This is a genomic window from Pseudomonas sp. AK106, from assembly GCF_053903055.1.
In genome coordinates this window covers 4,652,501-4,767,843 of the sequence record NZ_CP096426.1, presented here as the reverse complement: position 1 = coordinate 4,767,843, position 115,343 = coordinate 4,652,501, and the positions used below count along the sequence as shown (strand labels likewise).

At 59.2% G+C, this 115,343-nt stretch carries 93 protein-coding genes, 2 tRNA genes and 3 pseudogenes (2 of these 98 running past the window's edge); 53 read left to right on the top strand and 45 right to left on the bottom strand.

Annotated features, from left to right (window positions below):
* Both carB and greA read left to right on the top strand, forming a co-directional pair.
* Nucleotides 1-1,599, top strand: partial view of a carbamoyl-phosphate synthase large subunit gene (gene carB, locus M1E04_RS20980; RefSeq protein WP_192132963.1) — the final stretch only. 1,623 nt of this gene lie to the left of the window's left edge; only the last 1,599 of its 3,222 coding nucleotides appear in the window; its start codon lies beyond the left edge, outside the window; the stop codon is at nucleotides 1,597-1,599.
* On the top strand, nucleotides 1,596-2,072 hold the full coding sequence (greA, locus tag M1E04_RS20975; protein ID WP_037015137.1) for a transcription elongation factor GreA: 477 nt from the start codon (nucleotides 1,596-1,598) through the stop codon (nucleotides 2,070-2,072). The genes carB and greA overlap by 4 nt, the downstream gene beginning before the upstream one ends.
* A gap of 171 nt (nucleotides 2,073-2,243) precedes the next feature.
* Here the strand turns inward: greA and M1E04_RS20970 are convergent, their stop codons facing one another.
* Nucleotides 2,244-2,552: a YhbY family RNA-binding protein gene (locus M1E04_RS20970; protein WP_065987608.1), complete on the bottom strand. Its 309-nt coding sequence runs from the start codon at nucleotides 2,550-2,552 to the stop codon at nucleotides 2,244-2,246.
* Nucleotides 2,553-2,659: 107 nt separating this feature from the next.
* On the opposite strand from M1E04_RS20970, the gene rlmE reads away from it, so the two are divergent.
* The 18 genes from rlmE to M1E04_RS20880 all read left to right on the top strand — a co-directional run bounded on the left by rlmE (nucleotide 2,660) and on the right by M1E04_RS20880 (nucleotide 21,071).
* Complete coding sequence (gene rlmE, locus M1E04_RS20965; RefSeq protein ID WP_192132956.1) at nucleotides 2,660-3,310, top strand: 23S rRNA (uridine(2552)-2'-O)-methyltransferase RlmE; 651 nt, start codon at nucleotides 2,660-2,662, stop codon at nucleotides 3,308-3,310.
* Between the two features lie 189 nt (nucleotides 3,311-3,499).
* Nucleotides 3,500-5,410, top strand: coding sequence for an ATP-dependent zinc metalloprotease FtsH (gene ftsH, locus M1E04_RS20960; RefSeq protein ID WP_065987606.1), 1,911 nt, complete (start codon nucleotides 3,500-3,502; stop codon nucleotides 5,408-5,410).
* A gap of 8 nt (nucleotides 5,411-5,418) precedes the next feature.
* Nucleotides 5,419-6,270 (top strand): dihydropteroate synthase, encoded by an 852-nt coding sequence (gene folP / locus M1E04_RS20955; RefSeq protein WP_192132955.1) that lies wholly within the window; start codon nucleotides 5,419-5,421, stop codon nucleotides 6,268-6,270.
* Nucleotides 6,271-6,286: 16 nt separating this feature from the next.
* The gene (gene glmM / locus M1E04_RS20950; RefSeq protein ID WP_192132954.1) at nucleotides 6,287-7,630 is read left to right on the top strand and encodes a phosphoglucosamine mutase; all 1,344 of its coding nucleotides are present in this window, start codon (nucleotides 6,287-6,289) and stop codon (nucleotides 7,628-7,630) included.
* Nucleotides 7,631-7,696: 66 nt separating this feature from the next.
* Nucleotides 7,697-8,452: a triose-phosphate isomerase gene (tpiA, locus tag M1E04_RS20945; RefSeq protein ID WP_192132953.1), complete on the top strand. Its 756-nt coding sequence runs from the start codon at nucleotides 7,697-7,699 to the stop codon at nucleotides 8,450-8,452.
* Nucleotides 8,453-8,456: 4 nt separating this feature from the next.
* Nucleotides 8,457-8,840 carry a preprotein translocase subunit SecG gene (gene secG / locus M1E04_RS20940; RefSeq protein WP_122535425.1) on the top strand — a complete coding sequence of 128 codons (384 nt, stop codon included), beginning with the start codon at nucleotides 8,457-8,459 and terminating at the stop codon, nucleotides 8,838-8,840.
* 44 nt (nucleotides 8,841-8,884) lie between these two features.
* Nucleotides 8,885-8,970: transfer RNA gene (locus M1E04_RS20935), tRNA-Leu, on the top strand.
* Nucleotides 8,971-9,067: 97 nt separating this feature from the next.
* A tRNA-Met gene (locus M1E04_RS20930) sits at nucleotides 9,068-9,144 on the top strand.
* A 127-nt stretch (nucleotides 9,145-9,271) separates the two neighbouring features.
* Entirely contained in the window at nucleotides 9,272-9,730 is a 459-nt protein-coding gene (gene rimP / locus M1E04_RS20925) for a ribosome maturation factor RimP (protein WP_065987699.1), read from the top strand.
* Nucleotides 9,731-9,789: 59 nt separating this feature from the next.
* A complete protein-coding gene (nusA, locus tag M1E04_RS20920; RefSeq protein WP_065987602.1) occupies nucleotides 9,790-11,271 on the top strand; it encodes a transcription termination factor NusA in 1,482 nt (493 codons plus the stop codon).
* A 27-nt stretch (nucleotides 11,272-11,298) separates the two neighbouring features.
* Nucleotides 11,299-13,824 carry a translation initiation factor IF-2 gene (gene infB, locus M1E04_RS20915; protein ID WP_192132951.1) on the top strand — a complete coding sequence of 842 codons (2,526 nt, stop codon included), beginning with the start codon at nucleotides 11,299-11,301 and terminating at the stop codon, nucleotides 13,822-13,824.
* Nucleotides 13,825-13,985: 161 nt separating this feature from the next.
* Nucleotides 13,986-14,387, top strand: coding sequence for a 30S ribosome-binding factor RbfA (gene rbfA, locus M1E04_RS20910; protein WP_065987600.1), 402 nt, complete (start codon nucleotides 13,986-13,988; stop codon nucleotides 14,385-14,387).
* A 3-nt stretch (nucleotides 14,388-14,390) separates the two neighbouring features.
* A complete protein-coding gene (gene truB / locus M1E04_RS20905; protein ID WP_065987599.1) occupies nucleotides 14,391-15,308 on the top strand; it encodes a tRNA pseudouridine(55) synthase TruB in 918 nt (305 codons plus the stop codon).
* Between the two features lie 151 nt (nucleotides 15,309-15,459).
* On the top strand, nucleotides 15,460-15,729 hold the full coding sequence (gene rpsO / locus M1E04_RS20900) for a 30S ribosomal protein S15 (RefSeq protein ID WP_037015114.1): 270 nt from the start codon (nucleotides 15,460-15,462) through the stop codon (nucleotides 15,727-15,729).
* Between the two features lie 172 nt (nucleotides 15,730-15,901).
* Nucleotides 15,902-18,007 (top strand): polyribonucleotide nucleotidyltransferase, encoded by a 2,106-nt coding sequence (gene pnp / locus M1E04_RS20895; RefSeq protein WP_065987598.1) that lies wholly within the window; start codon nucleotides 15,902-15,904, stop codon nucleotides 18,005-18,007.
* Between the two features lie 294 nt (nucleotides 18,008-18,301).
* A complete protein-coding gene (locus tag M1E04_RS20890) occupies nucleotides 18,302-18,652 on the top strand; it encodes a BON domain-containing protein (protein ID WP_065987597.1) in 351 nt (116 codons plus the stop codon).
* Between the two features lie 454 nt (nucleotides 18,653-19,106).
* On the top strand, nucleotides 19,107-20,108 hold the full coding sequence (locus M1E04_RS20885; RefSeq protein ID WP_192132949.1) for a response regulator: 1,002 nt from the start codon (nucleotides 19,107-19,109) through the stop codon (nucleotides 20,106-20,108).
* A gap of 3 nt (nucleotides 20,109-20,111) precedes the next feature.
* The gene (locus M1E04_RS20880; RefSeq protein WP_192132947.1) at nucleotides 20,112-21,071 is read left to right on the top strand and encodes a sensor domain-containing diguanylate cyclase; all 960 of its coding nucleotides are present in this window, start codon (nucleotides 20,112-20,114) and stop codon (nucleotides 21,069-21,071) included.
* A gap of 40 nt (nucleotides 21,072-21,111) precedes the next feature.
* Here the strand turns inward: M1E04_RS20880 and M1E04_RS20875 are convergent, their stop codons facing one another.
* The 12 genes from M1E04_RS20875 to M1E04_RS20820 form a co-directional block, all read right to left on the bottom strand.
* Nucleotides 21,112-21,915 carry an ABC transporter ATP-binding protein gene (locus M1E04_RS20875; protein WP_192132945.1) on the bottom strand — a complete coding sequence of 268 codons (804 nt, stop codon included), beginning with the start codon at nucleotides 21,913-21,915 and terminating at the stop codon, nucleotides 21,112-21,114.
* Between the two features lie 65 nt (nucleotides 21,916-21,980).
* Nucleotides 21,981-22,769 (bottom strand): ABC transporter permease, encoded by a 789-nt coding sequence (locus M1E04_RS20870; protein ID WP_192132943.1) that lies wholly within the window; start codon nucleotides 22,767-22,769, stop codon nucleotides 21,981-21,983.
* On the bottom strand, nucleotides 22,766-23,674 hold the full coding sequence (locus M1E04_RS20865; RefSeq protein ID WP_296307484.1) for an ABC transporter permease: 909 nt from the start codon (nucleotides 23,672-23,674) through the stop codon (nucleotides 22,766-22,768). Before M1E04_RS20865 ends, M1E04_RS20870 begins: the two co-directional genes overlap by 4 nt.
* A 4-nt stretch (nucleotides 23,675-23,678) precedes the next feature.
* Entirely contained in the window at nucleotides 23,679-24,794 is a 1,116-nt protein-coding gene (locus M1E04_RS20860) for an ABC transporter substrate-binding protein (RefSeq protein WP_410936005.1), read from the bottom strand.
* A 34-nt stretch (nucleotides 24,795-24,828) separates the two neighbouring features.
* A complete protein-coding gene (locus M1E04_RS20855) occupies nucleotides 24,829-25,740 on the bottom strand; it encodes a TauD/TfdA dioxygenase family protein (RefSeq protein ID WP_410936006.1) in 912 nt (303 codons plus the stop codon).
* 165 nt (nucleotides 25,741-25,905) lie between these two features.
* Nucleotides 25,906-26,667 (bottom strand): hypothetical protein, encoded by a 762-nt coding sequence (locus M1E04_RS20850; protein ID WP_456291971.1) that lies wholly within the window; start codon nucleotides 26,665-26,667, stop codon nucleotides 25,906-25,908.
* 362 nt (nucleotides 26,668-27,029) lie between these two features.
* Nucleotides 27,030-28,310 carry a TRAP transporter large permease gene (locus tag M1E04_RS20845; protein WP_065987589.1) on the bottom strand — a complete coding sequence of 427 codons (1,281 nt, stop codon included), beginning with the start codon at nucleotides 28,308-28,310 and terminating at the stop codon, nucleotides 27,030-27,032.
* Nucleotides 28,310-28,837, bottom strand: a complete 528-nt coding sequence (locus tag M1E04_RS20840; RefSeq protein WP_065987588.1) for a TRAP transporter small permease — start codon at nucleotides 28,835-28,837, stop codon at nucleotides 28,310-28,312. Before M1E04_RS20840 ends, M1E04_RS20845 begins: the two co-directional genes overlap by 1 nt.
* Before the next feature lie 63 nt (nucleotides 28,838-28,900).
* The gene (locus M1E04_RS20835; RefSeq protein WP_296307478.1) at nucleotides 28,901-29,884 is read right to left on the bottom strand and encodes a TRAP transporter substrate-binding protein; all 984 of its coding nucleotides are present in this window, start codon (nucleotides 29,882-29,884) and stop codon (nucleotides 28,901-28,903) included.
* An 82-nt stretch (nucleotides 29,885-29,966) separates the two neighbouring features.
* Nucleotides 29,967-30,854, bottom strand: coding sequence for an SMP-30/gluconolactonase/LRE family protein (locus tag M1E04_RS20830; RefSeq protein ID WP_192132933.1), 888 nt, complete (start codon nucleotides 30,852-30,854; stop codon nucleotides 29,967-29,969).
* 66 nt (nucleotides 30,855-30,920) lie between these two features.
* Nucleotides 30,921-31,745, bottom strand: a complete 825-nt coding sequence (locus M1E04_RS20825) for an NAD-dependent epimerase/dehydratase family protein (protein ID WP_369318949.1) — start codon at nucleotides 31,743-31,745, stop codon at nucleotides 30,921-30,923.
* A 253-nt stretch (nucleotides 31,746-31,998) separates the two neighbouring features.
* On the bottom strand, nucleotides 31,999-33,255 hold the full coding sequence (locus M1E04_RS20820) for an OprD family porin (protein ID WP_065987584.1): 1,257 nt from the start codon (nucleotides 33,253-33,255) through the stop codon (nucleotides 31,999-32,001).
* 513 nt (nucleotides 33,256-33,768) lie between these two features.
* Between M1E04_RS20820 and M1E04_RS20815 the strand changes: the two genes are divergently transcribed.
* The 6 genes from M1E04_RS20815 (at nucleotide 33,769) to M1E04_RS20790 (ending at nucleotide 40,925) form a co-directional block, all read left to right on the top strand.
* Nucleotides 33,769-34,716: a substrate-binding domain-containing protein gene (locus M1E04_RS20815; protein ID WP_065987583.1), complete on the top strand. Its 948-nt coding sequence runs from the start codon at nucleotides 33,769-33,771 to the stop codon at nucleotides 34,714-34,716.
* A 120-nt stretch (nucleotides 34,717-34,836) separates the two neighbouring features.
* Entirely contained in the window at nucleotides 34,837-36,348 is a 1,512-nt protein-coding gene (locus M1E04_RS20810; protein WP_192173293.1) for a sugar ABC transporter ATP-binding protein, read from the top strand.
* Nucleotides 36,349-36,352: 4 nt separating this feature from the next.
* Entirely contained in the window at nucleotides 36,353-37,312 is a 960-nt protein-coding gene (locus tag M1E04_RS20805; protein WP_192133276.1) for an ABC transporter permease subunit, read from the top strand.
* A gap of 68 nt (nucleotides 37,313-37,380) precedes the next feature.
* On the top strand, nucleotides 37,381-38,466 hold the full coding sequence (locus M1E04_RS20800) for an alcohol dehydrogenase catalytic domain-containing protein (protein ID WP_410936012.1): 1,086 nt from the start codon (nucleotides 37,381-37,383) through the stop codon (nucleotides 38,464-38,466).
* Nucleotides 38,467-38,652: 186 nt separating this feature from the next.
* Nucleotides 38,653-40,185 carry an FGGY-family carbohydrate kinase gene (locus M1E04_RS20795; RefSeq protein ID WP_192132926.1) on the top strand — a complete coding sequence of 511 codons (1,533 nt, stop codon included), beginning with the start codon at nucleotides 38,653-38,655 and terminating at the stop codon, nucleotides 40,183-40,185.
* 2 nt (nucleotides 40,186-40,187) lie between these two features.
* Nucleotides 40,188-40,925 (top strand): SDR family oxidoreductase, encoded by a 738-nt coding sequence (locus tag M1E04_RS20790; protein ID WP_296309422.1) that lies wholly within the window; start codon nucleotides 40,188-40,190, stop codon nucleotides 40,923-40,925.
* 495 nt (nucleotides 40,926-41,420) lie between these two features.
* Here M1E04_RS20790 and M1E04_RS20785 read toward each other — a convergent pair whose 3' ends face one another.
* Together M1E04_RS20785 and M1E04_RS20780 are read right to left on the bottom strand one after the other, a co-directional pair.
* Nucleotides 41,421-42,437 (bottom strand): LacI family DNA-binding transcriptional regulator, encoded by a 1,017-nt coding sequence (locus M1E04_RS20785; protein WP_065987577.1) that lies wholly within the window; start codon nucleotides 42,435-42,437, stop codon nucleotides 41,421-41,423.
* A 189-nt stretch (nucleotides 42,438-42,626) separates the two neighbouring features.
* Nucleotides 42,627-43,295: a hypothetical protein gene (locus M1E04_RS20780; protein WP_065987576.1), complete on the bottom strand. Its 669-nt coding sequence runs from the start codon at nucleotides 43,293-43,295 to the stop codon at nucleotides 42,627-42,629.
* A 410-nt stretch (nucleotides 43,296-43,705) separates the two neighbouring features.
* Here M1E04_RS20780 and M1E04_RS20775 point away from each other — a divergent pair, with 410 nt between their 5' ends.
* Complete coding sequence (locus tag M1E04_RS20775; RefSeq protein WP_456291970.1) at nucleotides 43,706-44,911, top strand: MFS transporter; 1,206 nt, start codon at nucleotides 43,706-43,708, stop codon at nucleotides 44,909-44,911.
* Between the two features lie 3 nt (nucleotides 44,912-44,914).
* On the top strand, nucleotides 44,915-45,382 hold the full coding sequence (locus M1E04_RS20770; RefSeq protein WP_296309416.1) for a metallophosphoesterase family protein: 468 nt from the start codon (nucleotides 44,915-44,917) through the stop codon (nucleotides 45,380-45,382).
* A gap of 16 nt (nucleotides 45,383-45,398) precedes the next feature.
* Here the strand turns inward: M1E04_RS20770 and M1E04_RS20765 are convergent, their stop codons facing one another.
* On the bottom strand, nucleotides 45,399-46,190 hold the full coding sequence (locus M1E04_RS20765; RefSeq protein ID WP_065987573.1) for a substrate-binding domain-containing protein: 792 nt from the start codon (nucleotides 46,188-46,190) through the stop codon (nucleotides 45,399-45,401).
* Between M1E04_RS20765 and M1E04_RS20760 the strand changes: the two genes are divergently transcribed.
* Entirely contained in the window at nucleotides 46,125-46,379 is a 255-nt protein-coding gene (locus M1E04_RS20760) for a hypothetical protein (RefSeq protein ID WP_456293239.1), read from the top strand. The two genes, M1E04_RS20765 and M1E04_RS20760, sit on opposite strands and share 66 nt — an antisense overlap.
* On the opposite strand, the gene M1E04_RS20755 is transcribed toward M1E04_RS20760, so the two are convergent.
* Both M1E04_RS20755 and M1E04_RS20750 read right to left on the bottom strand, forming a co-directional pair.
* Nucleotides 46,364-47,068 (bottom strand): methyl-accepting chemotaxis protein, encoded by a 705-nt coding sequence (locus M1E04_RS20755; protein WP_456293221.1) that lies wholly within the window; start codon nucleotides 47,066-47,068, stop codon nucleotides 46,364-46,366. The two genes, M1E04_RS20760 and M1E04_RS20755, sit on opposite strands and share 16 nt — an antisense overlap.
* 198 nt (nucleotides 47,069-47,266) lie before the next feature.
* Nucleotides 47,267-48,172 (bottom strand): annotated as a pseudogene (locus tag M1E04_RS20750) (methyl-accepting chemotaxis protein); the annotation flags it as partial.
* Nucleotides 48,173-48,661: 489 nt separating this feature from the next.
* Between M1E04_RS20750 and M1E04_RS20745 the strand changes: the two are divergent.
* Nucleotides 48,662-49,837, top strand: coding sequence for an acyltransferase family protein (locus tag M1E04_RS20745; protein WP_192132914.1), 1,176 nt, complete (start codon nucleotides 48,662-48,664; stop codon nucleotides 49,835-49,837).
* A gap of 23 nt (nucleotides 49,838-49,860) precedes the next feature.
* Here M1E04_RS20745 and M1E04_RS20740 read toward each other — a convergent pair whose 3' ends face one another.
* Together M1E04_RS20740 and M1E04_RS20735 are read right to left on the bottom strand one after the other, a co-directional pair.
* Nucleotides 49,861-51,099: a TIGR03862 family flavoprotein gene (locus tag M1E04_RS20740; RefSeq protein WP_369318956.1), complete on the bottom strand. Its 1,239-nt coding sequence runs from the start codon at nucleotides 51,097-51,099 to the stop codon at nucleotides 49,861-49,863.
* 224 nt (nucleotides 51,100-51,323) lie between these two features.
* Complete coding sequence (locus tag M1E04_RS20735; protein ID WP_456291969.1) at nucleotides 51,324-52,241, bottom strand: histone deacetylase family protein; 918 nt, start codon at nucleotides 52,239-52,241, stop codon at nucleotides 51,324-51,326.
* A gap of 127 nt (nucleotides 52,242-52,368) precedes the next feature.
* On the opposite strand from M1E04_RS20735, the gene M1E04_RS20730 reads away from it, so the two are divergent.
* From M1E04_RS20730 to M1E04_RS20720, 3 genes are all read left to right on the top strand, one after another.
* The gene (locus M1E04_RS20730; protein ID WP_456291968.1) at nucleotides 52,369-52,932 is read left to right on the top strand and encodes a GNAT family N-acetyltransferase; all 564 of its coding nucleotides are present in this window, start codon (nucleotides 52,369-52,371) and stop codon (nucleotides 52,930-52,932) included.
* Nucleotides 52,933-53,060: 128 nt separating this feature from the next.
* On the top strand, nucleotides 53,061-53,930 hold the full coding sequence (tesB, locus tag M1E04_RS20725) for an acyl-CoA thioesterase II (RefSeq protein ID WP_065987567.1): 870 nt from the start codon (nucleotides 53,061-53,063) through the stop codon (nucleotides 53,928-53,930).
* Complete coding sequence (locus M1E04_RS20720) at nucleotides 53,927-54,523, top strand: HAD family hydrolase (RefSeq protein ID WP_296313982.1); 597 nt, start codon at nucleotides 53,927-53,929, stop codon at nucleotides 54,521-54,523. The genes tesB and M1E04_RS20720 overlap by 4 nt, the downstream gene beginning before the upstream one ends.
* Before the next feature lie 961 nt (nucleotides 54,524-55,484).
* Here the strand turns inward: M1E04_RS20720 and M1E04_RS20715 are convergent.
* From M1E04_RS20715 to M1E04_RS20690, 6 genes and pseudogenes are all read right to left on the bottom strand, one after another.
* Nucleotides 55,485-56,675, bottom strand: a pseudogene (locus M1E04_RS20715) (IS3 family transposase).
* 480 nt (nucleotides 56,676-57,155) lie between these two features.
* Nucleotides 57,156-58,145, bottom strand: a complete 990-nt coding sequence (locus M1E04_RS20710; RefSeq protein ID WP_456291967.1) for an alpha/beta hydrolase — start codon at nucleotides 58,143-58,145, stop codon at nucleotides 57,156-57,158.
* A 4-nt stretch (nucleotides 58,146-58,149) separates the two neighbouring features.
* On the bottom strand, nucleotides 58,150-59,043 hold the full coding sequence (ypfJ, locus tag M1E04_RS20705; protein ID WP_369318960.1) for a KPN_02809 family neutral zinc metallopeptidase: 894 nt from the start codon (nucleotides 59,041-59,043) through the stop codon (nucleotides 58,150-58,152).
* A gap of 229 nt (nucleotides 59,044-59,272) precedes the next feature.
* Nucleotides 59,273-60,565 (bottom strand): MFS transporter, encoded by a 1,293-nt coding sequence (locus M1E04_RS20700; RefSeq protein WP_456291966.1) that lies wholly within the window; start codon nucleotides 60,563-60,565, stop codon nucleotides 59,273-59,275.
* Between the two features lie 203 nt (nucleotides 60,566-60,768).
* Nucleotides 60,769-61,854 carry a tRNA (uridine(54)-C5)-methyltransferase TrmA gene (gene trmA, locus M1E04_RS20695; protein ID WP_456291965.1) on the bottom strand — a complete coding sequence of 362 codons (1,086 nt, stop codon included), beginning with the start codon at nucleotides 61,852-61,854 and terminating at the stop codon, nucleotides 60,769-60,771.
* Complete coding sequence (locus tag M1E04_RS20690; RefSeq protein WP_456291964.1) at nucleotides 61,851-63,143, bottom strand: NCS2 family permease; 1,293 nt, start codon at nucleotides 63,141-63,143, stop codon at nucleotides 61,851-61,853. Before M1E04_RS20690 ends, trmA begins: the two co-directional genes overlap by 4 nt.
* 300 nt (nucleotides 63,144-63,443) lie before the next feature.
* Between M1E04_RS20690 and M1E04_RS20685 the strand changes: the two are divergent.
* Nucleotides 63,444-64,414: pseudogene (locus M1E04_RS20685) on the top strand (IS481 family transposase).
* A 73-nt stretch (nucleotides 64,415-64,487) separates the two neighbouring features.
* Here the strand turns inward: M1E04_RS20685 and M1E04_RS20680 are convergent.
* Both M1E04_RS20680 and M1E04_RS20675 read right to left on the bottom strand, forming a co-directional pair.
* Nucleotides 64,488-68,810 carry an RHS repeat-associated core domain-containing protein gene (locus M1E04_RS20680; protein WP_456291963.1) on the bottom strand — a complete coding sequence of 1,441 codons (4,323 nt, stop codon included), beginning with the start codon at nucleotides 68,808-68,810 and terminating at the stop codon, nucleotides 64,488-64,490.
* Entirely contained in the window at nucleotides 68,807-73,591 is a 4,785-nt protein-coding gene (locus M1E04_RS20675; protein ID WP_456291962.1) for a hypothetical protein, read from the bottom strand. The genes M1E04_RS20680 and M1E04_RS20675 overlap by 4 nt, the downstream gene beginning before the upstream one ends.
* A 246-nt stretch (nucleotides 73,592-73,837) precedes the next feature.
* On the opposite strand from M1E04_RS20675, the gene M1E04_RS20670 reads away from it, so the two are divergent.
* From M1E04_RS20670 to M1E04_RS20635, 8 genes are all read left to right on the top strand, one after another.
* Nucleotides 73,838-74,362 carry a (2Fe-2S)-binding protein gene (locus M1E04_RS20670; protein WP_456291961.1) on the top strand — a complete coding sequence of 175 codons (525 nt, stop codon included), beginning with the start codon at nucleotides 73,838-73,840 and terminating at the stop codon, nucleotides 74,360-74,362.
* Entirely contained in the window at nucleotides 74,359-75,345 is a 987-nt protein-coding gene (locus M1E04_RS20665) for an FAD binding domain-containing protein (protein ID WP_272632586.1), read from the top strand. The genes M1E04_RS20670 and M1E04_RS20665 overlap by 4 nt, the downstream gene beginning before the upstream one ends.
* Nucleotides 75,345-77,564 (top strand): xanthine dehydrogenase family protein molybdopterin-binding subunit, encoded by a 2,220-nt coding sequence (locus M1E04_RS20660; RefSeq protein ID WP_456291960.1) that lies wholly within the window; start codon nucleotides 75,345-75,347, stop codon nucleotides 77,562-77,564. The genes M1E04_RS20665 and M1E04_RS20660 overlap by 1 nt, the downstream gene beginning before the upstream one ends.
* Nucleotides 77,565-77,817: 253 nt before the next feature.
* Nucleotides 77,818-78,759 (top strand): choline ABC transporter substrate-binding protein, encoded by a 942-nt coding sequence (gene choX / locus M1E04_RS20655; RefSeq protein WP_456291959.1) that lies wholly within the window; start codon nucleotides 77,818-77,820, stop codon nucleotides 78,757-78,759.
* A gap of 39 nt (nucleotides 78,760-78,798) precedes the next feature.
* Complete coding sequence (locus M1E04_RS20650; RefSeq protein ID WP_456291958.1) at nucleotides 78,799-79,734, top strand: alpha/beta hydrolase; 936 nt, start codon at nucleotides 78,799-78,801, stop codon at nucleotides 79,732-79,734.
* A 337-nt stretch (nucleotides 79,735-80,071) separates the two neighbouring features.
* On the top strand, nucleotides 80,072-81,511 hold the full coding sequence (locus tag M1E04_RS20645; RefSeq protein WP_065987550.1) for a cytochrome ubiquinol oxidase subunit I: 1,440 nt from the start codon (nucleotides 80,072-80,074) through the stop codon (nucleotides 81,509-81,511).
* A 3-nt stretch (nucleotides 81,512-81,514) separates the two neighbouring features.
* Nucleotides 81,515-82,522 carry a cytochrome d ubiquinol oxidase subunit II gene (gene cydB / locus M1E04_RS20640; protein WP_065987549.1) on the top strand — a complete coding sequence of 336 codons (1,008 nt, stop codon included), beginning with the start codon at nucleotides 81,515-81,517 and terminating at the stop codon, nucleotides 82,520-82,522.
* A gap of 57 nt (nucleotides 82,523-82,579) precedes the next feature.
* Nucleotides 82,580-82,780, top strand: coding sequence for a DUF2474 domain-containing protein (locus M1E04_RS20635; RefSeq protein WP_065987548.1), 201 nt, complete (start codon nucleotides 82,580-82,582; stop codon nucleotides 82,778-82,780).
* Nucleotides 82,781-82,862: 82 nt separating this feature from the next.
* On the opposite strand, the gene M1E04_RS20630 is transcribed toward M1E04_RS20635, so the two are convergent.
* Complete coding sequence (locus tag M1E04_RS20630; RefSeq protein WP_410930592.1) at nucleotides 82,863-83,987, bottom strand: methyltransferase; 1,125 nt, start codon at nucleotides 83,985-83,987, stop codon at nucleotides 82,863-82,865.
* A gap of 159 nt (nucleotides 83,988-84,146) precedes the next feature.
* Entirely contained in the window at nucleotides 84,147-84,395 is a 249-nt protein-coding gene (locus M1E04_RS20625; RefSeq protein WP_065987546.1) for a helix-turn-helix transcriptional regulator, read from the bottom strand.
* A 319-nt stretch (nucleotides 84,396-84,714) separates the two neighbouring features.
* Here M1E04_RS20625 and M1E04_RS20620 point away from each other — a divergent pair, with 319 nt between their 5' ends.
* Nucleotides 84,715-85,491 carry a ferredoxin--NADP reductase gene (locus tag M1E04_RS20620; RefSeq protein WP_456291957.1) on the top strand — a complete coding sequence of 259 codons (777 nt, stop codon included), beginning with the start codon at nucleotides 84,715-84,717 and terminating at the stop codon, nucleotides 85,489-85,491.
* 239 nt (nucleotides 85,492-85,730) lie between these two features.
* Here M1E04_RS20620 and mscL read toward each other — a convergent pair whose 3' ends face one another.
* On the bottom strand, nucleotides 85,731-86,180 hold the full coding sequence (mscL, locus tag M1E04_RS20615; protein ID WP_065987544.1) for a large-conductance mechanosensitive channel protein MscL: 450 nt from the start codon (nucleotides 86,178-86,180) through the stop codon (nucleotides 85,731-85,733).
* A gap of 198 nt (nucleotides 86,181-86,378) precedes the next feature.
* Between mscL and radA the strand changes: the two genes are divergently transcribed.
* Nucleotides 86,379-87,746 carry a DNA repair protein RadA gene (gene radA, locus M1E04_RS20610; RefSeq protein ID WP_074888638.1) on the top strand — a complete coding sequence of 456 codons (1,368 nt, stop codon included), beginning with the start codon at nucleotides 86,379-86,381 and terminating at the stop codon, nucleotides 87,744-87,746.
* Between the two features lie 11 nt (nucleotides 87,747-87,757).
* Here radA and M1E04_RS20605 read toward each other — a convergent pair whose 3' ends face one another.
* Nucleotides 87,758-88,126, bottom strand: a complete 369-nt coding sequence (locus M1E04_RS20605; protein WP_192132887.1) for a PilZ domain-containing protein — start codon at nucleotides 88,124-88,126, stop codon at nucleotides 87,758-87,760.
* A 153-nt stretch (nucleotides 88,127-88,279) separates the two neighbouring features.
* On the opposite strand from M1E04_RS20605, the gene M1E04_RS20600 reads away from it, so the two are divergent.
* From M1E04_RS20600 to yjiA, 3 genes are all read left to right on the top strand, one after another.
* Nucleotides 88,280-90,349, top strand: a complete 2,070-nt coding sequence (locus tag M1E04_RS20600; RefSeq protein WP_192132885.1) for a carbon starvation CstA family protein — start codon at nucleotides 88,280-88,282, stop codon at nucleotides 90,347-90,349.
* Nucleotides 90,350-90,375: 26 nt separating this feature from the next.
* The gene (locus M1E04_RS20595) at nucleotides 90,376-90,573 is read left to right on the top strand and encodes a YbdD/YjiX family protein (protein WP_065987541.1); all 198 of its coding nucleotides are present in this window, start codon (nucleotides 90,376-90,378) and stop codon (nucleotides 90,571-90,573) included.
* A gap of 132 nt (nucleotides 90,574-90,705) precedes the next feature.
* Nucleotides 90,706-91,674, top strand: a complete 969-nt coding sequence (gene yjiA, locus M1E04_RS20590; RefSeq protein ID WP_456291956.1) for a GTPase — start codon at nucleotides 90,706-90,708, stop codon at nucleotides 91,672-91,674.
* Nucleotides 91,675-91,909: 235 nt separating this feature from the next.
* Here yjiA and M1E04_RS20585 read toward each other — a convergent pair whose 3' ends face one another.
* From M1E04_RS20585 to M1E04_RS20570, 4 genes are all read right to left on the bottom strand, one after another.
* Nucleotides 91,910-92,533 (bottom strand): hypothetical protein, encoded by a 624-nt coding sequence (locus M1E04_RS20585; protein WP_456291955.1) that lies wholly within the window; start codon nucleotides 92,531-92,533, stop codon nucleotides 91,910-91,912.
* A 281-nt stretch (nucleotides 92,534-92,814) separates the two neighbouring features.
* Nucleotides 92,815-94,068: a serine hydroxymethyltransferase gene (gene glyA / locus M1E04_RS20580; protein ID WP_456291954.1), complete on the bottom strand. Its 1,254-nt coding sequence runs from the start codon at nucleotides 94,066-94,068 to the stop codon at nucleotides 92,815-92,817.
* A gap of 221 nt (nucleotides 94,069-94,289) precedes the next feature.
* Nucleotides 94,290-98,117, bottom strand: coding sequence for a sensor domain-containing protein (locus M1E04_RS20575; protein WP_456293220.1), 3,828 nt, complete (start codon nucleotides 98,115-98,117; stop codon nucleotides 94,290-94,292).
* 217 nt (nucleotides 98,118-98,334) lie between these two features.
* The gene (locus tag M1E04_RS20570) at nucleotides 98,335-98,526 is read right to left on the bottom strand and encodes a hypothetical protein (RefSeq protein ID WP_192132875.1); all 192 of its coding nucleotides are present in this window, start codon (nucleotides 98,524-98,526) and stop codon (nucleotides 98,335-98,337) included.
* A 3-nt stretch (nucleotides 98,527-98,529) separates the two neighbouring features.
* Between M1E04_RS20570 and ettA the strand changes: the two genes are divergently transcribed.
* Complete coding sequence (gene ettA / locus M1E04_RS20565) at nucleotides 98,530-100,194, top strand: energy-dependent translational throttle protein EttA (protein ID WP_065987538.1); 1,665 nt, start codon at nucleotides 98,530-98,532, stop codon at nucleotides 100,192-100,194.
* A 74-nt stretch (nucleotides 100,195-100,268) separates the two neighbouring features.
* Here ettA and M1E04_RS20560 read toward each other — a convergent pair whose 3' ends face one another.
* Together M1E04_RS20560 and M1E04_RS20555 are read right to left on the bottom strand one after the other, a co-directional pair.
* Entirely contained in the window at nucleotides 100,269-100,763 is a 495-nt protein-coding gene (locus tag M1E04_RS20560) for a GreA/GreB family elongation factor (protein ID WP_456291953.1), read from the bottom strand.
* 83 nt (nucleotides 100,764-100,846) lie between these two features.
* Nucleotides 100,847-101,206: a hypothetical protein gene (locus M1E04_RS20555; protein WP_192132871.1), complete on the bottom strand. Its 360-nt coding sequence runs from the start codon at nucleotides 101,204-101,206 to the stop codon at nucleotides 100,847-100,849.
* Between the two features lie 226 nt (nucleotides 101,207-101,432).
* Between M1E04_RS20555 and M1E04_RS20550 the strand changes: the two genes are divergently transcribed.
* A complete protein-coding gene (locus M1E04_RS20550) occupies nucleotides 101,433-102,641 on the top strand; it encodes a multidrug effflux MFS transporter (RefSeq protein ID WP_065987536.1) in 1,209 nt (402 codons plus the stop codon).
* A gap of 713 nt (nucleotides 102,642-103,354) precedes the next feature.
* Nucleotides 103,355-104,047, top strand: a complete 693-nt coding sequence (locus M1E04_RS20545) for an ArsR/SmtB family transcription factor (protein ID WP_065987535.1) — start codon at nucleotides 103,355-103,357, stop codon at nucleotides 104,045-104,047.
* A 71-nt stretch (nucleotides 104,048-104,118) separates the two neighbouring features.
* Here M1E04_RS20545 and M1E04_RS20540 read toward each other — a convergent pair whose 3' ends face one another.
* Complete coding sequence (locus tag M1E04_RS20540) at nucleotides 104,119-105,072, bottom strand: adenosine deaminase (protein WP_456291952.1); 954 nt, start codon at nucleotides 105,070-105,072, stop codon at nucleotides 104,119-104,121.
* 329 nt (nucleotides 105,073-105,401) lie between these two features.
* Here M1E04_RS20540 and M1E04_RS20535 point away from each other — a divergent pair, with 329 nt between their 5' ends.
* Nucleotides 105,402-106,493 (top strand): calcium:proton antiporter, encoded by a 1,092-nt coding sequence (locus M1E04_RS20535; RefSeq protein ID WP_192132869.1) that lies wholly within the window; start codon nucleotides 105,402-105,404, stop codon nucleotides 106,491-106,493.
* A gap of 68 nt (nucleotides 106,494-106,561) precedes the next feature.
* On the opposite strand, the gene M1E04_RS20530 is transcribed toward M1E04_RS20535, so the two are convergent.
* The 6 genes from M1E04_RS20530 to M1E04_RS20505 form a co-directional block, all read right to left on the bottom strand.
* On the bottom strand, nucleotides 106,562-107,917 hold the full coding sequence (locus tag M1E04_RS20530) for an 8-oxoguanine deaminase (protein WP_456291951.1): 1,356 nt from the start codon (nucleotides 107,915-107,917) through the stop codon (nucleotides 106,562-106,564).
* Nucleotides 107,918-108,087: 170 nt separating this feature from the next.
* Nucleotides 108,088-108,774, bottom strand: coding sequence for an SDR family oxidoreductase (locus tag M1E04_RS20525; protein ID WP_456291950.1), 687 nt, complete (start codon nucleotides 108,772-108,774; stop codon nucleotides 108,088-108,090).
* 598 nt (nucleotides 108,775-109,372) lie between these two features.
* A complete protein-coding gene (locus M1E04_RS20520) occupies nucleotides 109,373-109,960 on the bottom strand; it encodes an IMPACT family protein (protein ID WP_410930603.1) in 588 nt (195 codons plus the stop codon).
* Between the two features lie 32 nt (nucleotides 109,961-109,992).
* Nucleotides 109,993-110,652 carry a TetR/AcrR family transcriptional regulator gene (locus tag M1E04_RS20515; protein ID WP_192132861.1) on the bottom strand — a complete coding sequence of 220 codons (660 nt, stop codon included), beginning with the start codon at nucleotides 110,650-110,652 and terminating at the stop codon, nucleotides 109,993-109,995.
* A gap of 84 nt (nucleotides 110,653-110,736) precedes the next feature.
* Nucleotides 110,737-112,122, bottom strand: a complete 1,386-nt coding sequence (locus M1E04_RS20510; RefSeq protein WP_456291949.1) for a uracil-xanthine permease family protein — start codon at nucleotides 112,120-112,122, stop codon at nucleotides 110,737-110,739.
* Nucleotides 112,123-112,296: 174 nt separating this feature from the next.
* On the bottom strand, nucleotides 112,297-113,217 hold the full coding sequence (locus M1E04_RS20505) for a LysR family transcriptional regulator (RefSeq protein WP_065987527.1): 921 nt from the start codon (nucleotides 113,215-113,217) through the stop codon (nucleotides 112,297-112,299).
* 142 nt (nucleotides 113,218-113,359) lie between these two features.
* Here M1E04_RS20505 and M1E04_RS20500 point away from each other — a divergent pair, with 142 nt between their 5' ends.
* Complete coding sequence (locus M1E04_RS20500; RefSeq protein ID WP_065987526.1) at nucleotides 113,360-114,706, top strand: aspartate aminotransferase family protein; 1,347 nt, start codon at nucleotides 113,360-113,362, stop codon at nucleotides 114,704-114,706.
* A gap of 67 nt (nucleotides 114,707-114,773) precedes the next feature.
* Nucleotides 114,774-115,343 carry the 5' end (the start) of a CoA-acylating methylmalonate-semialdehyde dehydrogenase gene (locus tag M1E04_RS20495; RefSeq protein ID WP_456291948.1) on the top strand. The gene runs 924 nt beyond the window's last position, so the window shows 570 of its 1,494 coding nt (coding positions 1-570); its start codon is at nucleotides 114,774-114,776; its stop codon lies beyond the right edge, outside the window.

Here is a 115,343-nt window from a genome sequence, read left to right as displayed (position 1 = left end):
TACATGTACTCCACGTACGAGGAAGAGTGCGAAGCCAACCCGACGAATCGCGACAAGATCATGATTCTGGGTGGCGGTCCGAACCGCATTGGCCAAGGCATCGAGTTCGACTACTGCTGCGTACACGCCGCGCTGGCCCTGCGTGAAGACGGGTACGAGACCATCATGGTCAACTGCAACCCTGAAACCGTATCGACCGACTACGACACCTCTGACCGTTTGTACTTCGAGCCGGTGACCCTGGAAGACGTGCTGGAAATCGTCCGCGTCGAGAAGCCGAAAGGCGTGATCGTCCAGTACGGCGGCCAGACCCCGTTGAAGCTGGCGCGCGCACTGGAAGCTGCAGGCGTGCCAATCATCGGCACCAGCCCGGACGCCATTGACCGTGCAGAAGACCGTGAGCGCTTCCAGCAGATGGTCGAGCGACTGAACCTGCGTCAGCCACCAAACGCCACCGTGCGCAGCGAAGACGAAGCCATTCGGGCGGCGGCGAAGATCGGCTACCCGCTGGTGGTGCGTCCGTCCTACGTACTGGGCGGCCGTGCGATGGAGATCGTCTACGAAGAAGACGAACTCAAGCGCTACCTGCGTGAAGCGGTTCAAGTGTCCAACGACAGCCCGGTGCTGCTTGACCACTTCCTCAACTGCGCCATCGAAATGGACGTTGATGCGGTCTGCGACGGCACCGACGTGGTGATCGGCGCGATCATGCAGCACATCGAACAGGCCGGTGTTCACTCCGGTGACTCGGCATGCTCGCTGCCACCGTATTCGCTGCCGGCGCATATCCAGGACGAAATGCGTGAGCAGGTCAAGAAAATGGCCCTGGAGCTCGGCGTTGTCGGTCTGATGAACGTGCAGCTCGCATTGCAGGGCGAAGACATCTACGTCATTGAAGTGAACCCGCGCGCATCGCGTACGGTACCGTTCGTGTCGAAGTGCATCGGAGTCTCCCTGGCGATGATTGCCGCTCGCGTCATGGCTGGCAAAACGCTTAAAGAACTCGGCTTCACCAAAGAAATCATTCCGAATTTCTACAGCGTGAAAGAAGCGGTGTTCCCATTCGCCAAGTTCCCGGGCGTCGACCCGATCCTCGGCCCAGAAATGAAGTCGACCGGCGAAGTCATGGGTGTCGGCGACACCTTCGGCGAAGCATTCGCGAAAGCCCAGATGGGCGCCAGTGAAGTCCTGCCGACTGGCGGCACGGCCTTCATCAGCGTGCGTGACGACGACAAGCCGCTGGTGGCAGGTGTGGCACGCAGCTTGATCGAACTGGGCTTCGATATCGTTGCAACCGCTGGGACCGCACGCCTGATCGAAGAGGCCGGGCTGAAAGTTCGCCGCGTCAACAAGGTGACCGAGGGCCGTCCACACGTGGTCGACATGATCAAGAATGACGAAGTCACGCTGATCATCAACACGACCGAAGGGCGCCAGTCGATCGCTGATTCCTACTCCATTCGCCGCAATGCCCTGCAGCACAAGATCTACTGCACCACGACTATCGCTGCGGGCGAGGCCATCTGTGAAGCGCTGAAGTTCGGCCCTGAAAAAACCGTACGCCGCTTGCAGGATCTACACGCAGGACTGAAAGCATGATCAAGTACCCAATGACCGTTCAGGGCGCTCGCGCCCTGGAAGAGGAACACGCACACCTGACCAAGGTGGTTCGTCCCAAGCTCAGTCAGGACATCGGGACTGCGCGCGAGCTGGGCGATCTCAAGGAAAACGCCGAGTACCATGCCGCCCGCGAACAGCAGGGCATGGTCGAAGCGCGCATCCGCGACATCGAAGGCCGGATCCAGAATCAGGTGATCATCGACGTCACCACCATCCCTCACACCGGGAAAGTGATCTTCGGCACTACCGTCGAAATTGCAAACGTGGAGACAGACGACCGCGTCACCTATCACATCGTGGGTGAGGACGAAGCTGACTTCAAACTGGGCAAGATTTCGGTGGGCTCGCCGCTCGCTCGCGCGTTAATTGGCAAGGAAGAGGGCGATGTCGTCGCTGTGAAGACACCAAGCGGTGTGATCGAGTACGAAATCGTGGAAGTGCGTCACGTTTGATGATCAACACCCGCATTGCGCGGGTGTAGATTCAGACAGCGGGTTCGAAGGTCATTGCATGGCCTATCGAACCGGCGGTCGCATGTCGGGTCTGACCGGTTCGGCGCTCAACTTTGCAGCTGGGCATCGAATCTAACGGCCAGCGCGTGTTCGCCGCTGACCCGAAGAGGATCAGTTGAAGCGGTGGACGTTGGACAGCTGCTTGTTTACCTTCGGGTTCTTGCGGTAAATCAGCGCCATTTTGCCAATGACCTGCACCAGATCGGCCTTGCCGACTTTGCACAGTTCAGCGATGGCTGCCAGGCGGCTTTCGCGGTCGAGGATGTTGAGTTTGATTTTAATCAACTCGTGATCGCCCAGTGCGCGCTCCAGTTCGGCCAACACACCTTCAGTCAGACCATTGTCCGCCACGATCAACACCGGTTTCAGATGGTGGCCAATGGATTTGTATTGTTTCTTCTGCTCTTGAGTGAGCGGCATAATCTGACCTCTGCGTCTGATCTTGTAAAAAGCGGCGGCCAGTTTACCCGAGCGAGTCCGGGACCGCCCGGTTAATCGCGACTCGCCCTAATTTTTTGAGGTGCTCCGTGGCACGTTCCAAAACCAGCCATAACTGGCTTAAAGAACACTTCGACGACAAGTACGTCAAAATGGCGCAGCGGGATGGTTATCGTTCCCGCGCCAGTTACAAGCTCCTGGAGATTCAGGAGAAGGACAAGATCATTCGTCCTGGCATGACGGTCATCGACCTTGGCGCGGCGCCAGGCGGCTGGTCGCAGGTGACCAGTCGTCTGATTGGTGGTCAAGGTCGGTTGATTGCGTCTGACATCCTGGAAATGGACAGCATCCCTGATGTGACTTTCATTCAGGGGGATTTCACCCAGGATGAGGTACTGGCGCAGATCCTCGAGGCTGTCGGTAATACGCAGGTAGACCTTGTGATTTCCGACATGGCCCCCAATATGAGTGGATTGAGCGCTGTTGATATGCCCCGCGCAATGTTCCTCTGTGAGTTGGCGCTTGATTTAGCCGGCCGTGTGCTGCGCCCAGGTGGCGATTTCCTGATCAAAGTCTTCCAGGGTGAAGGGTTTGACGTGTACCACAAGGACATCCGCAAGCTGTTCGACAAGGTACAGATGCGCAAGCCTTTGTCGTCGCGAGACCGTTCCAGAGAGCAGTACTTGTTGGGTCGCGGCTTTCGCGGCGTAGAAGGATCGGCAAGCGATGAGCGCCTTTGATCAAGCGATAGCTTTTTTCAAATGGCTTAATCAAGGGAGCGTAACCAACATCGCGTAGTCAAAGTTTCACAAAGGGTTACAGACGCCGCCTGCCACGCCTGTAGGATCTGTAGTACGTTAGGCCGGTAAATATCATGCGAGGCACGCTCCAGCGTGGAGCTTGCTTCAGAGGGTAGCTAATTGAACGATATGGCAAAGAATTTGATCCTGTGGTTGATCATCGCGGCGGTTCTCGTGACCGTGATGAACAACTTCTCCAGTCCTAACGAGCCGCAGACCCTCAACTATTCCGAATTCATCCAGCAGGTGAAGGACGGCAAAGTCGAGAAGGTTGCCGTTGACGGTTACGTCATTACCGGCAAGCGCAGCGATGGCGACTCCTTCAAGACCATTCGCCCTGCCATTCAGGACAACGGTCTGATCGGTGACCTGGTCGACAACAACGTTGTGATCGAGGGCAAGCAGCCAGAGCAGCAAAGCATCTGGACTCAGCTCCTTGTCGCCAGCTTCCCTATCCTCGTGATTATTGCTGTCTTCATGTTCTTCATGCGCCAGATGCAGGGCGGTGCGGGGGGCAAAGGCGGACCGATGAGCTTTGGTAAAAGCAAGGCGCGTCTGCTCTCCGAGGATCAGGTCAAAACCACGCTGGCTGATGTCGCCGGCTGTGATGAGGCCAAGGAGGAAGTCGGCGAGCTCGTCGAGTTTCTGCGCGACCCGGGCAAGTTCCAGCGCCTCGGCGGTCGCATCCCTCGCGGCGTCCTCATGGTGGGTCCTCCAGGTACAGGTAAAACCCTGATCGCGAAGGCCATCGCGGGCGAAGCCAAGGTTCCGTTTTTCACGATCTCCGGTTCCGACTTTGTCGAAATGTTTGTCGGCGTGGGTGCAAGCCGTGTTCGTGACATGTTTGAACAGGCCAAGAAACACGCGCCTTGCATCATCTTCATCGACGAAATCGATGCCGTAGGCCGCCATCGTGGCGGCGGCATGGGCGGTGGTCATGATGAGCGTGAGCAGACGCTCAACCAGTTACTGGTTGAGATGGACGGCTTTGAGATGAACGACGGCATCATCGTGATCGCCGCCACCAACCGTCCAGACGTTCTCGACCCTGCGCTTCTGCGTCCAGGCCGTTTCGACCGTCAGGTGGTGGTTGGCCTGCCCGATATCCGCGGTCGTGAGCAGATTCTTAAAGTACACATGCGCAAAGTGCCAATGGGCGACGATGTTCAGCCAGGCGTGATTGCTCGTGGTACCCCGGGGTTCTCCGGTGCCGATCTGGCCAACCTGGTTAACGAGGCATCGCTGTTCGCTGCCCGTACCGGTAAGCGCATCGTCGAGATGAAAGAGTTCGAATTGGCGAAAGACAAGATCATGATGGGCGCTGAGCGCAAATCGATGGTCATGTCCGACAAAGAGAAGCGCAATACCGCTTATCACGAGGCAGGTCATGCCATCGTTGGTCGTGTTGTGCCAGAGCATGATCCGGTCTACAAAGTGTCGATCATCCCGCGCGGTCGTGCGTTGGGTGTCACGATGTTCCTGCCCGAGGAGGACCGCTACAGTCTGTCCAAGCGTGCCCTGATCAGTCAGATCTGCTCGCTGTACGGCGGTCGAATCGCGGAAGAAATGACGCTTGGCTTCGATGGTGTCACCACGGGTGCTTCCAACGACATTATGCGGGCCAGCCAGATCGCTCGGAACATGGTCACCAAATGGGGCCTCTCGGAGAAGCTTGGTCCATTGATGTATTCGGACGAGGAAGAAGGCGGTTACCTGGGGCGTGGCGGTGGCGGTCAGAACGCCAGTCTCTCCGGGGACACTGCCCGTCTGATCGACTCCGAAGTGCGCAGCATCATTGATCAATGCTACGGCACCGCGAAACAGATCCTCACGGACAACCGTGACAAGCTGGAAGCGATGGCTGATGCGTTGATGAAATACGAAACCATCGATGCCGAGCAGATCGATGACATCATGGCAGGCCGCACACCGCGCGAGCCTCGTGATTGGGAAGGTGGTTCCGGAGATTCCGGCACCCCGATCGCACCTGTAGGTCCGCGTCCGGAATCGCCTATTGGCGGCCCTGCTGCTGAACACTAAGGTCTGACATGACTTCTGCGCTTCACCCGACCCGGTTGCCTTGCGGCAACCGGGTTCTTGATTTATCCCGCACGCACGTGATGGGGATCCTCAATATCACCCCTGATTCGTTCTCGGACGGCGGCCGTTTTGCGCAGCGCGACCTTGCGTTGCGTCATGCCGAAGCGATGATGCTGGCGGGTGCGACCTTGATCGACGTCGGGGGTGAGTCAACAAGGCCCGGCGCGCGATCGGTTTCTCCCGTTGAAGAGCTGGAGCGCGTGGCACCTGTCGTTGAAGCCATCAGCGCCGAGCTCGATGTGATTATTTCGGTCGACACCTCCACGCCGGCGGTCATCCGCGAGACTGCACGTCTGGGGGCAGGGCTCATCAACGATGTTCGCTCGCTTCGCCGTGACGGGGCGCTGGACGCCGCTGCGGCAACGGGTTTACCCGTCTGCCTCATGCACATGCGCGGCGAACCGACGGACATGCAGAATGACCCTCACTACACTGATCTGGTCGGTGAGGTCAGTACATTTTTGCGCGAGCGCATGGAGCAGTGCGTCGAAGCGGGTATTCCTGCCGAGAGAATTATCCTTGATCCGGGATTCGGGTTCGCCAAGACCCTTGAGCATAACTTGAGCCTCTTCAAACACATGGAAGCCCTTCATGCATTGGGCCGTCCACTGTTGGTCGGTGTCTCCCGCAAAAGCATGATCGGCAAGGTTCTCGACAAGCCTGTTGACCAGCGTCTGCACGGCGCCCTGGCGCTTGCCGCCATGGCGATGGTCAAAGGCGCAAAAATCCTACGTGTGCACGACGTCCCGGAGACGGTCGACGTAGTGCGTATGATTGCTGCTGTTCAGTCAGCAAAATAAGAAATCTGGAGCACCCATGAGCACCAAGAAATATTTCGGTACCGACGGTATCCGCGGTCGTGTAGGTCAATTCCCGATTACCCCTGATTTCATGCTCAAGCTTGGCTGGGCGGCAGGGATGGCATTCCGGAAAATGGGCGCATGCCGAATTCTGGTGGGCAAGGACACCCGTATTTCGGGCTACATGTTCGAGTCGGCGCTCGAAGCCGGCTTATCTGCGGCGGGTGCGGACGTGATGCTCCTGGGTCCGATGCCGACGCCTGCGATCGCCTATCTGACGCGTACATTCCATGCCGAAGCGGGCATCGTGATCAGTGCGTCACATAATCCGCATTACGACAACGGCATCAAATTCTTCTCCGGGCAGGGCACCAAGCTGCCTGATGAAATCGAGCTGATGATCGAGGAGTTGCTCGACTCGCCGATGACCGTCGAGGAGTCCGAGAAACTCGGCAAGGTGTCCCGTATCAACGACGCCGCTGGCCGTTACATCGAATTCTGTAAAAGCAGCGTTCCGACCAGCACTGACTTCGACGGGTTGAAGCTCGTTGTCGATTGCGCCCATGGTGCGACGTACAAGGTAGCGCCAAATGTGTTCCGAGAGCTTGGCGCCGAGGTCACTGTGCTGTCGGCGGCTCCCAACGGGCTCAACATCAATGACAATTGCGGCTCCACCCACATGGGAGCGCTGCAGGCCGCCGTTGTCGAGCATGGTGCTGACCTGGGCATCGGTTTCGACGGTGACGGCGACCGTGTGCTGATGGTCGACCATACCGGCGCGATCGTCGATGGTGATGAGCTGCTTTACATCATTGCGCGGGACCTTCAGGAGCGCGGCCAGTTGCAAGGCGGTGTCGTGGGCACGCTGATGAGCAACCTCGGACTGGAACTGGCGCTTGCGGATCTCAATATTCCGTTCGTGCGAGCCAATGTTGGCGACCGCTATGTCATCGCCGAGCTGCTGGAGCGCGATTGGCAAGTGGGTGGCGAGAACTCGGGCCATGTCGTCTGCTTCCGGCATACCACAACGGGGGATGCAATCATCGCTGCATTACAGGTACTGCTGTCGATGAAGCGTACCGGACAGAGCCTCGCGCAATCGCGCGAAGGCCTGAAGAAATGCCCTCAGGTATTGATCAATGTGCGGTTTGAGGGAGGAGGCGTTGATCCGGTCAAGCACCCCGCCGTTATTGAAGCCTGTGACCGCGTGACCGTCGCCATGGGCGGGCGTGGGCGTGTGCTTCTGCGCAAGTCTGGTACCGAGCCGCTGGTGCGTGTAATGGTCGAGGGCGAGGACGAAATCCTGGTTCGCGGGTATGCCGATGAACTGGCAAAACTGGTTGCTGAAGTTTGCGCCTGATTTCGGCTTGCCAGTGTTGAAACTGTTGGGTAACATCTGCGCCCACTTTGACCGACGAGGTACAGCATGCGTCGCCCTATGGTAGCTGGTAACTGGAAGATGCACGGTACCCGCGCCAGCGTCGCTGAGCTGATCGAGGGTCTTGCAAATCTCGCCCTTCCGGGTGGCGTAGATGTGGCGGTCTTCCCGCCAAGCCTGCACGTGAGTCTTGTGGTTGATTGCCTGGAAGGGCAGTTGATCTCCGTCGGTGCGCAGAACTGCGCCCATCAAGCAGGGCAGGGCGCGTTGACTGGCGAAGTGTCGTCGACCCAGTTGGCGGATGCAGGTTGCAAGTTTGTGCTCGTAGGGCATTCGGAGCGTCGTCAGGTAATGGGCGAAAGTAACGAGGTCCTGAACCGCAAGTTCGAGGCTGCACAGGCAGCAGGTCTGATCCCGATACTTTGCATCGGCGAGACACTCGAGGAGCGAGAAGCAGGCAAGACGCTTGAGGTTGTCGGGCAGCAGCTGGGCAGCATCATCGAAGAACTTGGCGTCGGTGCTTTCGTTAATGCGGTCATTGCTTACGAGCCGGTCTGGGCCATTGGTACCGGATTGACTGCCTCGCCTGAACAGGCGCAGGAAGTGCACGCAGCGATTCGTGCGCAGTTGAGACAAGAGAATCCTGAAGTCGCACAAGGTGTGCGTCTTCTATATGGCGGCAGCGTGAAGGCGGCCAATGCGGTCGAACTGTTCGGCATGCCGGATATCGATGGAGGCCTCATTGGTGGCGCCTCCCTGAATGCAGATGAGTTCGGTGCGATCATTCGCGCCGCGGGAAACTGAAAAAATGCTGGAAACAGTCGTAGTCGTTCTTCATCTGCTGGGTGCTCTGGGCGTTGTTGCTCTGGTTTTGCTGCAGCAGGGTAAAGGTGCCGACGCTGGCGCATCATTTGGAGCAGGTGCATCAAATACTGTGTTCGGTGGACAAGGTTCCTCTACCTTTCTCAGTAAACTTACTGCTATACTTGCCGCCTGTTTCTTCATGACCAGCTTAGGGTTAGGTTACTTTGCTAAAGAGAAAGCTCACCAGCTGACTCAAGTAGGTTTGCCAAATCCAGCGGTACTGGAAGTGAAGCAAAAGCCGGCAGCAGATGATGTTCCGGTTTTGGAGGGGCAACAGAAACCAGCTGCAGTGCCTGCTGATGTTCCTGTCACTCCAGAGCAAAAGTAATACCGGATTCGCAGCTGTTTTTGGGGCTGCAAAAGAGTTGTAATGCCGAGGTGGTGGAATTGGTAGACACGCAACCTTGAGGTGGTTGTGCCCATAGGGTGTAGGGGTTCGAGTCCCCTTCTCGGTACCAATTAACAAGAAAGCCCGCAGTAGCGGGCTTTCTTGCAGGTGGATGTGTCGGATTGACCCAAATTTGGATCGGTCGTATACTTCCGCCCCAGCTTTGTCGCGGGGTGGAGCAGTCTGGTAGCTCGTCGGGCTCATAACCCGAAGGTCGTTGGTTCAAATCCAGCCCCCGCAACCAGTTTTAGCGGAGCCCCTTTTCAGGGGCTTTTTGTTAGCTGGACACTTTATGACGCCGCTTTTCGCCGGCGTTTTCATGATTGGGCTTTTGCCCATTTTTTATTTGCAGCATGCACGAGGGGGTTCAGGTGTCGAGCAAGCTAGAAGAGTTGCAGGCCTTGCTGGCCCCGGTGGTCGTGGCCCTAGGCTATGAATGCTGGGGTATCGAGTTTTCGTCTCAAGGGCGTCACTCGATGTTGCGCGTCTATATCGATAAAGAAGGCGGCGTGCTGGTGGACGATTGCGCGATCGTCAGCCGTCAGATCAGCGGTATTCTGGATGTAGAAGATCCAATCAGCTCCGAATACACGCTCGAAGTTTCCTCTCCAGGCATGGAACGCCCACTGTTTACCATTGAGCAGTTTGCGGAGTTTGCCGGGGCACAAGTGAAGATAAAGCTGCGTTCACCGTTTGAAGGTCGACGCAACTTTCAAGGCCTTCTCCGCGGGGTGGAGGAGCAGGACGTCGTGGTCCAGGTTGAAGATCACGAGTTTCTGTTGCCGATCGATCTGATCGACAAAGCCAACATTATTCCCACGTTTGACTAAGACGTGCCAGATACAGCGGATCCCGCGGATCCAATGGCTTGCGAAAGGCGAGGCGTACGATGAGCAAAGAAGTACTGCTGGTTGTTGAATCGGTATCCAATGAAAAAGGCGTACCGGCCGATGTGATTTTTGAAGCGCTTGAGATAGCGCTGGCTACGGCCACCAAGAAGCGTTTTGAAGATGAAGTAGATCTGCGTGTCGAGATCAATCGTCAAACAGGCGCCTATGAGACATTCCGTCGTTGGACGGTGGTCGAAGAAGACGATCTCGACGATCCGGCGATCGAAACGTGGCCGAGCAAAGTTGCGCTGACGCACCCCGGTGCCAACGTTGGCGATGTAGTAGAAGAGAAGATCGATTCCATCGAGTTCGGCCGCATCGCTGCGCAGACTGCCAAGCAAGTCATCGTGCAGAAAGTTCGCGAAGCCGAGCGAGCTCAAGTCGTGGACGCCTACCGTGAGCGTCTGGGCGAAATCATTTCCGGCACTGTTAAAAAAGTTACACGTGACAATGTCATCGTCGACCTTGGCAACAATGCCGAAGCTCTGCTGGCGCGTGAAGACATCATTTCGCGGGAAACTTTCCGCGTAGGTGTCCGCGTCCGAGCATTGCTCAAAGAAATCCGCACCGAGAACCGCGGCCCTCAGTTGATCCTGTCGCGTACTGCGCCGGAAATGCTGATCGAGCTGTTCCGGATTGAAGTTCCGGAAATCGCTGAAGGGCTCATCGAGGTGATGGCTGCCTCTCGTGATCCTGGATCGCGTGCAAAGATCGCAGTTCGCTCCAAGGACAAACGCATTGACCCGCAGGGCGCGTGCATCGGCATGCGTGGTTCGCGCGTGCAGGCTGTTTCCGGCGAGTTGGGCGGCGAGCGTGTGGATATCGTGCTTTGGGACGATAACCCGGCGCAGTTCGTCATCAACGCCATGTCGCCTGCCGAAGTGGCAGCGATCATCGTTGATGAAGATGCCCACGCCATGGACATCGCTGTAGGCGCAGATAACCTCGCCCAGGCGATTGGCCGCGGTGGCCAGAACGTGCGGTTGGCCAGTCAGTTGACTGGCTGGACCCTTAACGTGATGACCGAATCGGACATCCAGGCCAAGCAGCAAGCGGAAACCGGTGACATCCTGCGCAACTTTATCGACGAGCTGGAAGTCGATGAGGATCTCGCTCAGGTTCTGGTAGACGAAGGCTTCACCAGCCTGGAAGAGATTGCCTACGTACCGTTGGAAGAAATGCTCAACATCGACGGCTTTGACGAAGATACCGTCAACGAGCTTCGCGCTCGTGCCAAGGATCGTTTGTTGACTAAAGCCATCGCTACTGAGGAAAAGCTGGCAGACGCCCATCCGGCCGAAGACCTGCTCTCGCTTGAGGGTATGGACAAGGATTTGGCGATGGAACTGGCGGTGCGCGGCGTAATTACCCGCGAAGACCTGGCCGAGCAGTCTATTGACGATCTGCTCGACATCGACGGCATTGACGATGATCGTGCCGGCAAGTTGATCATGGCCGCCCGAGCCCATTGGTTCGAGTAAGTAGATGCGGCCTGAGGAGAGAAGTGCATGACGCAAGTCACGGTGAAAGAACTGGCCAAAACGGTCGACACACCGGTAGAGCGCCTGTTACAGCAGATGCGTGAGGCAGGTTTGCCGCACAACGCCGCCGAACAAGTTGTGACCGATATCGAAAAGCAAGCCCTGTTGACGCACCTGAAAAGCGGTCACAAGGCCAAGGTGGAAGAGCCGCGCAAGATCACTTTGCAGCGCAAGACCACCAGTACCCTGCGCGTTGCTGGCAGCAAAAGCATCAGCGTTGAAGTACGCAAAAAGAAAGTTTTCGTTCAGCGCAGCCCGGAAGAAATCGAAGCCGAACGCAAGCGCGAGCTGGACGAACGTCGTGCGGTAGAGAATGCCGCTCGCCAAAAGGCTGAAGAAGAATCCCGTCAGCGTGCTGAAGAAGAAGCGCGCCGTCAGCCTTCGTCTGGTGCCCCGGCTGCCGAGGCTGTTGCAGCGCCGGCACCGGCACCGCAAGCTGCCGAGCCAGCCCGGGAAACTCCGGCTGCGGCACCTGCGCCTACTGCCGATCGCAAGAAAGACGAACCGCGTCGCCCTGACAAACCACGCAACGACGATAACAATCGTCGCAGCGGCGGCGGTGGTGACGGCGATCGCAAGAACGCCCCGCATCGCGCATCGGTCAAGGAAAAGGCGCCAACGCCACGCGTTGCTCCTCGTACTACCGACGAAGAAAGCGATGGCTTCCGTCGCGGCGGTCGCGGCAAGGCCAAGCTGAAGAAGCGCAACGCGCACGGTTTCCAGAGCCCTACCGGCCCTGTCGTTCGTGAAGTGAAGATCGGCGAGACCATCAGCGTGGGCGATCTTGCTCAGCAGATGTCGGTCAAAGCGGCCGAGATCATCAAGTTCATGTTCAAGCTGGGTACTCCGGCCACCATCAACCAGGTTCTGGATCAGGAAACTGCCCAGCTGGTCGCTGAAGAACTGGGCCACAAAGTGACCCTGGTCAGCGACACCGCGCTGGAAGATTCCCTGGCCGAGTCCCTGAAGTTCGAAGGTGAGACGTTCTCCCGTGCGCCGGTTGTAACGGTCATGGGTCACGTTGACCACGGTAAGACCTCGCTGCTCGATTACATCCGTCGCGCCAAGGTTGCTGCTGGCGAAGCCGGTGGTATCACCCAGCACATCGGTGCGTACCACGTAGAAACCGAACGTGGCATGGTGACGTTCCTCGATACCCCGGGTCACGCTGCGTTTACCGCAATGCGTGCCCGTGGTGCCAAGGCAACCGACATCGTGATTCTGGTTGTCGCTGCCGACGACGGCGTAATGCCGCAGACCATCGAAGCCGTGCAACACGCCAAGGCTGCCGGTGTTCCGCTGGTTGTTGCCGTGAACAAGATCGACAAGCCGGGCGCCGACCTGGACCGTATCCGCAGTGAACTGTCCGTTCACGGCGTAACGTCCGAAGAGTGGGGTGGCGAGACGCCTTTCGTCTCGGTCTCCGCGAAGATGGGTACGGGCGTTGACGAGCTGCTTGAAGCCGTTCTGCTGCAGGCCGAAGTTCTGGAATTGATGGCAACGCCGTCGGCTCCGGGTCGTGGTGTTGTCGTTGAATCGCGTCTGGACAAGGGCCGCGGCCCGGTTGCGACTGTTCTGGTTCAGGACGGTACGTTGCGTCAAGGCGACATGGTTCTGGTTGGCTCCAACTACGGTCGCGTTCGGGCAATGCTCGACGAGAACGGCAAGCCAATCAAAGAAGCCGGTCCATCGATCCCTGTCGAGATTCTCGGCCTGGACGGTACGCCGGACGCTGGCGACGAGATGAGCGTTGTTGCCGACGAGAAGAAAGCCCGTGAAGTGGCTCTGTTCCGTCAAGGCAAGTTCCGCGAAGTCAAGCTGGCCCGTGCTCACGCCGGCAAGCTGGAAAACATCTTCGAGAACATGGGTCAGGAAGAGAAGAAGACGCTCAACATCGTCCTCAAATCCGATGTCCGCGGTTCTCTGGAAGCGTTGCAGGGTGCATTGAATGGCCTGGGTAACGATGAAGTGCAAGTGCGCGTAGTGGGCGGCGGCGTCGGTGGTATCACCGAAAGCGACGCCAACCTGGCACTGGCCTCCAACGCTGTACTGTTCGGCTTCAACGTGCGTGCCGATGCTGGCGCGCGCAAGATCGTCGAGCAGGAAGGTCTGGACATGCGTTACTACAACGTCATCTACGACATCATCGAAGACGTCAAGAAAGCCCTCACCGGTATGCTTGGCAGTGACGTTCGGGAGAACATCCTGGGTATCGCTGAAGTCCGCGATGTGTTCCGCTCGCCGAAATTCGGCGCGATCGCAGGTTGCATGGTCATCGAAGGCGTTGTCTTCCGTAACCGTCCAATCCGTGTACTGCGTGAAGACATCGTTATCTTCGAAGGCGAGCTGGAATCCCTGCGTCGCTTCAAGGATGACGCTTCCGAAGTACGTGCCGGCATGGAGTGCGGTATTGGCGTCAAGAGCTACAACGACGTCAAGGTCGGTGACAAGATCGAAGTCTTCGAGAAGGTCCAAGTGGCTCGCAGCCTCTAAATCGCGAGCTTCAGGAGTCATGGCTTGCGCCGCATGAAAGTGCCAGGCGTCGGTCATGGACTCTAAACGCAACGCCCGGTCCGGCTCTCGCCAGGCCGGGCGTTTGCCGCTTTCAGACCACATGGCTTTTGCCATGGGTCAGCAGTGACAGGTAACAAGACATGGCAAAAGAATACAGCCGTACCCAACGTATCGGCGATCAGATGCAGCGTGAGCTGGCACAGCTGATCCGTCGTGAAATCAAAGACCCCCGCGTGGGGTTGGTCACCATCACCGCCGTCGACGTCAGCCGTGATGTCGGCCACGCCAAAATCTTCATGACCGTGATGGGGCAGGACAGCGCCGAAGAAATCGCGCAGTCGATCAAGGTGCTCAATGCTGCTGCAGGGTTCCTGCGTATGCAGCTGGCCCGTGAGATGAAGCTGCGCAGCGTTCCGCAACTGCATTTCCATTACGACGAAAGCGTTGCCCGTGGCGCGCATTTGTCGGCATTGATCGAGCGTGCGGTGGCTGAAGATGGTCAGCACCAAACCGCACCCAAGCAAGACGGTCCGGAGGAATAAGGCGTGGCTCAGGTCAAGCGTATTCGCCGTAACGTCAGCGGGATCATCCTGCTCGACAAGCCGCTGGGCTTCACGTCCAACGCCGCGCTGCAGAAAGTGCGCTGGTTGCTCAACGCCGAAAAAGCCGGCCATACGGGCAGTCTCGATCCGCTGGCAACCGGCGTTCTGCCGCTGTGCTTCGGTGAAGCCACCAAGTTTTCCCAGTACCTGCTCGATTCCGACAAGGGTTATGAAACCCTGATGCAGCTCGGCAAGACCACCACCACGGCCGACGCCGAGGGTGAGGTGCTGCAGACGCGGCCTGTGACCGTTGGTCGCTCGGATATCGAGGCGGTGCTTCCGGCATTTCGCGGCGATATCAGTCAGATACCGCCGATGTACTCCGCCCTCAAGCGGGACGGTCAGCCGTTATACAAGCTGGCCCGAGCAGGGGAAGTGGTGGAGCGCGAACCGCGTTCTGTTACTATTGCGCGCCTGGAATTATTGGCGTGTGAAGGTGAGACCGCTCGTTTGGCTGTCGACTGCACCAAAGGCACCTATATTCGTACCCTCGTGGAAGATATCGGTGAAAAGCTGGGCTGCGGTGCTTACGTCGCCCAGTTGCGTCGCACCCAGGCCGGTCCTTTCACGCTGGCCCAGACGGTAACGCTGGAAGAGCTGGAAGCCGTGCATGCCGAAGGCGGTAACGAAGCGGTTGATCGCTTCCTGATGCCATCGGACAGCGGATTGCTGGATTGGCCGCTGCTGCAGTTCTCCGAGCACAGTTCGTTCTACTGGCTGCATGGCCAGCCGGTGAGAGCCCCCGACGCGCCGAAGTTTGGCATGGTGCGGGTGCAGGATCATGAAGGCCGCTTCATCGGGATCGGTGAAGTGAGTGAAGACGGGCGCATTGCGCCGCGTCGACTGATTCGGTCAGAGTGACCGGACCCGTCGCGGCAGGGTTTCCTGGCACGGCGGTACGAGGGTGGCTGTTAACAGGCATGGTCACTCCTCACATTTAAATACGAGAGTCAGCTCTCGGCCTGTTGAAACCGTCTCTCAGGAGCGGTTTCTTGATAAAAGGAATGCCCACATGGCACTCAGCGTTGAAGATAAAGCTCAGATCGTAACCGACTACCAGCAAGCTGTTGGTGATACTGGTTCGCCAGAAGTGCAAGTTGCACTGCTGACTGCCAACATCAACAAACTGCAAGGCCACTTCAAGGCCAACGGCAAGGATCACCACTCCCGTCGTGGTCTGATCCGTATGGTAAACCAGCGTCGCAAGCTGCTGGATTACCTGAAAGGTAAGGACGTTAGCCGTTACAGCGCCCTGATCGGTCGTCTGGGTCTGCGTCGCTAATAACGACTCGGATAGAGGTTGGTTGGTCGTCATGTTCCGCTGGTTTTACCAGTGGGCTGGCGGGCTCCCAGCCTCTAGTTGTATCTGGACTGCCGAAGGGTCCGATTCCCCTCGCTGCCCAAGAATTCGCAAGAAACCAGTTCCCCAAGAGCCACAAAGAAGGTAGGAAACCGTGAACCCGGTAATCAAGAAATTTCAATTCGGTCAATCGACCGTAACCCTCGAGACTGGCCGTATCGCCCGTCAAGCCTCTGGTGCTGTATTGGTCACCGTTGACGACGACGTCACCGTTCTCGTGACTGTGGTCGGCGCCAAGCATGCAGACGCAAGCAAAGGCTTTTTCCCTCTTTCCGTTCACTACCAGGAAAAGACCTACGCCGCTGGCAAGATCCCTGGTGGTTTCTTCAAGCGTGAAGGCCGTCCTTCCGAAAAAGAAACACTGACCTCGCGTTTGATCGACCGTCCGATCCGCCCACTGTTTCCAGAAGGCTTCATGAACGAAGTGCAGGTTGTCTGCACCGTCGTCTCCACCAGCAAGAAAACCGATCCGGACGTCGCTGCGATGATCGGTACTTCGGCTGCGCTGGCAATCTCCGGTATTCCGTTCGACGGCCCGATCGGTGCCGCGCGCGTTGCTTTCCACGAGAGCACCGGCTACCTGCTGAACCCGACGTACGAGCAACTGAAAGCATCGAGCCTGGACATGGTCGTTGCCGGTACCGAAGAAGCGGTACTGATGGTTGAGTCGGAAGCCAAAGAGCTGACCGAAGACCAGATGTTGGGCGCCGTGCTGTTCGCCCATGACGAATTCCAGTCGGTCATCAAGGCCGTCAAAGAGCTGGCCGCCGAAGCTGCCAAGCCAACCTGGAACTGGGCGCCGAAAGCTGAAGCCACTGAACTGCTGGGCGCCATCCGCTCCGAGTTCGGCGCAGCGATCTCCGAGGCCTACACCATCACCGTCAAGGCCGATCGCTATGCTCGCCTGGGTGAGCTGAAGGATCAGATCGTTGCCAAGCTGGCTGTTGAAGACGGCAGCCCGTCCGCCAGCGAAGTCAAAGCGGCATTCGGCGAGATCGAATACCGCACCGTTCGCGAAAACATCGTCAACGGCAAGCCGCGTATCGACGGTCGCGACACCAAGACTGTGCGTCCGCTGAACATCGAAGTCGGCGTTCTGCCGAAGACTCACGGTTCGGCGCTGTTCACCCGTGGCGAAACTCAGGCGCTGGTCGTGGCCACCCTGGGTACCGCGCGTGACGCTCAGCTGCTCGACACCCTCGAAGGCGAGAAGAAAGACCCGTTCATGCTGCACTACAACTTCCCTCCGTTCTCGGTGGGCGAGTGTGGTCGCATGGGTGGCGCCGGTCGCCGTGAAATCGGTCACGGCCGTCTGGCCCGCCGTTCGGTTCAGGCCATGCTGCCGGCTGCCGACGTGTTCCCGTACACCATCCGCGTCGTATCGGAAATCACCGAGTCCAACGGTTCCAGCTCCATGGCGTCGGTCTGTGGTGCTTCGCTGGCGCTGATGGACGCTGGTGTTCCAATGAAGGCGCCGGTCGCCGGTATCGCCATGGGTCTGGTTAAAGAAGGCGAGAAGTTCGCCATCCTGACCGACATCCTGGGTGACGAAGACCACCTGGGCGACATGGACTTCAAAGTGGCCGGTACCGCCAAAGGTGTCACCGCGCTGCAGATGGACATCAAGATCAAGGGCATCACCGAAGAGATCATGGAGATCGCTTTGGGTCAGGCGCTGGAAGCACGTCTGAACATCCTGGGTCAGATGAACACCATCATTGGTCAGTCGCGCACCGAGCTGTCGGAAAACGCTCCGACCATGATCGCGATGAAGATCGACACCGACAAGATCCGCGACGTGATCGGCAAGGGCGGCGCTACCATCCGTGCCATCTGCGAAGAAACCAAAGCGTCGATCGACATCGAAGACGACGGCTCGATCAAGATCTTTGGCGAAACCAAGGAAGCTGCTGAAGCTGCACGTCAGCGCGTTCTGGGCATCACCGCTGAAGCCGAGATCGGCAAGATCTACGTCGGCAAGGTCGAGCGCATCGTCGACTTCGGCGCGTTCGTTAACATCCTGCCGGGCAAAGACGGTCTGGTGCACATCTCCATGTTGAGCGACGCTCGCGTAGAGAAGGTCACCGACATCTTGAAAGAAGGTCAGGAAGTCGAAGTGCTGGTGCTGGACGTGGATAACCGCGGCCGTATCAAGCTTTCGATCAAAGACGTTGCAGCTGCCAAGGCGTCGGGGGTTTAACCCGTCTCCTGCAGTTGATGAAAAAGAGCCCTTCGGGGCTCTTTTTTTTGAATGCAATTAATGGCTTAGGGAGCCAGACCGTCGTCGGGCGGCTCGTCAGAACATGCATCTTGCAAGCGGAACTTTCGTAAAGCGGGCAATCTGCACGACAGCTGTGGATCCATGAAAACATAAGTCTTTGATTTATAAGGAATATATTTGTGATCGTGTGTTGGCACAGCGCTTGCGACATTGTAGGTAACCCTGCAGCCAATCAGATTGGCGCAGATTCTGAGAAAAACAGGAGTTACCCGTATGAAGAAGTTCGCTATTGCTGCTGCTACCGCCACTGCTCTGACTCTGACTATGGCCAACGTAGCCATGGCTCAGACCTCTGCTCAAGCTCCAATGACTGTAGCTGCAAACGAAGTCGCCAAAACCAAAGAAGCTACTTCTGACACTTGGATCACCACCAAGGTAAAATCTGACCTGCTGACCGAAAAAGGCATTCCAGGCTCCGACATCAAGGTTGAGACCAACAAAGGCGTGGTATCCCTGTCGTCGACTGTCGCTATCACTGATGCGCAGAAAACCACCGCTGTTGCGATCACCAAGAAAATCAAAGGCGTGAAAGCTGTTTCGGCTGATGGCCTGAAAGCTGAGTAATTACATTCTGCTGAACCTGGAAGATAGCCGGCTGACAGTGTGAAAGTCGTCAGGCGACTGATTCAAGGTTCATGCGAAGGGCCACAAGGATGTGGTCAACAAAAACCCCGACGTTCGCGCCGGGGTTTTTTTATGCCCTCATTTCTGCAAGACCAGCTTGTTTCGCAGCTGAGACGAGCATTTGACATCTTCTCGCCATGCCCACTGAGTTATCCTCCTACGCCGCGCGCTATCCAAGTGAAGGTGTCTAAACCATCCAATTGATAGAAGTCAGTTAGGCTGTGCACAGTAATTGCATATCACGCAGCCCATTGCTGGATGGGTGGCGAATCTACCCACAGCCTTGACACTTTGATGACCTGTCATCGGCTACAGTCTGGCGTACCTTCGCTTCTCTGTGGCGAAGCTGCTTTACTCCGGGCCAGGCCTGAAACTCTTTTGCTGTGAGAAGTAGATGCCCACGATTCCCTTACTGATTTGCGACGACTCCAACATGGCGCGCAAGCAGCTGATGAAGGCCCTGCCGCCCGAGTGGGATGTGTCGGTGACCACGGCGGCCAATGGCCGTGAAGGGATCGAGGCGATTCGCCAGGGTCTGGGCCGCGTTGTGTTGCTGGATCTGACGATGCCGGACATGGACGGTTATCAGACGCTGGCCGCCATTCGCGCGGAAAGCCTGCAGGCCAGTGTCATCGTTGTCTCCGGTGACGTTCAGGAAGAAGCGGTGCGGCGCACCCTGGAACTGGGTGCGCTGGCCTTCCTGAAAAAACCGGCTGATCCCGATCAACTGCAGCAGACCCTTGAGCGACTAGGCCTGTTGGGAGAGAGCGCCAATCAGTCTCTGGCCCTGGCATCGGGTGGCGATCAGGCCGCCATCAGTTTCAATGACGCATTCCGCGAGACCGTGAACGTCGCAATGGGCCGCGCCGCCGCGTTGCTGGCGCGGGTCTTGGGCGTGTTCGTGCAACTGCCGGTGCCCAACGTCAACATGCTGGAGGTGGGCGAGCTGCACATGGCGCTGGCGGATGCCCAGGCCAATGACCGGCTCACGGCGGTGTGTCAGGGCTATATCGGTGGCGGCATCGCCGGCGAAGCGCTGTTGTTGTTTCATGATTCGGAAATCTCCGACATGGCGCAACTGATGAAGGTCGACGACGCCGACTACTCTGACATGGAGATGTTGCTGGACCTGTCTTCCATCCTGATCGGCGCTTGTCTGAGCGGCATTGCGGAGCAGCTCGACGTCGCCTTTTCCCAAAGCCACCCCCAAGTGCTGGGCTTGCACAGCGGCATTGAAGAGCTGATCCGTCTCAACGAGCGGCGCTGGAAGAAGACGCTGGCTGTGGAGATCAGTTACAGCCTGGAAGGCCATAACATCCATTTCGATCTGTTGATGTTGTTCACCGAGGACTCGGTCGAGCTGCTGTCGCGGAAACTCGCCCATTTGATGAGCTGATTCATGAACGATCGTATCGATTTCAAAGAATTGCACTGGCTGCTCACCGTGACGCAGAACATCGACGTCGGCGTGGTGGTGCTGGATCAGGAGTACCGGGTGCAGGTCTGGAACACCTTCATGGAGAACCGTTCCGGGATACTGTCGTATGAAGCGGCGACCCGTTCGTTCTTTTCGCTGTTCCCGGAGATCAACGAGCGCTGGCTGAAGAACAAGATCGACAGCGTGATTACGCTGGGAACCCCAGCGTTCACGATCTGGGAGCAGCGCCCTTATCTGGTTCATTTCAAGAGCTATCAGCCCATCACCGGGCAAGAAGACTTCATGTACCAGAACACCACGATGTATCCGCTGCGGTCGACGACCGGGGTGGTCAGCCATGTGTGTCTGGTGATCTACGACGTCACCGATGTGGCGACGAACCGTCTGCAATTGCAGGCCGCCAACCGCGAGCTGCAGAAGCTATCGAGCACTGATCGCCTGACCAGCCTGTACAACCGCGGTCACTGGGAAGAAGCGCTGCGTCTGGAGCATGCTCGGCACGTCCGTTACGGCACTACGGCGTCACTGGTGATGTTCGACATCGATCACTTCAAGCGCGTCAACGACACCTACGGGCATCAATGCGGCGACCGGGTGATCCAGCGGGTGGCGGACGTCGTGCGTGAACACATCCGTGAAGCTGACATCGCCGGTCGTTACGGCGGCGAAGAGTTTGCGGTGTTGCTGCCCGACACCGACAAGCAAGGCGGCGCCATGTTCGCCGAGCGTCTGCGCGCCGCCGTCGAGGCGCTGGACGTCATGCAGGAAGGCGAAGCCATTCATTGCACGATCAGCCTGGGCGTCGCTGACATGACCTCGCCGATGGACGATCACAAAACGCTCATCGAGCGCGCAGATCAGGCCCTGTACGAATCCAAAAAGAACGGTCGCAATCGCGTGTCGGTGGATACGTCGGATTGAAGCACCGGCGGAGGGCCGCCTCGAAGGCGGTCTTCACCCGCTAGGACAACTCCGCGAAATCGCTGAGCACGTCATCCCTTAGAGAGATAAACCGTGCGTCGCTGCGATTGCGCGGGCGGGGCAGGTCGATGTCGACGATACGCCGGATGCGCCCCGGATGCGGCTGCATCACCACCACCCGATCACCGAGATAAACCGCCTCATCCACATCATGGGTGACATGGACCATGGTGATCTTTTCCTGCTGCCAGATGTGCTGCAACTCACGCTGCAATCGCGTACGGGTCAGCGCATCCAGTGCGCCGAAGGGTTCGTCAAGGAGCAGCACGCTGGGCCGATTGACCAGTCCCCGGGCGATCGCCACCCGTTGCGCCATGCCGCCGGAAATCTGGTGCGGGTACGACTCAGTGAAATCCTGCAGGCCAACCAGCTGAATGTGTTCGCGTACGGTGTCACGCTTTTGCGCGGCGCTCAGCGGTGCGTTCTTCAGGCCGACCGCGACGTTCTGCTCAACCGTGAGCCACGGGAAAAGCCGGTGATCCTGGAACACGATGCCGCGCTCAAGCCCCGTGCCCCTGATCGGCTTGTCGTCCAGCAGGATGCGGCCGTCGAATGCTTCGTCCAGGCCGAGGATCAACCTGAGGAGCGTTGATTTGCCACAACCACTGGCACCGACGATGGTGATGAACTCCCCCGGCGCGATGTCCAGCTGGACGTTGTCCAGAACGTGCAGTTGGGTGTCGGCGCCTGCATGGGTAAAGTGCTTGCTGATGTTTTCCAGGCGCAGCCCGTTGCCCTGTGACGGGGCGAGGGGCTGGGCGGTAAGCGGTTGGGTACTGGGCATGAGCGTTCCTTCTGACATTCGGTTTGGGGAAGCGAGAGATTCGGGAGAGGCCGAGCACGACGACCTCAGCGAGGGGCAATGCCGTACAGCCGTTGCAGGCGTCGTTCAAAAAGACGCGCCAAGAGGTTAAGCCCCCAGCCGACCAGCCCGATGACGATCATGCCGAACAGCACGAGGTCCATCATGAAGTGCTCGCTGCCATCGATCAGCGTATTGCCGATGCCGCTGCCCGACACCAGCAGGTATTCGGCGCCGATGGTCGCCAGCCACGAATACACCAGCGCCAGGTAGATACCGGTAAAGATCGAAGGCAGCGCTGCGGGCAGCATGACGCCGGTGATCGTCTGCCAGCGGGTGAAGCCGTAGACCTTCGCGACTTCCAGCAGCGCCGGGGAAACGCTGCGCAAGCCGTCGCACGTGTTGACCACCACCGGCACCAGTGCTGCGAGGGACAGGAACACCACTTTGGCGACGTCGCCCAGACCGAACCACACCGAGATCAGCGGGATCCAGGCGAACAACGAGATCTGTTTGAACGTGTTGAAGCTCGGGCCCACCACTCGCTCGAACAGCCGCGAAAACCCCAGCAGACAACCGAGCACCAGACCCAGTGTGGTGCCGATGAAAAAGCCGCTCAGGTCGCGGGCAAGACTGGCGGAAATCGCACGCCAGAACTGCCCGGACGTCACTTGCTCCCAGGTGGTGACGGCGACCTTTTGTGGCGAAACCAACAAGCCGGAGCTGCTCCAGCCCTGGCTGGACGCAAGCCACCAGACTGCCACCGCCAAGAGGGGAACCACCCAACCTCGATAGCGGTGGGTCTGGGTGCCGTGTGGGATTGTCAGTGTGCTCATGCCAACCTCCCGGTCTTGACCGGACGGCCTCGGTTTAGGCGCCGCTCGATGAATTCGAAACCGCGATCAATCAGTAGCCCGAGGGTGCCAACCACCACCACGGCGGCCATGACCAGATCCAGCTGAAACAACTGCCGACCATAGGCGATCAGGTAGCCCAGCCCTTCGCTGGACGCCAACAGCTCAACCATCACCAGCGACAGCCAGGCCTTGGTGAATCCCAGACGCAGGCCGGTGAAGATCGGCGCGACGGCGGAGGGCAGGACGATGTCGGTGACGATCTGGCGTTGGCTGAATCCGTACGCGCGGCCCACTTCCAGCAGGCGTTTGGGCACTTCATGGAAGGCTTGCAGCGTACACAGCGTCACCGGGACCAGCGCGGCGTGGGCGATCAATACATATTTCAGCGGCTCGCCGATGCCGAACAGCAGCAGTGCAAACGGCATCCAGCCCAGTACCGGAATCTGCACCAGCGCGTTGAACGTCGGCAGCAGATAATCTTCGACGGTTTTCGACAACCCCATCGCCAGCCCCAGGGTGATCCCCAATGCCGAGCCGATCATAAAGCCCACCAGCACGCGCTGCAGACTGGCGGAGGCGTTCAGCCACAAGTCGCCGCTGCTGACCAGATCGCCCAACGTCTGGTAAACGAACGCGGGAGGCGGCAGTACTTGTTCCGACAACCAGCCGCGCTCCGTGCCGAGGTACCACAGGCCCAGCAGCACGATGGGCAGCAACCAGGCCAGCGCGACGTTGGCCGCGCGGGTTAGCCAGGGCTTGGTGGATGCTGGCGCCGCAACTCGCCGAGCGGGGCGGGTTGGGGCGTTGGGCAGACGCTTGACCGGCGCTAGGGTTTTCACAGGAATGTGCTGCCGATCAAGCGCTTCAGCGGTGGCTCGGGCCATGGCATCAACCTCCGTTGTTGGCGGGTTTGTCCGAAGACGCCGTCGCCGTGTTCGCGGCTTTGCCGTCCGCACCGTAGGCGGTCCAGTAGTGCTCAAGACCTTTGGCTTTCAGCGCATTGTCCAGATAGCGAGTGTCGAACCAGCCTTCGACGCTCACAGGGCGGCGAATCATCTTCTCGTCCCTGGCCTGATCAGCGACGGCCTGATAGCTGTCGCGCAGGAACGCATCCACCAGCGGTGACGCGCTGTCGCGCAAATCCAGACCACCGAAGTCGGCTTGCAGCGAGGCCAGCGGTTCGTTGGTCTTCGCCCACTCGTTGAGCACGGCGTCGCGGTTGCTGGCTTCGGATTCCCATCGCGCGGCATCGACCAGCACGTTGACGACTTTCTGCACATTGTCGGCGTGCTGTTTTTCATAATCCCCACGGACCACCAATGCGCACTGACGGGTATAGCGCACGTTGTTGTCAGGGTTATCGAAGATGATGTCGGCCAGCCCTTGATCGCGCAGTTTGAACAGCTCGCGCCCGCCGAATGCGGCATCGACGCCTTTGGACGCCAGCGCGGCCTGGCTGCTGCCGCTGTCCAGATTGATCACTTTCAGGTCGCGCTCGGTCATGCCGTGATCGGCCAGTAACTTGATCGACACCAGGTGGGCGTTGGTGCCACGGAACACCGCGACCTTCTTGCCCTTGAGGTCTTCGACGCTCTTGATCTCGGAGCCTTTGGGCACCGCCAGATACACATTTGAGCGCACGCCGATGGCCGCAAGCAATTTGGTGTCCAGGCCATTGGAACGGCCGACTACCGCGGGCAAGTCGCCTTCGTAGGCGAAGTCCAGTTGCTGATTGGAAAGTGCCTCGTTGACGGCCGGCCCGGCGCCCTTGAAGAAGAACCACTGCACTTCGGTGTCGGTGCCGGCGAAGGCTTTTTCAAGGAGCTGCTGGTTGCGCACGATGCCCAGGGACGAGCCGCTGAACGTGACCGGATCACCGCCACCGGCGCTGGCCACGCCAATGCGCAGAACGTCGGCTTCGGCCAAGGGCATCATCAGCAGCGCCGCCAGTGCGGTAGCTACGCGTGTCTTGCTGATTAGAGATGTTCGCTTGGGATTTGCCATAGCGTTTCTTCCTTGGAAAGTGGGTGACGCGCGATCAGGCAGCCAGGTGTTTCTTGTCGGCTTCGGTCTTGGGCGAGAGGGTTTCGGGTGTGGGTTTAATGGCCTGGCTGGCGCGTCCGTCGACGCCGACCGGAATGTCGCCTGCGACAGTGGTACGGCGCACCACGCGCTCGGCCTGGCCATAGTCGTTGACGGCGATGTGTTGAGTGGCGCGGTTGTCCCAGATCACCACGTCGCCTTCGTTCCAGCGCCAGCGCACGGTGTTGTCCAGGTGCGTGATGCGATCGTGGAACAAGCGGATCAGCTGTTTCGAGTCGTTGCTGCTGACGCCTTGAATCTGTTTGACGAAGTGGCCGAGCAACAGGCTGCGCTCGCCGGTTTCAGGGTGCACGCGCACCAGTGGGTGTTCGGTTTCGTAGACTTCGGCGGTGAACTGCTCGCGGTAGCGTTTCACGCCCGCTTCGCCGGTGTCGCGGGGTGCCGCGTAGTCGTAGACGTTGGTGTGCAGCGCGCGGAGGCCGTCGGCCAGGGTTTTCAGGCTGTCGGGGAGGTCAGCGTAGGCAGCCGCGGTGTTGGCCCACACGGTGTCGCCGCCGTAGGGCGGGATGACCACGCCACGCAGGATCGAGATTTTCGGGTAGTTGGCGACGAAGGTGACGTCGGTGTGCCACGAATTAGCCCGAGTTTCCCTGGCGTCGAGGTGCAGGATGGCGCTGCTTTTCTCGGCGGAGCGAACGGTGGGGTGAGGGACCTGATCACCGAAGCGGCGGGAGAAGCCCTCATGCTGTTCGTCGCTGAGAAACTGCTCACGGAAGAAAAGCACCTTGTGCGTGAGCAGCGCCTGATTAATGAAATCGAAATCCTGCGTGGAGACATCTGCGGAGAGTTTGACGCCGCTCACCTCGGCACCGATTTTCCCCGCAACGGGTTTGATCTGAATCGCCATGTCCTTGACCTCGATCTGGGCTATTGAGGCTCAGATCATAAGGATATAAATAGGCGCTTCGCTAATCACTATTTGGCATAAATATAGAAGGAGAGTTTATGCAGCAGATTAATCTCCGAGGCTCAAGGTCATAAGCCTTTCGTTTTGCGGCATCACCCGATCACTTCACATCTGTGGCACATCCTCCTGCAAACCCTGGTCCTTCCAGGTGCCGAGTGATCGGCGCAGCCGGCTCGCCAGCGAACTGCTGCCGTGGACGTTGTGGTAGTGAAACACCGCCGTGGCGCGCAGGGCGTCTTCGGCCACGGGCATGTTGGTGTGCAGCGAGCGATAGCCCCAGAACAGGTACAGGTGGCCGGGTTGCATGGCGATGCGGGTAAAGGCGTTGTCAGCCTTCGCGGCTTTGCTCCTGAGGCGGCGCTGCACCCAGCCGTTGTCCACGCGCACCTTGTCGAGCAGGTTGGCGAAGTAGGTGCGGCGGATTGGCCGACGGTTCGGCAGCATCAGCAGGTCGCCGCGTTCTCCGCTGGTGGGCATGCAGACCGGGAGGATGGTGGTCAGCACAAACGAGTCGTAGTGAAAGATCAGCGATTCGCGACGCCCGCCGCTGCCGGTCAGGCAGCGCAATGTCTGGGTCATGCCATTTTCGCTTGAACGATCGCCGGTGACGCCCGCCACGATGCGTCGGCATAAATCGATGAAGTCCCGGGACGAGCCCCACTCATGCAGCGGCGTATCCTGCACGGCCTGTCGGCCAGAGAGGGCCACGTAATCGTTGCCGCTATCGGCCACGGTCCGGGCAACCAGTGCTTGCAGTGATTCCAGCTGGGACGAACTGGCCCAGTCCGGCAAGACAGCGTATCCGTCACTGTCGATGGCCTTGATCAAGCTCTGAACCTGAGCTTCCGAAAAAGTCGTGTAAGGCATCTGGCGCAACCTCATGACGTAGACCGAGGAACAGCGAAACCCGTCGGACCTACTGCTTGAGATGTACCGGTTCAGCCGGGCGAGGCCAGAGCCTAGCAGCTAGCACAACTTTATCCACGCGCAAGGAAGTAATATTTCAAAATGTTAATTTTCAGCTAAAAAGCCGAGGTTTTCCGTCCATTTATGAAACAGATCGGCGAAGAACGCGCCGAATAGATGGGCGGCGAGACGTAACGAATTTGTGTCACTGAATATGTCGGCGCCTGTTCCTTCCGTGAGACGGGCCAGGATGTCTGCCAGGGGCGATAACTGAAAACGCCCTCGGAAAGAGGGCGTTTTTTAGCGCTTTCACTTCACGTGACTTACAGCACCACGCTCGGCAGCCACAGCGAGATCGCAGGAATGTACGTCACTGCCATCAGCACCAGGAACAGTGCGACATAGAACGGCAGCAGCGCTTTCACCGTGTCCTCGATCGTGACCTTGCCCACTGCGGCGCCGACGAAGAGCACGGCTCCCACAGGCGGCGTTATCAGCCCGATGCCCAGGTTGACCAGCATGATCATCCCGAAGTGCACCGGATCGACGCCGATGCCGACGATCACCGGCAGCAGGATCGGGGTGAGGATGAGGATCAGCGGCGCCATGTCCATCACCGTGCCCAGCAGCAGCAACATGACGTTGATGCACATCAGGATCACGTAGCGGTTGTCCGACAGCGTCAGAAACGCTGTGGTGATCTTCATGGGGATTTCCATCAGCGTCAGGATGTAGCCGAAGCTGGCGGCGAAACCGATCAGGATCATCACGATGGAAACCGTGCGCACGGCCCGATGCATCAGCTTGGGCAGGTCGCGCCATTTGTAATCGCGGTAGATGAACATGGTGACGAAGAACGCCCAGAGCACAGCGATCGCCGCGGACTCGGTGGCGGTGAACACCCCCGACAGGATGCCGCCGAGGATGATCACCATCGCCATCATGCCCCACAGGGCCTCACCGGCAATTTTCAACGCCTTGCGCAGCGGGATCACTTCGCCCTTCGGGTAGTTGCGCTTACGGGCGAAGATCATGCACAGCACCATCAACACGGCGCTGAGCAGCAGGCCCGGCATGATCCCGGCCATGAACAGCGACGCGATCGATACGGTGCCACCCGCTGCCAGCGAATACAGCACCGAGTTGTGGCTGGGTGGTGTGAGCAGCGCCTGCACCGAACCACTCACCGTTACCGCCGTGGAGAAGTCGCGGGGATAGCCATTGCGCTCCATTTCCGGAATCAGCACCGAACCGACCGACGCGGTGTCGGCAACCGACGAGCCAGAGATGGCGCCGAAGAACGTCGAGGCGACGATGTTAACCAGCGACAGGCCGCCGCGCACGAAGCCCACCAGCACACCCGCAAACGCCACGAGCCTGCGGGACATGCCGCCCTCGGCCATGATCGCGCCGGCCAGCACGAAGAACGGGATCGCCAGCAGCGAGAACTTGTTCACGCCACCCGCGACCTGAATCATCAGTGCGTCGAACGGGATCTCGATCCACCATGCGCCGATCAGCGCAGACAGGCCCAAAGCGAACGCCACCGGCATGCCGACCAGGATCAGTGCGATGAAGCTGCCCAACAGAATAAATGCGTCCATCATGCTGCCTCTTCGCTGGATTCGACCACGTCGTAACTCACCACTCGACGGTGACGCTGGTCACCCAGAAACAGCTTCTCCAGAACGAAGATCAGCGTCAGTACGCCACCGATGGGAATCGGCAGATAGGAGATGCCAACCCGCAGCCCCGGCATTTCACCCAGAAACTGATTCCAGGTGTTCAGGCACAGCTTCATGCCCTTGACCGCCATGAACACGCAGACCACGGCCATGAGGATTTGCACCAGCACGGCGGCAGCCTTGCGTGCGTTTTCCGGCAGGCGGTCAGTGGCCATATTCACGGCCATGTGCGCGCCGGCCCGGTAACTGGCAGCGGCGCCAAAGAAGGTGAACACCACCATCAACAGAATGGCAGTCGGTTCCGGCCAGCTGGAGCCGGTACCCAGGACGTAGCGGGCGAAGATGCCCCACGGGATGATCAGCGCCATGGTCAGCATCGACAGGCCCGCGATCCCGATGCAGAGGCGATACAGTGCGTCATTGAAGCGCAGAATCGTGTTTTTCATAGGCTCACCACAACGACGGTGGACGGCCAGGGCCGCCACCGCCGTGCTATCGGGCTGAAGGACTTATTGGACCGCTTCGATGCGCTTGATCAAGTCAGCGTAAGGCGCGCCATACTTGGCTCGCACGCCCGCTGTCGCGTCGTAGAAGGCTTTCTTCTGCTCAGGCGTCAGCGTGATGAACTCCACACCTGCCGCCTTAAGCTTCGTCTCGCTTTCGGCCGACTTCTTGTCCCACAGAACGCGCTCTTCAGCCTGGGCCTCGACTGCAAGTTTCTTCACCAGCGCCTGCTGTTCCGGGTTCAGTTTTTCCCAGGCGGCTTTGGACATCACCACAGGCTCCGGCAGGATCAGATGCTCGGTCAGGGTGTAGAACTTGGCGTTCTGATAGTGGTTGTGTTCAAGCAGGGTGGGCATGTTGTTCTCGGCGCCGTCGATGACACCGGTCTGCAGGGCGCTGAAAATTTCGCCCGTCGCCATGGCAATACCGTTGCCGCCCATCGCGTTGATGGTGTCGATGAACACCGGGTTGCCCTGCACGCGGATCTTCATGCCCTTGAGGTCGGCTACGTCGTGTACCGGCTTCTTGGTGTAGAGGTTGCGGGTGCCGCCGTCCATCCAGGCCAGGGCGACCAGTTTGGCTTCGGAGTTGGTGATTTTGTCGAGCATTTCCTGGCCGATTTCGCCATCGATAACCTTGCGCATGTGGGCGTGATCACGGAACACGAAGGGCAGGTTGAAGACGTTCACGTCCGGTACCACCGGCCCGACGATGCCGAGGCTGATGCGGGTCATCTGGACGGCGTTGGCCTGAACCTGTTCGACGACTTCCTTCTCGGAGCCGAGCACACCGCCGGCGAACATCTTGAAGCTGATCTCGCCTTTGCTTTGCTCCTCCAGTTTCTTGCCCATGTTTTGTTCAGCGACAACGGGTGGATAACCTGCGGGGTGTACTTCAGCGAATTTGATTTTGGTTTCCGCCAGCGCTGTGTTCGCGAGGCACAGCGCGAGAGGGAGTGCGGCGAGGAGCAACGTGCGTTTGAATTCCATGGATGTTCTCCGGTGTTGTTATTGTTTTTTCAGATAGAACGGGACAGCGGTACGGCGGCGCAGCGGTGGCCGAGGGTGTGGCTCAGCCGTTGAACGGGGGTTCTTCGAGGCCCTTGACCCCAGGGTTTAACGCGAACACGCCGCCGGCCAGCGGCTGGTCGCTGATGTCCCCGCCGGGGCGTATGGAGGTGACGTAAAGGGTGTCCAGGCCTGAGCCGCCGAAGGCACACATGGCCGGTTTTTTAACCGGCACCTTGAGCGATCGATCCAGCTTGCCTGCGGGGGTGAAACGGTGGATCACGCCCTCGTCATTGCCGCAGATCCAGTAACAGCCCTCCGCGTCGATCGCTGCGCCATCAGGGCGGCCGGCGTGGTGATTCATGTCCACGAACAGCCGACGGTTGTGCGGCGTGCCGGTGTCGATGTCGTAATCGAACGCCCAGATCTTCTGCACGGAGGGGTGGGAGTCGGAGAGGTACATGACGCGACCGTCGGGGCTGAACCCCAGGCCGTTGGGCACAATCATGTCTGTGAGCTGCGCGGTCAGTGGCTCGGGCTGGCCGGCGCTGTAGCGATACAACGAGCCCACTGCCAGCGTTTTGGCCATGTCCATGAACATGGTGCCGGCCCAGAAGCGGCCCTGGCGGTCGCAGCGACCATCGTTGAAACGCATATTGTCGGTCGCGTGCTCGACGCTGCTCAGCAGTTGCGTGGCGACAGTGCCATTGTCCTGGGGATGAAGGCGGAACAGGCCGCTTTCCATGCCGGCCAGCCAGCTGCCGTCATCGTAACGGGCGATGCAGGCGAGCATTTCCGGCGTTTCCCAGCTTGTGGTGAGACTGTCCTGCGGGCTCCAGCGGTGGAGGCGACGGGCCGGAATGTCGACCCAGTAGAGCGCCTGTTCCCGGGCGTTCCAGACCGGCGATTCACCGGTTGCGTTGCGTGCATCGAGAATCAGCTCAGCTTCCATGACGATCATTCCCTGATTTTTATGATGAGAGGCCGACCTTGCAGTCGGCCTGGCCGTCGTTGAGGCCTACTCGTCGCCGAACGGCCCGCTCGCCACAAATGCACCACCCTGATAAACCATGGCGGGGTCGTCGGAAGCCGGCATCGGTTGTGCTTCGACCTTGGCGCGAAACTGCTCGGAGCTGTCTTTCGGCTGATAGCCCAAGTGATTGGCCAGGCGGTTATCCCACCAGACCTTGCTGTTGTCCGACGCGCCGTAAACGATGGTGTGGCCGACGTTCGGGGTGAACAGGCCGCGCTCGATCAGTTGGGTCAGGTCGTCGTAGCTCAGCCAACTGGCGAGCATGCGGCGGTTCTGTGCTTCAGGGAATGAGGAGCCGATACGGATGCTGACGGTTTCGATGCCATACCGATCGAAATAGAAGCTGGCCATGTCTTCACCGTAGGATTTCGACAGGCCGTAATAGCTGTCCGGGCGACGCATGGCGCTGGCGTCGATGACTTCATCCTGACGGTAGAAACCGATGACGTGGTTGGAGCTGGCGAAGATCACTCGCTTCACGCCATGTCGGCGCGCGGCTTCGTAGATGTGGAAAACGCCGCAGATGTTCGGGCCGAGGATTTCTTCAAAAGACCGCTCCACCGAGACGCCGCCAAAGTGGACGATGGCGTCGACGCCTTCGACCAACTCGTGAACCGCGTTTTTGTCGGCCAGGTCGCAGATCTGGATTTCTTCGTGGGGGCCGGCTGCCGGTGCCATGTCGGCGATATCGGAAAGACGCAGGACCTTGGCAAACGGACGCAGGCTTTCGCGCAGGACTTTACCGAGGCCGCCTGCGGCGCCCGTCAGCAAAATGCGGTTGAGCGGGGCCTGGGCGTTGAATTCAGTCATCGTGGGAAACCCTGATTCTGATGTTGTTTTTATGGTGTCATCGGTTGTCGTATGACGCTTGCGGGATTATCGACAGGGCCCACAAATTTTGTCAACGCGACGAAGGTGTAAGCCCCTTTGACGCCGGTTTGTACATGTCGTCCGAACAGCGCAGCTACCGGGAGAATGCCGTGCCTGCAGTTTGCAGTGTGACGCCCGACGCTTTCCCGGCTAAAGCCGGTCCCACTGACTGCCCGGCACGACGCTTGAACGCTTACATCAGCGAGATCGGGTAGCTGACAAACACTCGGTTTTCGTCGAACTCGTTGGTGCTGTAATCACGCCGCATCGAGGAGTTGCGCCACCGGACGTTCAGGCTCTTGAACGTACCGCTTTGCACCGTATACGCCAGCTCGGACTCGCGTCCCCACTCCTTGCCGTCGGTCACGGTACCGGTGTGCACGTTATCGCCGCTGATGTAGCGGTTCATCATTGTCAGGCCGGGGACGCCGAATATCGCAAAATCCAGGTCGTGACGCAGTTGCCAGGAGCGTTCCTTGGCGTTGTCGTAGCTGGAGTTGTAACTGTCGTTGGCCAGCGTGCCGCCGCTGGTGCCGTTGACGCGCATCCACTGGTCATCGCCATAGACCTTTTGCAGGCCGAGGTAGACGGTGTTGCCCTTGTAGTTAGCGGAAAGCATCGCGTAGGCGGTCTTGTTATCCAGCTCGCCGGCCAGCTTGTTGCCGTCCTCTTTGCCGAGGAAGTAGCCCAGGTTGGCGCCCAGGGTCCAGTCGCCGATGGGTTGCTTGTGGATAACGTTGAGGAACTCCTGCTGGTAGACGTCTTCCAGCTGCGCGTACCAGAGCCCGACCTGAGTGCGCTTCTCGTTGAAGGTGTATTCGCCGCCGCCAAAGTTGAAGCGGTCCGACTTGAACGCAGCGGATTTACCGTTCATGAACATGTCTTCCATGCTCGCATCGTTGCGCGGGCTGTTGCCGCGGAACTGGCCGCCGTACAGCGTCAGGCCGGCGATCTCCTTGGAGGTGATCTGCCCGCCGCGGAAGGTTTGCGGCAGAGAACGACCGTCATCGGAGCGCAGGATCGGCAGCACCGGCATCCACTCGCCGATCTTCAGTTCGGTGTTGGAAAGCCGCGCCTTCGCCGCCACACCCAGGCGGCCAAAATTGTCGGCGGGGCGCCCGTCGTCATGGATCGGCAACAACTGAGTGCCGCCCGTGCCCTTGCCGCCATCGAGCTTTTGCGAGTACAGGCCCAGCACATCGAGGCCGAAGCCGACCGTGCCCGGGGTGAAGCCCGATTTCACGTCGAGGATGAAGTTTTGCGTCCACTCTTCGGCGTAGTTCTGAGGGTTCGCCGCATTGGTGAAGTTGCGGTTGAAGTAGGCATTGCGCAGGTTGAGCGTGGCTTTGGTGTCATCGATAAAACCTTCAGCGAGGCTCATCAATGGCAGGCTGAACGCGACGCTGCCGGCGCCAAGCAACAGCCACGAACGGTTGGTCTGGATCTTCATTTCTTATTGTTCTCCCTTTCTGCTGACAAAACGGTCCCGCACCGGAGGTCGCCGCCGAGGCGCCGAAGGCGTGGACATGGGTGCTCAAGTCACCGGTTTTGAATGAGGCTCACTGGCTGATCGAAACGGCCGTCGTCGATCAGTCCCTCGCGGTGGCGGCGTGGGCAAACACAGGCGCACGCGCGGACACAGGCACAGCGGGGTCAACAGAATGAGAAGGGGAGGTGGGGCGGATTTCTTGGGGCGACAGGCGCCGATTGACTGTCATCGTCATGGAAGCATTCCTTTTTATTTTTGTTATCAGTTATGCGTTGTCGTACAACGCGATCTTGAGTATCGGCAGAGATCTTTAGACTGTCAACGCGCGGGGCGAGGAAACTCGCCAACGGTCGTCTTGCCAGCCTTACCAACGGTTGCCAGCGGATATTGCGGCCCCCCCGTTTCTCTGCTAATTTCGAAAATGTTAACGATGACATTTCCGCTTTAAAAATAAAAACAACGGGATTTTTCGCTATGACAACTCGCCTCAAGAAGGGCTTCTCCGCCGTTCTCTGTTCCCTCGCCGTGGCTGTCGCCTGCGGCAGCGCCCTCAACGTTCAAGCCGCAGACGCCGCCAAGACCGGTCCGCTGAAGATCGGTGCGTCGTTTCAAGAGATCAACAACCCGTATTTCGTGACCATGAAGGACGCTCTTCAGGACGCCACTGCCAGCATCGGTGCAACGCTGCTGGTCACTGACGCGCGCCATGACGTGTCCAAGCAGATCAGCGACATCGAAGACATGCTGCAGAAAGGCATCGATATCCTGATCATCAACCCGACCGATTCGGTGGGCGTTCAGTCCGCGGTCAAGCAGGCCCATGACAAAGGCGTGGTGGTCGTCGCAGTGGACGCACAGGCCAATGGCCCGCTGGACTCGTTCGTTGGCTCGAAGAACTTCGACGCCGGGGTGCAGGCCTGCGATTACCTGGCCAAGAACATCGGCGGCAAGGGCGACGTCGGGATTCTCGACGGCATCGCGGTAGTGCCGATTCTTGAGCGCGTACGCGGCTGCAAGGAAGCCCTGGGCAAGTACAAAGACATCAAGATTGTCAGCATCCAGAACGGCAAGCAGGAGCGTGATCAGGCGCTGACCGTGACTGAAAACATGCTGCAGGCGCAGCCCACTCTCAAAGGCCTGTTCAGCGTCAACGACAACGGCTCACTCGGCGCGCTGGCTGCCATCGAGTCCAGCGGCATGGACGTCAAGCTGACCAGCGTCGACGGCGCGCCCGAAGCCATCAAGGAAATCCAGAAGCCCAACAGCAAGTTCATCGCCACTTCCGCTCAATACCCACGCGATCAGGTACGTCTGGCCCTCGGGCTGGCGCTCGCCAAGAAGTGGGGCTCACAAGTCCCGGCGACCATTCCGGTCGACATCCTGCTGGTGGATCAGGCGAAGGCGAAAACCTTCACCTGGTAACGGCCGTGGCGCTGCTCGCCTGAGGTTTTTGGTCAGGCGGGCGCCACGGGTTCTGGCCAAGGACTTAGGCCCCGGATTTTGGTGAGTTGCGCAGCGATATTCTGCTGCGACGAGGTGCCCATGAGCTGCCTTCTGCAATTGGAAAACATCTGTAAAAGCTACCCCGGCGTGCAGGCGCTCAAGTCGATCAACCTGCAAGTGGAGCGCGGCGAAATTCACGCGCTGCTCGGTGAAAACGGTGCGGGCAAATCGACCCTGATGAAGATCCTCGCGGGCGTCGAGCATCAGGACAAAGGCAGCATTCTCATTGACGGCGCGGAGCAGCATTTCGCGACCTACAACGAGGCCATTGCCGCCGGCATCGGCATTGTCTTTCAGGAGTTCAGCCTGATCCCCTATCTCAATGCCGTGGAGAACATTTTCCTCGGCCACGAGATCGTCAACGGCTTCGGCTTGCTGCGCAAAGGCGAGATGCGCGAGAAGGCCATCGCGCTGTTCGACCGCCTCGGCGTGAAGATCAATCTGGATTGTTCGGTGCAGCACTTGAGCGTGGCCGAGCAGCAGTTTGTCGAGATCGCCAAGGCACTGGCCCTTGAAGCGCGTTTGCTGATTCTCGACGAACCCACCGCCACCCTGACGCCGTCCGAGGCCGAGCTGCTGTTCGACATCATGCGCGAGCTGAAAAGCCAGGGCGTGGCGGTGATCTTCATCTCCCACCATCTGGAAGAGATCTTTCAGGTCTGCGACCGCATCAGCGTGCTGCGCGATGGCGCCAACGTCGGCGCACTGACCGTCGCCAACAGTGACATCGACACGCTGGTGGAGATGATGGTGGGGCGGCGTCTGGAAGCGAGCTTTCCGCCCAAGCAGTCCCGGGCCCAAGGCGAAGTGGTGCTGCAAGTGCGTGACATCCAGCTGACCCGCAACGGGCCGCACAACAGTTTCAATCTGCACAAGGGCGAGATTCTCGGCTTTGCCGGGCTGGTAGGGTCCGGGCGCACGGAACTGGCGCTGGGGGTGATCGGCGCGTTGCCGGTGGTCAGCAAGGACGTACTGTTGCGGGGGCAGCCTGCGCACCTCAATGATCCGGCGCAGGCGCTGGCCAGTGGCATCGGTTTGTTGCCGGAAAGCCGCAAGAGCGAAGGGCTGATTGTGGATTTCAGCATCCGCGAGAACATCTCCCTGAACAATCTGGGCAAGTACGAAGGCGCGGCGCACCTGCTTGATCGGCACAAGGAAGACACCACCACCGCTCAACTGATGAAGCAGCTGTCGATCAAGGCGCCGAGCTGTGAAAGCCGGGTCATTAATCTCAGCGGCGGCAATCAGCAGAAGGTGGTGATCGCGCGCTGGATCAATCACCACTGCGACATCCTGATCTTCGACGAGCCGACCCGAGGCATCGACGTCGGCGCGAAAGCGGAGATCTACACCCTGATGCGCACACTCACCGAACAAGGCTTCGCGATCATCATGATCTCTTCGGAACTGCCGGAAATCATCGGTATGTGCGACCGCGTGGCCGTTTTCAACAAGGGCGCCATCGTCAACGTGCTGGAGGCTTCGGCCATCAATCCGCAGGAAGTGATGCGCCACGCCACCGGGAGTCTGAACAGTGAACACCTCCATTAAACCCATGAACGCGCAACCCAACCGGATGCAGCTCAACTTCGCCCGATTGATCCGCTCGCCCGCCTTCTATCCCTTCATTGGCCTGGTGGTGGTGACGGTCTTCATGATCTTCGCCAGCGACAAGTTTCTCACTGGGGCGAACCTGGAAAACATCGCCCGCCAAGTGTCTATCAACGCCATCATCGCGGTCGGCATGACCTGCGTGATCCTCACCGGCGGCATCGATTTGTCGGTCGGTCCGGTGATGGCCTTGTCCGGCACGCTGACCACCGGACTGATGGTCGCAGGCGTGCCGGCGCCGATCGCCATCCTCATCGGTTTGCTGATTGGCGTGGGCTTCGGAGTGGGCAACGGCATCTTCGTCGCGTACCTGAAAATGCCGCCGATCATCGTCACGCTGGCGACCATGGGCATCGCGCGCGGGCTGGGCCTGATGTACACCGACGGCTACCCGATTGCAGGGATGCCGGACTGGTTCGCCTGGTTCGGACGCGGCACGCTGTTCGGCATCCAAGTGCCGATTCTGATCATGCTGGCGACCTACTTCTTCGCCTGGGTGCTGCTGCAGCACACGCGGGTTGGCCGCTACGTTTACGCCATCGGCGGTAATGAAGAAGCCGTGCGCCTGTCCGGCGTGCGCGCCTCGCGGTTCAAGCTGCTGGTGTACTCGATCAGCGGGCTGACGGCAGCGATTGCCGGGCTGGTGTTGTCGTCGCGGCTGATGAGCGGGCAACCGAACGCGGGCGTCGGCTTCGAGCTGGACGCCATTGCGGCCGTGGTGCTGGGCGGCGCCTCGATTGCCGGCGGGCGCGGCGTGATCATTGGCACGCTGGTGGGCGCGATGCTGCTGGGCGTGCTGAACAACGGCCTGAATATGCTCGGCGTCTCGCCTTATGTGCAGAGCGTGATCAAGGGCGGAATCATTTTGCTGGCGATCTTCATCAGTCGGCAGCGGCATAAATAAACCGAAAAGCAGCGCGTGTAGAAGCTCGCTTCTACACGCCATCCAACGATCAAAACAGGTGAACCGACATGGAACAAAACACAACAAATACCATGCAGGCCGTCGTCTGCCATGCGCCGAAAGACTACCGTCTGGAGCAGATCAGCAAGCCCGTTGCGCGGGCCAATGAACTGGTGATTCGCATCGGTGCCTGCGGGATCTGCGCCAGTGACTGCAAATGCCACTCAGGCGCGGCGATGTTCTGGGGCGGCGAGAGCCCGTGGGTCAAGGCGCCCGTGGTGCCGGGCCACGAATTTTTCGGCTATGTGGATTCGGTGGGCGAGGGCGCTGAAGAGCACTTCGGCGTGAAGGTGGGTGACAAGGTCATCGCCGAGCAGATCGTCCCGTGCGAGAAGTGCAAGTTCTGCAAATCCGGCAAGTACTGGATGTGCGAAGTGCACAACATCTTTGGCTTCCAGAAGGACGTCGCCGAGGGCGGCATGGCGCAGTACATGCGCATCCCGAAGACCGCTATCGTGCATCACATTCCCGAGTCGGTTTCGCTGGAAGATTCGGCGTTGATCGAGCCGATGGCCTGCTCGATTCACACGGTGAACCGCGGTGATGTTCAGCTCGACGACGTGCTGGTGATCGCCGGCGCCGGCACCCTGGGGCTGTGCATGGTGCAGGTCGCTGCGCTGAAAACGCCGAAGAAGCTGGTGGTCATCGACATGGTCGACGAGCGCCTGGAGCTGGCGAAAAAATTCGGCGCCGACGTGGTGATCAACCCGAGCCGCGACAATGCCAAAGAGATCATCAGCGGCCTCACCGACGGCTATGGCTGCGACGTTTACATCGAGACCACGGGCGTGCCGATCGGGGTGACTCAGGGTCTTGATCTGATCCGTAAGCTGGGCCGTTTTGTAGAGTTCAGCGTGTTCGGCGCCGAGACCAGCGCTGACTGGTCCATCATCGGCGACCGTAAAGAACTCGACGTGCGCGGCGCTCACTTGGGCCCGTATTGCTACCCGATTGCCATCGACCTGTTCGAGCGCGGGCTGGTGACGTCGGAAGGCATCGTCACCCACGACTTCGGTCTGGACGACTACGCCGAAGCGTTCGCCCTGGCAGACTCGACCAAGTCGATCAAAGTGCTGCTCAAACCGGTGAACTGATAACCCCCATTCTGTAGGAGCGTGGCTTGTCCCGCGATCTGCCGGGCACCGGCAGCAAACCTCGCCACGCGGTGAATCAGGCATACCGTGGCCTCATGATTGCGACCGGTTCCCGGTCGATCGCGGGACAAGCCACGCTCCTACAGGTTTTGCGTAGCACTCCAATAACAACTAGAGCGCACCCGGATGGATTACGTCATCGGTGTCGACATCGGCACCCAAAGCACCAAGGCATTGCTGGTCGATGGTCAGGGCCGGATCGTCGCGCAGCACAGCCACAGTTATAAGGTCGACACCCCCAAACCGCGCTGGGCTGAGCAATGGCCACAGGTCTGGCTCGACGCCGTGGAAATCTGCGTCGCCGCCTGCATGCGCAAGAGCGCGTTGCCCAAAGACAGCGTCAAAGCCCTGTGTGTCAGCAGCCTGTACGGCGGCTCCGGCATTGCGGTCGATGCGCAGATCAAACCCTTGTATCCGTGCCTGATCTGGATGGACCGCCGCGCTGAGGAACAGGTCGAGTGGGTCAATCAGCACGTGGATTTGGAGCGGCTGTACGCGATCACCGGCAATGCGGTGGACAGTTATTACGGCTTCACCAAAATGCTCTGGCTCAAGGACAAGCAGCCGCAAGTCTGGGCCGACACGCGCTACCTGCTGCCGCCCAACAGCTACGTCAATTACTGCCTGACCGGCGAGGTTGCGGTGGACCACAGCTCTGCCGGCAACATCGGCGGCGTCTACGACGTCAAGGCACGGGGCTGGTCGGCAGAGATGCTCGACGCGCTGGGCATCCCGGCGTCGATGATGCCCGAGCGGCTGGTTCACTCCGGTGAGGTGGTCGGCGGTCTGTTACCCGAATGGGCCGATCGGCTTGGGCTTAGCCCTGACATTCCGCTGCTTGGGGGCGGGGTCGATGCCGCCATGGCGACCTTCGCCGCAGGCGTTACCCAGGCCGGCAACCACGTGGCCATGATCGGCACCAGCATGTGCTGGGGCTACCTCAATCAGCAGGTCGATGCCCGGCATGGTCTGGTCAGTTTTCCCCACGTCTTCAACGGCGCCAAAGACCTCTACATCTTCGGCGGCGCGATCACCGCCGGCGCCTCGGTCAGCTGGTTTCGCGAGCAGTTCTGCCAGGCCGAAGAGCAGCAGGGTCGCGAGAGCGGCGAAGACAGCCACGTCATACTCGAACGCGCCGCGATGAAGATTCCGGCCGGCAGTGACGGCGTGCTGTTCCAGCCTTACCTGATGGGCGAGCGCAGCCCGGTGTGGGACGCCAGAGCCAGCGGCAGCTTTGTCGGGCTGAGCCTCTATCACAGCCGGATTCACCTGTACCGCGCGGTGCTCGAAGGCGTCACCTTCGCGCTTCGGCACAACATCGAAGCGGGCACAAAAGGCGCGCAATCCCTGGACCCTCGGCTGATCGTGGTCGGCGGCGGCAGCCACTCGGACCTGTGGATGCAGATCATCGCTGACGTCACCAACTTCCCGGTCTACACCATCGTCCAGGAAGTCGAAGCGGCGCTCGGTGCAGCTTTGCTCGCCGCCCACGCGGTCGGTCTGGTGGACGAGGCGCAGGTTCATAAAGGCTGGGTTCAACTCGAGCGCCGGGCCGAGCCTCAAGCGGAGAACGTCGAGTTGTATTCGCGACTGTTCGCCGATTACGTGGCGCTGTATCCGGCGCTGAAACCCATCATGCATCGCTTGCAGGGAGCGTGACTGTGAACACCGCCCAATTTGATTTCAGCGGCCAGCGCGTTCTGGTCACCGGCGCCAGCAGCGGCATTGGCTGGGAGGTCGCGCAGCAACTGCTGAACAGCGGCGCCGAGGTGTATGCGATGGGCCGCGATGCAGCGGCGCTGGAAAACCTGGCAGGGCAGGGCTGTGTGGCGTTGCGCGTGGACGTGGCCGATCAGCCGTCATTGGCCGCAGTGTTGGCGGACTTGCCGGTGATGCACGGGCTGGTCAACTGCGCCGGGATTTCCATACTGGAGTCCGCGACCGAGGTGAGCGCCGGGGCGTTCGATCAGGTCATGTCGGTCAATGTGCGGGCGGCGGCGATGATCGCGGGAGCGCTGGCGAAGAGGATGATCGCCGAAGGTGTGGCGGGGAGCATCGTCAACGTGTCGAGTCAGGCTTCGTTGGTGGCGCTGGATGACCATCTGAGCTATTGCGCGTCGAAGGGCGCGATGGACGCCATGACCCGGGTGCAGTGTGGCGAATGGGGTCGCCATGGGATTCGCGTCAACAGCGTCAACCCTACGGTGACCCTGACGCCCATGGCGCAGATGGCCTGGAGCGAGCCGAGCAAACGCGACCCGGCGCTGGCGGCGATTCCCCTCGGCCGCTTCGCCGAAACCGCAGAAGTCGCGGCCCCAATCCTGTTCCTGCTGAGCAGCGCAGCATCGATGATCAGCGGTGTGTCGCTGCCGATTGATGGGGGATATACGAGCCGCTAGGACGCTCGGTTTTGACGCAAGTGTTGAGGCTTGTTGCGAGCCTCTTGTGGGAGATTCTATAGTTGTCATCAAGCCAAAATCCCCCTTTTGATCGTTCCCACGCTCCGCGTGGTAACGCCGCCCCGGACGCTCTGCGTCCCGCAGACGACGCGCATCCAGGCCGGGGGAGGTGACGCGGAGCGTCACGGGATGCATTCCCACGCAGAGCGGCGGAACGATCAAGATCAAAAGCTTCCCGGCTGAAGCCGGTCCCACTGAATGCACGCGCTGCTTTTAGTGGGACCGGCTTTAGCCGGGAAGAGGCCAGCCCAGGCGCCGACAGTATTGCGGATCAGCCACACTTCCTGTGGGAGCGAGCTTGCTCGCGAAGGCGTCATTCCAGGCGAAGGGGATTTAGCGAATGTACTGCCGCCTTCGTGAGCAAGCTCACTCCCACAAGATCTGCATCTGCCCTGAGAACTCGTAGGTTTCACAGCGAGGGTTGCGGATGAAAAATCACCCGCTAACGCCATTCTCCAGCTCCCCGACAATCACCACCTGCGCCTTCGGCAGATGCCGATCCTCGATTCGCTCCAGCAGCAGTTTCACCGCGCTGCTTCCCGCCAGCGACGCATCGTGGGCGATGCAGGCGATGGGGATGCCGAAGATGTCGGCGAAGGGCAGCCGGTCAATGCCGCAGATGGCCACGCTGTTGTGGGCGATATCGCGGTCGCGCAGGGCTTTCATGGCGCCCAGGGTGATGAGCTGATTGAAGCCGAAAATCGCGTCCGGCAGCGGGTGGTCGCGCAGGTAATCCAGTGTGCTCTGATGCGACGGCTCCAGCGTGTAGTCACCGGCAAACACATCCACTTGCACCGGCTTGCCGCTCTCGGCGATCGCCGCCTTCACGCCCTTCAGGCGTTCCTCGGAAATCCGCGAATGCGCAGGGCCGGTCAGCACCAGCATGCGACGCATCGACGGGCTTTGCGCCAGCAGGTAACGGGCGCCTTTCAGGCCGCTGTGATAGTTATCGAGCACCACATGGCTGAACGGGCTGGCAGGCAGCGCGCGGTCCAGTTGCACCACGGGAATGTCGCCGTTGCTCAGGCGACTGAGATAGACCGGCTGGTAAGCCGGCTCGTCCGACACCGGCGACAGCACGATGCCGGCTACGCGGTAACTGAGCAGCGTATCCACCGCCTTGGCCTCGAGTTCTTCAGAGCCGTCGGTGTCCACCAGCATGATGGTGTAACCACGGGTTTTCGCCTCGCGGGAGATCGCTTTGATCATCTCGCTGTAGAAGGGGTTGTCCACCGACGCGGTAATGACACCGATGATCATGCTCTCGCTGCGCTTGAGGCTGCGGGCAAAGGCATTGGGGACGTAATCGAGTTCTTGCGCCACTTCCAGAATGCGCGCCAGGGTGGCGGGCTTGACCAGATCGGGTTTGTTCAGCGCCCGGGAAACAGTGACAGGCGTCATGTTCACGCGGCGGGCGATGTCGGAAATGGTGACGGGGGTTTTCTTGCTCATGGGCGATTGGCTGCCTGAAATCCGGGACAACCTGCGGGGCAGTCGCATCCCTCCAAAGAGTGCCAAGGCTAGCACGATGGAGGGCGCCAAAGGGATGCCGATGTCGGGCCTGACAGGCAAACCGATGGCTTTATTTTCGGGCGTTGGCCGAGCGTCCGATGACGCTCGGCCAATACGCAGGCGCCGGGTTTAGATGCTGGTTTCCATGGCCTCGGCGACGGCACGAGGTCTGGCTTTGACGGGCATGGAAATCTGCAATTCGGTGAACTCGTCAAAGCGCGAAAGCTCGCGGCGCAGTTCAAGGATGTAATCCAGCGCGCCGCTCAGGCAGATGCTGTAGGCCAGCAATTCGACCCCTTCTTCGACGGTGGTTTTCGCCAGTCGCGCGTAGCCGCCCTGAAGGATGCCGTGCCACAGCGAGCCCATGCCGAAGAGTCGCGAGAAGATCAGCACCAACAGGCCCGCCATGACGAAACCGAAGGCCGGGCGCACTGAAAAACGAGCCAACCCCGAGACCACGTCGCGCCACGCGTTCCTGTAACCCAATGCCTTATAGACGCAGGTACCAGCCGTCAGCAGTGCAGGCCACAGCCAGAAACTGTGACTGATCGGGTCAAACAACCCGTCCAGCTCACGGATCAGCATGCAGGCGAAGAAGCCGCCAATCAGGATGCCAACGCCACGTTGCCCTGGCTGGCGCGCCGAAAGCCAGAACACACCGGCGATGAGCGCCAGCATGACTTCCTGGCTGACCTCGGTGAACGAGGTTTCGAGAATGTCGGTCTTGGCGACAAAGATGTCGATGAACACCATGCCGATACTGAAGAGCGTCAGCGTCAGCATGACGGCGAAACGCATCAGTGCTGACTTAACAAGTTGTAGATCGTTATTCACACGTTTTTCACTGTTGAGCGGGTATTAAGGCCGGGACTCTAAAGAACTTTTCCGGGTTAGCCAAACGGCCGCTTAGTGCTCTCTGTTAGTTATTCTTCCATTCAGTAACAGTCTTTTGTGGTATCCGGTATTGCGGTTTTTTAAATCTGCCCTGTTGGCCTGATTGTTCTCTCAATATTGTTGCGTTAGGGCGTTGATCCGCGCGAATGGGCGAGACGCACGCAAAGTCAAAGTGTTTAACCTGATGATGAATATTTTCACGCATACCTCAAAACTGCCCTGAGCATGAGCCCCGATAACGCTTGCAGGTCTACCTTGCCTGGCCGGTATCAGCGACACTGCGTGTCTTGTTTATACCGGTGCCCGGAGCGCTCATGTCTTTGCCTGCTTCTACCTCCATGCGCGACTTCATCTTCGCCGCCTGCGCGTTGCTCATTGCCATGGTCGGCACCACGCTGCCGACGCCGCTGTATGCCCTCTATCAACAGCGGCTCGGCTTCGACGCCAGCTGGCTGACAATCATTTTCTCGATCTACGCGGCGGGCGTTATCGCAGCGCTGCTGGCGGTGGGCAGCTGGTCCGATCAACTGGGGCGCAAGCCGTTGCTGCTGGCAGGGCTGGCAATGGGGGCGATCAGTGCGGTCATCTTTCTGTTCAGCGATTCGATTGGCGGCCTGCTGACAGGACGGCTCTTCTCCGGCTTCAGCGCGGGCATCATGACCGGCACGGCCACCGTTGCCGTCATCGAGCTGGCCCCCAAGACTTGGAAGAACGCCACGCTGGTGGCCACGGCCGCCAACATGTTCGGCCTCGGCATCGGGCCTCTGCTCGCCGGCTACACCTCCCAGTTTCTGCCGGACGCGCTGCACCTGGTGTTCTACGTGCACTTGGGCATGCTCCTGCTGGCGACGGTCGGTATCGCACTGATTCGCGAAACCGTGCAGCGTCCGGCGGTGCTGAAACTGGGCATTCAAAAGCCTTCCGTGCCGGCGTCCGTGCGCAGCGTGTTTATCTCCGCGTCCATCGCCGGGCTGGCGGGTTTCAGCGTGGCAGGCCTGTTCACCAGCATGGTGCCGTCGGTGATGATTCACGTCATGCACGAGCAAGGCGGGCTGTTGATCGGCGCGGTCATCGGCTTGTTCTTCGTCGCGTCGATCATCGGCCAGGCGCTGCTGCAGGTGCTGCCGAAGGACCGGCATATGACCCTCGGTTGCGTCGGGCTGATTGTCGGCATGATCTGTCTGGGACTGAGCATTGCCACGTCGCAGTTGGGGCTGTTGATCGCGGCGGGTCTGGTGGCGGGTATCGGCCAGGGCATGATCCTGCGCGCCGGGATGGGCGCGGTCACCGCCAGCAGCCCGCCTGATCAGAAGGCTGCCGTGACGTCCGCCTTCTTCGTGGTGCTTTACGTGTCGATTTCGGTGCCGGTGGTGGCGGTGGGTTTCAGCGTGCGAGTGTTCGGGCTGGAGCATGTGGGCGAATTCTTCGCCTCGTTGGTGGCGGTGGTTGCCTTGTTGGCGATGATCAGCATGAAACGCGTGCAGTCCAGACAGGTCGCTCTGTCGGCGTCCGGGAGCTGAGCAATGAGCGTCAAAATCGGCTTGATCTCGGACACCCACGGTCTGCTGCGCCCTCAGGCACTGGAGGCGTTGCAGGGCTGCGATTACCTGATCCACGGCGGCGACATCGGCAAGCCGGAAATCCTCGACGCGTTGAAGGCCATCGCGCCGCTGACGGTGGTGCGAGGCAACAACGACACCGATGACGCCTGGGCTTGCGACGTGCCCTATGAGGCGGTTTTGCGGATTGGCGACGTAGGGATTTACACCACGCACATACTGGCCGACGTACCGAAATCGCTGCCGGAGGGGATACGCGTGGTGGTCACCGGGCACTCACACCGACCCTTGCAGCAGACGCGCGATGGCGTGCTGTTCATCAACCCGGGCAGCGCCGGGCCGCGTCGCTTCAAGTTGCCGATCACGGTGGGTCTGCTGCACATCGACGGCGATGAGGTGCGCGGCGAGTTGATCGAGCTGGCGCTCAAATAAGCCGCCGGGCATCCAGCTACTTCGCGATCGGGTCCAGGCCACTGGCTTTGATGGCCGGGGCCGCTGCCGATGAACTCAGGAATTCCAGAAACTGTTTCGCCTGTTCAGGGTGTTTGCTCTGAGTGACGACGCCTGCGGAGTAGAGGGTCATCTGCTGCGCCTGGTCGGGGATCAGGCCGATGATGTCGATACCGTCCACCGGCTTGAGCTCGCTCAGCTGTTGAAAGCCAATCTCGGCGTCTCCCCGTGCCACGACTTCGCCGACGGGCTCGGCGGGGATCATGCGGCTTTTGCTCTGGATCCGGTCGGCGATGTGCATCTGACTGAACAGCACACGGGACAGGTACACGCCGCTGGCGCTGTCCGAGTACGCAATGCTTTTAGTGTCCAGCAGGGTCTGCTTGAAGGCTTCCATGGTGCTGATGTCAGGGTGTGGCGCACCATGACGCACGGCCATGGCGATGTAGGATTTGCCCAGATCGACGCGGGTTTTCGGATCGACCTTGCCGTCCTTGATCAACTTGTCCAGCGCTGCACCGACCATCAACACCACGTCGGCCGGCTCATGGCGGGCCAGTCGGTTGGGAATGGCCTGGGGCGTCGCGCCCATTGACGGCGCGACTTCGCCCTGCAGCTTCACACCGGCGCGCTGTTCGTAATCGGGGGCTACTGCTTTGAACGCGCCCATGATTCCGCCGGAACTCAGTACGATCAGCTGGACAGGTGCAGGTGCCGTGGCGGCATGGGAGAAGGCGACTGGAACGAGGGAGAGGGCAGCACTGAGGAGATAAGGCAACATTCTTTTCATGGAGATAAACCCGGCGTTGGAGATGAATATGACGAAATAAAACAGCGCGGGCAGTATGTGGCAATTGTAGGATCAGTAAATCCCTTTCTTGCCAAAACACCCGCGCTGTTCGTCTTCAACCCCTTGCACCGCCTGCGCCGGGCGGCTTTTCGTCCGACGCAGATAAAGCCGGTTTACACCTTGAAGTGACTGACCAGCATTTGCAGCTGATTGCCCAGTCGTGCGAGTTCGACGCTTGAAGCGGCGGTTTCTTCGCTGGCGGCAGCCGTCTGTTCAGACACGTCGCGCACGTTGACGATACTGCGGCTGATCTCTTCGGCCACCGAGCTTTGTTGCTCGGCAGCTGCCGCGATCTGCTGGTTCATGGCCTGAATGTTCGACACCGTCTGGGTAATGCTTTCCAGCGACGTCCCGGCCTTGCGGGTCAGGGTAACCGAGCTGTCAGTCAGGTTGCGGCTGCTGAGCATGATCTCCGACACCTGGCGTGTGCCGTTTTGCAGTGCGGCGACCAGGCCTTCGATCTCTTCGGTGGATTGCTGAGTGCGTTGCGCCAGGCCACGGACCTCATCGGCGACCACGGCAAAACCGCGACCGGCTTCACCGGCACGGGCCGCCTCGATTGCCGCGTTAAGGGCCAGCAGATTGGTCTGCTCCGCAACGGCTTTGATCACGTCCATGACCTTGCCGATCTTGTCGCTTTCCTGTTCCAGCACGGACATCGCGTCAGTGGAACGGACCACTTCACTGGCCAGTTTCTCGATCTGTAGGATCGCTTCGCCCACCACTTTGTCGCCTTCCCGTGCCTGCTTGTCAGCGGCGGAGGCGGCAACCGATGCCTGCTCCGCGTTGCGCGCGACCTCGTGAACAGTGGCTGACATTTCGTGCATCGCGGTGGCGACCTGGTCGGTTTCGACTTTCTGGCTGTTGACCCCGGCGCTGGTCTGTTCGGTCACCGCCGACAGCTCTTCAGCAGCGCTGGCAATTTGCGTGACGCTGTCACGAATGCCACCGATCAATTCGCGCAGCGTGGCGCCCATGCGCTGGATGCCCATTTGCAGAACGCCCAGCTCATCTTTACGGGTCACGACCATGTTGTGGGACAAGTCGCCGGAGGCAATGCGGTCAACGACAGCCAGGGTCTGCTGAAGCGGACGGGTGATCTGACGGGTAATGATGATCGCCGCCAAGGTGCCAAGGATCAGCGCCAGAAGCGTGCCGGCCAACTGCAGCATACGGGCTTGCTGAATGTCAGCCTGGCCCAAGGTGTTCTGCAGATCAGTGAGCTGTTGTGCCAGCTTGACGATGACACCCTGTTCCTCGGTCATCTCTGTGCGCGCAGCATTGATATTGCCAGTGGCGAGCTTGAATCCCTGCACCGAGTTGCGATAGCCGATCAGCGCCGCTTCCAGCTGCTTCAGGCGCTCGGCCTGAGTACCGCCAAACATGGCGTTGAGTGGGGCGAGGCCGTCAAGGGCGACGGTCAGTTGGCGCATGGCCGCTTCCTCAGTTTTGGCCGAGACGCCGGCGGTGTAGCCGCGCACTTCGTAGCGCACCAGCATCACGTCTTCGCGGGCTTTAATGACGGCCTGGTACTGCTCGGAACGACGTTCATCCGTAGGGTCGAGCTTCATCACATCATCGTTGATCGCGGCAATCAGCTCCGCTGCTTTTACCGCGTCGACGCCCATGCTATCGCGCACCCCGGCGCTCGCCTGGTAGGCCTCGCGCATTTTTTTCAACGAGGTCTCATAAGCGCTGAGTTGCTCGCCCATCGTTTTGATGAGCGGCACATTCTGTGGGTTAGTGAACGTTTTTTGCAGAAATTGCTGCTGCGCCTTGAATGCGTCGAGCGCGGTCTGAACGCTTCGCGCGGCCACTTCGTCGCCGTTGCTGAGCATATATTGCAGGCGCGTCACCCGCAGGTCTGTGAGCTTCTGGCTGAGCTTGGTGATATCACCCACCCATTGGCTGCGCAAGCTCATCTGGCCCAAGCTGTTCCAGCCCACCAGGGCCAGCAGGGCAGTCAGTACAAGCACGACGCCGAAGCCGAGGGCTAGCTTCTTGTTGACGCTGATATTGGCCATCCAGCTGTTCATTCCATTTCTCCAGAATCCGTAATATTTGAAATCGTCAGCTGGAGTTTTTTTGTTATGGAGCCAGCAAAACATTCATGTGTACGAGTGCATCGGCAGGTTCGCGAGAATCTGAAACCGATGTAGGAATTGTCCGACAGTCGACGGCGAGGCTGGCAGCAAAGTATTGACGGGTGTCGTTGCTACTGCGACCAGAAATCCTCAAAGTGACTCATCGGTCACTACTGACAAACGCTGGCGTCAATCTTTGCGCCGTCGGATGTACCGGACATGAAATATTTCAACTGTTGATAAGCCGGCCAACCCCCTACCGTGTAAAGGCCACGAGAATTCGCGGCCGCCAAAGGCGTTTTCTCACTCAGGACGGGGCGTTGGGCCATGGGATCAGTTCAGCGATTTACGACGCTCGACAGCTTCAGGGGCGTTTTCGCCTTGCTGGTGGTGTTCTACCACCTGCATGTCGTGGGCGCTTTCATCGAGCTGCCGTTTTTCCGCAGAGCTGACATCCTGCTTAACTTCTTCTTCGTGCTCAGCGGTTTTGTTCTGGCCCACTCCTATGGGCTGAAGCCGCAGTTCGGTTTCAAGCGTTTCGTTATCTCGCGCCTGTTCCGCCTGTACCCGCTGCACGTGGTGATGCTGTTGGTGTTTATTGGCTTCGAAGGCGTGCGTTGGGCGGCCTGGAAGAAAGGCTTCACCCTCAACAACGTGCCGTTCACCGGGCTGTTCGACCCGACAGAGATCCTGCCCAATCTGCTGCTGTTGCAAGCCTGGACGCCGCTCACTGAGACCATGTCGTTCAACTACCCGTCATGGAGCATCAGCATCGAGTTCTACATCTACATGCTCTTTGGCGCCCTGTGCCTGCTTTCGCTGAGAAGCCGTTTCGCGATGTTTGCCTGCGTGGCCGTCGTCGCGTTCACGATGATCTTCACCGAAAACGAGCCGCTGGTCTGGCGTGCGATGCTGGGTCTGTCCTGCTTCTTCGCCGGCAACATCACGTACCTGGCCTACTTGCTGGTTCGCGACCGATTCGTGCCGGTGCGCTGGCTGATGACGGTGTTCGAAGTGGCGCTGACGGGCACCACGTACTGGATGGTGATGAACGACTACAGCGACCGCTCGCCCATCGCCAGTCTGACGTTCTGCGTGCTGGTGCTGGTGTTCGCGTTCGAGGCCGGGCTGGTATCGACGTTCCTGAAAACCGCCGTGTTCAGGCTGCTGGGCAAATTGTCGTACTCCATCTACATGACCCACGCCGCGCTGCTATTTTGCCTGTCGACGGTGTTCATCGTGGCGCAGAAGCTCACGGGCCGCGACCTGGCGCCCATGATCAATGGTCAGCGTTTCATGGACACCGGGTCAGAGCTGGGAAACAACGCGCTGGTGGTCGCCGTCACCCTCGTGGCGATCGGCCTGGCTGCCTTGGCTCACACGTACATCGAACTGAAGGGCGTCGCGTTGGGCAAACGGATGGTCGGGCCTTCGCAGGGCAAGGCGCCGGTCAATCAGGGGCTTGGTGGTAGCTTGAAGCCGCAGGTCGATCGCGCGGCGTGAATCCGTAAGGGTTGCGCTGAGCCTTACTCGCGGCGCAACCAGTCAACCATTCCCAGCCCTGCCGCGCGGCCGCTGGCGAAACAGGCGGTGAGCAAATAGCCGCCGGTGGGCGCCTCCCAGTCGAGCATCTCGCCGGCGCAGAACACGCCGGGCAGCGACGGGATCATCAATTGCTCGTTCAGCGCTTCGAACCTCACCCCGCCCGCCGTGCTGATGGCCTCATCCAGCGGGCGCGGCTTGATCAGTGGCAGCGGCAAGGTCTTGATCGCCATCGCGAGCAGGGCCGGATCAGCGAATGTCGTCGCGGGGGTGAGCTCACGCAACAGCGCCGCCTTCACGCCGTCGAGCCCTAACTGACTGTGCAGATGCTTGGACATCGAACGTGAACCGCGCGGTTTGCTCAGGGCCTTTTGCACCTCGGCGATGGTCTTGCCGGGCAGCAAATCAATCTCGACCGTGGCCGAGCCTGATCGGTTGATCGCCTCGCGGATTTGCGCGGACAGCGCGTAAACCAGGCTGCCCTCCACGCCTGTCTGGGTGATTACGCATTCGCCCAGTCGAAGGGTGTGCCCCTCCAGGCCCATCGCGATGTTTTTCAGCGGCGCGCCGGCGAACTTGCTGCGCAGCAGTTCGCTCCAGGCCGAGACCTCAAACCCGCAATTGGCAGCCTGCAGCGGCGCGATCCTGACCCCGCGGTGTTCAAGCAGCGGTACCCACGCGCCGTCCGAGCCCAGCCGCGACCAGCTTGCCCCGCCCAATGCCAGCAACGTGGCGGCAGGGCGCAGGGCAAGTTCACCTTCAGGGCCGGCGATCCGCAGGGTATTGTCGGCATTCCAGCCCATCCATCGGTGACGGGTGTGGATAACTACGCCGGACTCCCGCAGCCGCTTGAGCCAGGCGCGCAGCAGTGGCGCGGCTTTCATGTCGGTGGGGAACACGCGGCCCGAACTGCCGACGAAGGTCTGGATGCCCAAGCCGTGAATCCACTCGCACAGCGCTTCGGCGCCGAAGCTGCGCAGTAAGGGCGCGATCATTTGGGCGCGTTCGGCGTAGCGGGCGACGAATGCAGGGGACGGCTCGGAGTGGGTGATGTTCATACCGCCCACGCCGGCCAGCAGGAACTTGCGCCCAACCGAGGGCATGGCGTCGTAGAGATCCACCTTGAACCCCGCCTGGCTCAGCACCTCAGCGGCCATCAGGCCGGCAGGGCCGCCGCCGATGATGGCGACTGTCTGGGTGCGTGAGGTGGCGGGTAAGGTCATGGCTGAACGGACACCGGTTGAATGAGGGGCGCGCATTCTACGCGAGCTTCGTGAAATGCAGCCACCCTGTGGAAAACTAATCGATCAAAAAACGTACAGTATTCTCCAGGCCCAGTGTTATCAGGGGATCGTGGCCTTGCGCTCAGGTTATCCACAGGCGGTTCCACAGCGGATGTGGGTAAGTTTGTGGGAGCGGCTTGCTCGCGATTGAGTTCAGCGGTCACTCATAGCCCGCGCTCTACCCACACCCGCTGCGCACTGCGGTGCAGAATGCCGTGCCGCCGGGCGAGTGCTTCGCGGTCCTTGCTGTAACCACCGCCAATCACGCCCATCACCGGAATGTCGCGGCCCAGACAATGACGCATCACCGCCTCGTCACGGCGGGCAACCCCCGCGTCCGTCAGCTGTAGGTAACCCAACGCATCGTCCTTGTGCACATCCACACCGGCGTCGTACAGCACCAGATCAGGCCGATACAGCGGCAGCAGGTAATTCAGCGTGTCGTCGACCACCTTCAGGTAATCGTCATCCCCCATGCCCATTGGCAGCGGAATGTCCCAGTCACTTTGGGCCTTGCGCGCGGGGAAGTTCTTCTCGCAGTGCAGCGACACGGTGATCGCATCATCGGTGTGTTCGAGGATCCGCGCGGTGCCGTCGCCCTGATGCACGTCGCAGTCGAAAATCAGCACCCGGTCGACGCGTCCGCTGTGCAGCAGGTACTGACTGATGATCGCCAGGTCATTGAAGATGCAGAACCCGGCCGGGTAATCGTAATGCGCATGATGGGTCCCGCCGGCGAGGTGACAGGCCAGCCCGTGTTGCAGCGCCAGTTCCGCTGTCAGCAAAGAACCCCCTACCGCACGCACCGTACGTCGGGCCAGATCCTCGGTCCAGGGCAGGCCAAGGCGACGTTGATCCTCGCGCGACAGCGCGCCTTCCATATAACGGCTGATGTAACCGGGGTCATGGGCCAGCGCCAGGATGTCCGTTGGGCAGACCTGCGGGCGAAACAATTGAGCATCTGTTGTCAGGCCGCTGTCGATAAGGTGGTCGCGCAGAAGTCTGAACTTGTCCATCGGGAAGCGATGGTCCGGCGGAAAGTCCGGGCTGTAGTCTTCGTGGTAAATGAGGGGCAGGGGCATGGTGTGCACGCGTCTGGTTCGAAGGGGAATCTTGCCAGTTCTGACGACCACCGCACAGCGATTTGCCTGAGCGGGAGAATCGCCAGCCGGCGGGGAATTTGAAAGGCGAGGCACAGGGAGACGATCGATGGAGCCGATTCTTGAGCTCAACAGCGCACGCTTGTTGATGCGTCAATGGCGAGATAATGATTTGCCGGCTTTCGCGCAGATGTGCGCCGATCCCCAAGTGATGCGCCATTTCCCGCAGCCCTTGAGCCGCATGGAGAGCGCCAAGCTGATTGGCCGCGTGCGCGGGCATTTTGCCGAATACGGTTTTGGGTTCTGGGCCCTTGAGCGCAAGGACACCGGCGAATTCATCGGTTTTACCGGTTTGAGCGTGGTGGGCTTTGAAGCGGCGTTCACGCCTGCGGTGGAAATCGGCTGGCGCCTGGCTCGCGAGCATTGGGGCCTGGGTTACGCCAGCGAAGCCGCCTGGACGGTGCTCGGCTGCGGTTTCGAGCACCTGGATCTGGATGAGATCGTGGCGTTCGCGGCGGTCAACAACCTGCCCTCGCAAAAGGTCATGCAGGCCATCGGCATGCGCAACGATCCGGCCGACAACTTCAATCATCCCAAATTGCCCGAGGGTCATCCCCTCAGGCCCCACGTGCTGTATCGCATCAACCGGCCAGGCTGGCTGGCGACCCTGTGATTCGCTGCGGGAATCGGGCTACAAACCTCTGTATCATTTCGTCCCACTTCCATCTGCGCCGACCTTCGGCGCCCATGGCCTGATTGATGCGATGACGGTCGGCGAGACGACCGTGTGAGGAACCCTGAATGAGTCACGTGCTGGATGATCTGGTGTCGCTGTTGAGCCTGGAGCCGATCGAAGAAAACCTCTTTCGCGGGCGCAGCCAGGACCTTGGCTTTCCCCAGCTGTTTGGCGGTCAGGTGCTGGGGCAGTCGCTGTCGGCGGCGAGCAAGACGGTCGAAGACGCGCGCCATGTGCATTCATTGCATGGCTATTTTTTGCGCCCCGGCGACGCGCACCTGCCGGTGGTGTACCAGGTCGACCGGGTCCGTGACGGCGGCAGTTTCAGCACGCGCCGGGTGACGGCGATTCAGAAGGGGCAGCCGATCTTCACCTGCAGCGCGTCGTTCCAGTACGACGAAGAGGGCTTCGAGCACCAGACTCAGATGCCACAGGTGGTCGGCCCCGAGAGCCTGCCGTCGGAGCTTGAACTGATGCGTCAGCGCGAGCACCTGATCCCCGAGCACATGAAGGACAAGCTGCTGTGCCCCAAGCCCATCGAATTCCGCCCGGTCACCGAGTCTGACCCCTACAATCCCAAGCCTGCGGACCCAGTGAAGTATGTGTGGTTTCGCGCAGACGGCACGTTGCCCGACATCCCCGCGTTGCACCGCTACATGCTCGCCTACGCCTCGGATTTCAATCTGTTGACCACGTCGCTGCTGCCCCACGGCAGGACGGTCTGGCAGAAGGACATGCAGATCGCCAGCCTTGATCACTCGCTGTGGTTCCACGGCGAACTGCGCGCCGACGACTGGCTGCTCTATGCCATGGACAGTCCATGGGCCGGCAACGCGCGCGGATTTTCCCGCGGAAGCGTGTTCAACCGCGCGGGCAAGCTCGTGGCTTCCGTCACTCAGGAAGGTTTGATTCGCCACCGCAAGGATTGGTCATGAGCCTTAAACAGGTACGCCACTGGGTATTCGACATGGACGGCACGCTGACTGTCGCCGCCCATGATTTTCCGGCCATTAAACGGGCGCTGGATATCCCGCAGGAAGACGACATCCTCGGGCATCTCGCTGCGTTGCCGGCCGACGTCGCAGCGGCCAAACATGCCTGGCTGCTGGAGCACGAGCGCGCGGTGGCGATTGAGTCCAAACCGGCGACGGGGGCTGTCGAGTTGGTGAGGGAGCTGGCAGGGCGGGGTTATCGTCTGGGCATCCTGACCCGTAATGCCCGGGAGCTTGCTCACGTGACACTGGAAGCCATCGGCATCGCGGACTGCTTTGCGGTGGACGACGTGCTCGGTCGCGACGAAGCGGCGCCGAAACCCGATCCTGGAGGCCTGCTGAAGCTGGCCCAAGCGTGGAATGTGAAGCCGTCGGACATGGTGATGGTGGGTGACTATCAGTTCGACCTGGCCTGCGGTCGCGCAGCTGGGAGTCAGACCGTGCTGGTCAATCTGCCGGACAACCCGTGGCCCGAGTTGACCGATTGGCATGCGGCGGATTGCGTGGCGTTAAGAAAGATGATTGAAGTGAAATAGGGCGCGCATTCAAATAGTAGGACCGGCTTCAGCCGGGAAAGCGGCAGGCAATTCACCACAAAATTAGTGGTGCCCACACTGGCCTCTTCCCGGCTGAAGCCGGTCCTACTGCCGGATTGCGTTTAAATAGTGGGACCGGCTTTAGCCGGGAAGGCGTCCGGCAATTCACCACAAAATCAGTGGTGCCCACACTGGCCTCTTCCCGGCTGAAGCCGGTCCTACTGCCGGATTGCGTTTAAAGAGTGGGACCGGCTTTAGCCGGGAAAGCGGCAGGCAATTCACTACAAAATGAGTGTTGCCCACACTGGCCTCTTCCCGGCTAAAGCCGATCCTACTGACGGATTGCGTTTAAATAGTGGGACCGGGTTTAGCCGGGAAGGCGTCCGGCAATTCACCACAAAATCAGTGGTGCCCACACTGGCCTCTTCCCGGCTGAAGCCGGTCCTACTACCGGATCGCGTTTAAAGAGTAGGACCGGCTTTAGCCGGGAAAGCGCCAGGCAATTCACTACAAAATGAGTGGTGTACGCACCGGCCTCTTCCCGGCTGAAGCCGGTCCTACTGACGGATTGCGTTTAAATAGTGGGACCGGCTTTAGCCGGGAAGGCGTCCGGCAATTCACCACAAAATCAGTGGTGCCCACACTGGCCTCTTCCCGGCTGAAGCCGGTCCTACTGCCGGATTGCGTTTAAATAGTGGGACCGGCTTTAGCCGGGAAAGCGGCAGGCAATTCACTACAAAATGAGTGTTGCCCACACTGGCCTCTTCCCGGCTAAAGCCGAGCCTACTGACTGATCGCGTTTAAAGAGTAGGACCGGCTTTAGCCGGGAAGGCGTCCGGCAATTCACCACAAAATCAGTGGTGCCCACATTGGCCTCTTCCCGGCTGAAGCCGGTCCTACTGCCGGATTGCGTTTAAAGAGTAGGACCGGCTTTAGCCGGGAAAGCGGCAGGCTGTAGTGGTCAACTAATTCCGGACACCTCGATAGGTTGTTTCAAGGCCACCGTCCGTTCGTAAACGGTCGGTGGCAGATACCCCAGTTTTGAGTGCAGCCGCTCGTTGTTGTAATACCCAACGATATATTGAGTGATGTCGCGTACCGCTTCGCCATGGTTGGCGTAATTGCGCCGCCATACCCGCTCCATTTTCAGGCTCAGGAAGAAGCGCTCCATCATCCATCACCGCATTGTCCCAGCAGTTGCCCTTACGGCTCATGCTTTGCTGCATCCCGTGCCTGGCCAGCAGCGATCTGTAGATTGCGCTCGCATATTGGCTGCCGCGATCGGAGTGAGCGATCAGGCCAGGCGGCGGTTGACGCTGCGCGACGGCCATCTGCATCGCGCTGCACACCAGCTCTGCAGGCATGTTTGGGGCCATCGCCCAACCCACGATCTTGCGCGAGAACAAGTCCAGCACCACGGCCAGATAGAGCCAGCCGCTGCGCGTTCCTATGTAGGTAATGTCGGCGACCCAGGCGGTATTCACAGCCTGCGGTTCAAACTGACGGTTCAACACATTTTCAGCGATTGGCAGGTCATGCTTGCTGTCGGTCGTATGCACAAACTTAGGTTTCCACGCCGAGCGCAAACCATGGGCTCGCATCAGGCGGCGGACTTTATAGCGGCCTATTTCCATGCCCTTGGCCCGCAGAGCCTTGGTTAAAGAGCGGCTGCCGGAGCAGCCGTCGCTCACGGCAAACGATGCCTTGAGCTGCGCGACAATGGGACAACTGAGCCGAACAGGTGCTTGTGCACGCTTACGGGCCTCGTAAAAACCTGATCGACTGACGTTCAGCAGACGACAGACATGCGCCACCGGATAAGCCTTCTGTTGCAGTTGCCGAACAAGCCGATACGTCACTTCAGTTCGCGGGCAAAGAAGGCGGTAGCCTTTTTTAGGATGTCGTTGTCCATCTTGAGCTGCCGGTTTTCCTGCTCCAGCTGCCGAATGCGCTGTTGCTCAGCCGTCAGCGGGTTTCCTATCCCGGCCTGGCCCAACTGCTCGGCGTCGTATTGGCGGATCCACCGTCGTACGGCCGTCTCACCGAGATTCTGGTCCTGGCAAACCTGCGGAACGGTCAGCCCCTGATCCCTGACCATCTTTACGACTTCCAGTTTGTAGCTGTCATCAAACCTGTTGCGTTTTCTGGTCATGTAGAACTCCTCGATAAATGTATTTTCCACTTATCGAGGTGTCCGGGGAAATTAGACCACTGCAGGCAATTCACTACAAAATGAGTGGTGTACGCACCGGCCTCTCCCCGGCTGAAGCCGGTCCTACTGCCGGATTGCGTTTAATATAGTGGGACCGGCTTCAGCCGGGAAAGCGGCAGGCAATTCACCACAAAATTAGTGGTGCCCACGCTGGCCTCTTCCCGTCTGAAGCCGATCCTACTGCCGGATTGCGTTTAAATAGTGGGACCGGCTTTAGCCGGGAAGGCGTCCGGCAATTCACTACAAAAATAGTGGTGTACGCACCGGCCTCTTCCGCGCTGAAGCCGGTCCTACTGACGGATCGCGTCTAAATAGTGGGACCGGCTTTAGCCGGGAAGGCGGCAGGCAATTCACTACAAAAATAGTGGTGTACGCACCGGCCTCTTCCCGCTTAAAGCAGGTCCTGCTAGCGCAGTGCTTTCAATTCGCCTTGAACAACGCCGTCTGACCTTCAGGTGAAGTGAACATCGCCTCGCCGTTATGCCCGACGTTTTTCACTTCCACCAGGCGCTGATTCAAGCCTTCCGGATGACGCTTGGTCAGGTAATCGAAGTAGTTGTGACCACGGGCCAGACGCTGCGGCCCCTGTGCTTCGGCGCCACAATCCTTGTCCAGCGCCGGGTGCTCCGGATCGGTGTCCAGTTCGCCCAGCAGGTAAGTAATGTCGCGCTTCACGTAAGCAGCTTCAAGCTCGGCCGGTGTTTCCTTGCCGGCATAGGCTGGCAGCTTGTTAAGACCGTACTTCCAGGTGTCAAAGGTCGGGCAGCTCGCCGCATCGACCGGCAGCGGCCGGGTCGCGTCGAAATACGCATAAGAAGAAGGATTGGCGATCACATAGCGCAGCTTGATGCCTTCCTTCTTCAGCAACGCATCCTCCTTGCCGCCGATCATCGCGTAACGCTGCACCACCTGAGCACCGCCGGAATGCCCAGCGATCACAATCTCCTTCAGATTCGGGAACAGCTTGCTGTCGCTCAGACGCTTGAGGATGTGATCGATGACCACAAACGAGCTGACTGGCTTTGGGCCCAACGACTTTTCGCCTGCCATCCAGTCATTGGCGTGCCAGCGCAACACCGATTCGGGCAGGCGGTGCTCTGCGATGTCTTTCTCATCGAGAAATTGCGGCGCTATCAACAGCGTTTTCGAGCGCTGATGCGACTGGTTGGCCGCGCGCTCGACGCTGCGCAGGTAGGTTTGCGCGTTGCGCAGTCGACCGTGAAAGACAATGACAACCCGCTGGACCTGCGGGCTTGGACGAACCCAGCTCTGACTCAGGCCGAGCGTGGCTTGGGTCGTCCCGTTGATCTGAAGCCGGTCGGGGCTGATGGATTTAACCGCCTGATCCGCCGCATGAGCATTGAGGCTCATCAGGGTGCCCAACAACAGGATCGAAAGCGGTTTCATCATGTGATCAGAGGCTCTTGGCGGCGAATGTATCGCATTGGTTGATTTGTCCTGCGGCAAAACCTGTCTTGAACCAGCGCACGCGCTGAGCAGAAGTGCCGTGGGTAAACGAGTCTGGCACGACCCGGCCCTGACCCTGTTGCTGCAAGCGGTCGTCGCCAATGGCATTGGCGGCGTTTAGCGCCTCTTCAATATCACCCGGCTCCAGCCAGTTCAAACGCTTTTGTGCGTTGTTGGCCCAAACGCCTGCCAGGCAGTCAGCTTGCAGCTCCTGACGCACCAGCAAACCGTTGTCACCTTCCATTTTCATGCCGCGTTGGCGGGCGGCGTCAACTTTAGCCGAAACCCCCAGCAAGGTCTGCACATGATGGCCAACTTCGTGCGCAATCACGTACGCCTGAGCGAAGTCTCCTGCGGCCTTGAAGCGTTGACTCATTTCACGGAAGAACTCCATGTCCAGGTACACGCGCTGGTCAGCCGGGCAGTAGAACGGGCCGCTCGCGGAAGAGGCGGAGCCGCAGGCCGATTGCACCCGACCGCTGAACAGAATCAGGGTCGGCGCCTTGTACTGGCTCCCCATTTGCTGGAACACCTGCTGCCACGTGTCTTCGGTGTCGCCCAGGACAGCGCGCACGAAATCAGCCTGCTCGTCATTGGCCGGCGGCGCCTGGCGCGTTTGCGGATTGACCGCGGAGGTCTGATCCGAACCCATCTGGCCGGTGATCTCACCCAGAATCCGCATCGGGTCCTGGCCGGTCAGCAGACCAATCGCGACGATGATCACGATCCCGCCAAGCCCCAACCCCTTGCCGCCAATGCGCATCCCGCCGCCCCCGCCGCCCCCGGAATCGCCACGTGCGTCCACGACGTTGTCACTGCGACGTCCTTTTTTCCATAGCATGTGGGAATCCTCTTTTGGTCGTGTGGGAAGTGTAGACGGCGGGCGTGCGACGTCTGGTCTGCTGGACTAAGAGAGGAGAGGAGGGGGAATGGTTCAGGCGATCAGGTACCGGGAGTCTGCGTTTAGGCGTCTAGCGGCCATCTATTGTTTTTTGCAAAGGAAAAAAGCTGCGAAGGCGGTTATGGCGGGGGCGGGCGTAATCGAGCTCGCCCCCGAACTTTGCGCTATGTCAAACCCGCGCCGTCTGCTTCTCGGTGGTTTCGACCGGCGAGGCGTCAGCGAAGTGGTTCACCTGACGCAGGGCCTTGAAGCCAACCATCCAGGCGCCAACGACACCCAGTGTGCACAGGCCGCCGATGATCGCGGCGGGCACGGCACCCCAGAGCGCCGCGCTGCTGCCGGCGCGGAATTCGCCTAGCTCGTTGGACGAACCGATAAACAGCATATTCACCGCGTTGACCCGCCCGCGCATGTCGTCCGGCGTCGAGAATTGCACCAGTGTGGAGCGGATATAGACGCTGACCATGTCCGCCGCACCGGCGATCATCAAAGCCAGCAGCGACAGCCAGAACAGCGTCGACAGGGCGAACACCAGATTGGCGACGCCGAACACCGCGACGGCGATGAACATGACCAGACCGACGTGTCGATCAAAAGGCCGGAAACTCAGGTACAGACCCGTGCTCACCTCCCCCAGGCTCATCGCACTGCGCAGCGCGCCCAGCCCTTGGGGGCCCAAGTGCAGCACTTCATGGGCATAAATCGGCAGCAGCGCCACCACGCCGCCAAGCAACACGGCGAACAGGTCCAGGGAAATGGTGCCGAGGATGATCGGACGCGAGCGGATAAACGCGATGCCTGCGGTAAAGCGCTTCCAGGCCGTGGACTCGAGAACCTGCTTCTTTCCGGCGTGCAGCACCGGCACGCGGATCAGCAACAGCACGCCAGCGATGAAACTGGCCATGCACACGGAATAGGTCAGCCCGCCGCCGCCCGCTGCGTACAAGCCCCCGCCGACCAGCGGCCCGGCGATGGTGGCAATGCGCATGATCATGCTGTTGGTGGCGATGGCCGACGCGAGTTTTTCACGCGGGACAACTTGTGGCAGCAGGCTCTGCAACGCCGGCCCGGTGAACGCCCTCGCGCAACCGAACAAGGCGAGGGTGGCGTAAATCAGTCGGGTGTCTTGATGATGGGTCACAGAGAACAGCATCAGCATCAGGCTGCATACGGCTTGCACCGACCAACTGATGGTCAGGATCATCTTGCGATCGTAGCGGTCGATCAGGTCACCGGCCGGCATCAACAGCAGCAGCATGGGAATGAACTGCGCGAGGCCTACATACGCCAGCGAAATCGGGCTGCGGGTCATGTCGTAGACCTGCCAGGCGACAACCACCGCCTGAATCTGCATGGCGAAAACGGCAGCAAGGCGCGCGGTCAGGAAGGCGAAAAAGCCGGGCAGCCGCAGGGCGCTTTTGGCGGAAGATTCAGACGATGGGGCGGGCGATTCGGAGCTCAAGGCAAGGCATCCATCGAAGCGAAAGACGGCCGAGAGTTATACACCGGTCTGGCGCGGTTCGCCGCTAGCTGTCAGGAATTTAATGATGGATGGTGCGGGATATGCTGCGGGCGCATGGAGATCAGAAGGCCTGTTCCCGGCTGAAGCCGGTCCTACTGATGATAGTAGGACCGGCTTCAGCCGGGAACGACGGAATCGCGCTGTCAGCGGCGAACCAGCAAAACCCCCGACTCCATGTGATGGGTATACGGAAACTGATCAAACAGCGCGCACCGCTCGACCCGGTGGGTGTCGTGCAGTTGTGCGATGTTGGCGGCCAGGGTTTCCGGGTTGCACGAGATGTACAGGATGCGCTCAAAACGTCGCGTCAGCTCGCAGGTGTCCGGGTCCATGCCGGCGCGGGGCGGGTCGACGAACACGCTGCCGAAGTCGTAGCTTTTCAGGTCGACACCGGCCAGACGACGGAACGGGCGCACCTCATTCAGGGCTTCTGTCAGCTCCTCAGCCGACAGTCGCACCAGCGACACGTTATCCACAGCGTTGTCCGCCAGGTTACTCAGCGCCGCGTTGACCGACGTCTTGCTGATCTCGGTCGCCAGCACCTTGCGCACGCGGGTCGCCAACGGCAGCGTGAAGTTGCCATTGCCGCAATACAGCTCCAGCAAATCATCGTCGCGGTCGCCCAGCGCGTCATACGCCCAGCTCAGCATTTTCTGGTTCACCGTGCCGTTCGGCTGGGTGAATGCGCCCTCCGGCTGGCGATAACTGAAAGTCCGGCCAGCGACGTCCAGCTGCTCGGTTACGTAATCACGGCCAATCACCAGTCGCTGCCCTTTCGAGCGGCCAATCACACTGACCTTCAGATCAGCCGCCAATTGCTCGGCCTCGACTTGCCAGGCCTCGTCCAGCGGGCGGTGATAGCACAGGGTGATCATGCCGTCACCGGCCAGCGTGGTCAGAAAGTCCACCTGAAACAGCTTGTGATTGAGGGTCTTGCTGGCCTCCCAGCGATCCCGTAGCACCGGCATCAGCGTGTTGATCTGCTGGCTGGCGATGGGGAAGTCGTTGATCAGGATCGGCGTGTGCTTGTCGCCCGGCGCGAACATCGCATAGTGACGCTTGCCGTCGTCGCGCCACAGGCGGAACTCGGCGCGCAGGCGGTAGTGCTCGCGCGGCGAATCGAAGACCTGAGGCTCGGGCGCCTCGAAAGGCGCCAGTAGCTCGCGCAGGCGCGTGGCCTTCTCATCGAGCTGAGCGGCGTAGTTTGCAGGGTCGAACGTAGAACTCATGGATAAAAGCCCAGCTTGATCACGAACAGAATCGACAGCACCACCAGCGCCGAATTCAGCTCGCGGCCCCGGCCCGACAACAGCTTGATCACGGTCCAGGAAATGAAGCCAAAGGCGATGCCGTTGGCGATCGAATACGTGAATGGCATGGCCAGTGCGGTGATCACCACAGGTGCTGCTTCAGTGATGTCGTCCCAGTTGATTTCAGCAAGGCCCGAGGTCATTAACACAGCCACGAACAGCAGGGCAGGGGCGGTGGCGAATGCTGGAACGCTGCTAGCCAGCGGCGCGAAAAACAGCGCCAGCAGGAACAATACCGCAACCACGATAGCCGTCAGACCGGTCCGCCCACCAGCACTCACGCCCGCAGCCGATTCGATGTAACTGGTGGTGGTCGAGGTGCCCAGCAGAGACCCGGCCATGGCCGCGGTGCTGTCGGCGATCAGCGCACGGCCCATCTTCGGCATGTGGCCGTCCTTGCCCATCAGGCCCGCGCGCTTGGCGACGCCGATCAGGGTGCCGGAGTTGTCGAACAGGTCGACGAACAGAAAGGAAAAAATCACGCTGACCAGACCGATGTTCAGTGCGCCGGGAATGTCCAGCTGCAGGAAGGTCGGCGCCAGCGAAGGCGGCATCGACACCACGCCGCCAAACGGCGAGAAGCCCATCACAATAGAGATGATGGTGACGGCCAGAATGCCGATCAGCACGGCGCCGCGCACTTTCAAAGCTTCTAGGGCCACGATCAGCGCGAACCCTAGAGCCGCAAGAATCGGTGCCGGTTTGGCCAGATCGCCCAGGCCGACCATGGTGGCCGGGTTAGTCACCACGATTCCGGCGTTGTGCAGCGCAATCAGCGCCAGGAACAGGCCGATACCGGCGGCAATGGCCGAGCGCAGCGGCAGCGGGATGCTATTGATGATCCATTCGCGGATGCGGAAGATCGACAGCAGGAAAAACATCACTGCCGAAATGAACACCGCGCCCAGCGCCACTTGCCAGGTGTGGCCCATGTGCAGCACGACGGTGTAGGTGAAGAAGGCGTTCAGGCCCATGCCCGGCGCCAGTGCGATCGGGTAGTTGGCGATCAGCCCCATGACGGTGGAGCCGATGGCCGCCGCCAGGCAGGTAGCGACAAAGATCGCGCCCTTGTCCATGCCGGTCTCGCCAAGAATGCTCGGGTTTACGAACAGGATGTAGGCCATGGCCAGGAAGGTGGTGACCCCGGCCAGAATTTCGGTGCGCACATTGGTGTTATGTGCCCTGAGTTGAAACAACCGCTCCAGCATTTAAGGCTCCCCGGTGACGCACTCGCGCCCATTAACGAAATCGACTGAAACAGCAAAGCACAGATCGGGCCATGCTTCGCTGTGGGTCGCAAAAAGCCGCGCATCATACCAGCAGTCTTGGGAGGTTGGCTGCGGTCCGTCGCTCCTGACGCCGGACAGCTGTGCATGATGAGAGGCCCCCCGTCGGGTAATAACATTCGGGGAGTTTATGGCGGACTGTACGGACCGGACACATCGTTTACACGTGTACGGGGACATGGTTAACACTTTCTGGCGTATCCACTTCGTCGGAAAGCCATCATGCCTTGGAATACGAGAGACGCCATGAGCCTGAAAACTGAGTTCATTGCACTGGCTTTGTAACCTGGCAGCAATAAGAGGGAGCTGTGCCGACGCTTCGGTATCAGCGCTCCTACAGCATACAAGTGGCTCAAACGCTTTGAGCTGGATGGGGTTGCAGGCGCAGTCCCGGCGCCCGCGTTCCAACCCAAAATTGACCCAGGCTGATTTGGAGGCGGAGGTTGTAAAACTTCGCAGGGACCAACCTGCATGGGGCGGACGCAAGATCAGTAGCGTGCTGGGTAAGCGCATTGCTCCCAGCACGGTCACCAACGTTTTGCACCGCCACGGACTGATTTTGCCATCGGAGAATTTGCTGCAGGCGTCAGGTAGACGCTTCGCACACGAGGCGCCCAACGATCTCTGGCAGATGGATTTCAAAGGACATTTTGCGATTCAGCAGGGTCGCTGCCATCCACTGCCCTTGCTGGATGATCACTCTCGTTTCAACTTGGCGATCGAGGCCTGTGCCAATCAATAAAAGGGCACGGTCCAGCAAAGATAAACCGGCATATTCCGCCAGTTTGGCCTGCCTGCACGGCTCAATCTGGACAATGGAGCTCCTTGGGGCTCGCCGCGAAATCCCGGAGAGCTCTCAGAACTAAGCATCTGGCTGGTCCGCTTGGGCATTCGGGTCAGCTTCAGCCGTCCTCGCCACTCGCAAACTAACGGCAAACTGGAACGTTTTCATCGTTCACTCAAAGCCGAAGTACTCAGCGGACGCCACTTCCGCACACTTGCCGACGCCCAAGCTGCCTTCGACCGGTGGCGTGAGATATACAACCACCAACGGCCTCATGAAGCGCTAGGCCTTGAAGCCCACCCATGAGTCGATATCGGGCCAGTCCCCAGAGAGCGAGGAGCTGTTCAAAATCTATTTCTGCCACCCCCTACTGCGAACCATCAACATCAATCAGCCGGACTATGACTGATGATGTTTAAACGATGTCTCCGCACATGCGTAGACGATGTATCCGGTCTATACAGGCGGACGAAAAGCCCCTATCAGGCGATAAAATTCAACCCAGGATTTGTCGGTGCCGTGATTTCAGTTGTATCAAATTCATATGGATCTTCACGGAAAAAACCTGCGACCAATTGGTAGGAGTCTTTTGCCTCGTCGGGTATTTTTCCCCAAATGTCGTTGAGTGCCACCTGTTTATCTATTTTATCTATGATATGCAGCACCGATTCGTTGGGGTCTGAGAGTCGTCTGGCCGGTGTAACAATAGTCTCCTTCAATGAGACACTTAAATTTGTAATCTCTCCAGATTTGCCGCCGGATGAGTCCAGTGCCAAGTCGCTCAGAATGCCCTTCTTTGCATGTCTCTGGGGTTCAAAAGGATTGAGCTTGTCATCGGGAAGACGTGAATTGCTGTTTGCAGCATCTAGCCTGGCTCGATTCCTCCCGTAGGGACTCCCGCTGTCAAGTTGTCCGTTACGTAAGGTTAGCTGCTTAGGGGTTGCCTTGAATCTTTGGGCGGAAAATCTTGTTTGAACGTTTGGATCAAGTGCAAAGTTTTGATCCTTCACTCCAAAGTGTCCATGAGTACCGGCGTTGTTACGATTGGACATGGTGGCGTCTACGTAAAGTGTGTATTTAGCTTTTCGTTTTTTGGGGGGCGTCATACCCCCCGTCATTTTTTGACCTGATGCAGTCTTGGCAGAAATGCTTTTCTGCCAAGTTGCCACTGCGCTGCGGATCACAGATTGAGCCCGAGTTGCGATCCTTCCAACCTTGCTGCCCCCCCAGCGAAGAAGCCGCGCCCCGGCACTCAGAGCCGCTTTGACCGGCAGTATCAACGTCGTCATATCAATCACGAACGCGCCCCAATCCAGCTTCGCTGAAAGCTCGGGATCACTACGCTGCAAAGCCACACTTGCGATGGAAAGTGCGCTGCTCACAAGGGTTGCCCCTAAAATAAAGCCTGCAGCTATGAGCGAGAGTCCGCCGGTGGGAATTGCTAAAAGCACTGCAGCCATTGCTGTGAGAATGCCGACTCCGACCCAGATAATCGTCGATACCATCGACTCATCTCGTTCATCGGCAGACACCGGGTCCTTGGCGGGCGTCCAGGTCGTGATGAATTGATCCAGTGTCCTGATCATCTGTTCCTGGCCCCAGCGGCTGATCATTACATGGCCGTCAGGGTCGTACAGATTGACCGGATCTCCGCTGCAATAGGCGTAATCGTTCAACCCGCCGTAGCCGAAAGGACTCGCGCTGTCCGGTTTCTGGAACGCGCGCAGGGCGGGGTTGTAGGTTCGGTATCCATTGCCCAGGTGATAGTTGCCGGTCAGCGCGTCGCGGCGTGCGCCGTTGTAACCCAGGCCGCTGATCAAGGCTTGTTGCGCCGCCTCGTCGGACTCACCCCACGGCGTATAACAGACGCTGAATCGGCGCAGCCCTGTTACTGCATCGGGTTGGTACTCACTGGCGATGCCGTTCTGGGGGTCACTGAATGTGAAAACGGTCTGCTGGCCCGATGGCGTGAACTGTTGCACGGCCAGCCCGGCCTCTTCGTCGAAGCGAAGGCGTTTGATTTCTACTCCGTCCTTATTGCGCCAGATCTCACCGCACAAGGCATCACCGCTATAAATCAGAGCGCGGTTTTGCTGCGCTTGTTCATCCCACTGCAGGCTGAGCCTGTTTTCTTCGTCGTATTCATAACGGGTGATCAACTTCCCGTCCTTGCCAGTGACCGACGCCAAGCAACCGGTGGCGGTGTAGCTGAGCTTTCTACCCTGATCGTCCTGAATGAGGCTGCCGTTGGCATCGTAAGTCAGCGCCGCTTCAGTGCGGGTAGGGGCGCCGGTCACGCCTTTTTCGTTTGGCGGCGGGGTATCGATGGAAACGACTTTGATCCGTTGAGTCGGGTTGTCGTTGCTGTAGCTGTACTGCTGTTCCCGCTCGCTCTTGTCGCCATAAACAGTCTTGTAACTAACAAGATTATTAATGACGTCATATCCGTATTTCTGGCTACGAATGGACTTACTTGTAACGTCCACTGGGCCTTCGGTGTTGGCCTCATCGACTACCCATGACTCCAGCCGGTCGCGCGTATCGTAGGCAAAGGTTTCTTTCAAACAGACTTTGCCTTCACGAGTGACCACTTTCCCCGACAGTTGCCCGCTGGGCGTCCACTGCTGTTCATAACGTTCAACCTCCTTGCCATTGACCCAATAGCGGCGACAGGTTTCCTGCCCGAAGCCGTCGAATTCATGTTCTACGGACAACAGGTGGCCAGTTTGCAGGTCCCGCACGGTCACCCGCTCGCACTGGCCAAAGGCGTCGTACAGGTAGTAGTAATCGAGATGATCACGTCGCACACGGGTACGTCGATCGAGACGGTCGCGCCAAACAATGACCTGGCTCTCGCTGGGAAACTGACTGATGTATTCGGCGCCAAGCAGAGAGTGGTAAAAAGTCGAGTTAAGGACCTGCTCACTGCTCACCTGGCGTTGCTCGCCGATCATCCACTTGGATTCGGTTGACGTGAGTGTACTGGTTGACGTCCCACCCGAGCCGGTTTCTTGAAGCGCAGCCGTAACAGCTACCTTCAGTGGATCGTAAGTAAAGGTGGCCAATGTCGTATTAGTCGAAGTCGAAGCGGAAGTAGTCGTTGCCTTCCAGCTCAATGTGTTTCCATCCGTGGATCGTTCACTGAACAGCTGCGTCTTGTCGGGCATTTCCACGTTGGAAATTTCGCCGTTTTTGTAGGTGAAAGCGTAAGCCCTTTTGCCTACCTCGCGGCTCGCGACCCGCGTCTGGGCTTCGAGGGTCTGTTTTCCGATCACGATTTCCTTATCGTCCTTACCCGGCCCGGTCACACTCAGTCGCGTTGCAACGGTGCCCATGCCGCCATAACTGCGCTGGACCGTAGTGCCGTCCGGCGCTGTCCACATAATCGGCCGATCCAGATCGTCGTAGGCCACTTTGAAGTTCTGAGTTGCCCCGGCGGCAGTGTTGTTGAGCTCGATCACTCGCCCAAGCGTATCGAACGTCATTTCACTGCTGAAGTTTGCAGGCTGCGAAGCGGCAGCTTGACCGGGCAGTTGCGCCGACTCGGTCTGCACCACGGTGCCATTTTTCAAGTTTTTCTGCGCGTGCTTGCGGATCAAGCGCGGACCGCTTGCGTCACCCACGGTGGTGTCAATGAGCGAATGCGATACAACGCCGGTGGTGGGTTTCTCATCCGACTCTTTTGAACCCGTCCAGAACCAGTCGCGCAACTGCTTCGGCTCTGTTGCCAGGTCGATCTGGCGCTGCAACCCGCCAGGCAGGTAGTCCAGCGTCAAACGGTCATTTTGGATCGGGCAGAAGTTGCCCGCGGAAAGATCGTTTCCCGCCATCCTTTGCTGCTCGGTGCGCACCAGCTGCTGCAGCCCATCGAAATAGGCGCGCCGGTATTTGCCACCTTGTTGCGCACGGTCGATGACTGTCACACAGCTGCCGCCCAGCTGATCCTCATAGCCCATTTCGAGATCGACGAATGCCTTGTCTGTGCGTTTGTCCAGGTCGTTCTGCGCGCTGTTGTTTGGCCAGGTGGTTTCTCGTGTGACGCGCCCCAAGGCATCGTATTCAAAGCGCGTCTGTTTTTTGCTGCGGGTCTGGCGCAAAATCCGACCGCTATAGAGAGAGCGCAATTCACTCGACAGCCAAATGTCGTCTTTCTCGGCGTCGCTGGTACGTGACTGCATTACGACATTCGTGACGCCAGCTTTGACAGTGGGAGTCGCCGTCTGGGTGGTAACGAGCTGGAGTTTCTCGGTACTCCAGTAGCGCCGCTCGGTGACGATGGTCTTCGTCTGAGTGTCAGTGCTGGTTTCTGCCGTGGTCTGGCAGTGGACTTCAGCAAAATCCCGGCCCTTGGCCAGACCCAATGTCCAGGCTGTGTCGGGGGCCTTAATAACCTCGTTGAGGTTGGTCACCGTCACGCCTTTGAGCACCACCACCGTGTCCACTTTCAATGTGCCGGAGTTTCCCCCAGATGGGACGTAGCCATAAAGGATAAGGCTCAATGGCTGAATCTCTTCATTGCGACGCTCGCCAAATGTCTGATACTGAAACTCAGCCATCACCTGTCTTTTCATGCTGGCAGAAATCGCCGGGGCGCAGAGGCGCAGAGAACCTGTGGTTGATGTCTTTCCCCAATTCTCCGCTTTCCACTTCTTGTCCAATAATCCTAGCAAGTCCGGGCTGTTGCCGCCCTTCTCCGGATAGTACGCCCAGATTGATTTTGCCTGATCAGCGGCGTCACCCGTGTTCAGCCGACCGTCAGCGGCATACGTGAACGATTGAGTGGCGGTTGCGGACGATGCGCTCATGATTGGCTCTCCACAGGAGTGACCTGGGAGGCCTCCTGGTAATCAGTGGTAATGCTTGCAGGCAACCCAAAGCTGGGTTCATTCCTGTTATTAACAAAACTGTATTGCCAAGACGTCGTTTTAGAAGCGCCTTCTGGGGAAGTCTCTTCTTCTTTCACCTGCAAATGCAACGCGTTCCAGGTTCGTTTGATGCAGCTTCCTTGGTAGGCTGTTTCAGAGGTCCAGTACAAATACTGTTGTCCCCAGAGTATTGCCAAGTGCGGATATATGTAGGCATCGGCCTTATTGTCGCCGCGGCCGAGGTAATTGTTATCCGAGTAACCCCAGTCCGTGCGCAGAGGCGTTGCATTGACGCCCGGAGAGACAATATGGGTAGTGACCCGCGGCAGCGGGAATTTCTCGGCACCATCGATCGTTGGGAATCGCATGCCACCCGCCTCATAGAAAACTTTTTCCAGTGAACCGTCAGATTCGAGAATGCTGGTAAGTACACGGTCGAGAGTCGGATCAGCGCTATACCCATATTCGACGATCTGCGCCGGAATATTTACAGTGTTTGATCGGGCAATTGTTTTAAGCAGATAGTTGTTCATATGCAATGTCACAACATAGGCGTCAGAGGTGTCTGGCCAGATCGTAAATGTAGCTGTGGACTGAATGCCTGCTGTTTCAGTTGGCGCTGTAGCTGGGGTGTAGGTTGCGGAAAAAAGCAAAGCTTCATCCGTAGTCTTTACCGTTTCGAGCAAGTATTGCCCGCCTTCACGCTTCCAGTTGAGTTTTAATGCTCCTCCAAAATCAGACGTTATCTTGGAAGGCACATATTGAAGCTCAGGCCGGGACCAATAATCAATTTCGGACTTGACTCTATTGAGAAGTTCTGGACGTCTCTTCTCCCAGTATGCTTCCCAGTTTGCAACAGCGCGCTGCTTTTCGATCTCAGTTTTGAGGGCCTGCTCTCGCATACCCGGAAAACAGCCGATGAATATTAAAATTGCATTTTGATACCAGGTTTCGTTTTTGAGCGGATGCGTAGAGGCGATGAATTCCGGGATTTTTCGCTGCGCCTCTTTGAGTTTTTCAATCACGGTTTTGACAAACGCTTCGTTATGCTCGCTTGAATTTCCTGACGCTTTGGCAAGGGTCTCTTTGCTCCCCGATGGCATCAGAATCTCGATCGACTCCAACTCGCTACTGGAAGTCGCTGCAGTCGCTGTGATCGAGTAGCCAAGCTGGCTTACCGATTCCCCTTTTTTTAATAATGCCAGTTCTGCTTCAGAAAACTGAATTGTCTGGCCATTGCTCAATGTGAGTAGGCGGGGACGGCTGTCGTACCATGAGAAATTGAACGCCCAGCCGTCGCCCAGCCCGGATTCATTGGCGCGCAGTGGTGAGTAATGCAGTGTCAGGTCACAGGTCGGGCCTTTACCGTCAAGTCCAGTCAGCCTGGCGAGAGGGTAATGGGCGTTGAACAAGCCGGTTCGCGGGTCAACACCGGTGCTGTTTAGACCGCTGACGTCGAAAACTTCGGAACGGAAGGTGTTGCCGTAGTCTTCGCAGAGGGGGGGAACTGGAGTTTTGCCTTCATCGGGAATGAAATGGTCTAGAGAAATAGCAGTTTTTCGTTGCCAGATGCCCCGTTCATTAGTCACTCCGCAATGCCCAATTATAATTGGCGCATTATTGGGCGAGTCCGGTACGTAGAGAGACGCAACCTGCCATCCGGTACTTTGTACGTCGATGCTCAAAATCCTGATTCCTCTTGCCCTTGCTGCTGGTGTTAGCTGAATTATCAATAGGTGGTTTGAAGCATAGTTTCCGGTGTTAATCGATAGCGAATGAGAAGATGTTAATAGTGGGGTATTCGTTGATTTGACAATGCGCTCATCAACGGCCACATACCAAGCCCGTCGTAATTTGGGAGAAGAGTAGTTGTTCATAATAAGTAGTCTAGGCTGCTCTGATCGTTTAAGCGCGTTGAATACTTCCTGTGCCCACTGGGTGCTGAAGTCGCCGTTTTTGACGTCTTCACCGTGTGTATCCACGACTGGATTTTTAGGGGGCGAGTCGTAGATGTTGGAGAGGCTGATTGGGTTGTGATAGGCGAAATCTTCATCTGTTTCATCTGTATCATCTGTATCATCTGTATCATCTGTATCATCGGGAAGATGTATATTGAATGTCTGAGCCCACTTAACCAAAGAGGTGAATGTCTGTATCGAATCAAACATGAGTGCTAAATTATGCTGGGGGTCGAATCCCATCTGTTGTGCCAATAGAAATTTTTTAAATATATCTGATATGTAGAGTTGCGCGTGGAGGGGGGTATCAACAAGAGATCCTTGAATGTCAGCTGACACTAGCAATGAATTTATATCTATCTTCAGGAAAGTATCCAGATGGTTGTCGTGTATTTTTTTGATAATCTCACGCCATGCGGGAAGAGCTTGCAGTTCGTCACCTGAGAAGTATTCATACTCATCGATCACTATTTTTTCGAGTTCGTTTATTATTTCATTGACTTTATGTTCTTGTTCCGGAATTTGGCTTCCATATATTAAGCTAATACCAAGTTCTGATGATGATGGCATGCTAATAAAGGCTTTGCGCCCCTCAGCTTTTTCGGCTGCGCTTTTGTTTAGGAAAGACTTCGCAGATGTACGAATATAATTTTTTTCTTCAATCTTTGATTGAGCAGCTAAAATCTCTGTCAATTCCGTAAGCTGCGCTTCAGTCTCGTTCAACGTTTTAGGTGTGCTTGGCCTTGCGACGAAAGAATATACTTCGCGTTGTGTGTGGTTATGTATCAGTCGAAGCTCCAATGAACCTCGCATGTTTTTGGTGGGGGCATTGAGCCCGACAGATGTCTCTGTCCAGTTCCGCGCTGAAGGCTCAGTCGTAAACACCCGCAACGAAGCCCCCACCTCCCAAATCGAAGCAGTCAGCTCTCCCTTAGCAATCTCACCCAGCCGCTGACTCTTGGTCCCCATCGAAACATATTGGCTCAGCGCTGAGGCAGTCAGCGATTTGGCCCAAGCCCCCACCCAATTCTCCTTTTTACGTTCGCTCTCAGTAGCGGGCGTGAAGCAATGGGGCTTGATGAGTTCGGCGTTGGAGTAATCATCCCAGACAAAGGTGTAGATCGATTCACCTTCGGCCAGATCGTTTTCCGCCGTCACAGTCTGCTGTGTCCACCAGGTCACCGGCGTCAGGGTAACGGCCAGATCCGAACACTGTGGGATCCACAAACTGTTTTGTTTATCTTCCGCCTTGATTTGCCCGTCCGCCTGCATCACGCCAGCGCGCAGCATCAAGCCGTCGCGGTTGATCTGAGAGCACAGTTCTGTTGTCCACTGCGCAGGCGCGAGTGATTTGGGGCCAGGGGAGAAAATATGCGTCTCGTACAGGTATTGCGATGTGATGTCGCGCACCTGCACCCACAATGTGGTATCGGCGTTAAGCGTGATGTTGCTCAGCGTGAGTGTCTGCACCCAGTTGTTGCGACAGGCAGCGGTAGAGAACGCGCGGTTGTTTCGGCTGTAGTGCCACAGCCGATTCAGTTCGGATTTACCGACAATATCCAGGCTCACAAATTTTTCCGGCGACTCACTGCGACTCAGGCTCGTGAAGTCGCCCTCGTCATTCCAGCCTCCGGCCCTGATTTGCTTCGCATGCTCGTTGATGTATTTAGCGAACGCTTCCGGCCATTGTGTTCCCAGGCAGTTGCTCTCGTCGGAAGTGAATGTGACGTGCTCCAGAGGTTCGCCATCTTCTAGCCGAATAAGCCAGGCATGAAGCATCTCGCCAACTTCAAGGTCGCGATCGGCCAGTAGATAAGACGGACTAAGCCACGAGTTTTCCGGAACGCCTAACTCATCGGGTTCATAACCGGTCATGTCAGGCAGGCCGGTATCCGGCACTTTGACCAAGCTTGCCGTTAGGCTGAGCACACATGGGGGGGCGGCACTTTCACATTGTTCTACTGGCGTTGATATGCTCGGTGTCACAACAGTGCCGCTTGAGGTCAGCACCAATTCCAATTCTGAGTTCCGAGGGATCCATAGCGCGGTGTTGTCACCACCGGGAGCAAACTCCAGCACTGATCTTGCGTTCCAGTCGCCGGCTTTGATACGGGCTGATTTTTTGATGATTAGTTTACAAAGATCTTCTTGCCATTGCGCCGCACTCAGGCGGTTCGGTTCTGGCGTAAAAGAATGCGTTTCATACACCGTTCCAGAGCTTTGATCCCGGACGACGATCGCCAGTTGTGAACCCGAACCCAAATCGATCTTGTTCAGCGTCAGATACTTGATCCAGTTGCTCTTGTTGGGAAGGGTTGTATACAGTCTGTTGTCTTCACCCTCGTGCCATAGCCGATTGCTGGTCGGGAGGGACTCATATTGCCATCCGCTTACCTCTGTGCCCGAGAGCCGGACTGGATATTTCAAATATGACGGATCATGCTCACCAGCCTGAATCTGGTCACCATTCATCCAAGTGTTATAGGCAAGGTATCGTGGCCAGATGTCTCGCAGCGTCGCTTCAGGCGCCGTGGGGTACCACCAATGCACCCTCATGGATTTTCCGGTCGTTTTTTCGACCAGATGAAGATAGATAGCTTCATTGAGGCGAAGATCCCGATCGGCTTCTTCGATATAGCCGTCGTTTAACCAGGCTTTTCCATCATGGATAAATTTTTCGGGATTGAGGCTCGGAGTGGTTCCAAAGATGGGTTCTTTTATCGCCAGCCCTAGCAAGTCTTGGGTTTTATCTTCTTGGCTCATCACTTGGCTCCATGTTCGTTCAAATGCATGAGTCAAGATTAGTTACGCCTATATTCACCGCATCACCGTCCATCGCACCCGCTAGGCCGAGTCTTCATTGCTGTTATCGCGAACCGAAATAACGGCTTGAGGCGTCGGTCCATCAGCATGCTCATCACAAACCCTGAACGTTTCCGAAACCGCACAAGTCGTACCCCTTAAGACGCAGATCACTGCGCTGATCGAGTACCTACCGTGAGGCTTCCCATGAGTGCAATCAATCAACCGGCCATCGCAGGGCATTCCATCGCCCTGACGTTGAACGGCCAGACCCGACAAGTGGACGTGCAGCCCTGGACCACGCTGCTGGATCTGCTGCGCGAGCAGCTCGATCTGGTCGGCACCAAAAAGGGCTGTGACCACGGCCAATGCGGTGCATGCACCGTGCTGCGCGATGGCAAACGCATCAATGCGTGCCTGACCCTGGCGATCATGTGTGACGGCGCCGAGCTGACCACGATCGAAGGGCTTGCCGAAGGCGACACGCTGCACCCGATGCAGCAAGCGTTCATCAAACATGACGCCTTCCAGTGCGGCTACTGCACGCCCGGGCAGATCTGCTCGGCAGTCGGCCTGGCCAACGAAGGCCGCGCCAGCACCGACGACGAAGTGAAAGAACTGATGAGCGGCAACCTGTGCCGTTGCGGCGCCTACAGCAACATCCGCGCGGCGGTGGTGGAAGTCTTGCCATCGATGAATGCCGCACCGGGTCAGGGAGGGCGCGGCCAATGAATCCCTTCAGCTACAGCAAGCCTTCCGACATCGCTCAGGCGGTCAATCTTGCAGGTCCTGCCAGCCGGTTCATCGCAGGCGGTACGAACCTGCTGGATTTGATGAAAGAAAACGTCGCCCGCCCCGAGCACCTGATCGACATCACCGGGCTGCCGCTCAAAGACGTCCGCGCAACCGACAGTGGCGGCCTGATGATCGGCGCGCTGGTGAGTAACGCCGACCTGGCCTGGCATCCGCTGATCGAGCGCGATTATCCGCTGCTGTCCCAAGCCATTCTGGCGGGCGCCTCGCCGCAGTTGCGCAACATGGCGAGCACCGGTGGCAACCTGTTGCAGCGCACCCGCTGCTACTACTTCTACGACTCAACCGTGCCGTGCAACAAGCGCGAGCCTGGCACGGGTTGCCCGGCGAAAGAGGGCCTGAACCGCATCCACGCGATCCTGGGCGCCAGCGATGCCTGCGTCGCGACTCACCCCTCGGATATGTGCGTGGCCCTGGCTGCGCTCGAAGCCCGCGTCCACGTCCAGGGGCGCGCCGGTGCACGGGTGATCGAGTTCGCTGACTTCCATCGCTTGCCGGGAGATGCGCCGCAGCGCGACAACCAGCTCGCCGACGATGAACTGATCACCGCTGTCGAGCTGCCAGCGCCACGTTTTCAGCAGCACAGCCACTACCTGAAAATCCGTGACCGCGCCTCTTACGCCTTTGCCCTGATCTCAGTGGCCGCTGCTGTCGAGCTTGATGGCGATGTCATCCGTGACGTGCGCATCGCCCTGGGTGGCGTGGCGCACAAACCTTGGCGCGACACGGCCGTCGAGCAGTCGCTCAAAGGTCAGCCGGTCTCGCGGGAAAACTTTGTTGCCGCCGCCGACGCGATGCTGCGCGACGCTCAGCCGCTGGCGCACAACGCTTTCAAGATCAAGCTGGCCCGCCGCGCGATCGTTCGCGCCTTGAGCGATGCCACCTTGGGAGGAACTGTTTAATGAACGCCAATACACCCACCCCGGGAACGGCCTCCGCGCTGGGCCAACCGATGGACCGCGTCGATGGACGCCTGAAAGTCACCGGCCAGGCCCGCTACGCCGGCGAGTACCCGGAGGCAGGCTTGCTGCATGCCAGCGTGGTCTCCAGCACTATCGCCTTGGGTCGCGTCGTGCGTATCGATGCTTCGCAAGCGCTGGCGGTTCCTGGCGTGATCGCGGTTATCGATCACACCAATCGCCCGCACATCGCCAGCTATGACGAGGACTATCAGGACGCCGACGCCGCCGAAGGGTCGCCGTTCCGCCCGTTCTACAACGACCACGTGCTTTACAGCGGCCAGCCTCTGGCGCTGGTGGTGGCAGACACCCTTGAACTGGCTCGGCATGCCGGCTCCCTCGTGCGCATCGAGTACGAAACCAAGCCGCACCAGACCGACCTCAGTGTGGGTCAGAGTGACGCCCACACCGCGCCGGCCGAAACGCCGAAACCGCGTGGGGATTTTTCGGGCGCATTCGCCCAGGCGGCGGTCACGGTCGACAGCCACTACAGCACGCCCAACGAACACCACAACCCGATGGAGCCGCACGCCTCCACGGTGTTCTTCAAGGCTGACGGCAGCCTGGAGATCCACGATAAAACCCAAGGCACGCAGAACTGCCAGGACTACCTGCACAGTGTGTTCGGTCTGGAGAAAGAGAAGATCCGCATTCTCGCCGCTTTTGTCGGTGGCGCCTTCGGTTCCGGTCTGCGTCCGCAATACCAGTTGCCGCTGGCCGTCATGGCGGCATTGAAGCTCCAGCGTTCGGTGCGTCTGACCCTGACCCGCCAGCAGATGTTTACCTTCGGCTATCGTCCGCAAACCTTGCAGCACATGCGGCTCGGGGCGTCGAAAGACGGCAAGCTGATGGCGGTGGCCCACGACGCCATCGGTCAGACCTCGCGCTTTGAAGACTTTGCCGAGCACGTCGTTGAATGGAGCGGCATGCTCTATCAGTGCGACAACGTGGCATTAAGCTACAAGCTCGCGCCGCTGGACGTTTACACGCCGCTGGACATGCGTGCACCGGGCGCCGCTTCCGGCATGGTCGCGCTGGAATGTGCGATGGACGAGCTGGCCATTGCGGCCGGTATCGACCCGGTGCAGCTGCGAGTGGTCAACTTTGCCGACAGCAACGGCAACGAAGGCAAGCCGTATTCCAGTAAAGAACTGCTGGCGTGTTACGAACAAGGCGCCGAGCGTTTCGGCTGGAGCAAGCGCAACCCCGAGCCGCGCAGCATGCGTCAGGGCCGGCAACTGGTGGGTTGGGGCATGGCCGGCGGTGTATGGGAAGCCATGCAGATGCCCGCCAGCGCCAAGGCCAGTATCGACAGCAGCGGCAAGATCACCGTAAGCAGCGCCACCACCGACATCGGCACTGGCACTTACACGGTCATGACCCAGATCGCCGCTGAGGCCGCTGGCGTGAAGCCTGAGGACGTCACCTTCGTACTGGGTGATTCGTCGCTGCCGACGTCGCCATTGCAGGGTGGCTCGTTCACGGTGTCGTCCGTGGGCACGGCGGTGCAGCAGGCCTGTCGTGCCTTGCGCGCCAAGTTGCTCGACGCCGTGCGCATGGCGCATCCGCAACACGCGGTGGTGGACATGGCCGATGTTGTCTGTGGCGACGGTTACTTGCTCATCGACGATGAGCGTTTTGCTTACGCCGACATCGTCCGCGAGTCGTCCCACGAGACGCTTGAAGTGCAGATCGACGCCAAGCCTGACGACAAGCGCGAAGGCTATTCGACGGCAACGCACTCGGCGGTATTCGTCGAAGTGCTGGTGGACGAAGACCTGGGCACTGTCCGCGTCAATCGGGTGGTCGACGCCGTTGCGGCGGGCCGTGTGGTCAATCCGAAAACCGCGCGCAGCCAGATTCTCGGCGGCGTGGTCTGGGGTATCGGTCAGGCGTTGCAGGAAGAAAGCCAGACCGACCACACCCTCGGGCGCTTCATGAACCACAGCCTGGCCGAGTATCACATTCCAGTGAACGCGGACATCGGCGAGATCGACGTGCTGTTCGTGGAAGAGAACGACAGCATCGTCAATGACCTGGGCTCCAAGGGTGTGGGCGAGATCGGCATCGTCGGCGTGGCCTCGGCCATTGCCAATGCCATCTACCACGCCACGGGCAAGCGGGTCCGGGAATTCCCGATTACGCTGGATAAAGTGCTGTAACCAACGCCGTATCTTGTGCCCTGATCGTTCTCACGCTCTGCGTGGGAACGATCATTTTCTCTGCTGTGCCCTCGAATCCCCCTCATTCAATGTCGCCCCAGTGCAAGCACAGGTCGCGCTGGTGCGCTTGTTGCTCAGGCCTGCTGCGTACCTTGCACCAACGCGGCAGCCACCGAATTGCCGTGGGTCTTCAAGCCTTGAAAAACTGCCGAAAAGAGCTGAATAAAATAACGAGCCGACCCGAGGAGCACCCATGAACTCATTTATTCGTCATATCAGTTGCGCTGTGTTGATGCTGAGCAGCAACGCCCTGATGGCTGCAGAAGCCGCCAAATGCCAAAACGTGCGCATGGGTGTGGTCAACTGGACGGACGTCGTCGCCACCAGCGCTGTTGCCGAAGTGCTGCTTCAGAACATGGGCTACGAGGTCAAACAGACCAGCGCCGCTCAGCAAATCGTCTTCGGCGGTTTGCGTGACGATCGGCTCGACGTATTCATGGGTTACTGGAAGCCGGCGATGGACAAGAACATCGCGCCGTTTGTGGCCGCCAATCAGGTCAAAGTCCTCGACGTGCCGAGCATGAGTGATGCCCAGGCAACCCTGGCGGTGCCGGATTACGTGGCGACAGGCGGATTAAAAACATTCGGCGATATCGCCAAATTCAAGGACAAACTGGGTGGCAAGATCTACGGCATCGAGCCCGGCACCGGCGCCAACGCCAACATCAAGAGCATGATCGAGAAGAACCAGTTCGGGCTCGGCGGTTTCCAGTTGGTCGAGTCCGGGGAGGCAGGCATGCTCGCGGCGGTGCAGCGTGCGATCAAGCGTAATGAATGGGTGGTATTCGTTGGCTGGACCCCGCACCCGATGAACATCAACATGAAGATCGCCTACCTGACCGGCAGCGAAGATGTGTTCGGGCCGGGTGAAGGCGCTGCGACCGTTTCCGTGGTCACGGCGCCGGATTACGCATCGCGCTGCCCGAACGTCAGCAAGCTGATGAGCAACCTGAAGTTCACGGCCGCTCAGGAAAGCCAGATGATGGTGCCGATCATGGACCGCAAGGCGCCAACCGACGTTGCTCGCCAGTGGCTCAAGGATCATCCTGAAGACATGAAGCGCTGGCTGGATGGCGTGACAACATTCGATGGCAAAGACGCAGCGTCCGCCGTGCAAGTGGCGGTGAACAAGTAACCAAGCACGCCTGGCCAAGGGCTCGGGCTGGAGCAGCCAATGCCCACGTCTTACCCGCTGTCCCCCGAAATGTCGGCGTTCGTGACCCATACCCTGAGTTTCAGCAGCACGTCCGAGGACATCAACGAGCAGCGCCGCGCGTATTCCCGGATGAGTGAAGCGTTCACGCCCACCCGTCCGGGGCAGCTCGATGTAAGGGACTTCGCCCTCGGCGGCGTGGCGGTGCGCAGTTACCGGCCTCAGCGGTTGTCCCTCGAACACCCGGCGCCGTGCGTGATGTACCTCCACGGCGGCGGCTGGGTGGTGGGCGATCTCGATTCCCACGACTTTCTGACCGCGGCACTGGCGGCCGACCTCAATGCCGTGGTCATCGCCGTGGATTACCGGCTGGCGCCCGAACATCCATTTCCCGCAGGGTTCGGCGACTGTCTGGCGGTCTGGCACGCCTTGCAGATACACGCACAGCGGCTGGACATCGACCCACGCCGTATCGCCATCGCCGGGGATAGCGCCGGCGGCAATCTTGCCGCTGCAGTGTGCCTGGCATTGCGCGATTCCGGTGAGCGCCAGCCGGTGGGGCAGGCGCTGATTTACCCGGAACTGGGCGGCGCCAACGATCTGCCGTCGCGCCATGAATGCGCCGACGCGCCGCTTCTTTCTACCGCTGAGCTGGCGTATTACCGGCAGCTCTACATGACGGCGGACGAACAATCGGCCTATGCCCGGCCACTCGACGCCGGAAATTTCAATGATCTGGCGCCTGCGTTCATTGCTGTCGCGCAGTTCGACCCCTTGCGTGATGACGGCGTCTGCTACGAGCGTGCATTGCGCGAAGCGGGTGTGCGCACCGAGTTCGATCCCGGGCTCGGGCTGCTTCACGGCAGTCTCAGGGCCAAAGGCCAGGTGCCGGAAGTGGACGCGCTTTATCAGCGGCTGGTTTGCGCGCTGTTGGGCTTTATTCGCGTTCCTTTGTAGGGCCTTGCACCTGGAGGTTTTAACTGCCGTGCTGCAGATTCGCCGCTCTGCTCTGCTTCCCGTCAACTGCACTGCCCTGAAAGGTGAGTCAACTCGCCACGCGACAAAAGACCACGCAGAGCAAGTGCCGAAATGGGACTACTCTTTCCATGTCAGCTGACCTGGATCAATACCTTGGCGTGTATTGGTCGAACTGGCCGCCTGACGCATCTCCCCGGTCGCCGACCTGAGTACGAAACCACGAGAACAACGGCCACACCTCGTACTCAATACACCGTGGGGGCAGTCGCTGCAGGCCCCAAGTCTGAAGCCAGTTCCACCTGATAGAGGAAGACCTATGTTCGGCTTAGAGGCGCTCGATCTCGCCCGAATCCAGTTTGCGTTCACTGTTTCATTTCACATTCTTTTCCCTGCCATCACCATTGGTCTGGCGAGCTTCCTCGCGGTGCTCGAAGGCTTGTGGCTGAAAACCCATGACAACACTTATCGCGACCTCTATCACTTCTGGTCGAAAATCTTTGCCGTCAACTTCGGCATGGGTGTGGTTTCCGGGTTGGTCATGGCCTACGAGTTCGGCACTAACTGGAGTCGCTTCTCCGATTTCGCCGGTGCTGTGACCGGGCCCTTGCTGACCTACGAGGTGCTCACGGCGTTCTTCCTCGAAGCGGGCTTCCTGGGCGTCATGCTGTTCGGCTGGAACCGTGTCGGTCGCGGCCTGCACTTCTTCGCCACGTCCATGGTCGCGGTTGGCACGCTGATTTCGACCTTCTGGATTCTGGCCTCCAACAGCTGGATGCAGACCCCGCAGGGCTTCGAGATCATTGATGGCCGCATCATCCCGGTGGACTGGTTCGCGGTGATCTTCAACCCGTCGTTCCCGTACCGCCTGATGCACATGGCAATCGCCGCCTTCGTCTCCACGGCGTTCTTCGTCGGCGCATCGGCGGCCTGGCATCTGCTGCGTGGTCGTGACAATCCGGCGATTCGCAGGATGCTGTCCATGGCCATGTGGATGGCGCTGATCGTTGCGCCAATTCAGGCCATGGTGGGCGACGCTCACGGCCTGAACACCCTTGAGCATCAACCGGCCAAGATCGCAGCGATCGAAGGTCACTGGGAGAACGTCGGTGACGAGCCGACCCCGCTGATCCTGTTCGGCATCCCGGACATGAAAGAAGAGCGCACCAAATACGCGGTCGAGATTCCGTATCTGGGCAGCCTGATCCTGACCCACAGCCTGGACAAGCAGATCCCGGCGCTGAAGTCCTTCCCGCCGGAAGACCGTCCGAATGCGCTGATCGTGTTCTGGTCGTTCCGCGTCATGGTGGCGCTGGGCATGCTGATGATCGCGGTCGGTCTGTGGAGTGCCTGGTTGCGCTGGCGCGGCGGGCTGTACACCAATCGCTGGTTCCTGCGGCTGGTCATGTGCATGGGGCCGGCCGGTCTGATTGCGATGCTGGCGGGCTGGTTTACCACCGAAATCGGGCGTCAGCCCTGGGTGGTCTACGGGATCATGCGCACGGCGAATGCCGTGTCCAGACACAGCGTTGAACAGTTGAGCATCACTCTGGTGCTGTTCGTGGTGGTGTATTTCCTGCTGTTCGGCACAGGCTTCGGCTACATGATGCGTCTGGTGCGCAAAGGGCCAAAAACCCATGAAGGCGACACGCCGGCACATGGCGGACCAGGGCAGAAACGCACCCCGGCGCGTCCTCTCTCTGCTGCTGATGAAAGCAGCACGGACCACCGTAAAGACAGCCTGACTGAGGGGAACTGAGCCATGGGTATCGATCTTCCACTGATCTGGGCCGTGATCATCATCTTCGGCGTCATGATGTACGTCATCATGGACGGCTTCGATCTGGGCATCGGGATACTGTTCCCGTTCATGAAGGACAAGACGGACCGCGACGTGATGATGAACACCGTCGCACCGGTCTGGGACGGCAATGAAACCTGGCTGGTACTCGGCGGGGCCGGCTTGTTCGGCGCCTTCCCGCTGGCCTACTCGGTCGTGCTCGAAGCGCTGTACCTGCCGTTGATCTTCATGCTGTTCGGGCTGATCTTTCGCGGCGTGGCCTTCGAGTTTCGCTTCAAGGCCACTGATATCAAGCGGCACCTGTGGGACAAGGCGTTCATCGGCGGTTCGCTGGTGGCGACATTCTTCCAGGGCGTGGCACTGGGCGCGTACATCGACGGCATTCCCGTGGTCGACCGAGCCTATGCCGGCGGCGGGCTGGACTGGCTGACGCCGTTCTCGATCTTCTGCGGCCTGGCGCTGATCGTGGCCTACGCATTGCTCGGCTGCACCTGGCTGATCATGAAGACCGAAGGGGCGTTGCAAAAAGCCATGCACGATCTGGCACGACCTTTGGCCCTGGCCACGCTGGTGGTCATGGCGATCGTCAGCCTGTGGACGCCACTGGCCCATCAGGCCATCGCCGATCGCTGGTTCAGCCTGCCAAACCTGTTGTGGTTCATGCCGGTGCCGGCGCTGGTCATGGTAACGATGTACGGCCTGTTCAAAGCGGTGGCGCGCAACGCCAACTACGCACCGTTCCTGTTGACGCTGGTGCTGATCTTCCTTGGCTACAGCGGTCTGGGCATCAGCTTGTGGCCGAACATCATTCCGCCAACCGTGTCCATCTGGGCCGCTGCCTCGCCGCCACAGAGCCAGGGTTTCATGCTGGTCGGTACGCTGTTCATCATTCCGCTGATCCTGGGTTACACGTTCTGGAGCTATTACGTATTCCGCGGCAAAGTCACCCACGAACACGGCTATCACTAGCAGCCAGTGGCCCCGGGTTATTGCCGGGGCCTGACTGCGGGAGAGGAGGGTTTAGCGATGTCGGTTAAAGAATCTGTTCAGTACGAAGGTCGGAATCAAAACGAGCACAAGCGCGAGGTTGATCCAGCGCAAGGCAAGCCACTGTGGCAGCGCATCGGCTGGCTGTTGATCATCTGGACCGGCAGCGTGCTGGCGCTGTTCGTGGTCGCCATGCTGCTGCGCATGTTCATGACAGCGGCAGGCATGAAGTCGCATTGAGTTATTCCCGCTCGATAAAAAACCCGCCTCGGCGGGTTTTTTTTGGCTGCACATCTGAAGTCAGGACGACGAGCGCGGTGAGCTATTTACGCGCCTTGAGGATCACGAACTTCGGCGTCGCCGCCACTTGCTCCACGCCCCGGAACAGTCGCGCCAGTTTGCTGTGATAGCCCAGATGCCGGTTGCCGACGATGTACAGCGCGCCGCCGGTGACCAGCGCCGAGCGCGCCTGCTGGAACATTCGCCAGGCGAGGAAGTCGCCGACCACTTGTTGCTGGTGAAACGGCGGATTACACAGGACGACGTCCAGCGAATCGGGTTCCTGCGACGCCAGCCCGTCACCTGCGTGAATCACCGCCGGCCGCTCGCCGAGGGCAAGTCTCCAGTTCTCCTGCGCCGACTGCACCGCCATGAACGACTCGTCCACCAGCGTGTAATGCGCGTCAGGGTTGTCCAGGGCACTGGCGATGGCGAGCACGCCATTGCCGCAGCCCAGATCCGCGACCCGCGCCGAGCCCAGGCCTTTGGGCAAGTACGGCAGGAAGGCCCGCGTGCCGATGTCCAGACCGTCACGGCAAAAAACGTTGGCGTGGTTGACCAGTTCGATCTTCGGCTCGTCCAGCGTGTAACGGGTGGGATAGGGCGAAGGCTGAACGGTTTTGACTTCAGGGGTGCAGAACAGCAGCCGCGCTTTTTTCACGGCGAGGGATGCTTGCACGGGGCCGATGTACTCTTCCATCAGCTCGCCAGCCGAGCGGGGCAGGTGCTTGATCATCCCGGCAGCGACGACTTTGGCGTTCGGGGCCAGTTGGTCCTGCAAACGAATCAGCTGTTCTTCCAGCAAGGCGAGTGTCTTCGGCACGCGAATCAGCACCCAGTCGAAGGGGCCGGTCAACGGCGCGCTGGCTGGGATCACCGGCACAGCGTCATAGGTCAGGCCGTTGCGCACCAGATTCTTTTCCAGAGCCTGGGCGCCGAGGTACGAATCCGTGCTGCTGACCACTGTGGCATGGGGCGCGAGACTGGCTGCGAGCGCGCCGAAACTGTCGTTGAGCACCAGCACCCGTGTTTGCAGCGTTACGCCCTGTTCAGCGACGTGGTTGAGCAGGTACTCGTCAGCGGCATCGAAGGCCTGCAAGGGCTCATCCGACTGTTCCGGCTGGCGGATCAGATCGAGCTGGGCAAGCGGGGTGGTAAGCAGGGGCATGGGCGGAGCGTTTCCAGTCGTTGATGGCGTGATCGGCGTGCTGGCGGGAGTTGCACCTGTGCCGGCATCACGAGGTTCGCGAAGCCGGCGATTTTACGTGTTTTTTGCCCACACGCACCGGGCTTTTCGTCCTGGCTTCGCCCCAGCGTCGCCTTATGCCTAGATCACCCCGTCTTTCGTTGCCTGAACCACTGCCGACATCTTGTTGCAGGCGCCGATCTTCTGAATGGCTTTGCCCACGTGAAAATTAACGGTGCGCGCTGTGACATCAAGGATCAACGCGACTTCTGCCGCCGTTTTGCCCGTAGCGCACCACTTCAATACCTCTACCTCCCTAATCGTCAGGCCCTTGTAGGTGAGCGTCTCCGCGCTCGTCGTGCAGCCGTCCCCCCTCTTGCCGATGTCCATCGCGTGCCTCCATGCTCAGTCTTGATCGTCCTGATCGAAGTCTAGGAAACAATCACGGCCTCAAAAGCGTCGCGCCTGGGGAACAAGCCGGAGTGGTGACTGATGAGCTACCAGCGGCATCTTTGAACGGCCATAAAATCAAAAGGTTAGGGCAGCGTTATGCGCCGTTGCGAGCCGCTTCGCGATTACACCGATAGCGAAATACTCTAAAAATCGCTCAGTCCGCTGCGGATATCACTACAAACCGACGGTGTTTATCGCGGCGGGTTTGCGGGACACTGATCACCCTTTTTTGCGAGACAGGAGCCAGGAGCGCCCCATGACTGCCAGTGCAGAGAAATTCACCCGGCAAACGCTGCTGGACGTTACGCCGCTGACTCCCAGTCTCTTTACCTTTCGCACCACCCGCGATCCCGGTTTCCGCTTCACGGCGGGACAATTCGCACGTCTGGGCGTCAACAAACCCGATGGCACGACGGTGTGGCGGGCGTACTCGGTGGTGTCCTCACCCTTCGATGAATTCCTCGAATTTTTCTCGATCGTGGTGCCCAACGGCGAATTCACCAGCGAGTTGAGCCGGCTTCGTCAGGGCGACACGCTGATGGTGGAAAAACAGGCGGTGGGTTACCTGACCCTGGATCGCTTCACCGATGGTCGCGACCTCTGGATGTTATCCACAGGCACTGGCGTGGCGCCGTTTCTGTCGATTCTGCAGGACTTTGAGGTCTGGGAAAAATTCGAGCGCATCATTCTGGTGTACAGCGCTCGCGAGTCCCGGGAGCTGGCCTACCAGCAGCTGATTGCCGAGCTGACCCAGCGCGAATACCTGGCTGAGTACGCTCACAAATTCACGTTTATCGCGACGGTAACGAGGGAGTCGCATCCGGGGGCGCTCAGCGGACGGATTACCACGCTGATCGAAAACGGTGAGTTGGAGAAGGCGGCCGGTGTGGAGCTGACACCCGAGCACTCACGGGTGATGATTTGCGGCAATCCGCAGATGATCGAAGACACTCGCGCGATACTGAAGACCCGCGACATGCGCCTGGCGCTGACGCGCAAGCCGGGACAGATTGCGGTGGAGAATTACTGGTAGGTTCATACAGCGTTGCAATCGCAAGACCCGCACAGAAGCGGGCTTGCTCGAGTAGATGGGGGTGCATCCGCTGAGTTTCCAGCGGCCGGTATGCCGTCTTCGCGAGCAAGCTCGCTCCCACACGTCCAGCAGCGAGCGGTGATTCCGAGCCATCCCCCGATCCTGTGGGAGCGAGCTTGCTCGCGAAGCTCGCGTTCAGTATGCAGAGCAAACAGCCGGATGCTCGCAGCCCTCAGCCCTTAAACGAACCGGTCGGGCGTCACTGGCAGTGGCGCAGCCGGTTTGCTGTTCTGCTCTTTCAGCAGATCGCGGATTTCGCCCAGCAGCAGTTCTTCTTTGGACGGCGTTGGCGGCAGGGTCGGGGCTTTGGCTTCTTCGCGTTTCAGGCGGTTGATTGCCTTGACGCCCATGAAGATGGCGAATGCCACGATGATAAAGTCGATCACGGTCTGAATGAACTTGCCGTAAGCCAGCACCACCGCTGGCGCGGCACCTTCCGCAGGTCGCAGCACGACCGACAGATCACTGAAGTCCACGCCGCCGATCAGCAACCCGAGGGGCGGCATGATTACATCGCCTACGAACGACGAAACGATCTTGCCGAATGCCGCGCCGATGATGATACCGACGGCCATGTCGACGACGTTTCCTTTTACGGCAAAGGCTTTGAACTCGCTTAGTACGCTCATGGGTGTATTCCTTTGTTACAGATGTGAGGGGTAAATGTAGTGTAAGTCAGCTAGTTGCATCCCGCTTAAACCATGCAATCGACCGGGTACGACCCGGTAAGTTTTATTTAATCCTCCAAAAGCATGCATGCCCGGTAGCGCTGCGCCCGACGGTTTGACGCATCGGGTATGATTGCCCCTTTTTACATCGGGGGTGTCATGGCCAAGGCCAAACGCATGTACGGCTGCACCGAGTGCGGTTCGACGTTTCCCAAATGGGCCGGCCAGTGCAGCGAATGCGGCGCATGGAACACCCTTGTTGAAACCGTAATCGACAACAGCACAGCGGCTGCGCCCAGCGGTCGTTCCGGCTGGACCGGCCAACAGGCACAGATCAAAACCCTGGCCGAAGTCAGTGTCGAAGAAATCCCGCGTTTTTCCACCAACTCCACTGAACTGGATCGCGTCCTTGGCGGCGGCCTGGTAGATGGCTCGGTCGTGCTGATCGGCGGTGACCCCGGCATTGGCAAGTCGACCATTCTGTTGCAGACCCTCTGCGCCATTGCCGAGCGCATGCCGGCGCTGTACGTCACCGGCGAAGAGTCGCAGCAGCAGGTCGCGATGCGTGCCCGCAGGCTTGGCCTGCCCCAGGACAAGCTGCGGGTCATGACCGAGACCTGCATCGAAACCATCATTGCCACGGCGCGCATCGAGCAGCCGAAGGTCATGGTGATCGATTCGATCCAGACCATCTTCACCGAACAGCTGCAATCTGCGCCCGGCGGCGTATCCCAGGTGCGCGAGAGCGCCGCGTTGCTGGTGCGATACGCCAAGCAGAGCGGTACCGCGATCTTCCTGGTCGGCCACGTGACCAAAGAAGGCGCGCTGGCCGGGCCTCGCGTCCTGGAGCACATGGTCGACACCGTGTTGTATTTCGAAGGTGAGTCCGATGGCCGCCTGCGCTTGCTGCGCGCCGTGAAGAACCGCTTTGGTGCCGTCAACGAACTGGGCGTTTTCGGCATGACCGACAAAGGTTTGAAAGAAGTCTCGAATCCCTCGGCGATCTTTCTCACCCGCGCGCAGGAAGAAGTCGCGGGCAGCGTGGTCATGGCCACGTGGGAAGGCACCCGGCCGATGCTGGTCGAAGTGCAGGCGCTGGTCGATGACAGCCACCTGTCCAACCCGCGTCGTGTGACGTTGGGGCTGGATCAAAACCGGCTCGCCATGTTGCTGGCCGTACTGCACCGCCACGGCGGCATTCCCACCCATGACCAGGATGTGTTTCTCAACGTCGTGGGCGGGGTGAAAGTGCTGGAAACCGCTTCCGACCTGGCCTTGATGGCCGCCGTGATGTCCAGCCTGCGTAACCGGGCGCTGCCGGGCGACTTGCTGGTGTTCGGTGAAGTGGGCTTGTCGGGAGAAGTGCGCCCCGTGCCCAGTGGGCAGGAGCGACTCAAAGAGGCGGCCAAGCACGGCTTCAAGCGCGCCATCGTGCCCAAGGGCAACGCCCCGAAAGAGTCGCCGCCCGGCCTGACGGTGATCGGCGTGACTCGCCTTGATCAAGCGCTGGACGCGTTGTTCGAATAAGGCGGCGCGCCCTATAGATGTATCAGCGCACCCAGCTCGCGCTCCAGTTCATCGTGATCGGCAATGTTGAGTTCGATCAGTCGGCGCAGGTGCGTCACTGAATCGAGCTCGATGTGCTTGCAGACAAATCCCAGGTGATTGTGATCATCGTGGGTCAGCTGCACCTCCATCACGACGTCTATACCGTCCTGCAACTCGATGTCGACCATGAAGCGCTGGTTGGCATCACCCTCCCAAGGCGAGGGTTTTTCGATCAGCAGCCCCTTGAGCGACAGGTCGATCAGCTGAACCGTCCAGGTCTGCTCGCCCTGGCTGAGTTTGGTTTTCGCGTCGAATGCAACGCGTTTGAAGCGACGACGTTCATTGTGATTCTCGGTCATTACGCTACTACTCCTTCTGCGCCTCAAGCGCCCACTGCGTTGACTATAGGACAAATATCGCGCTAGACCATCGTGGGGGTAGCCTTTCGCTCCGGCGGCGCTAAACTCCGCTTGCTGAATAAAAATAAGTCCACTCAGTTGGAATCAAAAAAAATGAAAAACAATAATGGTCTGCTGCGCCACGTGCCCTGGCTGATGGTTGCCATCCTTGGGGCCTGGGCGCTGGGAGTGGTTGCGTTGCGTCGCGGGGAGGCGATCAACGCACTCTGGATTGTGGTCGCCGCAGTGGCCATTTATCTGGTCGCTTATCGTTACTACAGCCTGTTCATCGCAACTAAGGTCATGCAACTCGACCCGACCCGGGCCACCCCCGCGGTGCTGAAAAATGACGGGCTCGACTACGTTCCCACCAATAAACACATCCTCTTCGGTCACCACTTCGCTGCCATTGCCGGCGCCGGCCCTCTTGTCGGTCCGGTGCTCGCCGCGCAGATGGGGTATCTGCCCGGTACGCTGTGGCTGATTGCCGGTGTCGTGCTGGCCGGTGCGGTTCAGGACTTCATGATCCTGTTCCTTTCCACGCGCCGTAACGGGCGCTCTCTGGGCGACATGGTCCGCGAAGAAATGGGCCGCATTCCCGGCACCATTGCGTTGTTCGGCTGCTTCCTGATCATGATCATCATCCTTGCGGTGCTGGCGCTGATCGTCGTCAAGGCACTGGCCGAGAGCCCATGGGGCATGTTCACGGTCATGGCAACGATTCCGATCGCGATGTTTATGGGCATCTACATGCGCTTCATACGTCCGGGCCGTATCGGCGAGATCTCGGTGGTGGGCGTCGTGCTGTTGCTGCTGTCGATCTGGGTTGGTGGTCTGGTGGCAGCGAGTCCTGAGTGGGCGCCGATGTTCACGTTCACTGGCGTTCAGATCACCTGGATGCTGGTCGGCTACGGCTTTGTCGCCGCCATGCTCCCGGTCTGGCTGGTACTGGCGCCTCGCGACTACCTGTCCACGTTCCTGAAAATCGGCACCATCATCGCCCTGGCGATCGGCATCCTGATTCTCGCGCCTGAGCTTAAAATGCCTGCGCTGACGCAGTTCACCGACGGCACCGGTCCGGTCTGGAAAGGCACCCTGTTTCCGTTCCTGTTCATCACCATCGCCTGTGGCGCGGTATCCGGTTTCCACGCGCTAATTTCTTCGGGCACCACGCCTAAGCTGCTGGATAACGAAGTCAACGCCCGTTACATCGGTTACGGCGGCATGCTGATGGAGTCGTTCGTGGCGATCATGGCGATGGTCGCGGCTTCGGTCATCGAGCCAGGCGTGTACTTCGCGATGAACAGCCCGGCGGCTATCGTCGGCTCCGACGTCAATTCGGTCGCGCAGATGGTCAGCAGTTGGGGCTTCCTCATCACGCCGGATCAATTGACCGCGGTGGCGAAGGACATCGGCGAAAACACTGTGCTGGCACGTGCCGGTGGTGCACCGACCCTGGCCGTCGGGATCGCTCAGATCCTGCACCAGGCGTTCCCGGGTCAGAACACCATGGCGTTCTGGTACCACTTCGCGATTCTGTTTGAAGCGCTGTTCATCCTGACCGCAGTCGATGCCGGTACCCGTGCCGGCCGCTTCATGCTGCAGGATTTGCTGGGCAGTTTTGTCCCAGCACTGAAACGCACCGAGTCCTGGACCGCCAACGCCATCGGCACCGGTGGTTGTGTCGCGCTGTGGGGGTATCTGCTGTATCAGGGCGTGATCGATCCGCTGGGCGGGATCAACACGTTGTGGCCATTGTTCGGTATCTCCAACCAGATGCTGGCGGGTATTGCGCTGATGCTGGCGACGGTCGTGCTGATCAAAATGAAGCGCCAACAGTACGTGTGGGTCACTATTCTGCCGGCTTCGTGGCTACTGATCTGCACCGTGACCGCAGGCTTCATCAAGCTCTTCGACCCGAGCCCTGCGGTGGGCTTCCTGGCGCTGGCGAAGAAATACAGCGCAGCGGCAGATGCCGGTCAGGTGCTGGCCCCTGCCAAGACCATGGACCAGATGCAGCATGTGATCTTCAACGCCTACACCAACGCCACCCTGACCACGCTGTTCCTGTTCGTGGTCCTGAGCATTCTGTTCTATGCACTGAAAGTGGGGCGTGCGGCGTGGATCAAGAAGGAGCGTACCGACAAGGAATCGCCATTCCAGGCGTTCCCGGAAACCCATTGAGTGCGCTGTAACGCGAGGAGCTGCCTATGTTCAACGATCTGAGTCGCCTGGGTAAGTATCTCGGTCAGGCCGCCCGCCTCATGGTGGGCATGCCGGATTACGACAACTACGTTGAGCATATGCAGAAGACTCACCCGGACAAGCCGGTGATGTCCTACGAAGCGTTCTTCCGGGAACGCCAGGACGCCCGTTACGGCGGGAAGGGCGGGCCCAAGTGTTGCTAATGAAGTGACCCCTGGTCATGCAGGAGTGAGCTTGCTCGCGATGCGTTAATTCAGTCGCCGCTGTACTGACTGACATTTCGAATCGCCAGCAATCTCACTCCTGTTTTTTTTCAGCGAATCGAGGTCTTTTTTTTGTTCACACCTATCCCCGTCACGATCCTCAGCGGCTTTCTCGGCGCCGGCAAAACCACCTTGCTGCGCCATCTGCTCAAGGAGGAGCACGGCCTGAAGATCGCCGTGATCGAGAACGAATTCAGTGATGCCGGCGTCGACACCCAATTACTGGGCGATGAGCCCGTGCAGGTCATGACGCTGTCCAACGGTTGCGTCTGCTGCACCATTCACACCGACCTGACCAAAGCGCTATTCCTTTTGCTGGAGCGGCTCGACAGCGGCGAAATAGCTTTCGATCGGCTGGTCATTGAGTGCACCGGTCTGGCAGACCCCGCACCGGTGGCGCAAACCTTCTTCATCGACGAGGAGCTGCGTGAGCGCTACATCCTCGACGGCATCATTACGCTGGTCGACGCCGCCCATGCCGACACGCACCTGGAGCAGACCATTGCCCAGGCGCAGATCGGCTTCGCGGATCGTCTGCTGGTGAGCAAGACCGATCTGGTGGACGAAGCAGCTTTCAATGCATTGAGCGAGCGCTTGACCCGCATCAACCGACGTGCGCCGATCCGTGTGGTCGAGCACGGCAAGATCGATCTGGCCGAACTGCTGGACGTGCGCGGCTTCAACCTCAACGCTGACATCGGCGGGATGACCTTGCGACCGGCAGCCCCTGCAGGCCGCTCCATCGACCGGATCAGCAGCCTGGTCCTGCGCAGTGACCAGCCGCTGGATATCGACAGGCTCAGCACCTTCATGAACGAGTTGCTGGAAGAGTACGGCAAACAACTGCTGCGCTACAAAGGCGTGCTGAACATCGCCGGTGAGGATCGCAAACTGGTGTTTCAGGGGGTGCTGAAGCTCTACGGATTTGATTTCGACGTAGAGTGGGCAGAAGGCGAAAAGCGCGAAAGCGTGATCGTGTTCATTGCCGATGAACTGCCGGAAGAGAAGATCCGGGCGGGTTTTTCCACATTGTTTGAGTGAGATAGAAATTGAGCCATCCAAAAGTGTGGGTGGCGCCAGCAGATCATAGGTCATAGCCGCACCCATACATCCGTCAGTGCATAATCGATATTTGGATAAAGTGAGCCAGTTCGACTAGAAGTACGGGTGAAGGCAATAAAATTGCTTGCGATCCTGCCAACACCCGTCCATTAACAAAGGCTGTAATTATATAAATGGGACATGCCTCTGGCGGGGTTAGAGTGGTTAGGCATTATTAGGCCTTCCCCGCACCCCACACATCCGACGGCTCATAATCAACACCGTATTTGATATCAGCTAACCACCAATGCGGATCTTGATTTCCAGTTTCAATATAAGACCACCACAGATTCGGTTCACTTGAATCAGGTATCTTTTTAGCGTACAAGCCGATATTTGTCCAAGTTGAACCCTTTAAGACCTGCATAAGAAGTTCGGATTTATTGTAATCAAATTCTGTTGTCGGGGTCCACTCCCCGCCTATCTCCCGCTGTACCAGCCGCCAGAGATGGGGTCGGTCATAGTTTTTATTTGCATATATATAGCCTGGATTCGTCCTGGCAAGTATCATTCCTTTCTGGCTACCGCTGCGAATCCAAATTCTATAGCCCCCGTTTTTAGAATCGTAGCGAAAGTACAGCGTGACTGCGTCGCGCGCCTTCGTATTAATGCAAAGGAACTGATGGTCAACATTTTGCAGTGTAGGGTTGCTGTTGGTACTCCAGAGAGTTCCACCGTCCCGATCTGACTTATCAATATAAGAAAAGTCGGTGCTGATGAGATCGCTTCTTCCGGCTTTGTCTCGATTGATGTCGTATTTCAAGGTGGCAGTAAACGATTTTTCGATGTCTGTACTCATGATAAATCTTCCTTGACGCCGATTGTTTGGAGCGTTCAGTTTGTCAGGACAGTTACATGGGCGTCTGCTGTCACGTTTGACAGTTGGCAAGAGTCTTTAGGAATAAAAAGCACGCCATTTATAGCGAGGCAAGCTTATAAATCGGTGTAAGAATATGCAAAAACTGTCAGGTGATAACTCACTCCCTAACCTTAAGGTTATAAATTCAATCTATGCGTCGGGCGGCTCACAAAAAAAAGCCCGGCTAACAAACCGGGCTTTTTCACATCAAACAACCGCTATCAAGCGCCGTAAACCGGCAGCTTGGCGCAGATGGCCTGGACCTTCTCGCGAACGGCGTTGATCACCGCTTCGTTGTTCAGGTCGGCCAGGATGTCGCAGATCCAGCCGGCCAGCTCTTTGCACTCTGCTTCCTTGAAGCCGCGAGTGGTCACGGCCGGGGTGCCGAAGCGCAGGCCGGAGGTGACGAACGGGGAGCGTGGATCGTTTGGCACCGAGTTCTTGTTCACGGTGATGAACGCTTTGCCCAATGCGGCGTCGGCGTCTTTACCGGAGATGTCCTGCTTGATCAGCGACAGCAGGAACAGGTGGTTTTCAGTACCGCCGGACACCACGTCGAAACCACGCTCGATGAACACGCCGGCCATGGCCTTGGCGTTTTTCACCACTTGTTCCTGGTAGGTCTTGAACTCAGGCTGCAGCGCTTCTTTGAAGCAGATCGCCTTGGCCGCGATGACGTGCTCCAGAGGACCGCCCTGGCCACCCGGGAAAACAGCGGAGTTCAGCTTCTTCTCGATCTCGGCATTAGCGCGCGCCAGGATCAGGCCGCCACGAGGGCCGCGCAGGGTTTTGTGGGTGGTGGTGGTGACGACGTCAGCGAAGGGGACAGGGTTCGGATAAACGCCTGCAGCGACCAGACCGGCTACGTGCGCCATGTCGACGAACAGGTAAGCGCCGACTTTGTCAGCGATGGCGCGGAAGCGCGGGAAGTCGAGGATCTGCGAATAGGCCGAGAAACCGGCAATGATCATCTTCGGTTTGTGCTCGACCGCCAGACGCTCGACTTCGTCGTAGTCGATCAGGCCGTTGCCGTCGATGCCGTACTGAATGGCGTTGTACAGCTTGCCCGAGGAAGAAACGCTGGCGCCGTGGGTCAGGTGACCGCCGTGGGCCAGGCTCATGCCCAGGATGGTGTCGCCAGCATTGAGCAGCGCCAGGTACACCGCGCTATTAGCTTGGGAACCCGCGTGTGGCTGGACGTTGGCGTAATCGGCGCCGAACAGTTCCTTGGCGCGGTCAATGGCCAGTTGCTCGACGATGTCGACGTATTCGCAGCCGCCGTAGTAACGCTTGCCGGGGTAGCCTTCAGCGTACTTGTTGGTGAGGACCGAGCCCTGGGCTTCCATGACGGCCGGGCTGGTGTAGTTCTCCGAGGCGATCAGCTCGATGTGATCTTCCTGACGCTTGGCTTCCTGTTCCATGGCGGCGTACAGGTCGGAGTCGTACTTGGCGATGGTCAAATTGCGGCTGAACATGGCGGTCCTCGAGGATCGGGCAGTAGAAAAGGGGGGCATTCTAACCCATCGGGTTTTATCTGGCATATGAAAGCGGGTCATGTGCGTGATGAGCGCGATGCAAGGCTAAAGCCTGGCTGCAAGCCGCGAGCCGCAAGCTGCAAGCCTCAAGCCTCAAGCCTCAAGCTGAATGCGGTGCGCTGCGGCTTTGCTTGTAGCTTGCCGCTTGTAGCTTGCCGCTGCTAATCAAGCATGAACAGCGCATCGTTGCTGAACTGCGCCTCGAATCGCGTCGCCGGCATGGGACGCCCGAACAGATAGCCCTGCACTTCGTCGCAGCCGTGTTCGCGCAAAAACTCCAGCTGCTCGTGGGTTTCCACGCCTTCGGCGATCACTGACAGATTGAGGCTGTGAGCCATGGCGATGATCGCCCGGGCGATTTGCGCGTCCTGTTCGCCGGACGGCAGGCCATCAACGAAGGTGCGGTCGATCTTCAGCACGTCGATGGGGAACTGCTTGAGGTAATTCAGCGACGAGTAGCCGGTGCCGAAGTCATCGACCGCAATGCTCAGGCCCAGTCGCTTGAGCCCGGCCAGAATTTGCATGGCTTCGCTCACCTCACGCATCAGGATGCTTTCGGTCAGTTCCAGCTCGAGGCAGGCGGGCGGCAGACCGATTTCCTGAAGGATGCCGGCAATGCGCGTGCCCAGCTGACCGTCCGAAAACTGCCGTGCGGAAATGTTCACCGACACCTTGGGCACGCGAACCCGCGCCAGGTGCCACTCGCGCAACTGGCGGCAGGCCTCCTTGAGCACCCACTCGCCGACTTCGACCACCAGCCCGAGCTCTTCGAGCACCGGGATGAATTCCACTGGCGGTACCAAACCGCGGCGCGGGTGACGCCAGCGCAGCAGCGCTTCGGCGCCGGTCAGACGCTTGCCGTCGCCACTGAACTGCGGCTGGTAATACAGCGTGAACTCGCCCTGCTCCAGGGCATGGCGCAGGTCGCTCTCCAGCTCCAGACGCTCAAGGGCACTGGCGTTCATGTCGGCTTGGTAAAACTGAAAGTTGTTCTTGCCGCGTTCCTTGGCGTGGTACATCGCCGTGTCGGCGTTCTTCATCAGCTGACTCAGTTCGTTACCGTCCTGAGGGCTGAGCGCGACGCCGATACTGGCCGTGACGAAAAACTCGCGCCCTTCCAGCACGAAGGGTTTCACCAGACTGGCAAGAATCTGTTCGGCCACATGAATCGCACGGTTCAGCGCCGCCTGTTGAGTGGGGCGAGGTTGCAGCAGCAGCGTGAACTCATCGCCGCCCATGCGTGCTACGGTGTCGTCCTCGTCGACGCATCCGAGCAGGCGCAAAGCCATTTCCTTGAGCATCCGGTCGCCGGCAGCATGGCCCAACGAATCGTTGATCGGCTTGAAGCGATCGAGGTCGAGGAACATCAACACCACCCACGTTTGCTGACGTTCGGCGTGCAGCAACGCGCTGTGCAGGCGATCCTGAAACAGCGTGCGGTTGGGCAGATGGGTCAGTGCGTCGTAATAAGCCAGCCGATGAATACGCTGCTCGCTGGCCTTGCGCTCGCTGATGTCGCTGAAGAAGCACACGTAGCTGGCCAGATCGCCTTCATCGTCGAGCACCGCAGTAATTCCGACCCACGCCGGGTAGTGCTCGCCGTCGCGCCGTTTGAGCCACAGCTCACCCTCCCAGCTACCGCGCTGGCTCAGCTGTTTGAGGATGTAGCCCAAGTGCGCTGCGTGCTGGTTCTCGACGGTCAGCATCATCGGCATCTGATCCAGCACTTGCGACACGGCGTAGCCACTGACCCGGGTGAAGGCGTCGTTGGCCTGCACGATGTAGCCCGCAGGGTCGGTGATCAGAATCGCCGAGGTCGAGTGCTCGAATACCGTGGCTGCCATCCGCAGGTCTTTTTCAGCGCGCCGCTGCTGACTGACATCACGTCCCACACCGAGAACGCCTTCGAAGGTCCCGGATTCATCCCACACCAGAACCAGACGCAGTTCCACGGGAATCTTGCGACCATCAGCGCGCATGCAATCGAACAGGAACAACTGAGTGGTGACCTCGCTGCGCAGGTCTGCCAGGGTTTCGGGCTTTTTCAACGCCTTACTGATCCGCTGCAGCAGCCCGTTGAAGCCGCTGAGCTGCTGAGGGTTGGCGATGATCGCTTTCCAGCCGTTTTGCAGAATCCACTCGGCGGTGTAACCCAGCACGGTGTGGACAGAAGGGCTGATGTAGTTGGCCCGCAATAATGGGTCGGTGGAGAAGATGACGTCGCTGATGCTCTCCGCCAGCATGCGGTAACGCTGTTCGCTCTCGCGCAGGGATTGACTGGCTTCCACTTGCTCGGTGATGTCTTTGGCGACGCCCACAATGCGCCGCACCTGACCGTCGTCATCCGCCGCCAGCGCCTGTTCGCGGATGTCGAGCAAGCGCCAGCCGTCATGCCGGTCACGAAAGCGCAGCTGACGATGAATCGTCTCGCCGCTGCAAGGCTCGCCATGGGTCCGGCGTAACTGCTCGTACGCGCTGAGATCATCCGGGTGCAGCAAGAGCTCCCAGAAGTATTCGCCCATCTCCTCCAGCTCGGGCCGGCTGTAACCCAGCGTCTGGCCCAAGTGGTGGTTGCTGTAGATCATTCTGCGCGTGACTACATCCTGTACGTACAAATGGTCGGGAACGGTTCGCACCACATCCGACCAGAACCGCTCCCGCTCCTGCAGCGACAGCTCGGCCTGCTTGCGGTTAGTAACATCACTGATGCTGAGGATGACGGCGTTAAAGTCTTCGGCCTGCTCGGGCAAACGCATGACCAGCCAGAGATGCTGGTCACCGCCCTGAGCGCCGGGTAGCAGAATTTCCAGCTCCAGTTGACGCTGCCCGTCGAGGACGGCTTGAAGGATCTGCAGACCGATGCCGTTTTTGAGGCGGGGGCAACCTTCGATGAGCTGTTGCCAGACATGCTGTGCCGATTCTGCGCGCAGCACTTGAGCGGCGACCTGATTGACTTCGGTGATGCGCAACTGCTGAAGCAGGTCGCTGATTTGCTCAGGCTGGCGGGTCAGGCGCGCGTTCAGGTCTTCGCCGCTGTTCACGTGCAGGTGCTTCAGACAGGCCGGCAGACCTGAGAGGTCCAGCACACAGAGCGCGACGCCAGAGCCTTCAAAAATGTCTTTGTAGCGGCGACGGCTTTGATGCAACTGGAGTTGGCGGCGGCGCAGGCTGCGCAACGCGAACAACGGGATGATTGAACAGAGCAGGGCGAGCAGGCATTTGCCGATCAGCGGGAGCAGAAGGGTCTGGCGAGCTTTCTGCGGGTCGAACAGGCCACGCAGTTGCCAGTCGCTGTGGGTCAGCGGCTGCACAAGGACGGTCTGCAGCTCACTGTCAGCGGACTCATCGGCGTCAGGCAGGCTTTTGTAAAGGGGGCGGTGACTGCTGATATCTTCCAGCCGCCAAGCGGGCTGGAAATCCAGGTCGCTTTGGTGGGACAGGGATTTCAGCATGTCGGGCTTGAGCCGTAGCGCCCAGTAGCGCTCATTGCCGGTGCCGGTGCCCGGCTGACGGATGAACAGGTAGAGCGTCGAGGCGCTCGAGTCGTTGGCATAAAAGTATGGGTGACCCTGGACGACCGAATGCATCTGGGTCAAAAAGCCGACGTCACGGGTATCGCCGTCGCTGTCAACCGTGACATTCCCGTCGCTGTCGAGCCAGACCAGGCTTTTCAGCGCCGGCATGGACTGACGCAGACTGGCCAGCACTGACACTGATTCGTCTGCAGATTGCGAAGCGTCGTGCGCCTCGTCGAGCACGTTCAGTGCCACCTGCGCGTTGAGGGCCATGTTCAGCCCCAACCGGTCGGCGAGCTGCACGCTGTAATCGATGCTGCGCTTGTGCTGACGCTCCTGAGACTGCTGGAACTGCTCGATCATCTGCCATAACAACAGCATCAACATCATCAGGACCAGGACCGCGAGCGCACCTCTGAGTACGCCTCTGAAAGGCACATTCGTTGCGCTATCGGATGGGCGCAGGGGTGAGATGGGTGTCGGTTTGAACAAACTGTGATCCTGACTACTGGACTGAATCAGCATGTGCGATACGCACTATAAGCCCGGTGCGCAAAAGGCGGCTAGCATGCCACCGAGCTGTGGCAAAGTGCCAGCGCTATTGGGCCGGACGGTTTGCCCTGCTGCGTGCATTCGGGTAGCTTTGCGCCACGCGCGACGCGCCGGTTTCTGCACGGTGTGCTTGCATGCTTCAGAAGACTGCAAGCATTGCTCCAGCTTCAATACCGGTGCTCGGAAGTTTGTCCCCGCCGCGCCGCTTCGGCCTGATCAATTCAAGGCCCGGAATCGCGCTACGGCAAGCTGCGGCGCGAAGATAAACGCATTTTTTGCGACGCAGCACCAAGCTCGCTCCTTTATTCACCGTCTCATTCCAGGTTTTCATTCCATGGCTCAATACGTCTTTACCATGCATCGGCTGAGCAAAGTTGTTCCGCCGAAGCGGGAAATCCTGAAAAACATCTCCCTCTCGTTTTTCCCCGGCGCCAAGATCGGCGTCCTCGGCCTCAACGGTTCGGGTAAATCCACGCTGCTGAAAATCATGGCCGGTGTCGACACCGAGTTTGATGGTGAAGCGCGCCCGATGCCCGAGCTGAACATCGGCTATCTGCCCCAAGAGCCGCAGCTCGACCCGACCAAGACCGTACGGGAAGTGGTCGAGGAAGCGGTCAGCGTGATCAAGGACGCTCAAGCGCGCCTGGACGAAGTCTATGCCGCCTACGCGGAGCCGGACGCTGATTTCGACAAGCTGGCGGCCGAGCAGGCCAAGCTGGAGTCCATCCTGCAAGCCAGCGACGGCCACAACCTGGAGCGCCAGCTGGAAGTCGCCGCCGATGCGCTGCGTCTGCCGGCCTGGGATGCCAAGGTCGAACACCTCTCTGGTGGTGAGAAACGTCGCGTCGCGCTGTGCCGCCTGTTGCTGTCCGCCCCGGACATGCTGCTGCTCGACGAACCGACCAACCACCTGGACGCCGACTCTGTCGCCTGGCTCGAGCATTTCCTGCACGATTTCCCGGGCACCGTCGTGGCGATCACCCACGACCGGTACTTCCTCGACAACGTCGCCGGCTGGATTCTGGAACTCGACCGCGGTGCGGGCATTCCGTACGAAGGCAACTACTCCGGCTGGCTTGAAGCCAAGTCCGATCGTCTGGCGGCCGAATCGAAGCAGCAGTCGGCCCATGAAAAGGCCATGAAAGAAGAACTCGAGTGGGTCCGTAAAGGCGCCAAGGCGCGCCAGTCGAAATCCAAGGCCCGCCTGCAGCGCTTCGAAGAGCTCCAGTCCCAGGAATTCCAGAAGCGCAGCGAAACCAACGAGATCTACATCCCGGCTGGTCCGCGCCTGGGCGACAAGGTCATCGAGTTCAAGAACGTCACCAAGGGCTATGGCGATCGCGTGCTGATCGACAACCTGTCGTTCTCCATGCCTAAAGGCGCCATCGTCGGCGTGATCGGCGGTAACGGTGCCGGTAAGTCAACGCTGTTCCGCATGCTGATGGGCAAGGAGCAACCGGATTCCGGCTCCATCGAAGTCGGCGAAACCGTGCAGCTGGCATGCGTCGATCAAAGCCGCGACGACCTGGACGGCAGCAAAACCGTGTTCGCGCAGATTTCCGACGGCTCCGATCAGATCAAGATCGGCAACTACGAAATCCCGTCGCGCACCTATGTCGGCCGTTTCAACTTCAAAGGCGGTGATCAGCAGAAGTTCGTGAAGGACCTGTCTGGCGGTGAGCGCGGTCGTCTGCACCTGGCGCTGACGTTGAAGGAGGGCGGCAACGTCCTGCTCCTCGACGAACCGTCAAACGACCTCGACGTTGAAACCCTGCGTTCCCTCGAAGAAGCCCTGCTGGACTTCCCGGGTGCTGCCATTGTGATCTCTCACGATCGGTGGTTCCTTGACCGCGTTGCAACTCACATCCTCGCGTACGAAGATGACTCGCAAGCTGTGTTCTTCGAAGGCAACTACACCGAGTACGAAGCCGATCGCAAGAAACGCCTCGGCGACGCAGCCGCTCAGCCGCACCGCGTGCGTCACAAAAAACTGGCCTGATTCGGGTTGGTGTCATAAAAAAACGGAGCCTTCGGGCTCCGTTTTTTTGTCTGGCCTATTGCCGGTCAATTGAGTCAGTCGCCGGCCTCAATCCGCATGACCTCGATGACTGCATCGCCAACCGGCCGCTGCCAAGTGACTTCGTCACCGACACTGGCGCCGAGCAACGCCTTGCCCAGCGGCGACGCCCAATTGATCAACTGACTGCCAGCATCGGCCTGATCCTCTCCGACCAGTTGCACGCGCTGCTCGACACTGTCCTCGTCGGCAAAGGTCACCCAACTGCCAATCTGAACCTTGTCCTCTGACGCGCTGCTGACCACTTGGGCGCTCTGCAGGCGCTGGTTGAAATAACGCAGGTCGCGTTCGATTTCGGCCATGCGCTGTTTGTCGGCGTCATCACCTTGGGCGTTCTGTTCGCTGTATTGCGCTTGCAGCTGCTCAACCTGAACCTGCAATTGATCAAAGCCGCGCTGGGTGACGTAGTTGATCTGGGCGCTGATCTGCCGTTCAACCGGCGGGTCGATTTGCGCGGCGGCGTTGTCTTCGTTGACGAAGGCGCGACTCATGGCGGGCTCCTGTTCATGGCTTGATCACATTGGGCCATAGTGAGTCCCCGATAGTTTCACGCGCTGTCCGCCGCGGCAGGCTTTCAATGAGAGCGGTAGGCTTTGGCGGCGTCCTGAGTTCGCTGACGGTCCCAATCGCGGTCCCGGTCATTCCAGATGCTGTCGCGGCCCTGATCCTGGACATTGCTGTTGGCAAGTTGCGCCTGGCACTGGCGGAATCCGTCCGACCAGCCTTGCGCATACAGCGTGTCACGCAAATAGCGCGGCACGTCCTTTTTGAATTGCCCTTTCATGAGATCGATGGATTGCCGCCCGCTCCCGCAGCCATCCTGAAAACCGTCAGCGAATGCCGGTGGGTAACCTTCGGCCACTAACTGGTCGTGGGTAGACTGACATCCGGCGATGACTACAACGCACCACAGCACAGCCCATCGCGCATTCATTTTGATTTCCTCACTGCTTGAGAGAAGTTTAGAAGCGCTTCTGTGAGTTATTGGTAAAAACGCTGTAGGAAATCCATTAACCGATGCCCGGTCACGCGCATTAAGTTCCGCCTTCTTTGCTTGGCGACGATAGCTTGAAAAACGTCCGGTAATTTTCCTCTGAGCGGGCCGTGCAGATTCAAGGTTGTTAAACTGTCGCGCTGCGCAAAACCGTTTAGGAAGATTGATGAACCTCAGAACGATTCTGATCCTCGGCGCACTCAGCGCTTTTGGCCCGTTGGCCATCGACTTTTACCTGCCAGGTTTCCCGGCCATCGCGTTGGCGTTCGGCACCGACGAGAAACACGTTCAGCTGACCCTGGCCTCTTATTTCCTCGGCCTGAGCATCGGCCAGCTTGCCTATGGCCCGATCGCCGATCGTTTCGGCCGTCGGATCCCGCTGTTGTTTGGCGTCGGCTTGTTCACCCTCGCATCCCTGGCGTGCGCCCTGGCGCCTTCACTGGAGTGGCTGATTGCTGCCCGCTTCGTACAAGCGTTGGGCGGATGTGCCGGCATGGTGCTGTCGCGGGCGATCGTCAGCGACAAATGCTCACCCGTCGACTCGGCCAAGGTGTTCTCGCAATTGATGCTGGTCATGGGCCTGGCGCCGATTCTGGCCCCCATGCTGGGCGGGTTGTTGGTCAACGTCGTGGGTTGGCAGGCCATCTTCCTGACCTTGACGGGATTCAGCGCACTCACCGCAGTGGCGGTATTCAGGGGCTTGCCGGAAAGCATGCCGGCCGGCCACCCGCGACTGCCGCTCTCGGGCGCGCTGGGTTCTTACTGGAACCTGCTGGGCGACCGGATCTTTCTGGGCCACGCGCTCACCGGCGGCATCGCGATGGCCGGGATGTTCTCCTACATTGCTGGCTCGCCTTTCGTTTTCATCAAGCTCTACGGCGTCCCGGCGGAACACTACGGCTGGTTGTTCGGCATCAACGCTGCCGGCTTCATCCTCATCGCCCAGGTGAACGCCCGACTCGTTGGCCGCTATGGTCCGGCGTGGTTGCTGTCGCGGACTGTCTGGATCTATCTCGCTGCCGCTCTCGTGCTGTTGACCATCGCCTCCCTGCACACCGAAAAGCTGTGGCCGCTGCTGATCCCGCTGTTCATCTATATCGCCAGCCTGGGCTGCATCATCCCTAACGCTTCAGCGTGCGCGATGAGCGGGCAGGGCAAACGCGCGGGCAGCGCGTCGGCCTTGTTGGGGTGTTTGCAATTCAGTGTCGCAGCGGGCGCTGCGGCACTGGTTGGCGTACTGCATGACGGAACAGCCGTGCCGATGGCGACCGTCATTACCTTGTGTGGTGTGCTGGCTGTGACGCTTGCCATGATCACTCGCCGGTCGCAGCAGAAGCGAGACGCGCAGACTCCCCACACGGATGTGCGTATTTAACCGACGTCGGCAACGTTAACGCGTTGCCGATTTTCACCGGGTTTAATGTGTGCCTGTACAAGCATGTTCAGCCTGTTGAAAAAGAGTGGGTTACATGAGGTTGTTTACTACTTTCGAATTGGAAACTTCTTACAGGGAATCAAAACTCTTAAGGGAGTCGCGTGATTTATCCAGAGAAGTTCACTTCTGACATCCCCCGTCAGCAGATTATTTTCTTGAAGGGCTCAGGAGTTTCCGTTGTAGGCAATCGCCCTGGCGCTAAATTCGCGAACTGCCGTCATTCCCGCAAATGCCCGTCCTTTAAGGGGGGAAGGCGGCTATCCAGCTGAGTCTGTCCATCAAATGATATGCCGGATTATGCTGAACATTCGCCAAAACGGCCCACAAACAAAGGGCAAGCCCATGGACAAGTTGATCCGCCGATCGGCTGCAGGTCTTATACTAAGCGCCGTCATGGATCCGATTTAATTCTCATTTTTCTAACTGTATTGCGATGGCGCAGCTATCTGTATGGCCTGCAAGTTCAAGCAATCAGAGTTCGTATGAGGTGATTTAAATCAAGGTTCGTTTTCGCCTTAAACACCGATGATGGTCCACCACAGCAGCGGCCCGGCGCTTTCGACTGATTACGCCCGTGATCCCGCGCCAATGCACGCCTCGACCTGCGCACCGGCGCCGGTCCGCTTAGATAATGTTCAACAGGGAGTGAAGACATGGAATATGTACCTTGCATCAGCCAGATCGCTGCGTTGCTCGCCGACCCCAAACGCAGTGCGATCGTGTGGGCATTAATGGACGGAACATCGCGGGCGGCCAATGAAGTAGCTTCGCTGGTGGGTCTTTCCACTTCCTCCGCCGGTGCGCATCTGGCTCGCCTTGCCGCCGGGGGATTGCTGCGCCACGAAGTGCGTGCCCGCAAGCGCTACTTCAGGCTCGCTGCCCCGGAAGTCCGCACCGCCGTCCAGGCGCTGGTCAGTGCATCAATGGTCAGCGCGGATCTGATCAGCCGCAGCATGGCGCAACCGTTGCCCCCACTGCCGCTGTGTCGTGCCAGTGTCTGCGCGGATCACCTGGGTGGCGAAATGGGGGCCGAGCTGTATTTGAGGATGCTGGGCGCGGGCTGGATCGAACAATCCGAGCACCGTCTCGAAGTCACCAGTGTCGGTATTTCCCGCTTTGCCGAACGGGGGATTTTTATTCCCGCGCTGGCCCACAGACGACGCGAAGCCGTGTGTGCCTGTGTTGACTGCCATGAAAGCAGGCCGCACCTGGGCGGCGCCTTGGGGGCAGGGCTTTTGCAGTTGTTCATGCAGCTGGGTTGGCTGCGGACGACGGAAGAGGCCTCTACGTTGCAGGTCTCTTCCAATGGTCAGCGAGAAATCAGCAAGATCGCTTCGGCGGCGTGACGCCCTCGGAGGAAGCGCGGCGTGTGGCGCAGAACGTCCACACGCTTTTGCTCATCAAAGGAGGTGACTGATCAGGGCTTGATCAGGCGGGCGTCGAGGCTGTTTTGCGCCAGGCGCTTGGCCTGATCCTGGGTCATGCCCAGATGGGTGTGCAGCGCGTGGAAGTTCTCGGTCACGTAGCCCCCGAAGTACGCCGGATCATCGGAGTTGACGGTCACTTTCACGCCGCGCTCGAGCATGTCCAGAATGTTGTGCTGACCCATGTGATCGAAAACGCAGAGCTTGGTGTTGGACAACGGGCAGACCGTCAGGGGGATTTGCTCATCGATGATGCGCTGCATCAGGCGCTCGTCTTCGATGGCGCGCACGCCGTGATCGATACGCTGGATCTTCAGCAAATCCAGTGCTTCCCAGATGTACTCCGGCGGACCTTCTTCACCGGCGTGGGCAACAGTCAGGAAGCCTTCACCGCGAGCGCGATCAAAGACGCGCTTGAACTTGCTCGGCGGATGGCCCATTTCCGAGCTGTCCAGGCCGACGGCGACGAAGGTATCGCGATAGGGCAGGGCCATATCGAGGGTTTTCTGCGCTTCGTCTTCGCTCAAATGGCGCAGGAAGCTGAGGATCAGGCCACTGCCGATGCCGAGTTTTTCCTTGCCGTCTTTCAAGGCGCCGGCAATGCCGTTAAGCACGACTTCAAACGGGATGCCACGGTCGGTGTGGGTCTGAGGATCGAAGAACGGTTCGGTGTGAATGACGTTCTGCTCCTTGCAGCGCTCCAGGTAGGCCCAGGTCAGGTCGTAGAAATCCTGCTCGGTGCGCAGCACGTCGGCGCCGCGGTAATACAGGTCGAGAAACTCCTGCAGATTATTGAAGGCATAGGCCTTGCGCAGGGTTTCGACGTCTGCCCAGGGCAGGGCGATCTTGTTGCGCTCAGCCAGAGCGAACAACAGTTCCGGCTCCAGCGAGCCCTCCAGATGCAGGTGCAGTTCTGCCTTGGGCAGGGCGTTCAACCAGTCGTACATGGGCGTTGTCTCTTAAGGTGCAATGCCGGGCATTCTACAGAGTCAGGCGCGTGGGCTGAATAAAACCTGACCGGACGGTTCACACGGTACTTTGGCTTGCATCACCAACGGTTCAGGCAACGATACGTCGCATTTGCCGGGGTTTATAGGCGACTGCCGGTCCTGAACACCGTCAGATTGAAGACAATTTGATGGGGCGGCGCGACGATGTGTCGCGACCCGCTGCTAACCTGTCTTGAAACCTTTGTTTACATCCACACTCTCAAGCGCTTCAGTAAACTTCACTTCATGGATGTGCGGCCAGGGTCGCAAGGGGCTAAAAGGCAGCGATGGGCACGATTCTAAAGCAGGAAAAGTTTCTTCTACTGGCGGTCATTGCGACCTTTTTCGCGTACTTCTACGAACATCAGTTGCTCAGCAATGGGCACACCATCGCGCTGATCGCGGGCATCGCCCTGGTGGGCTTCATCATATGCGCCTCGCTGCGCGTGGCTCACCATGCCGAGTTGCTGGCGGAAAAGGTCGGTGATCCCTACGGTACGATGATCCTGACCTTGTCGGCGGTGCTGGTTGAGGTCGTGATTCTGGCGATCATGATGAGTAACGAACCTTCACCCACGCTGGTGCGGGACACCATCTACTCGGCCGTAATGCTCGACATCAACGGGATTCTGGGTCTGGCCGCGTTGATGGGCGGGCTCAAGCACGGCGAACAGTCTTACAACGATGACTCCGCGCGGTCTTACAGCGTGATGATTCTGACTGCCATGGCGGTGTCGATGGTGGTGCCGGAATTCATTCCCGAAGGGAAGTGGAAGCTTTACTCGGCCTTCACCATCGGCGCAATGATTCTGCTTTATGCGCTGTTCCTGCGTATGCAGGTTGGGCCGCACAGTTACTTCTTCAGCTACAACTACCCGGACAAGAAGCGCCGCAAGGGTGAGGCCGAAGAAGCGCACGAGCCAGTCAACCTGACGCGTTCGATCGCCACGCTGGTTTTCGGCGTGGTGGTGATTGGCGCGTTGGCCGAGGTCATGTCGAAAACCGTCGATCTGGGTCTGGAAGGCAGCGGCGCGCCGCCTGTCATGACGGCGATTCTGGTGGCGGCGATCTCGGCAGCGCCGGAAATCCTGACCGCCTTGCGAGCCGCGCTGGCCAACCGCATGCAGTCAGTGGTCAACATTGCGCTGGGGGCCTCGCTGTCGACGGTGATCCTGACCGTTCCGGTCATGGAAGGCATGGCGCTCTACAGCGGTCAGGCGTTCCAGATGGCGATGACGCCGGTGCAGACAGTGATGATCTTCGTCACCTTGCTGGTCTGCGCCATCAACCTCAACGACGGCGAAACCAACGCCATCGAAGGCATGACGCATTTTGTGCTGTTTGCCACCTTCATCATGCTGTCTTTGATGGGGCTGTAGACCGGTTTCGGCTTGAGGGCAGCAGTGGGGAGTCAGCAGTTTCACTTCCCCACCGCTGCGGCAACGCATCACCCTCTGATCAATTCCGCAGCGGCCTGCCGATGGTCTGCGACCAATCCCTTCAGATCCAGCCCTTCTACCTCACCGTCAATCACTCGCCATTTGCCGCCGATCATCACCCGATCTGCGCGATCAGCCCCGCACAGCAACAGCGCCGAGAGCGGATCGTGGCTGCCAGAGAAGCGCAACTCGTCCAGCTTGAACAGCGCCAGATCAGCCTGTTTGCCCACGGCCAACTCGCCAATGTCCTGCCGGCCCAACAATTGCGCCGAGCCCTTGGTCGCCCAGCCCAATGCCAGTTCCGGCGTGATCTTTTCCGCCCCGTAACGCAAGCGCTGCAGGTAAAGCGCTTGCTTGGCTTCCAGCATCATGTTCGAGGCGTCGTTTGACGCAGATCCATCGACGCCCAGACCGATTGTCGCGCCCGCCGCAAGCAGGTCCAGCGTGGGGCAGATGCCTGATGCAAGGCGCATGTTCGAACTCGGGCAATGACAGACCCCGGTGCCCGCCTGGCCGAGGCGTGTGATCTCTTCACTGTTGAAGTGAATCCCGTGCGCCAGCCAGGTACGAGGGCCAAGCCACCCGACGCTGTCCAGGTAATCCACTGTGCGCAGGCCGAAGCGCTGCAGGCAGAAATCCTCTTCATCCAGGGTTTCGGCCAGATGCGTGTGCAGGCGCACGTCGTGCTTCTCCGCCAGCGCCGCGCTTTCAGCCATGATCTCGGTTGTCACGGAAAACGGCGAACACGGTGCTAACGCAATCTGGACTTGCGCGCCGTCACCCCGCTCGTGGTAGGTCTCGATCAACCGCACGCTGTCATCGAGAATCACCTGGCCCTGCTGGACGGTTTGTTGGGGTGGCAGGCCTCCGTCTGCCTCGCCCAGGGTCATCGAACCCCGCGTCAGCATCGCGCGCATCCCCAGTTCGCGGACGCTTTCTACCTGGACATCGATGGCGTCTTCCAGACCCTGCGGAAACAAATAATGGTGGTCGGCGGCGGTGGTGCAGCCCGACAGCAGCAACTCGGTCAGGGCGACCTTGCTGGCCAGTGCGAGCTTTTCCGGCGTTAATCGCGCCCACACCGGGTACAGGGTTTTCAGCCAGGGGAATAACGGCTGATTGACCACCGGGCCCCAGGCGCGAGTCAGCGTTTGATAAAAGTGGTGGTGAGTGTTGATCAGGCCGGGCAGCAGCACATGCTCCCGTGCATCGAATACGTGATCGCAAGGCTGTGCAGGCTGTTGCCCGAGCGGGAGCATCTCAGCGATAACCCCGCCTTCGACCACCAGGCCGCCGCGAGCATCGAGTTCATTGGCCGTGAAAACGGCGAGGGGATTTTTCAACCAGGTACGGATCGCGGGCATTGGCCGGCTCCTCTGAAAGTGGGTTCAGGTCGCCAGCTCAGTGTTGCCCTGTCTGCTGATCCAGGGTCGCCGCAGCATCGAACGTGCTGCGAGGCGAGGGCGGATTCTAGAATGGTGTGGCGGGCGCGGGCAAGTCACGTCAGCTCATGCTGCCGCGACTTGCATCGCAATCACCAGGGAATCGTCTCACCCTTATAGTTCACGAAGTGATGACCGCCTTTCCCTGCAAACCGCTCAATCTGCTCGACAATCCCACGCACGCTGGTCTCGACGTCGATATCCGCGCCTTCGCCACCCATCGCCGTACGGACCCAGCCCGGGTGCATCGATACCACGGTGGGCTTGTTATCGGCCAATTGCGTCACGAACGTGTGGGTCATTGAGTTCAGCGCGGCTTTGCTTGCTTTGTACAGCGCCATCTCTGGCGCGTCTGGCATGGTGACGCTGCCGAGCACCGAGCTCATGAACGCAATCACGCCGGTCTCGGGACGGATCTGGTCGACGAAGCGCTTGGCGAGGCGGATGGGCGCGACGGCGTTGGTGAGAAACAGCTGACCCAGTTCGCCGGCAGTGGCGTCGGTGGGGTTGGGATGCATCGGACCCATCACGCCGGCGTTGACGAACAGCAGGTCATACGTCTGGCCCTTGAGGTTATGAGTCAGCACTTCGAGGGAAGACGGCTCGTCGATGTCCAGTGTCTGCAAGTGAACATTCGGCAGTGCCTTGATCTCGTCGGCCTTTTGAGCGTCGCGGACGGTGGCAGTGACTTCCCAGCCCAGTTCCGTCAGACGTTTCACCAGTCCGAGGCCGAGGCCGCGTGACGCTCCGATGATCAGGGCTGTTTTAGGGGTGGACATTGAAATGACTCCTTTACAGGCAAACAAAAAATTTAGCTCAATCCATGGACAGCACGGCGCGACGGGAATTTTGTTTCTTGAAGCGCCGTGTTGCCGCGAGGCGCTCACGTTAGCGCCAGAGGATGACAGAGGCTCGCGACATATGTGAGTGGACGTTTCCCACAGGAAGCTCAGGGGGCAGGATGGCGCACGCTCGTGCCTGCTGGCGGTATGTCTGTATAAAAAATATCCAATTCCGCCAATGCGTGCTGTACCCGGCAGTCGGCGAAGGCTTGCACGGGTTATCCACAGTTTGCTCCACAGGTAATGTGAGCAACTGTGGAGTAGCGATACAGTCCGCTCGAATCGGGGGTTGCATCGGCATAACTGGCGTTAACATCCTGTTTTACGACAGGTTTTACTCACAAGGCACTGTTTTGGCTAAAAAGTGATCAAGCTCCGCCAAGCCATATGGATCAAGGGCTGCGGCGGTGTGTGCTCAGCTTGTCCACAGCCGGATGCACAGTAGATGTGGGCAAATCCACTGGCGATTAGGGTCGTCGCGTTTCATTGCAGGACCGGCTTTAGCCGGGAAGGCGTCGATGGGTCCGTGGATCGGTTACTGCGGCCGCTGCAACACGATCCGACCGCGACTGATGTCGGACAATTGGCGCTGAAGCGTTTCGATCTGCTCGGGCCCCAGGGCGATTGAGAGCGTGACGCCGTTTGCGTTGAAGCGCTCATCCTCCACAAGCCCGTTGAGTTCAGCCACTCGCAGCTTTATCAGCACCAGTTCACTGAAGCTGCAATCGAATTGCAACGACACTCGGTTGATCAACGGCACCCGATCAGCCTGCTGCAGGCATTTATTGGCGCCTCCACCGTAGGCCCTCGCGAGCCCGCCGGTGCCCAGTTGAATCCCGCCGTACCAGCGGATGACCAGCACTACGACCTGATCGAAATCCTGAGCATCAATGGCCGCGAGTATCGGCCGCCCAGCCGTGCCGCCCGGTTCTCCATCGTCGTTGCTGCGGTACTGCGCGCCCAGCTTCCAGGCCCAGCAATTGTGCGTGGCGTCGAGATCACTGTGCTCCTCGATGAACGCTTGAGCATCGGCAGCCGTGTCGATGGGGGCGGCGAGGGTAATGAATCGGCTCTTGCGAATCTCTTCGCGAAACTCGCAGGGGCCGGTGAGCGTAAAAGGCATTGTAGTTCCAGACTGCGCTTGGGTTTTCAGGGTTATAAAGCAGGCGTGAGTCCGCAGCCTTTGAGGATAATGCGGATCAAGTTATCCCCAGCGGCCTCCATGTCTTGCTTGGTCAGCTTCGAACGGCCGGTGACCTGGCAAATCTGCGTGGCGAAGTCAGCGTAATGCTGAGTGCTGCCCCACAGCAGGAAAATCAGATGCACCGGATCGACCGGATCCATCTTTCCGTCGTCGATCCAGGCCTGGAAAACGGCGGCACGCCCCTGGAACCATTCGCGGTAGTCCTGGCTGAAATACTGGCTCAGGCACTCGCCGCCACTGATGATCTCCATCGCGAATATGCGCGAAGCTTGTGGCTGGCGTCGTGAGAACTCCATCTTGGCGCGTATGTAGTGCGTCAGCGCCTGTGCCGGATCGTCGTCTGCGCTCAAGTTGTTAAAGGTGCTGTCCCACAACTCGATGATGTTGCTCAGCACCGCGATATACAGACCCAGCTTGTTGGTGAAGTAATAGTGCAAGTTGGCTTTGGGCAAACCGGCATTCTGCGCGATGGTGTTCATGCTGGTGCCCTTGAAGCCATGCCGAGCGAACTCGTCCTCGGCAGCCTTGAGGATCGCTTCTTCGTTCTTCTGCCGAATGCGGCTGGCCGGTTTGGTGGCGCTGGGGCTGTGAGCGGGGACTTCGAGGGTCATGTGCGGTTCCAGACGGATCATTTGGGTGCGACGCGGTGAACACATAGCGCACCCGCGATCATCCGACAAGCGTGACCTTGTAAATCAGTGCTCAAAGGATTCCGTTGCCTGGTTGTTGGCTTCGCTCGAGGTCTTGGCCTCCGGAAGTAACAGGCACATCACGATGGCCGTCAGACCGCCGCTGGTGATTGCCGAGTCAAACAGGCTCTGCACCCATTGCGGCAAATGATGCAGCAGCGTCGGCTGCGCCGCGATACCCAGCCCTACACCGAACGAGGTGGCGATGATCAACATGCTGCGGCGATCCAGCGGCGCTTGAGCAAGGATCCGGACGCCCGCCGCCGCGACGCTGCCGAACATCACCAATGTTGCGCCGCCAAGCACTGGTTTCGGAATCTGCTGAAGAACCGCACCGATCACCGGAAACAGTCCAAGCAGAAAAAGGATCGCTCCTATATAGAGGCCGACATAGCGGCTGGCCACGCCGGTGAGCTGAATCACCCCGTTATTCTGCGCAAAGGTGGTATTCGGGAATGCGCTGAAAGTCGCCGCGATCATGCAACTGACACCGTCGCCCAATACACCGCCCTTCAGTCGGGCAATGTAGCTTTGGCCCTTGATGGGTTCGCGGGAGAGCATGCAGTTGGCGGTGAGGTCGCCGACGGTTTCGATACTGCTGATCAGATAAATAAGCGCTACCGGTAGGAACGCGGCCCAGTCGAAGCTGAATCCGAACCGAAAGGGCACGGGAATGCTGACCAGCGCAACATCGGCGATGGAGTGAGGTAAGAGCTTGCCGCTGAACCACGCTGCAATGCTGCCGACCGCGAGCCCGATAATAATGGCCGACAGCCGCAACCAGGGCGCGCTTGAACGGTTGAGCACGACGATCACTGCCAGCACAAAAACGCCAAGGGCCAGATTCACCGGCTCGCCGAAGTCCGGAGCGTTGAAGCCGCCTCCCAGATCAGTCACGCCGACCTTGATCAGACTGACGCCGATCAGCGTGATGACGATACCGGTGACCAGCGGTGTGATCACCCGACGCAATTGGCCGATGAAACGGCTCAGCACAATCTGCACGACGGCGCCGAAGAAACATACCCCGAACACCATGGCCATGATGTCTTCCGGGCTGCCACCGCGCTGCTTGACCATGAAACCTGCCGACAGCACCGCACCGAGAAATGCGAAGCTGGTGCCTTGCAGGCAAATCATGCCGGCGCCGATACCGAACGGTCGGCGCGCCTGAATGAACGTGCCCACACCCGAGACCATCAGCGCCATGCTGATCAGATAAGGCATGTAAGCACCGAGCCCGAGCGCCGATCCGATAATCAGTGGCGGCGTGATAATGCCCACGAATGCGGCGAGGACATGCTGGATTGCAGCCAGGACCGCGGGCCCGGGGTGCGGTCGGTCGTTGAGGCCATAGATGAGGTCGTTATTGTCTGGCGCTTCAGGCTGCATGCTGGCTCTCGATGTTTGTGTGGGGCTTCGACATCCAGCGTTACTGCAAAAACCTGTCCAATTGATCAGTTACCTGTTCACCGATTCGCTGTACATGCCCGTGTCTCAAGGGCTGGACGAATATGGCAGCCGGTTGACGGCGTGTTATTGAGGCGTCGACGTACTGAGCCGGCTTCATCGTGTGGCAGCCAGACTCTCCAGAAAACTTTCCAGCACCAAATGGGGGCGGCGGCCTTTGCGCGTGACGGTCACAAGGCTGAGGTCATAAAACCGCGCTTTGGGCTTCAGCGCACGCAGCCGACCTTGTTGCACCCAAAGGCTGGCGTAGTGGTCGGGCAGATAACCGATGTAACGCCCGGTCAGAATCAGAAACGCCATGCCTTCCCGATCCGACGCGCTCGCGGTGCACTTCAACGCCTGATAGTGGGCCTGGATTTCACTCGGCAGACGAAACGTCGGCGCAATGGTTTCCTGTGCGGACAGTCGATCGTCGTCAAGCAGCGCATCGTCTACGTAAAACAAGGGATGCCCGACCGCGCAATACAGCAGCGAACGTTCGCTATACAGCGGCTGATATTCCAGGCCTGACAAGGCGCTGGCCTGGGGTACGACGCCAACATGCAAGCTGCCGTCGAGCACCCCTTGCTCGACTTCGTTGGGCGCGATCATGCGGATATTGATGTGCACGTCCGGGCCACGTTCTTTCAGCTGGGAAAGCGCGTGGGTGATGCGCATGTGGGGGAGTGTGACCAGATTGTCCGTTAGCCCGATGTTCAATTCGCCGCGCAGATGTCGGTGAAGACCGTTCACCTCCGTACGAAAACTCTCAAGTGCGCTCAATAGCTGCAGTGATGACTGATAAACCTCTCGGCCTTCCTCCGTCAGGGAAAACCCGGCACGGCCTCGTTGGCAAAGGCGTAATCCCAGGCGCTGTTCGAGATCACTCATCTGCTGACTGATGGCAGATCGACCAATACCCAGCGCGCTTTCCGCTGCCGAGAAGCCGCCGGACTCTACTACGCTGCGAAAGATGCGCAGCAGACGGATGTCAAAATCGCTGACTTGCGCCAGCGGGTCGTTGCGGCGGGTGCTCATAGTTTAGTGGCCGGTGAACTGAGGATCGTAAAAGCAGGGTTTTCCAGACTTTATGCCCGTGACACTTTAGCTGCAACCGGCTTGCACCCGCCCGCAATTCAATGGGGAAGTCAGGCCCCCACGACCAGTGAGGTTAATTCCGATGAATATGCCCGAATCGTCCGACATGTCTCTGGCGAGCCAACTCAAACTTGACGCCCACTGGATGCCCTACACGGCGAACCGAAACTTCCATCGCGATCCACGTCTGATCGTCGCCGCCGAGGGGAGCTATCTCACGGACGACAAAGGCCGCAAAATTTATGACGGTCTGTCGGGGCTGTGGACCTGTGGGGCAGGGCACACCCGCAAGGAGATTCAGGAAGCGGTTTCCCGGCAGCTAGGTACGCTGGACTACTCGCCGGGATTCCAATTCGGACACCCGCTGTCCTTCCAGCTGGCTGAAAAGATCACCGATCTGACACCCGGCAAGCTGAATCACGTCTTCTATACCGACTCCGGATCGGAGTGCGCTGACACTGCCGTCAAGATGGTGCGCGCTTACTGGCGCTTGAAAGGCCAGGCGACCAAAACCAAGATGATCGGCCGTGCCCGTGGCTATCACGGCGTGAACATCGCGGGCACCAGCCTGGGTGGCGTCAACGGCAACCGCAAGATGTTCGGGCAATTGATGGACGTCGATCATCTGCCTCATACACTGCTTGCCAGCAACGCCTATTCACGTGGCATGCCGGAGCAGGGCGGCGTTGCGCTGGCGGATGAGATGCTCAAGCTGATCGAGCTGCACGACGCTTCGAACATTGCAGCGGTGATCGTTGAGCCCATGGCGGGCTCTGCGGGCGTGATTGTTCCGCCGCAGGGGTATCTCAAGCGTCTGCGTGAAATCTGTGATCAGCACAATATTCTGCTGATTTTCGACGAGGTGATTACTGGCTTCGGGCGCACCGGTTCGATGTTCGGCGCCGACAGCTTCGGCGTGACGCCGGACTTGATGTGTATCGCCAAGCAGATCACCAACGGTGCGATCCCCATGGGAGCAGTCATTGCGAGCACCGAGATCTACCAGACGTTCATGAACCAGCCGACGCCCGAGTACGCCGTGGAGTTTCCCCATGGCTATACCTATTCAGCTCATCCGGTTGCCTGCGCTGCCGGGCTTGCCGCCCTGGAGATCATTCAGCGCGAGAGCCTGGTGCAGCAAGTAGCCGAAACCGCACCCCATTTCGAAAACTCGTTGCACGGCCTCAAGGGCAGCAAAAACGTCGTCGACATCCGTAACTATGGGCTTGCAGGCGCTATTCAGATTGCACCGCGCGACGGCGATGCCATTGTGCGTCCCTTCGAGACCGCGATGAAGCTGTGGAAGGCCGGTTTCTACGTGCGCTTCGGCGGTGACACCCTGCAATTTGGCCCGACTTTCAACAGCAAGCCGGACGACCTCGACCGCATGTTTGACGCAGTTGGTCAGGCCCTGAATCAAATCGACTGATCCCCTTTGCAGGCTCACAGGCGCCACTTCGGTAGCGCCTGCGGGCTGATATTTTCCGGAGTTATGCATGAGCACCATTCAACACCTGATACATGGCGAGCTGATCAGCGAAAACGGCCGCTGCGCCGATGTGTTCAACCCGTCGACTGGCCAGGCCATTCGCACGGTGCCACTCGCCAGTCGCGAAACCGTGCAACAGGCGATCGACTCGGCCAAAGCGGCCTTCCCTGCATGGCGCAACACCCCTCCTGCCAAACGCGCGCAGGTGATGTTCCGCTTCAAGCAGCTCTTGGAGCAGAACGAGGCACGTATTGCCCGACTGATCAGCGAAGAGCACGGCAAGACCCTCGAAGACGCGGCGGGAGAACTTAAACGCGGTATCGAGAATGTCGAATACGCGAGTGCGGCGCCTGAGATCCTCAAGGGCGAGTACAGCCGCAACGTCGGCCCGAACATTGATGCATGGTCTGACTTTCAGCCGCTTGGCGTAGTGGCGGGCATCACCCCGTTCAACTTTCCCGCGATGGTTCCGCTTTGGATGTACCCGTTGGCGATCGCCTGCGGCAACTGTTTCATCCTCAAACCGTCCGAGCGCGATCCGAGCTCAACGTTGCTGATCGCTGAGTTGCTGCATGAG

Coding starts and splice junctions, on each gene's coding strand:
- greA (WP_037015137.1), top strand. CDS start 1,596: ATGATCAAGTACCCAATGACCGTTCAGGGCGCTCGCGCCCTGGAAGAG.
- M1E04_RS20970 (WP_065987608.1), bottom strand. CDS start 2,552: ATGCCGCTCACTCAAGAGCAGAAGAAACAATACAAATCCATTGGCCAC.
- ftsH (WP_065987606.1), top strand. CDS start 3,500: ATGGCAAAGAATTTGATCCTGTGGTTGATCATCGCGGCGGTTCTCGTG.
- folP (WP_192132955.1), top strand. CDS start 5,419: ATGACTTCTGCGCTTCACCCGACCCGGTTGCCTTGCGGCAACCGGGTT.
- glmM (WP_192132954.1), top strand. CDS start 6,287: ATGAGCACCAAGAAATATTTCGGTACCGACGGTATCCGCGGTCGTGTA.
- tpiA (WP_192132953.1), top strand. CDS start 7,697: ATGCGTCGCCCTATGGTAGCTGGTAACTGGAAGATGCACGGTACCCGC.
- secG (WP_122535425.1), top strand. CDS start 8,457: ATGCTGGAAACAGTCGTAGTCGTTCTTCATCTGCTGGGTGCTCTGGGC.
- nusA (WP_065987602.1), top strand. CDS start 9,790: ATGAGCAAAGAAGTACTGCTGGTTGTTGAATCGGTATCCAATGAAAAA.
- infB (WP_192132951.1), top strand. CDS start 11,299: ATGACGCAAGTCACGGTGAAAGAACTGGCCAAAACGGTCGACACACCG.
- rbfA (WP_065987600.1), top strand. CDS start 13,986: ATGGCAAAAGAATACAGCCGTACCCAACGTATCGGCGATCAGATGCAG.
- rpsO (WP_037015114.1), top strand. CDS start 15,460: ATGGCACTCAGCGTTGAAGATAAAGCTCAGATCGTAACCGACTACCAG.
- M1E04_RS20890 (WP_065987597.1), top strand. CDS start 18,302: ATGAAGAAGTTCGCTATTGCTGCTGCTACCGCCACTGCTCTGACTCTG.
- M1E04_RS20885 (WP_192132949.1), top strand. CDS start 19,107: ATGCCCACGATTCCCTTACTGATTTGCGACGACTCCAACATGGCGCGC.
- M1E04_RS20880 (WP_192132947.1), top strand. CDS start 20,112: ATGAACGATCGTATCGATTTCAAAGAATTGCACTGGCTGCTCACCGTG.
- M1E04_RS20875 (WP_192132945.1), bottom strand. CDS start 21,915: ATGCCCAGTACCCAACCGCTTACCGCCCAGCCCCTCGCCCCGTCACAG.
- M1E04_RS20870 (WP_192132943.1), bottom strand. CDS start 22,769: ATGAGCACACTGACAATCCCACACGGCACCCAGACCCACCGCTATCGA.
- M1E04_RS20865 (WP_296307484.1), bottom strand. CDS start 23,674: ATGGCCCGAGCCACCGCTGAAGCGCTTGATCGGCAGCACATTCCTGTG.
- M1E04_RS20860 (WP_410936005.1), bottom strand. CDS start 24,794: ATGGCAAATCCCAAGCGAACATCTCTAATCAGCAAGACACGCGTAGCT.
- M1E04_RS20855 (WP_410936006.1), bottom strand. CDS start 25,740: ATGGCGATTCAGATCAAACCCGTTGCGGGGAAAATCGGTGCCGAGGTG.
- M1E04_RS20850 (WP_456291971.1), bottom strand. CDS start 26,667: ATGCCTTACACGACTTTTTCGGAAGCTCAGGTTCAGAGCTTGATCAAG.
- M1E04_RS20845 (WP_065987589.1), bottom strand. CDS start 28,310: ATGGACGCATTTATTCTGTTGGGCAGCTTCATCGCACTGATCCTGGTC.
- M1E04_RS20840 (WP_065987588.1), bottom strand. CDS start 28,837: ATGAAAAACACGATTCTGCGCTTCAATGACGCACTGTATCGCCTCTGC.
- M1E04_RS20835 (WP_296307478.1), bottom strand. CDS start 29,884: ATGGAATTCAAACGCACGTTGCTCCTCGCCGCACTCCCTCTCGCGCTG.
- M1E04_RS20830 (WP_192132933.1), bottom strand. CDS start 30,854: ATGGAAGCTGAGCTGATTCTCGATGCACGCAACGCAACCGGTGAATCG.
- M1E04_RS20825 (WP_369318949.1), bottom strand. CDS start 31,745: ATGACTGAATTCAACGCCCAGGCCCCGCTCAACCGCATTTTGCTGACG.
- M1E04_RS20820 (WP_065987584.1), bottom strand. CDS start 33,255: ATGAAGATCCAGACCAACCGTTCGTGGCTGTTGCTTGGCGCCGGCAGC.
- M1E04_RS20815 (WP_065987583.1), top strand. CDS start 33,769: ATGACAACTCGCCTCAAGAAGGGCTTCTCCGCCGTTCTCTGTTCCCTC.
- M1E04_RS20810 (WP_192173293.1), top strand. CDS start 34,837: ATGAGCTGCCTTCTGCAATTGGAAAACATCTGTAAAAGCTACCCCGGC.
- M1E04_RS20805 (WP_192133276.1), top strand. CDS start 36,353: ATGAACGCGCAACCCAACCGGATGCAGCTCAACTTCGCCCGATTGATC.
- M1E04_RS20800 (WP_410936012.1), top strand. CDS start 37,381: ATGGAACAAAACACAACAAATACCATGCAGGCCGTCGTCTGCCATGCG.
- M1E04_RS20795 (WP_192132926.1), top strand. CDS start 38,653: ATGGATTACGTCATCGGTGTCGACATCGGCACCCAAAGCACCAAGGCA.
- M1E04_RS20785 (WP_065987577.1), bottom strand. CDS start 42,437: ATGAGCAAGAAAACCCCCGTCACCATTTCCGACATCGCCCGCCGCGTG.
- M1E04_RS20780 (WP_065987576.1), bottom strand. CDS start 43,295: ATGCGTTTCGCCGTCATGCTGACGCTGACGCTCTTCAGTATCGGCATG.
- M1E04_RS20775 (WP_456291970.1), top strand. CDS start 43,706: ATGTCTTTGCCTGCTTCTACCTCCATGCGCGACTTCATCTTCGCCGCC.
- M1E04_RS20770 (WP_296309416.1), top strand. CDS start 44,915: ATGAGCGTCAAAATCGGCTTGATCTCGGACACCCACGGTCTGCTGCGC.
- M1E04_RS20760 (WP_456293239.1), top strand. CDS start 46,125: ATGGGAGAAGGCGACTGGAACGAGGGAGAGGGCAGCACTGAGGAGATA.
- M1E04_RS20765 (WP_065987573.1), bottom strand. CDS start 46,190: ATGAAAAGAATGTTGCCTTATCTCCTCAGTGCTGCCCTCTCCCTCGTT.
- M1E04_RS20755 (WP_456293221.1), bottom strand. CDS start 47,068: ATGTCAGCCACTGTTCACGAGGTCGCGCGCAACGCGGAGCAGGCATCG.
- M1E04_RS20745 (WP_192132914.1), top strand. CDS start 48,662: ATGGGATCAGTTCAGCGATTTACGACGCTCGACAGCTTCAGGGGCGTT.
- M1E04_RS20740 (WP_369318956.1), bottom strand. CDS start 51,099: ATGACCTTACCCGCCACCTCACGCACCCAGACAGTCGCCATCATCGGC.
- M1E04_RS20735 (WP_456291969.1), bottom strand. CDS start 52,241: ATGCCCCTGCCCCTCATTTACCACGAAGACTACAGCCCGGACTTTCCG.
- M1E04_RS20730 (WP_456291968.1), top strand. CDS start 52,369: ATGGAGCCGATTCTTGAGCTCAACAGCGCACGCTTGTTGATGCGTCAA.
- tesB (WP_065987567.1), top strand. CDS start 53,061: ATGAGTCACGTGCTGGATGATCTGGTGTCGCTGTTGAGCCTGGAGCCG.
- M1E04_RS20720 (WP_296313982.1), top strand. CDS start 53,927: ATGAGCCTTAAACAGGTACGCCACTGGGTATTCGACATGGACGGCACG.
- M1E04_RS20710 (WP_456291967.1), bottom strand. CDS start 58,145: ATGATGAAACCGCTTTCGATCCTGTTGTTGGGCACCCTGATGAGCCTC.
- ypfJ (WP_369318960.1), bottom strand. CDS start 59,043: ATGCTATGGAAAAAAGGACGTCGCAGTGACAACGTCGTGGACGCACGT.
- trmA (WP_456291965.1), bottom strand. CDS start 61,854: ATGAGTTCTACGTTCGACCCTGCAAACTACGCCGCTCAGCTCGATGAG.
- M1E04_RS20690 (WP_456291964.1), bottom strand. CDS start 63,143: ATGCTGGAGCGGTTGTTTCAACTCAGGGCACATAACACCAATGTGCGC.
- M1E04_RS20680 (WP_456291963.1), bottom strand. CDS start 68,810: ATGAGCGCATCGTCCGCAACCGCCACTCAATCGTTCACGTATGCCGCT.
- M1E04_RS20675 (WP_456291962.1), bottom strand. CDS start 73,591: ATGAGCCAAGAAGATAAAACCCAAGACTTGCTAGGGCTGGCGATAAAA.
- M1E04_RS20670 (WP_456291961.1), top strand. CDS start 73,838: ATGAGTGCAATCAATCAACCGGCCATCGCAGGGCATTCCATCGCCCTG.
- M1E04_RS20665 (WP_272632586.1), top strand. CDS start 74,359: ATGAATCCCTTCAGCTACAGCAAGCCTTCCGACATCGCTCAGGCGGTC.
- M1E04_RS20660 (WP_456291960.1), top strand. CDS start 75,345: ATGAACGCCAATACACCCACCCCGGGAACGGCCTCCGCGCTGGGCCAA.
- choX (WP_456291959.1), top strand. CDS start 77,818: ATGAACTCATTTATTCGTCATATCAGTTGCGCTGTGTTGATGCTGAGC.
- M1E04_RS20650 (WP_456291958.1), top strand. CDS start 78,799: ATGCCCACGTCTTACCCGCTGTCCCCCGAAATGTCGGCGTTCGTGACC.
- M1E04_RS20645 (WP_065987550.1), top strand. CDS start 80,072: ATGTTCGGCTTAGAGGCGCTCGATCTCGCCCGAATCCAGTTTGCGTTC.
- cydB (WP_065987549.1), top strand. CDS start 81,515: ATGGGTATCGATCTTCCACTGATCTGGGCCGTGATCATCATCTTCGGC.
- M1E04_RS20635 (WP_065987548.1), top strand. CDS start 82,580: ATGTCGGTTAAAGAATCTGTTCAGTACGAAGGTCGGAATCAAAACGAG.
- M1E04_RS20630 (WP_410930592.1), bottom strand. CDS start 83,987: ATGCCCCTGCTTACCACCCCGCTTGCCCAGCTCGATCTGATCCGCCAG.
- M1E04_RS20625 (WP_065987546.1), bottom strand. CDS start 84,395: ATGGACATCGGCAAGAGGGGGGACGGCTGCACGACGAGCGCGGAGACG.
- M1E04_RS20620 (WP_456291957.1), top strand. CDS start 84,715: ATGACTGCCAGTGCAGAGAAATTCACCCGGCAAACGCTGCTGGACGTT.
- mscL (WP_065987544.1), bottom strand. CDS start 86,180: ATGAGCGTACTAAGCGAGTTCAAAGCCTTTGCCGTAAAAGGAAACGTC.
- radA (WP_074888638.1), top strand. CDS start 86,379: ATGGCCAAGGCCAAACGCATGTACGGCTGCACCGAGTGCGGTTCGACG.
- M1E04_RS20605 (WP_192132887.1), bottom strand. CDS start 88,126: ATGACCGAGAATCACAATGAACGTCGTCGCTTCAAACGCGTTGCATTC.
- M1E04_RS20600 (WP_192132885.1), top strand. CDS start 88,280: ATGAAAAACAATAATGGTCTGCTGCGCCACGTGCCCTGGCTGATGGTT.
- M1E04_RS20595 (WP_065987541.1), top strand. CDS start 90,376: ATGTTCAACGATCTGAGTCGCCTGGGTAAGTATCTCGGTCAGGCCGCC.
- M1E04_RS20585 (WP_456291955.1), bottom strand. CDS start 92,533: ATGAGTACAGACATCGAAAAATCGTTTACTGCCACCTTGAAATACGAC.
- glyA (WP_456291954.1), bottom strand. CDS start 94,068: ATGTTCAGCCGCAATTTGACCATCGCCAAGTACGACTCCGACCTGTAC.
- M1E04_RS20570 (WP_192132875.1), bottom strand. CDS start 98,526: ATGAAAACCTGGAATGAGACGGTGAATAAAGGAGCGAGCTTGGTGCTG.
- ettA (WP_065987538.1), top strand. CDS start 98,530: ATGGCTCAATACGTCTTTACCATGCATCGGCTGAGCAAAGTTGTTCCG.
- M1E04_RS20560 (WP_456291953.1), bottom strand. CDS start 100,763: ATGAGTCGCGCCTTCGTCAACGAAGACAACGCCGCCGCGCAAATCGAC.
- M1E04_RS20555 (WP_192132871.1), bottom strand. CDS start 101,206: ATGAATGCGCGATGGGCTGTGCTGTGGTGCGTTGTAGTCATCGCCGGA.
- M1E04_RS20550 (WP_065987536.1), top strand. CDS start 101,433: ATGAACCTCAGAACGATTCTGATCCTCGGCGCACTCAGCGCTTTTGGC.
- M1E04_RS20545 (WP_065987535.1), top strand. CDS start 103,355: ATGGAATATGTACCTTGCATCAGCCAGATCGCTGCGTTGCTCGCCGAC.
- M1E04_RS20540 (WP_456291952.1), bottom strand. CDS start 105,072: ATGTACGACTGGTTGAACGCCCTGCCCAAGGCAGAACTGCACCTGCAT.
- M1E04_RS20535 (WP_192132869.1), top strand. CDS start 105,402: ATGGGCACGATTCTAAAGCAGGAAAAGTTTCTTCTACTGGCGGTCATT.
- M1E04_RS20530 (WP_456291951.1), bottom strand. CDS start 107,917: ATGCCCGCGATCCGTACCTGGTTGAAAAATCCCCTCGCCGTTTTCACG.
- M1E04_RS20525 (WP_456291950.1), bottom strand. CDS start 108,774: ATGTCCACCCCTAAAACAGCCCTGATCATCGGAGCGTCACGCGGCCTC.
- M1E04_RS20520 (WP_410930603.1), bottom strand. CDS start 109,960: ATGCCTTTTACGCTCACCGGCCCCTGCGAGTTTCGCGAAGAGATTCGC.
- M1E04_RS20515 (WP_192132861.1), bottom strand. CDS start 110,652: ATGACCCTCGAAGTCCCCGCTCACAGCCCCAGCGCCACCAAACCGGCC.
- M1E04_RS20510 (WP_456291949.1), bottom strand. CDS start 112,122: ATGCAGCCTGAAGCGCCAGACAATAACGACCTCATCTATGGCCTCAAC.
- M1E04_RS20505 (WP_065987527.1), bottom strand. CDS start 113,217: ATGAGCACCCGCCGCAACGACCCGCTGGCGCAAGTCAGCGATTTTGAC.
- M1E04_RS20500 (WP_065987526.1), top strand. CDS start 113,360: ATGAATATGCCCGAATCGTCCGACATGTCTCTGGCGAGCCAACTCAAA.